The 115,343-nt window shown below is 53.3% G+C and carries 100 protein-coding genes and 3 pseudogenes (2 of these 103 cut by a window edge); 81 read left to right on the forward strand and 22 right to left on the reverse strand.

The window, feature by feature from the left end; all coding sequences use genetic code 11:
* A protein-coding gene (locus NYE48_RS12220; RefSeq protein WP_052146942.1) for an AraC family transcriptional regulator crosses the window boundary here: on the reverse strand, positions 1-14 show its 5' end (the start). The gene continues 874 nt to the left of window position 1, outside the view; 14 of the gene's 888 nt are visible here — the first part of the coding sequence; it begins with the start codon at positions 12-14; its stop codon lies off the left edge, out of view.
* 121 nt (positions 15-135) lie between these two features.
* Between NYE48_RS12220 and NYE48_RS12225 the strand changes: the two genes are divergently transcribed.
* The 7 genes from NYE48_RS12225 to NYE48_RS12255 all read left to right on the forward strand — a co-directional run bounded on the left by NYE48_RS12225 (position 136) and on the right by NYE48_RS12255 (position 7,366).
* Positions 136-882, forward strand: coding sequence for a sugar phosphate isomerase/epimerase family protein (locus tag NYE48_RS12225; RefSeq protein ID WP_212947542.1), 747 nt, complete (start codon positions 136-138; stop codon positions 880-882).
* Between the two features lie 30 nt (positions 883-912).
* A complete protein-coding gene (locus NYE48_RS12230; RefSeq protein WP_340998882.1) occupies positions 913-2,007 on the forward strand; it encodes a Gfo/Idh/MocA family protein in 1,095 nt (364 codons plus the stop codon).
* A gap of 180 nt (positions 2,008-2,187) precedes the next feature.
* The gene (locus NYE48_RS12235) at positions 2,188-3,189 is read left to right on the forward strand and encodes a Gfo/Idh/MocA family protein (protein ID WP_212947540.1); all 1,002 of its coding nucleotides are present in this window, start codon (positions 2,188-2,190) and stop codon (positions 3,187-3,189) included.
* A gap of 46 nt (positions 3,190-3,235) precedes the next feature.
* Complete coding sequence (locus NYE48_RS12240) at positions 3,236-4,186, forward strand: AraC family transcriptional regulator (RefSeq protein WP_036709348.1); 951 nt, start codon at positions 3,236-3,238, stop codon at positions 4,184-4,186.
* Positions 4,187-4,199: 13 nt separating this feature from the next.
* Positions 4,200-5,288: a Gfo/Idh/MocA family protein gene (locus tag NYE48_RS12245; protein WP_340998885.1), complete on the forward strand. Its 1,089-nt coding sequence runs from the start codon at positions 4,200-4,202 to the stop codon at positions 5,286-5,288.
* Between the two features lie 161 nt (positions 5,289-5,449).
* Positions 5,450-6,697, forward strand: a complete 1,248-nt coding sequence (locus NYE48_RS12250; RefSeq protein ID WP_340998886.1) for an MDR family MFS transporter — start codon at positions 5,450-5,452, stop codon at positions 6,695-6,697.
* 129 nt (positions 6,698-6,826) lie between these two features.
* Positions 6,827-7,366 carry a superoxide dismutase family protein gene (locus NYE48_RS12255; protein ID WP_212947532.1) on the forward strand — a complete coding sequence of 180 codons (540 nt, stop codon included), beginning with the start codon at positions 6,827-6,829 and terminating at the stop codon, positions 7,364-7,366.
* Positions 7,367-7,426: 60 nt separating this feature from the next.
* Here the strand turns inward: NYE48_RS12255 and NYE48_RS12260 are convergent, their stop codons facing one another.
* Together NYE48_RS12260 and NYE48_RS12265 are read right to left on the reverse strand one after the other, a co-directional pair.
* The gene (locus tag NYE48_RS12260) at positions 7,427-8,227 is read right to left on the reverse strand and encodes a cytochrome c oxidase assembly protein (RefSeq protein WP_340998887.1); all 801 of its coding nucleotides are present in this window, start codon (positions 8,225-8,227) and stop codon (positions 7,427-7,429) included.
* Positions 8,224-8,730, reverse strand: a complete 507-nt coding sequence (locus NYE48_RS12265) for a DUF2243 domain-containing protein (RefSeq protein WP_212947530.1) — start codon at positions 8,728-8,730, stop codon at positions 8,224-8,226. The genes NYE48_RS12260 and NYE48_RS12265 overlap by 4 nt, the downstream gene beginning before the upstream one ends.
* A gap of 221 nt (positions 8,731-8,951) precedes the next feature.
* Between NYE48_RS12265 and NYE48_RS12270 the strand changes: the two genes are divergently transcribed.
* The 13 genes from NYE48_RS12270 (at position 8,952) to NYE48_RS12330 (ending at position 23,351) form a co-directional block, all read left to right on the forward strand.
* The gene (locus NYE48_RS12270) at positions 8,952-10,769 is read left to right on the forward strand and encodes an assimilatory sulfite reductase (NADPH) flavoprotein subunit (RefSeq protein ID WP_340998889.1); all 1,818 of its coding nucleotides are present in this window, start codon (positions 8,952-8,954) and stop codon (positions 10,767-10,769) included.
* 60 nt (positions 10,770-10,829) lie between these two features.
* Positions 10,830-12,569 (forward strand): assimilatory sulfite reductase (NADPH) hemoprotein subunit, encoded by a 1,740-nt coding sequence (gene cysI / locus NYE48_RS12275; protein ID WP_340998891.1) that lies wholly within the window; start codon positions 10,830-10,832, stop codon positions 12,567-12,569.
* Positions 12,570-12,756: 187 nt separating this feature from the next.
* The gene (locus tag NYE48_RS12280; protein ID WP_340998892.1) at positions 12,757-13,110 is read left to right on the forward strand and encodes a hypothetical protein; all 354 of its coding nucleotides are present in this window, start codon (positions 12,757-12,759) and stop codon (positions 13,108-13,110) included.
* Between the two features lie 195 nt (positions 13,111-13,305).
* Positions 13,306-13,800, forward strand: a complete 495-nt coding sequence (locus tag NYE48_RS12285; protein WP_212947929.1) for a cation:proton antiporter regulatory subunit — start codon at positions 13,306-13,308, stop codon at positions 13,798-13,800.
* 4 nt (positions 13,801-13,804) lie between these two features.
* Positions 13,805-15,025, forward strand: a complete 1,221-nt coding sequence (locus NYE48_RS12290; RefSeq protein ID WP_340998894.1) for a cation:proton antiporter — start codon at positions 13,805-13,807, stop codon at positions 15,023-15,025.
* 54 nt (positions 15,026-15,079) lie between these two features.
* On the forward strand, positions 15,080-15,934 hold the full coding sequence (locus NYE48_RS12295) for a YitT family protein (protein ID WP_340998896.1): 855 nt from the start codon (positions 15,080-15,082) through the stop codon (positions 15,932-15,934).
* A 125-nt stretch (positions 15,935-16,059) separates the two neighbouring features.
* Positions 16,060-16,389 carry a metal-sensitive transcriptional regulator gene (locus NYE48_RS12300; protein ID WP_156124559.1) on the forward strand — a complete coding sequence of 110 codons (330 nt, stop codon included), beginning with the start codon at positions 16,060-16,062 and terminating at the stop codon, positions 16,387-16,389.
* A 192-nt stretch (positions 16,390-16,581) separates the two neighbouring features.
* Positions 16,582-19,014, forward strand: a complete 2,433-nt coding sequence (locus tag NYE48_RS12305) for a heavy metal translocating P-type ATPase (RefSeq protein WP_445323977.1) — start codon at positions 16,582-16,584, stop codon at positions 19,012-19,014.
* A 70-nt stretch (positions 19,015-19,084) separates the two neighbouring features.
* Complete coding sequence (locus NYE48_RS12310) at positions 19,085-19,909, forward strand: hypothetical protein (protein ID WP_340998900.1); 825 nt, start codon at positions 19,085-19,087, stop codon at positions 19,907-19,909.
* 33 nt (positions 19,910-19,942) lie between these two features.
* Complete coding sequence (locus NYE48_RS12315) at positions 19,943-20,602, forward strand: nitrite reductase (protein WP_340998902.1); 660 nt, start codon at positions 19,943-19,945, stop codon at positions 20,600-20,602.
* A gap of 15 nt (positions 20,603-20,617) precedes the next feature.
* On the forward strand, positions 20,618-20,857 hold the full coding sequence (locus NYE48_RS12320) for a glutaredoxin family protein (protein WP_036709358.1): 240 nt from the start codon (positions 20,618-20,620) through the stop codon (positions 20,855-20,857).
* Positions 20,858-21,355: 498 nt separating this feature from the next.
* A complete protein-coding gene (erm, locus tag NYE48_RS12325; RefSeq protein WP_340998904.1) occupies positions 21,356-22,216 on the forward strand; it encodes a 23S ribosomal RNA methyltransferase Erm in 861 nt (286 codons plus the stop codon).
* 91 nt (positions 22,217-22,307) lie between these two features.
* On the forward strand, positions 22,308-23,351 hold the full coding sequence (locus NYE48_RS12330; protein ID WP_340998905.1) for an acyl-CoA dehydrogenase: 1,044 nt from the start codon (positions 22,308-22,310) through the stop codon (positions 23,349-23,351).
* A gap of 64 nt (positions 23,352-23,415) precedes the next feature.
* Here NYE48_RS12330 and NYE48_RS12335 read toward each other — a convergent pair whose 3' ends face one another.
* From NYE48_RS12335 to NYE48_RS12345, 3 genes are read right to left on the reverse strand one after another with little or no spacing between them, the layout of a single operon-like run.
* Positions 23,416-24,291 carry a TIGR03943 family putative permease subunit gene (locus tag NYE48_RS12335; RefSeq protein ID WP_340998906.1) on the reverse strand — a complete coding sequence of 292 codons (876 nt, stop codon included), beginning with the start codon at positions 24,289-24,291 and terminating at the stop codon, positions 23,416-23,418.
* Positions 24,292-24,307: 16 nt separating this feature from the next.
* Entirely contained in the window at positions 24,308-25,300 is a 993-nt protein-coding gene (locus NYE48_RS12340; RefSeq protein WP_246536557.1) for a permease, read from the reverse strand.
* Positions 25,301-25,325: 25 nt separating this feature from the next.
* Positions 25,326-26,342, reverse strand: coding sequence for a CobW family GTP-binding protein (locus NYE48_RS12345; RefSeq protein WP_340998908.1), 1,017 nt, complete (start codon positions 26,340-26,342; stop codon positions 25,326-25,328).
* A gap of 227 nt (positions 26,343-26,569) precedes the next feature.
* Here NYE48_RS12345 and NYE48_RS12350 point away from each other — a divergent pair, with 227 nt between their 5' ends.
* A complete protein-coding gene (locus tag NYE48_RS12350; protein ID WP_340998910.1) occupies positions 26,570-27,412 on the forward strand; it encodes a metallophosphoesterase family protein in 843 nt (280 codons plus the stop codon).
* 121 nt (positions 27,413-27,533) lie between these two features.
* Positions 27,534-28,424, forward strand: a complete 891-nt coding sequence (locus NYE48_RS12355; protein ID WP_036709372.1) for a DMT family transporter — start codon at positions 27,534-27,536, stop codon at positions 28,422-28,424.
* Positions 28,425-28,827: 403 nt separating this feature from the next.
* Here NYE48_RS12355 and NYE48_RS12360 read toward each other — a convergent pair whose 3' ends face one another.
* The 3 genes and pseudogenes from NYE48_RS12360 to NYE48_RS12375 all read right to left on the reverse strand — a co-directional run bounded on the left by NYE48_RS12360 (position 28,828) and on the right by NYE48_RS12375 (position 31,952).
* The gene (locus NYE48_RS12360) at positions 28,828-29,853 is read right to left on the reverse strand and encodes a Ger(x)C family spore germination protein (protein WP_340998911.1); all 1,026 of its coding nucleotides are present in this window, start codon (positions 29,851-29,853) and stop codon (positions 28,828-28,830) included.
* Positions 29,843-30,894, reverse strand: a pseudogene (locus tag NYE48_RS28220) (GerAB/ArcD/ProY family transporter). The gene NYE48_RS12360 and the pseudogene NYE48_RS28220 overlap by 11 nt, the downstream one beginning before the upstream one ends.
* Positions 30,895-30,950: 56 nt before the next feature.
* On the reverse strand, positions 30,951-31,952 hold the full coding sequence (locus NYE48_RS12375) for a spore germination protein (RefSeq protein WP_340998916.1): 1,002 nt from the start codon (positions 31,950-31,952) through the stop codon (positions 30,951-30,953).
* A gap of 228 nt (positions 31,953-32,180) precedes the next feature.
* On the opposite strand from NYE48_RS12375, the gene ltrA reads away from it, so the two are divergent.
* Positions 32,181-33,572, forward strand: a complete 1,392-nt coding sequence (gene ltrA, locus NYE48_RS12380) for a group II intron reverse transcriptase/maturase (RefSeq protein WP_340996795.1) — start codon at positions 32,181-32,183, stop codon at positions 33,570-33,572.
* A 129-nt stretch (positions 33,573-33,701) separates the two neighbouring features.
* Here the strand turns inward: ltrA and NYE48_RS28225 are convergent.
* Positions 33,702-33,773: pseudogene (locus NYE48_RS28225) on the reverse strand (hypothetical protein); the annotation flags it as partial.
* A gap of 25 nt (positions 33,774-33,798) precedes the next feature.
* Positions 33,799-34,326, reverse strand: coding sequence for a spore germination protein (locus NYE48_RS12385; RefSeq protein WP_340998917.1), 528 nt, complete (start codon positions 34,324-34,326; stop codon positions 33,799-33,801).
* 276 nt (positions 34,327-34,602) lie between these two features.
* Between NYE48_RS12385 and NYE48_RS12390 the strand changes: the two genes are divergently transcribed.
* The 12 genes from NYE48_RS12390 (at position 34,603) to NYE48_RS12445 (ending at position 46,338) form a co-directional block, all read left to right on the forward strand.
* Positions 34,603-35,202: a bifunctional transcriptional activator/DNA repair enzyme AdaA gene (locus tag NYE48_RS12390; RefSeq protein WP_341000647.1), complete on the forward strand. Its 600-nt coding sequence runs from the start codon at positions 34,603-34,605 to the stop codon at positions 35,200-35,202.
* On the forward strand, positions 35,192-35,746 hold the full coding sequence (locus NYE48_RS12395; protein ID WP_036715639.1) for a methylated-DNA--[protein]-cysteine S-methyltransferase: 555 nt from the start codon (positions 35,192-35,194) through the stop codon (positions 35,744-35,746). The genes NYE48_RS12390 and NYE48_RS12395 overlap by 11 nt, the downstream gene beginning before the upstream one ends.
* Positions 35,739-36,452 carry a 2OG-Fe(II) oxygenase gene (locus tag NYE48_RS12400; RefSeq protein WP_212947502.1) on the forward strand — a complete coding sequence of 238 codons (714 nt, stop codon included), beginning with the start codon at positions 35,739-35,741 and terminating at the stop codon, positions 36,450-36,452. Before NYE48_RS12395 ends, NYE48_RS12400 begins: the two co-directional genes overlap by 8 nt.
* Positions 36,453-36,496: 44 nt before the next feature.
* A complete protein-coding gene (locus tag NYE48_RS12405) occupies positions 36,497-37,315 on the forward strand; it encodes an SPL family radical SAM protein (RefSeq protein ID WP_340998918.1) in 819 nt (272 codons plus the stop codon).
* 38 nt (positions 37,316-37,353) lie between these two features.
* Positions 37,354-37,971: a DNA-3-methyladenine glycosylase family protein gene (locus NYE48_RS12410; protein ID WP_212947492.1), complete on the forward strand. Its 618-nt coding sequence runs from the start codon at positions 37,354-37,356 to the stop codon at positions 37,969-37,971.
* 12 nt (positions 37,972-37,983) lie between these two features.
* A complete protein-coding gene (locus NYE48_RS12415; protein ID WP_340998919.1) occupies positions 37,984-38,679 on the forward strand; it encodes a DNA alkylation repair protein in 696 nt (231 codons plus the stop codon).
* A 306-nt stretch (positions 38,680-38,985) separates the two neighbouring features.
* Positions 38,986-40,794: an LTA synthase family protein gene (locus tag NYE48_RS12420; RefSeq protein ID WP_340998920.1), complete on the forward strand. Its 1,809-nt coding sequence runs from the start codon at positions 38,986-38,988 to the stop codon at positions 40,792-40,794.
* A gap of 200 nt (positions 40,795-40,994) precedes the next feature.
* Positions 40,995-42,002 carry a LacI family DNA-binding transcriptional regulator gene (locus NYE48_RS12425; RefSeq protein ID WP_340998921.1) on the forward strand — a complete coding sequence of 336 codons (1,008 nt, stop codon included), beginning with the start codon at positions 40,995-40,997 and terminating at the stop codon, positions 42,000-42,002.
* Between the two features lie 112 nt (positions 42,003-42,114).
* Positions 42,115-42,438: a 2Fe-2S iron-sulfur cluster-binding protein gene (locus tag NYE48_RS12430; protein WP_340998922.1), complete on the forward strand. Its 324-nt coding sequence runs from the start codon at positions 42,115-42,117 to the stop codon at positions 42,436-42,438.
* Between the two features lie 197 nt (positions 42,439-42,635).
* The gene (locus NYE48_RS12435) at positions 42,636-43,271 is read left to right on the forward strand and encodes a TetR/AcrR family transcriptional regulator (protein ID WP_052147460.1); all 636 of its coding nucleotides are present in this window, start codon (positions 42,636-42,638) and stop codon (positions 43,269-43,271) included.
* Between the two features lie 81 nt (positions 43,272-43,352).
* The gene (locus NYE48_RS12440) at positions 43,353-44,783 is read left to right on the forward strand and encodes a DHA2 family efflux MFS transporter permease subunit (protein ID WP_341000648.1); all 1,431 of its coding nucleotides are present in this window, start codon (positions 43,353-43,355) and stop codon (positions 44,781-44,783) included.
* Between the two features lie 310 nt (positions 44,784-45,093).
* Positions 45,094-46,338, forward strand: coding sequence for a stalk domain-containing protein (locus NYE48_RS12445; RefSeq protein WP_340998923.1), 1,245 nt, complete (start codon positions 45,094-45,096; stop codon positions 46,336-46,338).
* A gap of 67 nt (positions 46,339-46,405) precedes the next feature.
* On the opposite strand, the gene NYE48_RS12450 is transcribed toward NYE48_RS12445, so the two are convergent.
* From NYE48_RS12450 to NYE48_RS12460, 3 genes are all read right to left on the reverse strand, one after another.
* Positions 46,406-47,733, reverse strand: a protein-coding gene (locus NYE48_RS12450; RefSeq protein WP_340998924.1) for an IS3 family transposase whose coding sequence is annotated in 2 segments (ribosomal slippage) — positions 46,406-47,412 and positions 47,412-47,733 — 1,329 coding nt in all. Because the reading frame shifts where the segments join, the coding sequence is not laid out codon by codon here.
* A 114-nt stretch (positions 47,734-47,847) separates the two neighbouring features.
* Positions 47,848-49,296 carry a cardiolipin synthase gene (gene cls, locus NYE48_RS12455; RefSeq protein ID WP_036715532.1) on the reverse strand — a complete coding sequence of 483 codons (1,449 nt, stop codon included), beginning with the start codon at positions 49,294-49,296 and terminating at the stop codon, positions 47,848-47,850.
* A 36-nt stretch (positions 49,297-49,332) separates the two neighbouring features.
* Positions 49,333-50,238, reverse strand: a complete 906-nt coding sequence (locus NYE48_RS12460; protein ID WP_340998925.1) for a LysR family transcriptional regulator — start codon at positions 50,236-50,238, stop codon at positions 49,333-49,335.
* Positions 50,239-50,460: 222 nt separating this feature from the next.
* Here NYE48_RS12460 and NYE48_RS12465 point away from each other — a divergent pair, with 222 nt between their 5' ends.
* From NYE48_RS12465 to NYE48_RS12520, 12 genes are all read left to right on the forward strand, one after another.
* Positions 50,461-51,219, forward strand: coding sequence for an SDR family NAD(P)-dependent oxidoreductase (locus NYE48_RS12465; protein WP_340998926.1), 759 nt, complete (start codon positions 50,461-50,463; stop codon positions 51,217-51,219).
* Positions 51,220-51,273: 54 nt separating this feature from the next.
* Complete coding sequence (locus tag NYE48_RS12470) at positions 51,274-52,017, forward strand: SDR family NAD(P)-dependent oxidoreductase (RefSeq protein WP_036715530.1); 744 nt, start codon at positions 51,274-51,276, stop codon at positions 52,015-52,017.
* 297 nt (positions 52,018-52,314) lie between these two features.
* The gene (locus tag NYE48_RS12475; RefSeq protein ID WP_340998927.1) at positions 52,315-53,127 is read left to right on the forward strand and encodes an arylamine N-acetyltransferase family protein; all 813 of its coding nucleotides are present in this window, start codon (positions 52,315-52,317) and stop codon (positions 53,125-53,127) included.
* 15 nt (positions 53,128-53,142) lie between these two features.
* Positions 53,143-53,970 carry a sugar phosphate isomerase/epimerase family protein gene (locus NYE48_RS12480; protein WP_340998928.1) on the forward strand — a complete coding sequence of 276 codons (828 nt, stop codon included), beginning with the start codon at positions 53,143-53,145 and terminating at the stop codon, positions 53,968-53,970.
* Between the two features lie 255 nt (positions 53,971-54,225).
* Positions 54,226-56,532, forward strand: a complete 2,307-nt coding sequence (locus tag NYE48_RS12485; protein ID WP_340998929.1) for an Ig-like domain-containing protein — start codon at positions 54,226-54,228, stop codon at positions 56,530-56,532.
* A gap of 115 nt (positions 56,533-56,647) precedes the next feature.
* Positions 56,648-57,736 carry a stalk domain-containing protein gene (locus tag NYE48_RS12490; RefSeq protein WP_340998930.1) on the forward strand — a complete coding sequence of 363 codons (1,089 nt, stop codon included), beginning with the start codon at positions 56,648-56,650 and terminating at the stop codon, positions 57,734-57,736.
* Between the two features lie 172 nt (positions 57,737-57,908).
* A complete protein-coding gene (locus NYE48_RS12495; RefSeq protein ID WP_340998931.1) occupies positions 57,909-59,861 on the forward strand; it encodes an acyltransferase family protein in 1,953 nt (650 codons plus the stop codon).
* Positions 59,862-59,977: 116 nt separating this feature from the next.
* Positions 59,978-60,490, forward strand: a complete 513-nt coding sequence (locus NYE48_RS12500; protein ID WP_340998932.1) for an RNA polymerase sigma factor — start codon at positions 59,978-59,980, stop codon at positions 60,488-60,490.
* On the forward strand, positions 60,487-61,374 hold the full coding sequence (locus NYE48_RS12505) for a DUF3298 domain-containing protein (RefSeq protein WP_340998933.1): 888 nt from the start codon (positions 60,487-60,489) through the stop codon (positions 61,372-61,374). Before NYE48_RS12500 ends, NYE48_RS12505 begins: the two co-directional genes overlap by 4 nt.
* 149 nt (positions 61,375-61,523) lie before the next feature.
* Positions 61,524-62,006, forward strand: coding sequence for an RrF2 family transcriptional regulator (locus NYE48_RS12510; protein WP_340998934.1), 483 nt, complete (start codon positions 61,524-61,526; stop codon positions 62,004-62,006).
* Between the two features lie 79 nt (positions 62,007-62,085).
* Positions 62,086-62,322 (forward strand): DUF896 domain-containing protein, encoded by a 237-nt coding sequence (locus NYE48_RS12515; RefSeq protein ID WP_197070036.1) that lies wholly within the window; start codon positions 62,086-62,088, stop codon positions 62,320-62,322.
* An 18-nt stretch (positions 62,323-62,340) separates the two neighbouring features.
* Positions 62,341-63,366 carry an LLM class flavin-dependent oxidoreductase gene (locus NYE48_RS12520; RefSeq protein WP_212947474.1) on the forward strand — a complete coding sequence of 342 codons (1,026 nt, stop codon included), beginning with the start codon at positions 62,341-62,343 and terminating at the stop codon, positions 63,364-63,366.
* A 51-nt stretch (positions 63,367-63,417) separates the two neighbouring features.
* On the opposite strand, the gene NYE48_RS12525 is transcribed toward NYE48_RS12520, so the two are convergent.
* Together NYE48_RS12525 and NYE48_RS12530 are read right to left on the reverse strand one after the other, a co-directional pair.
* Positions 63,418-64,515, reverse strand: coding sequence for a hypothetical protein (locus NYE48_RS12525; RefSeq protein WP_212947473.1), 1,098 nt, complete (start codon positions 64,513-64,515; stop codon positions 63,418-63,420).
* Between the two features lie 12 nt (positions 64,516-64,527).
* Positions 64,528-65,601, reverse strand: a complete 1,074-nt coding sequence (locus NYE48_RS12530; RefSeq protein ID WP_340998935.1) for an SPFH domain-containing protein — start codon at positions 65,599-65,601, stop codon at positions 64,528-64,530.
* A 234-nt stretch (positions 65,602-65,835) separates the two neighbouring features.
* Between NYE48_RS12530 and NYE48_RS12535 the strand changes: the two genes are divergently transcribed.
* On the forward strand, positions 65,836-68,427 hold the full coding sequence (locus NYE48_RS12535) for a beta-N-acetylglucosaminidase domain-containing protein (RefSeq protein WP_340998936.1): 2,592 nt from the start codon (positions 65,836-65,838) through the stop codon (positions 68,425-68,427).
* Between the two features lie 109 nt (positions 68,428-68,536).
* Here NYE48_RS12535 and NYE48_RS12540 read toward each other — a convergent pair whose 3' ends face one another.
* Positions 68,537-68,887, reverse strand: coding sequence for a VOC family protein (locus NYE48_RS12540; RefSeq protein ID WP_212947471.1), 351 nt, complete (start codon positions 68,885-68,887; stop codon positions 68,537-68,539).
* A gap of 414 nt (positions 68,888-69,301) precedes the next feature.
* On the opposite strand from NYE48_RS12540, the gene NYE48_RS12545 reads away from it, so the two are divergent.
* From NYE48_RS12545 to nhaC, 5 genes are all read left to right on the forward strand, one after another.
* On the forward strand, positions 69,302-70,693 hold the full coding sequence (locus tag NYE48_RS12545; RefSeq protein ID WP_212947470.1) for an MATE family efflux transporter: 1,392 nt from the start codon (positions 69,302-69,304) through the stop codon (positions 70,691-70,693).
* 199 nt (positions 70,694-70,892) lie between these two features.
* Complete coding sequence (locus tag NYE48_RS12550) at positions 70,893-71,567, forward strand: helix-turn-helix transcriptional regulator (protein ID WP_036713705.1); 675 nt, start codon at positions 70,893-70,895, stop codon at positions 71,565-71,567.
* A gap of 11 nt (positions 71,568-71,578) precedes the next feature.
* Positions 71,579-71,920 carry a hypothetical protein gene (locus NYE48_RS12555; RefSeq protein ID WP_340998937.1) on the forward strand — a complete coding sequence of 114 codons (342 nt, stop codon included), beginning with the start codon at positions 71,579-71,581 and terminating at the stop codon, positions 71,918-71,920.
* Positions 71,917-72,753 carry a MalY/PatB family protein gene (locus NYE48_RS12560; protein ID WP_340998938.1) on the forward strand — a complete coding sequence of 279 codons (837 nt, stop codon included), beginning with the start codon at positions 71,917-71,919 and terminating at the stop codon, positions 72,751-72,753. Before NYE48_RS12555 ends, NYE48_RS12560 begins: the two co-directional genes overlap by 4 nt.
* 33 nt (positions 72,754-72,786) lie before the next feature.
* Entirely contained in the window at positions 72,787-74,280 is a 1,494-nt protein-coding gene (nhaC, locus tag NYE48_RS12565) for a Na+/H+ antiporter NhaC (RefSeq protein ID WP_036713706.1), read from the forward strand.
* Positions 74,281-74,446: 166 nt separating this feature from the next.
* Here the strand turns inward: nhaC and NYE48_RS12570 are convergent, their stop codons facing one another.
* Together NYE48_RS12570 and NYE48_RS12575 are read right to left on the reverse strand one after the other, a co-directional pair.
* Complete coding sequence (locus tag NYE48_RS12570; protein ID WP_340998939.1) at positions 74,447-75,400, reverse strand: metallophosphoesterase family protein; 954 nt, start codon at positions 75,398-75,400, stop codon at positions 74,447-74,449.
* Positions 75,401-75,419: 19 nt separating this feature from the next.
* On the reverse strand, positions 75,420-76,241 hold the full coding sequence (locus tag NYE48_RS12575) for an alkaline phosphatase family protein (protein WP_036713707.1): 822 nt from the start codon (positions 76,239-76,241) through the stop codon (positions 75,420-75,422).
* Positions 76,242-76,470: 229 nt separating this feature from the next.
* Here NYE48_RS12575 and NYE48_RS12580 point away from each other — a divergent pair, with 229 nt between their 5' ends.
* The 5 genes from NYE48_RS12580 (at position 76,471) to NYE48_RS12600 (ending at position 83,431) form a co-directional block, all read left to right on the forward strand.
* Positions 76,471-77,397, forward strand: coding sequence for an ABC transporter permease (locus tag NYE48_RS12580; RefSeq protein ID WP_212950999.1), 927 nt, complete (start codon positions 76,471-76,473; stop codon positions 77,395-77,397).
* Between the two features lie 27 nt (positions 77,398-77,424).
* Complete coding sequence (locus NYE48_RS12585; protein ID WP_340998940.1) at positions 77,425-78,315, forward strand: carbohydrate ABC transporter permease; 891 nt, start codon at positions 77,425-77,427, stop codon at positions 78,313-78,315.
* A gap of 94 nt (positions 78,316-78,409) precedes the next feature.
* Complete coding sequence (locus tag NYE48_RS12590; RefSeq protein ID WP_340998941.1) at positions 78,410-79,921, forward strand: ABC transporter substrate-binding protein; 1,512 nt, start codon at positions 78,410-78,412, stop codon at positions 79,919-79,921.
* 148 nt (positions 79,922-80,069) lie between these two features.
* On the forward strand, positions 80,070-81,821 hold the full coding sequence (locus tag NYE48_RS12595) for a cache domain-containing sensor histidine kinase (protein ID WP_340998942.1): 1,752 nt from the start codon (positions 80,070-80,072) through the stop codon (positions 81,819-81,821).
* Between the two features lie 23 nt (positions 81,822-81,844).
* Positions 81,845-83,431 carry a helix-turn-helix domain-containing protein gene (locus NYE48_RS12600; RefSeq protein ID WP_340998943.1) on the forward strand — a complete coding sequence of 529 codons (1,587 nt, stop codon included), beginning with the start codon at positions 81,845-81,847 and terminating at the stop codon, positions 83,429-83,431.
* 59 nt (positions 83,432-83,490) lie between these two features.
* On the opposite strand, the gene NYE48_RS12605 is transcribed toward NYE48_RS12600, so the two are convergent.
* Positions 83,491-84,540 carry a Gfo/Idh/MocA family protein gene (locus NYE48_RS12605; RefSeq protein ID WP_340998944.1) on the reverse strand — a complete coding sequence of 350 codons (1,050 nt, stop codon included), beginning with the start codon at positions 84,538-84,540 and terminating at the stop codon, positions 83,491-83,493.
* A 124-nt stretch (positions 84,541-84,664) separates the two neighbouring features.
* On the opposite strand from NYE48_RS12605, the gene NYE48_RS12610 reads away from it, so the two are divergent.
* Positions 84,665-85,558 carry a helix-turn-helix transcriptional regulator gene (locus NYE48_RS12610; protein ID WP_340998945.1) on the forward strand — a complete coding sequence of 298 codons (894 nt, stop codon included), beginning with the start codon at positions 84,665-84,667 and terminating at the stop codon, positions 85,556-85,558.
* A gap of 102 nt (positions 85,559-85,660) precedes the next feature.
* Here the strand turns inward: NYE48_RS12610 and NYE48_RS12615 are convergent, their stop codons facing one another.
* On the reverse strand, positions 85,661-86,371 hold the full coding sequence (locus NYE48_RS12615; RefSeq protein ID WP_052147269.1) for a G1 family glutamic endopeptidase: 711 nt from the start codon (positions 86,369-86,371) through the stop codon (positions 85,661-85,663).
* Between the two features lie 574 nt (positions 86,372-86,945).
* On the opposite strand from NYE48_RS12615, the gene NYE48_RS12620 reads away from it, so the two are divergent.
* The 19 genes and pseudogenes from NYE48_RS12620 (at position 86,946) to NYE48_RS12710 (ending at position 111,972) form a co-directional block, all read left to right on the forward strand.
* Positions 86,946-88,772, forward strand: a complete 1,827-nt coding sequence (locus tag NYE48_RS12620) for an ABC transporter substrate-binding protein (protein ID WP_340998946.1) — start codon at positions 86,946-86,948, stop codon at positions 88,770-88,772.
* A gap of 138 nt (positions 88,773-88,910) precedes the next feature.
* Positions 88,911-89,969, forward strand: coding sequence for a hypothetical protein (locus tag NYE48_RS12625; protein ID WP_340998947.1), 1,059 nt, complete (start codon positions 88,911-88,913; stop codon positions 89,967-89,969).
* Positions 89,970-90,005: 36 nt separating this feature from the next.
* Positions 90,006-90,959 (forward strand): acetamidase/formamidase family protein, encoded by a 954-nt coding sequence (locus NYE48_RS12630; protein ID WP_340998948.1) that lies wholly within the window; start codon positions 90,006-90,008, stop codon positions 90,957-90,959.
* A 69-nt stretch (positions 90,960-91,028) separates the two neighbouring features.
* Positions 91,029-91,535, forward strand: a complete 507-nt coding sequence (locus tag NYE48_RS12635) for a DinB family protein (protein ID WP_340998949.1) — start codon at positions 91,029-91,031, stop codon at positions 91,533-91,535.
* A gap of 131 nt (positions 91,536-91,666) precedes the next feature.
* On the forward strand, positions 91,667-93,427 hold the full coding sequence (locus tag NYE48_RS12640; protein ID WP_340998950.1) for a sensor histidine kinase: 1,761 nt from the start codon (positions 91,667-91,669) through the stop codon (positions 93,425-93,427).
* A complete protein-coding gene (locus NYE48_RS12645) occupies positions 93,412-94,752 on the forward strand; it encodes a response regulator transcription factor (RefSeq protein WP_340998951.1) in 1,341 nt (446 codons plus the stop codon). Before NYE48_RS12640 ends, NYE48_RS12645 begins: the two co-directional genes overlap by 16 nt.
* 162 nt (positions 94,753-94,914) lie before the next feature.
* Positions 94,915-96,642: an extracellular solute-binding protein gene (locus tag NYE48_RS12650; RefSeq protein ID WP_036713756.1), complete on the forward strand. Its 1,728-nt coding sequence runs from the start codon at positions 94,915-94,917 to the stop codon at positions 96,640-96,642.
* Between the two features lie 111 nt (positions 96,643-96,753).
* Positions 96,754-97,644 carry an ABC transporter permease gene (locus NYE48_RS12655; RefSeq protein ID WP_212951018.1) on the forward strand — a complete coding sequence of 297 codons (891 nt, stop codon included), beginning with the start codon at positions 96,754-96,756 and terminating at the stop codon, positions 97,642-97,644.
* 15 nt (positions 97,645-97,659) lie between these two features.
* Positions 97,660-98,547: a carbohydrate ABC transporter permease gene (locus NYE48_RS12660; protein WP_212951020.1), complete on the forward strand. Its 888-nt coding sequence runs from the start codon at positions 97,660-97,662 to the stop codon at positions 98,545-98,547.
* 30 nt (positions 98,548-98,577) lie between these two features.
* Complete coding sequence (locus NYE48_RS12665; RefSeq protein WP_340998952.1) at positions 98,578-99,855, forward strand: Gfo/Idh/MocA family protein; 1,278 nt, start codon at positions 98,578-98,580, stop codon at positions 99,853-99,855.
* Between the two features lie 346 nt (positions 99,856-100,201).
* The gene (locus tag NYE48_RS12670; RefSeq protein ID WP_036713735.1) at positions 100,202-100,615 is read left to right on the forward strand and encodes a YciI family protein; all 414 of its coding nucleotides are present in this window, start codon (positions 100,202-100,204) and stop codon (positions 100,613-100,615) included.
* The gene (locus NYE48_RS12675; protein WP_340998953.1) at positions 100,612-101,865 is read left to right on the forward strand and encodes an RNA polymerase sigma factor; all 1,254 of its coding nucleotides are present in this window, start codon (positions 100,612-100,614) and stop codon (positions 101,863-101,865) included. The genes NYE48_RS12670 and NYE48_RS12675 overlap by 4 nt, the downstream gene beginning before the upstream one ends.
* Before the next feature lie 123 nt (positions 101,866-101,988).
* The gene (locus NYE48_RS12680; protein ID WP_340998954.1) at positions 101,989-102,405 is read left to right on the forward strand and encodes a YciI family protein; all 417 of its coding nucleotides are present in this window, start codon (positions 101,989-101,991) and stop codon (positions 102,403-102,405) included.
* 87 nt (positions 102,406-102,492) lie between these two features.
* On the forward strand, positions 102,493-102,834 hold the full coding sequence (locus NYE48_RS12685; RefSeq protein ID WP_340998955.1) for a DUF1801 domain-containing protein: 342 nt from the start codon (positions 102,493-102,495) through the stop codon (positions 102,832-102,834).
* A gap of 515 nt (positions 102,835-103,349) precedes the next feature.
* Positions 103,350-105,263, forward strand: coding sequence for a threonine--tRNA ligase (thrS, locus tag NYE48_RS12690; protein ID WP_340998956.1), 1,914 nt, complete (start codon positions 103,350-103,352; stop codon positions 105,261-105,263).
* 186 nt (positions 105,264-105,449) lie between these two features.
* Positions 105,450-108,269, forward strand: coding sequence for a BclA C-terminal domain-containing protein (locus NYE48_RS12695; RefSeq protein WP_340998957.1), 2,820 nt, complete (start codon positions 105,450-105,452; stop codon positions 108,267-108,269).
* A 119-nt stretch (positions 108,270-108,388) separates the two neighbouring features.
* A complete protein-coding gene (locus NYE48_RS12700; RefSeq protein ID WP_340998958.1) occupies positions 108,389-108,853 on the forward strand; it encodes a DUF1259 domain-containing protein in 465 nt (154 codons plus the stop codon).
* Positions 108,854-108,878: 25 nt separating this feature from the next.
* Positions 108,879-110,584: pseudogene (locus NYE48_RS12705) on the forward strand (alpha-keto acid decarboxylase family protein).
* A gap of 284 nt (positions 110,585-110,868) precedes the next feature.
* Entirely contained in the window at positions 110,869-111,972 is a 1,104-nt protein-coding gene (locus NYE48_RS12710; RefSeq protein ID WP_340998959.1) for a DNA alkylation repair protein, read from the forward strand.
* Positions 111,973-112,001: 29 nt separating this feature from the next.
* Here NYE48_RS12710 and NYE48_RS12715 read toward each other — a convergent pair whose 3' ends face one another.
* Positions 112,002-112,490, reverse strand: coding sequence for a hypothetical protein (locus NYE48_RS12715; RefSeq protein ID WP_246537021.1), 489 nt, complete (start codon positions 112,488-112,490; stop codon positions 112,002-112,004).
* 174 nt (positions 112,491-112,664) lie between these two features.
* Here NYE48_RS12715 and NYE48_RS12720 point away from each other — a divergent pair, with 174 nt between their 5' ends.
* The 3 genes in view from NYE48_RS12720 to NYE48_RS12730 are tightly spaced (at most 37 nt apart) and all read left to right on the forward strand, a layout consistent with a single transcriptional unit that may run on beyond the window.
* Positions 112,665-113,747: a LacI family DNA-binding transcriptional regulator gene (locus tag NYE48_RS12720; protein WP_036712029.1), complete on the forward strand. Its 1,083-nt coding sequence runs from the start codon at positions 112,665-112,667 to the stop codon at positions 113,745-113,747.
* 37 nt (positions 113,748-113,784) lie between these two features.
* Positions 113,785-114,945, forward strand: a complete 1,161-nt coding sequence (locus NYE48_RS12725; RefSeq protein ID WP_340998960.1) for a Gfo/Idh/MocA family protein — start codon at positions 113,785-113,787, stop codon at positions 114,943-114,945.
* 31 nt (positions 114,946-114,976) lie between these two features.
* Positions 114,977-115,343: the 5' portion of a ThuA domain-containing protein gene (locus tag NYE48_RS12730; RefSeq protein WP_340998961.1), read on the forward strand. It continues 353 nt past the right edge of the window; the window shows 367 of its 720 coding nt (coding positions 1-367); its start codon is at positions 114,977-114,979; its stop codon lies beyond the right edge, outside the window.

The raw sequence follows: 115,343 nt of genomic DNA on the forward strand, positions 1-115,343 counted from the left end.
TACGGTTCGGTCATCGCTGCAGCACCTCGTTTTTACCATGACAAAAATTTTATATTTTTGAATAGGTTCATTGTATAACGAATCTGCCGATTTTGGTATCCTTACCTTGACTTGAGACACAGAGGAGGCAAGACGGTGGAAAATATAGCACTTCAACTGTATTCCATTAAAGAACTGACAAGCGCCGATTTTTTGGGAACGCTTGCCAAAGTGGCGGAAATCGGTTATGACGGCGTCGAGTTCGCGGGTTATTTCGGCACCTCTGCTTCGGAACTGAAAAAAGCGCTGGATGCTCACGGTCTCCGGGCCGCCGGAAGCCACATCGGCATTTCCGACCTGCAGGACGGTCTTGACCGGACGATCGAATACTCGCTTACGATCGAAAGCCCTTACATTATTTGCCCGGGCCTTCCCGAAGAGATGCGCAGCAGCGCCGACAGCTACAAACGCACGGCGGAAGCCTTCAACCGGATCGGGGAGCGCTGCAAGGAGCAGGGACTTCGGTTCGGCTACCATAACCACGCGGTCGAATTCGAGAAGTTCGACGGACTCACCGGCATCGAACTGCTTGCCCGGCACACGGATCCCGACCATTTGTTTTTCGAGCTGGATACGTACTGGGCGGAGGCGGCGGGATTCCGTTCCGTCGACTGGATCGAATCGCTGAAAGAACGCTGCTCGGTGCTGCATATCAAGGACATGAAAAGCGGGCAGGACAAGCGGAACACGGAAATCGGGTCCGGCATCATGGATTTCAAGGCGATCGTCGAAACGGGCAAACGTTACGGCGTGCAATGGTATACGGTGGAACAAGAGGAGTTCGAGATGCCTCAGCTGGAAAGCATCAAGGCGAGCCTCGCCTACCTTCGACAAATATTATAAATTATGAATCAGAAGGAGATGACTCGGGTTATGGCGGTTAAGGAACAAAAAACGCTCTGCGTCGGCGTGATCGGCTGCGGCGGCATCGCAAACGGCAAACATATACCGAATTTGAACGCGAACAAAAACGTGGAACTGGTGGCGTTCTGCGACATCATCGAAGAGCGGGCGGTCGAATCCGCCAAAAAAATCGGCAGGGAAGACATCGCGATTTATACGGATTACAAGGAACTGTTAAAGGACGAAAGCATCGACCTGGTCCATGTCTGCACGCCGAACAAGTCCCACTCGTTCATTACCATCGCTGCGCTGGAAGCCGGCAAACACGTGATGTGCGAAAAGCCGATGGCAAAAACTTCGGAGGAAGCCAGAGCGATGCTGGAAACGGCCAGACGCACGGGCAAAAAGCTGACGATCGGATATGACAACCGTTACCGTCCGGATTCGCTGCTTCTCAAAAAAATCTGCGAACGCGGAGATTTGGGCGACGTTTATTTCGCGAAGGCCCATGCCATCCGCAGACGCGCCGTACCGACCTGGGGCGTGTTCCTGAACGAAGAGGAGCAAGGCGGAGGCCCGCTCATCGACATCGGGACGCATGCGCTCGATTTGACGCTTTGGCTGATGGATAACTACAAGGTCAAAAGCGTCGTCGGAAACGTATACCATAAGCTCGGCAGCAAAAAAGACGCCGCCAACGCGTTTGGTCCGTGGGATCCCGAGCAGTTTACCGTCGAAGATTCGGCATTCGGATTCATCACGATGGAAAACGGGGCCACCGTCATCCTCGAATCGAGCTGGGCGCTGAATACGCTGGACGTCGGCGAAGCGAAGGCGACGCTGTGCGGGACCGAAGCCGGCGCGGACATGCGCGACGGACTGCGGATCAACGGCGAAGAGATGGGCCATTTGTACACCAAGCTGCCGGAGCTGAACACGGGCGGCGTCGCTTATTTCGACGGCAAGTCGGAGAGCCAGGCCGCAAGGGAATGCCGGCTTTGGATCGACAGCATCCTGAACGATACCGAACCGATGGTGAAACCGGAGCAGGCATTGGTCGTCACCGAGGTGCTGGAAGCGATCTACGAATCCGCGCGCACGGGCAAAACGGTCTATTTTAAATAGGTTCATAGGAAAAGCTCACCCTTTTATCAAAGAGAGAGTGGGCTTTTTGTCATCGGGACGGTCCGGCCGTTGTGTCGCAATATTGAAGCTTATTGTCGCAATGTTACACTGTATTATCGGTATTTCCTGTGATAGATTAATGGCATGATGTCCTTAAATTAAACATTGGGGTGGCTGAACATGATCAGAATAGGTAAAATTAGCTATTGGCACGTGCATGCTTGGGATTATACGAAACAAGCCCAGGAGCATCCGGACACGGAAATCGTCGCGGTTTGGGACGAAAACCCGCAGCGGGGCAAGGAAGCCGCAGACAAGCAAGGCGTGGACTTCCATGAATCCCTCGACGAAATGCTCGGCCGCGACGACATCGACGGCGTGATCGTGGACGCTCCGACGCGGATGCACCGCGACGTGATGCTGAAGGCGGCAGCCGCCGGCAAGCATATTTTCACGGAAAAAGTGCTTGCGCCGACGCTGCACGAAGCAAACGAGATTTTGGAGGCGGTCAAACGCCATAACGTGAAGCTGACGGTTTCGCTGCCGCGTCTGAATGACGGATACACGCTGGCGATCCGCGAAATTCTCGATCAGGAGCTACTCGGAAAAGTGACGTTGGTACGCGTCCGTTTGTCCCACAACGGGTCTACCGCGGGTTGGCTGCCGGACCATTTTTACAAGCTGGAAGATACCTTCGGCGGAGCGCTCATCGATCTGGGCTGCCACCCGATGTATTTGACGCGTTTGTTCCTGCAGCAGGAGCCTGTCGAGGTCAAAGCGGAATACGGTTACGTTACGGGCAAAGAAGTCGAGGATAACGCGGTAGCGACGCTGTCGACGCCGTCCGGGGCGATCGGGATCGTGGAAGCGGGCTTCGTGAACAGCTTCTCTCCGTTCTGCATCGAAGTTCACGGCACGGACGGCACGCTGCTTTACGGCACGCCTGAGGAAAAGCTTCTCATCCGTACGGCCCGGAAAAGCGAATACAGCGACGGTTGGGTAGAGCTTCCGGTGCCGGGGCCGCGTGAAAGCGCGTTCCAGCAATGGGTCGGCCATATCCAGAACGACACGACGGCCGACGAGAATGTGGCGTATGCCCTTGAATTGACGAAACTGATGGAGGCGGCGAACCAATCGGCGCGCGAGCATCGCGGCATTCGTATATCCGATCTTCAAGCTTAAATTTCAGGTGCCGAAATAAAATATATGGAATCAAGGACTGTGCTTCATGATGAACAACTTTCCGTATGAAATGATGACGGAGCGCGCAGACGCTCTGGAACGGCTGGATCTGAAAGTGTATTGGGGGAACTATGAGATTCGCGTCCTGCGATTTCACCTCATTACGTTTCCCCCGGGGAAAATGGTGTCTTTTCACAAGCACGCCGAATATGAGTTTCATTTTATTCCGCGCGGCAAAGGGATGGTCATCCTGGAACAGGAGCCGTTCACGCTGCGCGAGGGCATGTTTTATTTGACGGGACCGGGCGTAATGCATTACCAGGAGGCGGATGCCGAGGAAGCGATGGATGAGCTTTGCCTCCATGTCGATATCGTCAACCTGGCGGAGAAAGAAAAGGGCCAGGGCAGGCGCACCCGCCATGCCGCCGATCCGTGGGAAATCGCCGAAGCCCAGGATTGCATGGAGAAGCTGAAAACATTGCCGCTCAAACCGGTCATGGACGCTCATCGGGCCATGCCTTATTTCCTGGAGGCTTATCAGGCGGCCCATATGAAATATGCCGGGCTGTATACGACGATCAAACACAGCGTCATCCAAATTTTGCTGCGCGCGGTCAGGGCTTACGAATCGGAGCCGATGGAGGCGCTGCTGCCCGCGAGGGACATGAAGGCTTACCGGTACCAGCTGGCCATGGAATACATCGAAGCCAATTCGGCGGGGGAGATCGTCTTGGACGACGTCGCCGACAAGCTGCATATCAGCAGCAGACAGCTGCAGCGGATCCTCAGGGATCTTGGCGACGGCCGCTCGTTCAGCGAGATTTTGGAGGACTTTCGTCTGAAATCGATCTGCAAACGGCTGACCGAAACGAAGGATCCGATCGACGTCATTGCCGGCCTGGAAGGGTTTTCGAGCGGCAGCTACCTGCATACGGTATTCAAAAAAAGATTCGGGATGACGCCGACGGAATATCGGATGACACACGCGAAAATATAGGGGGATGGCTTTCGTGGGAAAGATTTATCGGATTGGGATTATCGGAAGCGGCGGCATTGCCGGCGAGCATGTCCGCGCTTATAAACGCATCGAAGACGTGGAAATCGTCGGCGTGGCCGACATTTTGCCGGGACGGGCGGAAGAGTTCATCAAGCGCTGGGATTTGCAGCAGGCCAAAGGCTTTGACGATCACCGCAAGATGCTGGAAATGGAACTCGACGGCGTAAGCATTTGCACGCCGAACGTCGCCCATTACCAGACGACGATCGATTCGCTGCGCGCCGGCAAACATGTCATGCTGGAAAAGCCGATGTCGGTCACGCTCGAACAGGCCGTCGAAATGGTGCAGGTCGCAAAGCAAACCGGAAATATGCTGAACATCGGTTTTCAGCCGCGTTACGACCCGAATATGGGGCTGATCAAGGATTTGGTGCAGAAGGGCCAGCTCGGCAAAGTTTATTATGTAGAAACCGGCGGGGGACGCCGCCGCGGCATGCCGGGCGGGACGTTCATCCGGCAGGAGATCGCGGGAGCCGGGGCCATGGCCGATATCGGCTGTTATTCGCTCGATCTGGCTTTAAATACGCTCGGGTATCCCAAACCGCTGACGGTGTCGGCTTACACGTCGAACTATTTCGGCACGAACCCGAAATATCATCCGGAGGCGGACCGCTTCGACGTGGAAGACTTCGGCGTTGCGATCGTCCGGTTTGAAAACGATCTCGTGCTGAACTTTAAAACCTCCTGGGCGATGCACATGGATACGCTCGGCGCCACCATGTTCCTCGGAACGGATGCGGGGATGAAGGTGCTCCCGGGCAGCAGAGGCCCGTGGGGAGGCGTATGGGACGGCAACGTCGGCGCGGTATCCATATTCCATGATATCCAAGGCCATCATACCGAAAGCATCATTCCGCTGATCGACCATAAACTAAGCGTGTTCGAGGAAAAAATCAAAGATTTCGTACGCGCGCTCCGCGAAGGGGGGCCGGCACCGATCCCGGGCGAGCAGATTTTGCGCAACCAGGCGATCCTGGACGGCATTTTGCGGTCTTCGCAAACGAAAAGGGAAGTCGAAATCCATATTCCGGACATCGGTTAATTCCGGCGTCCGAAACCACAGTCCGCAGCCTGACCCATCAGGTTTCGCGGACTGTTTTTTTATCCAATGTTCTTGTCATCCTGAGAATTTATGGTATATTTAAACTCCTTCCTTATTTCCCAACATCTCACTCCAAATCGTATTTCAGGAGGACATTTCCAATGCTTTGGCTCAAATGGGACCTCAACCTGAAGATCAGGCTGATTGGGGATTCCCTGTTTAACATGCTCTTTTGGATGTATTTTCCGTTCATGGCGCTTTACTTCAGCGAAGCTTTCGGCAAATCCGTCGCCAGCATGCTGATGATGGTGCCGCCGCTCGTCGGGATGTTCGCGGGTCTGTTCGGAGGGTTTTTGGCCGATCGGCTGGGCCGGCGCCCCGCGATGCTTTTGGGTTCGATCCTTCAATCCGTGATGTTTGCGATTTTTGCATTATCCCCTTCCCGCTGGCTCGATTATGTAGCGTATATCGGGGTCGGGCTCGGGGGTTCGATTTTTACGCCGGCCAGCTCGGCGATGGTCGCGGACGTCACGCCGGAAAAGGAGCGGCGAATGGTGTTTGCGACGTTCGTGACCGGGAGGAACATCGGCGCGGTGTTCGGCCCGGCGATCGGTTCCGTCTTTTTCATCCATCATCGCACCGAACTGCTGTGGACATGCACGCTGGTCACGTTCCTGTACTTTTTGACGATCTATTGGAAGATACGCGAAACGCTGCCGAAATCGGCGGAACCCGCGAACGAAAAAGGAAATATGGGCTCGCTGATCATAAAGCAGTTCCGCGATTACGGCCTTATTTTCAAGGATCTGCCCTTTGCGGTGTATATCATTGCGGGAGTGATGGTCACCATCGCTTTTATGCAGCTGGATATGTATCTTACGGTGTACGTCAAAGAATACGTGCCTGCGCAGCCGCTGTTCTCGTTCGGGAGCTGGTCGCATTCCCTGGACAGCACCGGAATTTTCGGCTTGATGATCGGGCTTAACGGTTTGTTGTTCGTGCTGTTGGCGGTGCCGGTCACCAAGGTGTTCGAGCATTGGAGCGATCGAAACGTGTTCATTTTATCCTCGGTGCTGTTTGGTCTCGGGATGTTTCTAATGGGTTTTACCACGAACGTATGGCTGCTGCTTGTTTTTGTCGTCATCATGACGGTGGGGGAAGTGTCCCGTTCGCCCGTTACGGAAAGCTTCATCAGCAAATATGCGCCTGCCGACGCAAGAGGCCAGTACATGGGAGCATCCAACCTTCAATATTCCTTGGGCCGTTTTATCGCTCCGGCGACGATTTTTCTTTCGACTTGGCTCCCGCCGCTTGGGGTCTTCGGTTTTATCTTTTTCTGCACGCTGGCAAGCGTCGCGTTGTATGTCGTGCTGTTTCGCATTCTTCCCAAACCCAAACCTGCCGAGTAAAAATGCCGGTGGATGATCGTGGAAACGTCCGCGCCATTTTTTGAGCGGATCGGTGTTATCTTTTTCCTGCAAAAAGGACAACCTGTGAACAGGTACCGAAACACATCTACAGGAGGAAGAATAGGCACAATGAAAAAACAAGCGATCTGCCTGAGCGTACTGAGCACACTCGTATTCGGGGCTGCGCCGATGAGCCCGTCCGCATGGGCCCACTCGGAAGAAATGCAAGTGAAAACGAAAATCATCGATTCCAAAGGGACTGAAGTGGGCACGGCGGTGATCACGCAAAAAGCCGATGCGGTGCAAATTCACGTCGAAGCGAAAAACTTGCCCCCGGGGGAGCACGGAATTCACTTCCATGAAAACGGAAAATGCGATCCGCCGGACTTCACGACTGCGGGAGCGCATTTTAATCCGCAAGGCAAGCAGCATGGCTTCAAAAACCCGCAAGGGTTCCATGCGGGCGACCTGCTGAACATCCGCGTCAATGATGACGGAAGCGTCGTGGCCGATCTGGAGAGCAAAACGGTAACGCTGAAAAAGGGCGCATCGAACTCGCTGCTCAAACCGGGAGGCACTACCTTGATGATTCACGAAAAAGCGGACGACTACGTGACGGACCCGTCGGGGAATTCCGGCGCGCGCATTGCCTGCTCGGTCATCCGCTAGTTTAAAGAGTAAAATAGAACAAAAAGGCAGCCGACCCATTCGGCTGTCTTTTTGTTTGCCTCAACCTTTGACCTGCGGAAGGCGGGGCCGGGGCCGCACGGCAACGTACCATGTCCGGCAAAAGAAAAAGATGAGCAACGCCTCGACGGCATCCCCGCCGTAATACATCAGCATGGCGCCGGCTTCGGCTTCGGATGCGGGAACGCCTGCAGGGGGATGGGCATAAACGTATTTGGACAGGATGCTGTGCCCGGCCAGCGCCAGTATAAGGATCAACGCCCTGAAAATATGGCTGCTTGGATGCGGGTTCGGTTCATTGCCGAGGATGGCGGAGGAAAATACATACCCGGCGATAAAGAGATGTCCATGAACGGACAAATAGCCAAACGGGTTGGCGTGCATTTTGCCGAATACATCCGTCGCGTAAAGCAGCCAAAGCCCGCCTATATTCAAAATTCCGGCAACGGCGGGGTGGGTGACGAATCGCAGCGGAGGCATTTTCAGCAAGGATGCAAGCTTCCGCGCATGGGTGACGTCAAGGGCACGCAGCAAAAGCGTGACGGGCCGCGCCAGCGCCATCAGCAGCGGAGCCAGCATGCCGAAGAGGAGATGGCTGACCATATGGGCAACGAAGCCGGCATGGGCTTGCGCCGGAGAAGATGCGAGGATTCCGACGATGGCGGCGGATGCGCCGGACAACCAGAGTATCAGCCGATGCGGCGGCCAACTCCTTCCCCGTCGACGGGACCGGATAAAGGCCAGGATATAAAGGATGGCGAGGCCCGCCGTTCCTGCCGCCAGGATGCAGGCAGCCCAAACGCCGGCGGCTCCGTGATTCAGCGGGGAACCGTTCATGTTCATCGCCGTTTTCCGCCGTTTCTTGCGGCTCGGGCTCGTTTGCCGCTTCGGATCAAGAGGATGCCGGCCGCGATCATGGCCGCCGCGATTACGTTCCAAGCCACGTCATAGGGAAGCACGTCCACGTTGTAGCGGATCTGGTGAATCTCCATCAGCTTATGCTGGATGATGCCGTCGTACAATTGGAAAGCGCCTCCGCCCGCGAGCATGCCGCCCCACCAGGACATGGCGTTCAGCCCGTTTTTGCGGCGAAGGTCGGAGAGCATAAAAAAGGCGGCCAGCGTCGCGAACCAGCTGAACGCGTGGAACAGCCCGTCCGATACGAGCCCGACTCCCGTCGTCGATTTATCGTAAAAATGATGCCAATGCAGCAGCTGATGAAAGACGGTTTCGTCGATAAAAGCGACGAAACCGAGACCGAACAAAGCGCCCGAGCCGATGCTGCGGAAGCGGAAGGCAGCCGAAGCGCCATTCGATCCGTTCGGCTTGGCATGGTTGAGATCCATCGCTAAAAACCCCTTTTGTTTTCGCGTTCGTCGTATCATTATTTCCACGAAAAGCATCAGTCAGACGCTCCGCGCCATGATCCTGAAATTTTGGCAAAAAGCTGAAAATTCTTCGTTGACCTCATGCCCGGCCTGTGATAGATTCAAGGAAGTATGAATTAAGTGGATAGATTTACTCGGAATTAATTCAAGCATTCATAACGACGCGAGGTGGGATAGGGTTGGAGCTTCAAGTATCAAACAGTCCATTTAATGAAGAGCAAACAAAGCTATTGAACCAGCTGCTGCCGACGCTTACAGGGGCGCAGGCCAGCTGGCTGAGCGGTTATTTGACGGCGCTGCAGGGCGCGGGAGGCATCGCGCTGGCGGCGCAGCCGCAGACCGGGGCGCCTAGCCCGGCAATCCCCGCCAAGGAAGCGACCATCCTTTTTGGTTCGCAGACGGGCAATTGCAGCGGGCTTGCCAAAAAATTGTCCAAAAAGCTGTCCGAGCAGGGAGTGAACGTCACGCTGTCATCCATGAGCGATTTTAAATCCGCAAATTTGAAAAAGATCCGGAACCTGCTCATCGTGGTCAGCACGCACGGCGAAGGAGAACCGCCGGACAACGCCATTTCCTTCCATGAATTTTTGCTCGGCAAACGCGCGCCGAAGCTGGAAGGCGTCTCGTTTTCCGTCCTGGCGCTCGGAGATACCTCGTACGAATTCTTTTGCCAAACGGGAAAAGATTTCGATCAGCGCCTGGAGGAGCTTGGCGGCACCAGGATCGTTCCCCGCGTCGATTGCGACGTCGATTTCGATGAAGCGGCCGCCGGGTGGATCGATGACGTCGTGCGCAAATTAAGCGAGGGAAGCGCCCAAGCTTCCGCCGCCGCGCCTCTCGCAGGCACGGCTCTCACCGAGACCGAATCGGAATATTCGAGAACGAATCCGTTCCATGCCGAAATTCTCGAAAACATCAACCTGAACGGACGCGGCTCCGACCGCGAAACCCGGCACCTGGAAATATCGCTGGAAGGGTCCGGGCTCCAATATGAACCGGGCGACAGTCTCGGCATCTATCCGGAAAACCATCCCCAGCTTGTCGATGATCTGATCGAGGCAATGGGCTGGAACCCGGAAGAATCCATTACGGTCAATAAGCAGGGAGATTTGCTTGCGCTGCGGAAAGCGCTTTTGCAGCATTACGAAATTACGGTGCTGACGAAACCTTTGATCAAACAGTTCGCCGAACTGACCTCCAATCCGGGACTTCAGGAACTGGTCGAACCGGGGCATGAGCAAGAACTCAAACAATATATCGAGGAAAGGGATTTGCTTGATTTGGTGCAGGATTACCAGCTGAAGGGCATCCCGGCCGCCAGCTTTACAAGCGTTCTGCGCAAGCTGCCGGCACGCCTGTACTCCATCTCCAGCAGCCCGAAAGCAACGCCGGACGAAGTGCATATCACGGTGCGCGCGGTTCAATACGAAGCGCATGGCCGCGACCGGTACGGGGTATGCTCCACGCAGCTTGCGGAAAGACTTCAGCCCGGTGATACGCTGCCGGTTTACATTCAGCATAATCCGAACTTCAAGCTTCCGGGGGATCCGGGCGCACCGGTCATCATGATCGGGCCGGGCACGGGCGTGGCTCCGTTCCGGGCCTTTCTGAGCGAACGCGAAGAGACCGGCGCGGAGGGGAAAACCTGGCTCTTTTACGGAGATCAGCATTTCGCCACGGATTTCCTGTACCAAATCGAGTGGCAGCGCTGGCTGAAAGACGGGGTGCTTACCCGCATGGACGTGGCTTTCTCGCGGGACACCGATCAAAAAGTCTACGTGCAGCACCGCATGCTCGAGAAAAGCAGGGAGCTTTACGAATGGCTTCAAGAAGGGGCGTACGTGTACGTCTGCGGCGACGAAAAGAAAATGGCCCATGACGTTCATGCCACCCTCGCGGCGATCCTCGAGAAAGAGGGCGGCCTGAGCCAGGAGGAGGCAGCGGACTATTTGCATCGGATGCAGCAGGAGAAACGTTATCAGAGGGATGTGTACTGACAGGGAGCGTGATTTGGCTCCTGCTAGCCGCGACAAGACGTGAGAGGAGATGCGAGATAGATGTCTGAAAATAATCTGTTGTCGAAAAACAGCGCCCCGCACAGCGACGTGGAAGATATTAAGCGCCGCAGCAACTATTTGCGGGGCAGCCTGACCGAAACGTTAAAGGATCCGATTACCGGATCGATTCCCGAGGATGACAACCGCCTGATGAAGCACCACGGTAGTTATATGCAGGACGACCGGGATTTGCGCAACGAACGCCAGAAACAAAAGCTCGAACCCGCTTACCAGTTCATGCTGCGGGTACGGGCCTCGGGCGGCGTGGTCACGCCGGAGCAATGGCTCGTGCTGGACCGCATCGCCCAGCAATATACCAGCGGTTCGATTCGCCTGACGACGCGCCAGTCGATCCAGTTTCACGGCATCCTTAAATGGAACTTGAAAAACACGATCCGCGAAGTGAACGAAACGCTGCTGACGACGCTTGCCGCCTGCGGCGACGTCAACCGCAACGTCATGTGCAATCCGAATCCGCACCAATCGGAAATCCATGCCGAAGTTTACGACTGGGCTTGCCGCATCAGCCGCCACCTGGATCCGAAAACGACGGCGTACCACGAAATTTGGCTGGACGGTGAGAAGGTCGCTTCAAGCCAGAACGAGGAAGAGCAGGAACCGATATACGGACGCGTGTATTTGCCGCGGAAATTCAAGATCGGCATCGCCGTGCCGCCTTCCAATGACGTCGACGTCTTTTCGCAGGATCTGGGCTTTATCGCGATCGTGGAAAACGGCCGCTTGACGGGCTTTAACGTCGCCGTCGGCGGCGGGATGGGGATGACGCACGGCGATCCGAAGACGTACCCGCAAGTTTCTAAGGTCATCGGCTTCTGCACGCCGGAGCAAGTGATCGACGTGGCCGAAAAAACGGTGACGATCCAGCGCGATTATGGCGACCGGTCCGTCCGGAAGCATGCCCGGTTCAAATATACGATCGATGACCGCGGCATCGGCTGGTTCATCGATGAGCTGACTTCGCGCCTCGGCTGGAAGCTGGAAGAGGCCAGACCGTTCCGCTTCGACAGCAACGGGGACCGGTACGGCTGGGTGAAAGGCAGCGGTGGCAGCTGGCATTTTACGTTGTTTATCCAAAACGGGCGCGTGAAGGACGAAGAAGATTACCCGCTGATGACGGGCCTGCGCGAAATCGCCAAAGTTCATAACGGGGATTTCCGGATTACGCCGAACCAAAACCTGATCATTGCCAACGTCAAAACGCAAAGCAAGAAAAAAATCGAAGCCTTGATCGAACAGTACCGTTTGATGGACGGCGTTCGTTTTTCGGCGCTGCGCCGCAACTCGATGGCCTGCGTGGCCCTTCCGACATGCGGCTTGGCCATGGCCGAGTCCGAACGGTATTTTCCTACGCTGCTTGGCAAAATCGAGGAAATCCTTGAGGAAACGGGACTTGGCGAAGAGGAGATCGTCATCCGCATGACCGGCTGTCCGAACGGCTGCGCCCGCCCGGCTTTGGCCGAAATCGCGTTTATCGGCAAAGCTCCCGGCAAATACAATATGTATCTGGGCGGCGGCTTCGCCGGAGACCGTTTAAACAAGCTGTACAAAGAAAACATCGGGGAAAAGGAAATCCTCGATTCGCTCCGTCCGCTCCTGGCCCAATACGCCGAAAATCGGGAGCCCGGGGAGCATTTTGGAGATTTTGTCATTCGCGCCGGCTACGTGCAGGAGGTCCGCGACGGGCAGGAATTCCATGAGCAAAACAGCGTCACGATCTAATGGATCGCGTAACATCATAACCAATTCAACCAATGGCTCCGCGTTTGGGTCATTGGTTTTTTCTGTCGCCGCGGATGGACAAATCCTCGAAAGTTTCTGGCGACTTTTTGCTCCCGTGGTTTGAAACGGCACTGTCTTTTATGGTAAAATCGATATATATGAAATTTTCACAAGAGGGAGGGATAGGATGCCGGCACTGACCAAAAGACTTCGCATGCTGCTTATCGTTCTGCTTGGCTGCATTCAGATGCTCGCCTTTCCCGTTTCCTTCGAAGAAGAAGTATCCCCTGCTTACAACAGCGAGACCGAGACGGTCCACGGCCGAATCGATCCGCAAACGAAACCTGTCCTGCGCAAAAATCCCTCTTTGATGCAACGGTTGATCATGCTGGCCTCGGCGCTGCCTGGCGTTTTCGTGATCCCGCTGCTTTTGCTGCTGCGTTTTCCTAGACCCCGTCTGCCTTTTCATCCGATCATTTCCATTCGCAAAAGATACCTTCTGCTACTACCCGTCAAATTTACCTCGAGTTACGTGGGTTAACACGCCTTCCATTGAACGGTTTATTTCCTATACCCTCAAGTAGCAAGCATGATCCTGTTTTTCATGCGTTTCTTTGATTACGCCACGATTTTTTCCGGCTGAAAAAAGAACCGCATCCTAGACATTTTGCTCGGTTACGGATTATGTGAACATTTTCTCAAACTAAATATCGAACGTTCAGGAGGCTATGATATGATGGAAATTCGTGAATCTATTTTGCCTGGAATCGGGATGAAATATCAGATGGATACGGCCAGCGGCGACCGGATCGTCATCGTGATCCATGACGACGGAAGGCGGGAGCTGTACCATTTTTCGCGGGAGGATGACGATCAAAGCAAGCTCGTGGCGACGCTGGAGGATCAGGAAGCCAGGCAGCTGGCCGCGTTGGTCGGAGGCATGGTGTATAAACCGAAGCAGCTGGAAAGCGTGGAAATGGCATTTGACGATCTGACGATCGAATGGTACCGGATCGAATCCCATTTCGGCTGCATCGGCAAAACCATCGGCGAGCTCCATATCCGGCAAAACTCCGGCGCGTCGGTGATCGCGCTGATCGATAAGAATAAAGGGAAGCTGGTCAATCCCGGTCCGGGAGCGGTGCTCAGCGCCGACGCCACGGTCGTGGCGGTAGGGGAAAGGGAGCAGCAGAAGCGGTTCAAACAAATCCTGATGAACGGAAGCGGGTGATCGGATGGACCATTTGATCTTTGAAATCGGCTTGGCGCTCGGACTTATCGCGCTTGGAGGACTGATCTCGGCAAAGTTCCGTTTTTCGGTCATTCCGTTTTATATATTGATCGGCATGGCGGTAGGCCCCCATGCGACGGAACTGTGGCATTTCGATTTCCGCTTTATCGACAGCGCGCCGTTTATCGATTTTATGGGAAGAATCGGCGTGTTGTTCCTGCTCTTTTATCTGGGGCTTGAATTTTCGGTCGGACGGTTGGTCAAGTCGGGGCGGTCGATCGTGGTCGGCGGTTCGATTTATATCGGCATCAACTTTACGCTCGGGCTGCTGCTTGGATTTCTGGGCGGTTTCCCTGTGGCGGAAGCGCTTGTCATTGCCGGCATTACGACGATTTCGTCGAGCGCCATCGTGGCGAAAGTGCTGGTCGACCTGAAAAGGACGGCCAACCCGGAAACGGAAATGATTCTGGGCATTACGATGTTCGAAGATATTTTCCTCGCGGTGTACATTTCCATTCTTTCCGGTTTTGTGTTAAGCGACTCCAGCTCGATCGGCGGCGTCCTGTTGTCCGCCCTCGTGTCGCTTGGCTTCATGCTGACGATCATCATTCTGGGAAGAAAAGCGGTCCCGCTGCTGAACAAGTGGCTGCGTATCCGCTCGAATGAATTGTTTGGTCTCGTCATTTTCGGGGCGTTGTTTCTGATCGCCGGTTTTTCCGAAACCATTCACGTCGCGGAAGCGATCGGGGCGCTGCTCGTCGGTCTGGTCCTTGCCGAGACGGAACACGCCAAGCGGATCGAGCATTTGATCATGCCGTTCCGCGACTTTTTCGGAGCCGTCTTTTTCTTCAGCTTCGGCTTATCCATCGATCCGATGTCGCTGGGCGGGAATGCGGTATGGCTTGCGCTGGCTGCCGTCGTCATTACGTTCGCCGGAAATTTCAGCGCGGGCATGCTTGCGGGCCGTACGGCGAATTTGTCGCCGAAAGCCTCCGCGAATATCGGACTTACGATTTTATCGAGAGGGGAGTTTTCCATCATTCTGGCCAATTTGGGGAAAGATGGTGGACTTATGGATATTTTGCAGCCGTTTTCTGCGATCTACGTCCTGATTTTGGCCATCCTCGGCCCGATTCTCACCAAGCAATCGCCGCATGTCTATGCGTTTATGAACCGTTGGTTCAAATTCAAAGACAGGCGGGTGCCGAAGGAAGAAGCGCTCTAAGCGTTGCGGATGCCACCGGATCGTGATGTTCCCAGTCTTGAAGGAGGGAAGATGATGCGTTCGAAGAATTCCGTTCGTTTCCGGTTCGGCAGGAATGCGGTGACGCAGTCCGTCGTCGGCGGCATAGTCGCATCGGTCGGCCTGGAATTGTTTTTGCATCCCCATGACATGATTGCAGGCGGGATGACGGGCATTTCGGCACTCGTTTCGTTCCATACCGAAGGACATTTCGGGATATTGCTGCTGCTGTTCAACCTTCCGCTTTTGCTGCTGTATGCGTTCATGGGAAAAACGTCCGCGCTTCGCGGCGTGTTGCCCGGATTGCTTGCGTTTGCGGGTTCTGCGCTTCTGCTTGCGCCCTTCCCCGCGGTTAGCGGCGAACCGGTCGTTGCTGCGCTTGCGGGCGGGTTTTGTCTCGGCATCGGCGCCGGGCTTGCGGTCAAATCGGGAGGGCTGCTGGATTCGCTTGGACTGGAGAAAGGCGACCGGATCCGGCCAAGGATATTCGTATCGTCTGCTCCGTTCGGCCCGAAGCGCTTGTTCGTATTGTGCCATGGAGCCGTTCTTGTCTTGGCAGGAGCGATGATGGGATGGGAACGAACCTTGTATTCGGCCCTTGCCTGCATCGCGGCTTACGAAACATCGGCATTGATGTTGTGGGGCTTCCGGAAAACGGCCTGGGTCATGGCTTCAAAGCCGGATGAAATCTTGCAGGAGGTGCGCCGCAGAATCAATATGGATGGCGAAGTTCTATCCGAAGAACGATATGGGGATGAGGACCGGAGGTTCGTTTTGAAATACAGCGTCCATGTTTTGGATATTCCCCGTTTTAAAGCGGCCATCCGACATTCGGATGCGAAAGCCGAAATTTTATGGATCAACCGGGCCGTCCGGGAGGCCAGGCGGTAAAACCAAGGATTAGGCAAGAGACGGCCAATATTTCGTCATGAAACGGTTTGTATCCGGCGGCATGCCGAGTATAATAGTATTATTAGGGTAAAGGAGGCGAATGCATGAATACGGTACCGGAAATGATGGATCCAAACACGAACGCAAAAGCCGAAGCGTGCTCCGGAGACCATTCGGAGCGGAAAAGCCATCATTCGGATAAGGTGAAAAACAGCTTGATCAGCCGCCTGAACCGCATTGAAGGCCAGGTCCGCGGCATCAAAGGGTTGATTGAAAAAGATACGTATTGCGACGACGTTTTGAACCAAATTGCCTCCGTACAATCCGCTTTGAACGGCGTTGGGAAATTGCTGCTTGAACATCACATGAAAAGCTGCGTGGTTCAGCGGATTCAGGAAGGCGACCAAGATGTGCTCACGGAACTGATGACGACGATGAATAAATTAATCAAGTAAAAAAGCGCAAGCCGCCGCAAGGCGGCTTTTTACATGTTTCAAAAATAGGCTAGGGGGGTATTGTAAAAATGTATTGACTCAATATAGGGTGGTGGGGTATACTAAGGTCAAGAAAGGGAAACGACAACGAATGTAAATCAACGATTTTCAAATGGTTACACTAAACGTGATGCACGTAAGGGAGTGATGGTTTTGGAAGCAGCTCTTAAAAAGCAAAAACAGAAAACCGTACAAATAACCGGCATGACCTGCGCAGCCTGCGCCAACCGGATTGAAAAAGGCTTAAACAAAATGGAGGGCGTAGACTCCGCCAACGTCAATTTTGCGTTGGAACGGGCAACCGTAACCTACGATGCGGATAAGGTGAACGATGAGGCCATCGAAGCGACGATCAAAAAGCTGGGCTACGGAACCGTCAAGGAAGTCACCCGGTTCAAGCTCGAAGGCATGACCTGCGCCGCTTGCGCCAACCGGATCGAGAAAGGGCTGAACAAGATGCCCGGCGTCACGAACGCTTCCGTCAATTTTGCGCTGGAGACCGCTACGGTAGAATATTCGCCGGCCGAGGTTTCGGTCGCGGATATGCAGTCGAAAGTGAAGCAGCTCGGCTACAAAGCGGTCGCGCAAAGCGATGAAGAAGAACACGCAGATACCCGGGACCAGGTGGTCCGGAAGCAAAAACGAAAATTGATCGTTTCGGCCATTCTGTCGATCCCGCTGTTGTGGGCGATGGTTGCGCACTTTTCGTTTACATCTTGGATCTACCTGCCGGACCTGTTCATGAATCCGTGGTTTCAGTTGGTTTTGGCGACGCCGGTACAGTTTTACATCGGATGGCCGTTTTACGTCGGGGCGTATAAAGCGCTGCGCAACGGCAGCGCCAACATGGACGTCCTCGTTGCTTTGGGAACATCGGCCGCCTACTTCTACAGTTTGTACCTGACGATCGACTGGTACGCAAAAGGCGGCAACCTGCACCACGGTCCGAACATGTACTACGAAACAAGCGCCATTTTGATCACGCTCGTCATCATGGGTAAGCTGTTCGAGGTGCTTGCCAAAGGCCGGACGTCCGAAGCGATCAAATCGCTGATGGGGCTTCAGGCCAAAACCGCCCGGGTCATCCGCGACGGCCAGGAGCTGACGATCCCGGTGGAAGAAGTGATCGCAGGCGATATCGTAATGGTTCGTCCGGGCGAAAAAATCCCCGTCGACGGCAACGTCATCGAAGGCGAATCGTCCGTGGACGAATCGATGCTGACGGGCGAAAGCTTGCCTGTCGAGAAAAAATCCGGGGACGCCGTCATCGGCGCGACCCTGAACAAAAACGGCGTCCTGCGCGTTCAAGCCACCAAGGTCGGGAAAGAAACGGCTTTGGCCCAGATCATTAAGGTCGTGGAAGAAGCCCAAGGATCGAAAGCGCCGATCCAGCGGGTGGCGGACGTCATATCCGGCATTTTCGTTCCGATCGTCGTCGGCATCGCCATTGCGGCGTTCCTTGTCTGGTATTTCTTCGTGACGCCCGGCAATTTCGCCGAAGCGCTGGAAAAAGCGATCGCGATCCTGGTCATCGCATGTCCTTGCGCCCTCGGTCTCGCAACGCCGACATCGATTATGGCCGGTTCGGGACGTGCCGCAGAGCTCGGTATTCTCTTCAAAGGCGGCGAACATTTGGAGCAAACGCATAAAATCGACGCCATTATCCTGGATAAAACCGGTACGGTAACCAAAGGCAAACCGGAATTGACCGACGTTGCGGCCGAAGGCGACGAACAGGAATTTCTCCGGCTCGTCGGCGCCGCCGAGAAAAACTCGGAGCATCCATTGGCAGAAGCGATCGTCGCAGGAATTCAGGAACGCGGCATTCAGCTGCCGGATACGCAATCGTTTGCGGCCATTCCGGGGTACGGCATCGAAGCGGAGGTCGAAGGCAAAACACTGCTGGTAGGCACGCGCAGATTGATGGAAAAACACGGCGTGGAAGCTTCCCATGCTTACGCGTTGATGTCCCGCCTGGAGGAATCCGGCAAAACCGCGATGCTGGCCGCGATCGACAACCGCTACGCAGGTTTGGTCGCGGTTGCGGATACCATTAAGGAAACATCCAAAGAAGCGGTACAGCGCTTGAAAGACATGGGGATCGAAGTCATCATGATCACCGGCGACAACGAACGGACAGCCAAAGCCATCGCGGCTGAAGTCGGCATCGATCACGTCCGTGCCGAAGTCCTTCCGGAAGGAAAAGCCGAAGAGGTCAAAAAGCTGCAAGCCCAAGGCAAAAAAGTGGCGATGGTCGGCGACGGCATCAACGACGCTCCGGCGCTTGCGACGGCGGATATCGGCATGGCGATCGGCACAGGCACCGACGTTGCCATGGAAGCCGCGGACGTCACGCTGATGCGAGGAGATTTGTCCAGCATTCCGGACGCGATTTATATGAGCCGCAAAACGATGGGCAACATCAAGCAAAATCTGTTCTGGGCACTCGGGTACAACACGCTGGGCATTCCGGTGGCTGCTCTCGGCCTGCTTGCTCCTTGGATTGCGGGCGCGGCGATGGCGCTTAGTTCCGTGTCGGTCGTGCTGAACGCGCTCCGGTTGCAGCGGGTGAAAATCCGCCACTGATGTGAGCCAGTCTCGATTCGCAGCGAGTTCCCATGATGCAAACCATCCGAATACAAAGGAGCGATTGAAGATGAGCGAACAACATGCCATGAATCATGAAAACAGCCGGCATCAGCAGCATGACCCTCACGGCAACGGGGCGCATAAAAGTCATGGAGCCCATGGACATCAGCACGGCGGTCACGGCCATCACCAAAACATGGCGGGGCATTATAAGGCGCGCTTGGAGTTTCCGAACGGCGCGCCAAACGCCAACGAGGAGACGGAGATCCAAATCGTAACGACGGATCGGGACGGGAATCCGGTAAGCCGCTTCAAAATAAGCCATGAAAAACGGATCCATTTGATCATCGTCAACCGGGACCTGTCGTTTTTTGCCCATATCCATCCCGAGTATGAAGGCCAAGGGATATTCAAAGTCAGAACGACTTTCCCGGATGGCGGCAAATATAAATGGATCGTCGATTTTGTTACGGAGGACGACGCTGCCGTTAATTGGGGCGACTGGGTAGAGGTCAACGGCGCGCCTGCCGGTCACCGCAAGCTAGTGCCGGACAGTGAAAGGGTACGGGAAGTGAACGGCAGGGAGTTTGAGCTTTCGCTCAGCAGCGATCTTGCGCAAAGCGACACCTTGTTAACCTACACGGTCCGCGACGCGCATACAAAGAAGGGCATCGACGATCTGGAACCATACCTCGGCGCAGCCGGGCACGTGGTCATCTTATCGGCCGATGCGGAACAGTACCTTCACGTCCATCCCGTGGATGAAGGAGCGACGGGCCCGGCGGCCGAATTCAAAACGATGTTCCCGCATCCGGGGATCTATAAAATCTGGGGGCAATTTCAACACAAAGGCGAAGTTTTGACGGTCCCTTTTGTCGTGGAAGCAAAATAAAAACGAAGCGGATAGCAAGGGAGAGCAGCAAATATGATGGAGACGAAAGAAACGCCGGGGAAAACGAAAATCGCCGTATCCACGCCGATTCAAGTCGGCGGAAACGTCATTACGCCGGAGCAGCTTACGGTGATTGCATCGGCTGCAGGCCCTGAAGCGCATATTGAAATCACGCCTTTCCGGCAGATTTACGTTGAAATAGCGGCACAGGAAAAAGAAAAGGTGACGGAGCAGCTGCAGCAGGCCGGATTGCAAGTGTATCCCGCGGGAGCCGTCGTCAAAGGTTTGATCGTCTGCCAATTTTGCAAAGGGGCCGAAGACGCCGGGCTGGCGACGGCCCAAGCCATTCACCAAGCGATCGCCGGAGCGGCGACGCCGGTTCCGATCAAGGTTGCTTATGCCGGCTGCGCCCTTGGCACGAGCGAACCGCTGCTGAAAGACATCGGGGTCGTTAAAATGAAGGACACGTTCAGCATTTATGTGGGCGGAGAGCCGAAAGGAATCAAAACCGCCATCGCCGAGCCGTTAGCGGAAGGGCTGAAAGAAGAACAGGTCATCCCGGCGATCATGAAGGTTATCGACTTCTATAAGTCCAATGCCAAAGGAAAAGAAAAATTCGCCAAGTTCGTCCGCCGCATGACGCTCGAAAAAATCCGGGAAGCCGCGGGAGTTGCGGTATCACCAAACGCCTGATAGGAGGGAATGGAAATGGCAAAATCGGTCCAAATTTATACGATTTCCACGTGCAGCGACTGCCACCAAGCGAAGCGGTATTTTAAGGATCACCAGATCGATTTTATCGAATATAACTGCGAAGACAATCTTGAATATGCCGAGGAAGTCCGGAGACTCACCGGGATGCAGACGGTCCCGACGATCGTGATCGACGATCAGGTGTTCGTCGGGTTCGCCGACCATTTTAAAGAAATCACGGCATTGCTGGCTTAAGTCCGGTAGGTTGTTCCGTTGGAAACGCTGCCGCTTTCCCCCCGGATCGGGAGGAGACCGGCCGTATTTTATTTTTTAAACCGTTTTTTACGAACCCGCAGGATTGATTTTAAAGGATAGGAAATGGTACAATGGTGGAGCATTTTAACAAATCAGGAGGATTATTAAAAAATGACGCAATACATGAGACTTCGCATCCCGACTTTGAACCGTTAATTCCATACGTTCAAAGGCTCTGTTTCGTGAAACGGAGCAAACGGGATCAGTCTGTCCTTTTTTAATGATCTTCATTCCATATTCGTGATATGTGATGCAAAGAAAGGCGGGTCGCTCTGCCTTTCTTTTTTTATGCATGCATTCCTTCTTTTTGGACCGTAAAGCAGGTCTTATTTGCTGACGGCTTTGCTGGACCCATCGTCCAAAAAGGACAGCGTGTTTTCCCTTTGCTCCGAATCGCAGGCGGAAGCCCAAGATTTCTAGATGAAGGGAAGATGCCTAATGATCTCGAAAAACGATAATCGCCGGGGAAAAAGAAGCTGCGGAGACTCGCCTCATTTTTCCGGGCAGCATTTGCTGCATCACAAAAAAACGATCCAGGAGATCGTAGCTGCAGCCAAGGTCGGCAGACAGGATACCGTATTGGATTTAGGCGCAGGAAAAGGAGCTCTGACGGCGGTGCTGAACCAAAAGGCCGGAAAGGTTTTGGCCGTGGAAATCGATCGCAGGTTCGTCGACATTTTGAAGCAAAAAAACCTGCCTTATCCCAACACGCAAGTCATTCATGAAGACATTTTGAACATGCGGCTGCCCAAAGAACCCTTTATCGTCGTTTCGAATATTCCGTACTCCATTACGACGCCGATCTTGAAGAAACTTCTCAGCAAACCTTCGAGCGGATTCCAAAGAGGCGTGATCGTGATGGAAAAAGGCGCGGCCAAAAGATTTACGGCAAAAACGGCCAAAGATCCGTATATCGTCGCTTGGAGAATGTGGTTTGACATCCGGTACGTGAAAGATATTCCAAGACAAAGTTTCGCTCCGCCTCCCAAGGTGGATTCCGCTTTGGTGGCGATCAGCAGGAAAGCAAAGCCGATCGTGCCGATGAAGGACTATCCGGTCTTTTGGGGAATGGCGGAACATGTGCTGAAAAACCCGGGATTATCCGTCGATTTGGCATTGCGGGGCCTATTTACGGCCCCGCAAATCAAGCATGTCAAACGGAGTCTGGGGGCAAGAGGCGACCTGCCGGTGGCGTCTTTATCCGAGCATCAGTGGGGGATCGTTTTTGAATCGATGGTACGCCATGTTCCGAAGTTTCGATGGCCGAAGGCCAAAAAAGAGAAGTTCGGCTGTTTTTGAGGACGGGGGCTCCCCGTCTTTTTTTAACAGCTTCAAATTGGAGTTCATGGTAAAATAGAATAGATATCATTCATACGAAAGTGGTGGAAGCATGGGATTTACACAGCAGGAGATTAGCCGCATCCGCGAGCAATCGTACCGGATGGAGCAGGAAGGCGGCATGACGCCGGAAGCGCTTCAGTACATATATGATAAAAAGCTGTTTCATTTGTTCGTCGCGGATGATTTGGAGGGGAAAATGACACCGCTTCCGGAAGCGATCCGAATTTTTCAGGAATGCGCCCGCATTGACGGCAGCTTCGGCTGGCTTGTCACGATCGGAGCGGGCGGCGGTTATTTCGTGCCGTTCATGACGGACGAAATCGGCCGGAACGTGTACGCCAAACCCGATGCCGTCATTGCAGGCAGCGGCGCGACGACGGGGACGGCACGAAAGGTGGAGGGCGGTTACATCGTGAACGGGAGATGGAAATATTGCAGCGGTTCCCTGTACGCCACGACCTTTACGGCGAATGCGGTGCTTGAGCGGGAGCAGGCGGCGGATTCCGGCGAAGCGCCGGAGATCGTTACCCTGATCATGCGCCCCGACCAGGTTCGAATCGAAAAGGATTGGAATACGTTCGGCCTGAAAGCGACCGGCAGCCACAGCATGATCGCGGAGGATGCTTTCGTTCCGGACGAAATGACGTTTTCGTTCACCGAGGTCCGATCCCATGAGGACGAGCTTTTGTACAAATATCCGTTTTTGCCGTTTGCGCAAACGTCGTTTGCCGGGGTAGCGATGGGGCTCACGGATCATTTTCTGGAAGCGGCGGAATCCTACCTGCAAGCGCGGGGCAATGACAGCGTCCTAAGCGAACTGGAGGAGCAGAAAGAGGAATTCGCCCATCAAAAGGACGCTTTTTACAGAGTGCTGGACAAATCTTGGGAAGAGCTGGGGCAAAAAGGCAAACTGACGCCCGAAATGGAACAGCGAATCTCCATCGAATGCATCACGGCGGCCAAAGCTTCGGTTGGCTGCGGCCTGCGGCTGTTCCCGCTGCTGGGACTGGCGGCATGCATGGAGGACACGGAAATCAACCGCGCATGGCGGGATTTGCAGACGGCTTGCCAGCATGCGCTCCTAAGAGCTTAAAAAAACGGCGAAAGCCGTTTTTTTATTTTATCCATCCTGAAAGAAAGGCAATGAAAAAGCGGAGTCACTTCTCCTTATTCGCAAACTTTTGCAGCTCGTGCCAAGTTTCGACGGAATCGGCGCTGGTGTAGATATAAGGCGCGTCCGGCTGGGCGATCGGCGTGATGGAAGAAGCCTCGATCCGGATGAGTTCTTTTCCATCCTGCGGAACCACGCGGATTTTCCCCTGTACCTTCACCCAAGCATCTGCCGGGAGGTGCTGCTGCCGAACCGGATCGACCAGAATGCCCAAGGGAGTCGCATCCGCCGTGCAGCATTGGACGAGGAAACGGCTCACCGCGAACGGACCGGTGTCCTCGCCCGCTTGATCCCGGTATACGAAGCCGGATACGGCAATTTCCTTGCCTTCAAACTGTTTTTTGTACATGTCGATGGCGCCGAACGTCTCGGAGAAAATGGCGGGATAAACGGGAATGACCGGCTGTTCGTACAAAATCTTCGCAAGCTCCGTAAATTCTTGGGCATAAGGATCCTTCGATTCGAAGCGAACGGATTTTTCAGGCTCGACGGCGCTGTAGGAAAAGGACATGCCCTTTTTTACGGCGGCGGCGCTCCCCAAAGCCCGGTCGGGAAGGACGAATCCGAGGAGGAGCGGGAACAGGAACAACCCGTATAAAGCGCCGCTTGCAAGAGGCGATGCCGGCAGCCGGTGGCCGCAATTGCAAAGCATGGCGCTTTTGCCCAGCACGGCCTGGATGATCAGGCTAAGCGCCATCAAGCCCAGGGGGAACGGGCACAGCTTGATCCAGCGCGCAAGCGCGGGGGCAACGTAATAAGAGAGCGCGTTTTCGTTCGTCAAATGCCAAATATAATAGGCGAACGCCAGCAGAACCGCTGCCCGAAACAGGTAATGCAGGCGGATGCTTTTGGAATCGTTCATGGGACCACCTCCAAGCTTATAACCAGGGTGATAACAAAACGGAGCCGATAAACACGCAGGCGAAGATGAGGAAAAACAGGTACAGCGCAAATTTGGTTTTGAAAAGCGCCATCAGCATCATCGCGTTTTTAAAGTCAAGCATCGGCCCGAACACCATAAAAGCAACCAGGGAGCCCGCCGGGAACGTATGCAAAAAGGTGGAAGCGACAAAAGCGTCCGAAGTCGAGCAGAGGGAAAGCGCAAAAGCCAGTCCCATCATGAACAGATAAGAACCCAGCGGCTGCCCGCCGACCGCAGCAAGGCTGTCCCTGACCATAAACGTCTGCAACGCCGCGGTGAGCAAACAGCCGATCAGAAGATATTTTCCCATTTCAAAAAACTCTTCCGACGTATGCACGAATACCGAGGTCAACCTGCCTCCCCGAACGGCATGGGAGTGCGCCATATCGCCCATTTCGCGTTGTGCCGACCAGCGCATGGGCGATTTTTTTACCGTACAATAGACGATCAGCCCGATCAGAAACGCTGCCGCGAAGGCCAGTCCCATCCGGGCGTAGGCCAATTCGGGGTGATTGCGGAAAGCCATGAAGGTCGCTCCATATACGACCGGGTTTAGAATCGGCCCCGACAAAATGAACACGATCGCGACATAGACGGGCATGCCTTTTTGGATCAGCCGGCGCACGAGCGGAATCATGCCGCATTCGCAAACCGGGAACACGATCCCGAGCACGCACGCGAACAAGATGCCGGGAATCGCCCTTTTTGGAATCCAGCGGGAAATGACCTCATCGGGAACAAATACCTGAAGCAGGGAGGACAACAGCGCGCCGGCCAATATAAACGGCAAGGCCTCCAATAAAATGCCGATGAAACCCGTTTTGAACGTATGGACATATTCGTTGTTCAGCAGTCCTTGATATTCCGGCAGCCACATGACGACAAGGATGATCAGCAGGGCGGCAGGAAGAAGCAAGGGAATGATTTTCATGGGAGAAAGCGCGGTCACGGATCAAAGCTCCTTCCTGTCGGTTTTAACGGAATAATGCGGCCCATGTTTCTTTCAACTGCGTTTCGTTTAAATCCATGCCGATGCATACCAGATAGGGAGAACCGGGATAACGCGAATCCTCCCACGACGTGCGGCCTCCCGCATACTGAACGAGCCGGACCGGCCCGCCTTGATCCAAGGCGACGTGCCCTTTGGCTCTCATGAGGCTGTCCCCCCAGCTTTGAAAAAAGGATTCCAAACGCTCCCGGGACAACTTGCGCTCGGGGGATTGCCGAGGAAAAGTTAACGTGACCGTGCCGACGCGCGAAAACGATCCGTAAGTTTCCGAAGCGCCATGGCGGTGTCCGTCCGGAATCGCCGAGTGAACCTGCACAGGCTTGGTGATGGCACCGGCGACCGTTGGGGCATGCGAATTCGATGCCTTGGGCGAAATCCCTTGCAAAAGATCCGGCAGGGGAATCCGGCTGTACGTCGTAAACGTCAATTTGGCGGTCATGTTATGCTTTCGGACCATGTTTTCGATTTTGGCGAGCATGTCCCGGGATACCAGGTCGCTTTTGTTCACCGCGATCAGGTCCGCCGTTTCGAGCTGTTTGCGCAGCGTTTGAACGAGCCGTTTATCCGCCGAAAACCGGCTGGCGTATTCAAGGGCGTTTTCTGCGTCCAGCAGCGTAATCGTATGGTGCAGTTTCAAGCAATTCCTAAATTCCGGGCCGTGCAACACCGTTTTGATTTCGTATGGATCGGCGACCCCGGTAAGTTCGATATAGATCACGTCCGGCCGCTGATCCTGCAGGAGAGCGAGGCTGTACGGAAGCTCGCTTTTGCGGCTGCAGCATACGCATCCGTCCAAAAGCTTCTCCACTTGTATGTCGGCATGCTCTTCCAGGATGGTGCCGTCGACGTCGCGTTTCCCCAGTTCGTTCATCAGGATGCCCGGCCGAAGGCCCCTTCGTTTGCTTTCTTGGATGAGGGACAGCAGCAGGGTCGTTTTGCCGCTTCCGAGAAAACCGCTGAGCAGGATGACGGGCGTTTGCATAAGCGTCCACCTCTTTCGATTCTATGAATATGACGGATCCATGGATCGGATGCAAAAAAATAGGTTCGTTTATTTATACGTAACGATTACGATTTAATGACTTGTTTCGCGGAGGCTTCCGTTGTCTTTTACAAACGATGGCCGTGAACTTAATGGATCCATAACACTTGGTCTGTAATATAGTGGGAAGAAATACTTGAACCTGATCAGCGGAGGGAGCGATCCATATGAGATTGGCATTGCTTGGGGATTTGCATTATCACGAGATCGACCGGTCGATTCCGGGGCTTGCGGAGGCCCGGGACGCGTTTTATCGGCATGTGCTGGATGAGTTTTTGAATTTGGATGCGGATTTGTACGTTTCGCTTGGAGACCTGACCAACTTTGGACTAACGTCGGAGCTGGAGGAGGTGTACGCGATGCTTCGCCGGCCCGATAAACCATTCGTCCACGTGCTCGGCAATCACGACCTCTACGGGCAAACGAGGGAGGACGTGCTGAAGATTACCGGACAACAGCGTTATCACGTGCTCGATACCGAGGGAGCTATGCTTGTTTTTTTGGATACGGCCAAAGAATTGGATTTCAACGACTGGGGAGGCTGGCTTGATTTCGAGCAGCTGGCATGGCTGGAAGACAAGGTGGAATCGTCCGGGGAAAAGCCGCTGCTTGTGTTCGGCCATCACCCGGTATACCGGACCACGGCCGGTTCGGAGCGGGAAAAGGGCTCGATTCATCCGGGCATCGACATGTGGAACATCCTGAACCGCAAAAAAGGCATCGGCATTTATTTCAACGGCCATACGCACATGGATTCGATCGTGCAGCGCGACGACTGGTCATTCGTACAAATGTCGGCCTGCCTGGATGAGCCGGGTTTTCGGATCGTGGAGATCGGGAACGAGGCGATCCGGATTTCGGCCGTGGATGTCGCCGGGCCGGAGGTTCTGGAAGCTGCGGCGGTGCTTCACCGGCATATGAAGCATTTTACTCCCAATCCGCATGCGCGGGGAACGGAAGCAGACCGGGCCCTGACGGTTCCGGCCTTAAACAGCATGAAGCAGTTGTAGCAAGAGCAGAGCATCAGAACCTTTTCATGAAAGAAACGCTTTCAGAAAAAAGCCGTGACGAAGCTGACATATAGGAGTATAATTCACTCCATGCCGATGTTTTTACAAGGAGTGAAGATCCATGCGACAGCATAACAAAACGATTTTTCTTTTGGCTTTTCTCATTTTGGTATGGGGCATCAACTGGCCTTTGTCCAAATTTGCGCTTCAATATACGCCGCCGGTGCTGTTTGCGGGGCTCCGCGCGCTGATCGGCGGGCTGCTGCTCGTGCTCGTAGCGCTGCCCAAGTACAAGCAGCTGCAATTTCGCCGGAACTGGCATGTGTATGTATTGTCTGCCCTGCTCAGCATCGTGCTTTATTACGGCGTGCAGACGATCGGGCTCCAGTACACGCCGTCGGGGCTGTTTTCGGCCATCGTGTTTTTGCAGCCGGTATTGCTCGGCCTGTTTTCCTGGTGGTGGCTTGGAGAACGGATGACGCGCCAAAAAATGCTCGGGCTGATCATCGGCTTCGTCGGCGTCGCCACGATGAGCGTCGGCGGCATGACCGGAAACATTGCCCCGATCGGCATCGTGCTTGCGCTCGTAACGGCGCTCACCTGGGCGCTGGGCACGGTCTTCGTCAAAAAAATCGGACACCGCGTCGATTCCCTCTGGCTTACGGCGATGCAGGTCACGATCGGCGGCATCATCCTTCTGGCCGGAGGTTCGGAGATGGAAAGCTGGAAGGACATCAAGTGGAATGTGCCGTTCATGGCGGATACGGCTTTTATTGCCGTCTTCGTCATCGCCCTCGGATGGTTCGTCTATTTCAAGCTGATTCATGAGGGAGAAGCCAGCAAGGTGGGGTCATATACTTTTCTCATTCCTCTGGTCTCCATTGTTACGAGCGTATTGTTCCTGAACGAACATGTGTCGCTGAACTTGGTGTTCGGTCTGCTTCTCATCCTGGCCAGCATCCTTCTCGTGAACGTCCGGTTCAGGAAAGCCGAAAAAACGACGGCCGCATAAACGTTTCAACAACTTGAGCCGCGCTTCATATTGGAACGTTTCCGAATTGTTCGAAGCACGTAAAAAAGCAGAGCCGAGGCTCTGCTTTCAGGCTGTCGAGAAACCCCCTGTTTTTTTGCAGGGGGTTTAAAATTGCCTCGTCGGTCACTGAAGTAGGGTTCTCAGAGCGCTTTAAATCGATTTTTATTTTAAAAGATATGATTCCCCATATAAAAAATAGAGTGTCGAAAAGTCCGTTGGACTTTCTCGACACTCTGAAAGCAGAGCCGAGGCTCTGCTTTTTTGGTAATCCAAGGGCATGTATCGAAAAAGTATTCTAATGCTGCAGCTTTCCGTAATCCTTAATCCGGACATGGACATGGACCGAAATATCCGCGTCCGCGTACACTTTCCTCCAATCCAGTCAATGCCATACGCCAACGGGAAGCGAATTGCGCACATATTGGCCGATCCCCAGCGGATCGGTTTGTTTTTCCTGCAGCGTGCGGACCAAGGAACGGCATTTCGTTTGGATGGATTTCCGAATCTCTTCTTCCAGCTTGCGCTGCTCCGCTGGTTTTTTCATATCCAGTTCCCCGATATACTCGAGCAGCGAACCTTCAACCTTAATGTCCATGTCTACTTTCAATCTTTTTCCTTGCAAAAGCTTGGATGAAGAGATGACATGAATTTTGCGGCGGCTTCTTAGAAATTGCAGGGAAGCCTGCTCGCCATCATCGTGATCTTCTTTCAAGTTCAGATATAAATCGCCGGCATGAATGTTATGGTGAAGTAGCCCAAAAAACATCCGGTCGCTCGGCTCCACCTTCCCGACGTATTTGTCGTCTTTAAAAAGGGCGACGCCGTCGATGATCAAGCTTTCCTTTTGTTCCCTAATGATGGTGGTTACCGGATCGATTCCTTCGTCATAATAATCCCTTGAAAAAGTATATAGGTTGGAATCGGGGATGTCGCCTGCTTTGGCTTCCGTCCGGATGAGCGTATCGATGTATTCGCCAGCCGTCGGTCCCTGCGGGTAGTCATTGCGAAGCAAGATGTGGTAAGGATCCTCTTCCGCGATGATGACGTGCATTCTGGAGCCGATCATGGGATCCCGGCGCAAGGAATCGAGATGCTTCCAAATCCCTTCCCTGGCCAGTTTTTCCCCGAATAACACCTGCCTAAGCTGTCCGGTGACCAATCTCCGGTTGTTTTGCCGGTCAAAATGCGATTTTGCGTCTTTGTCGGACTTGGCGACGACGGAATATACGATGGCATCCTGGTGGTTCGATTTCGTAATGCTGATCGTGACCCTCATGGAATCTTTTGGTTCACCGGACTCCTTGTCATAGGCAATCGTTCGGATGAACCCGGATTTCTCCAAAATATGCTCGTCCGTGCAACCCGTCAGCACCACGAGAAGGACAAGGCAAACGAGCTTAACTTTCATTGTTCGGCACCTTTCCTTTCAGTTTGAGATATAGCAGCACGCAGATCAGCACCACCGGTATGATGAAAGCAATGTAAGTTTCAGTGTACAGCACTTTTCGTAAGAGCTGTTCCGATTGCCCCAGGTATTTAGGGATGTATCCGGTAAAAAACACCATGGTCACGATCACGAACTCGAGCCGGTTCGGCTTTACTTTCGGGCACGTCTGCTTGATCGCGGTCAGGGCGGCATAACAATACATGACCGTCACGATCAAATTGGCGAACACGAACATCGAGAACACGAGGTTTTCGATCCGGTTAATGAACGGCATTTCGATGAAATCCAGCAAATCGATGATGGGGTATAGAAGCGACTCGATTTGATGAAAGCTGAAAAAGCCGAACGCAGTCAGTATGACGATTAACTGGGCAATGGTAATCACCCAGTGCCCGATGAACACGCCTTGAAACAATTTGCTCTTTTTGTGACATGGGGAAATAGAAACATGCAGAGCTCGTAACCCATAAAAGTGGTGTACACTTCCATCCAGTTGCGAAACGAATGGCCCTGGGACGCAAGCTGGAACAGATGCGGCGAAAACCGGACGATCTCCCAATCCTGGAACTGATACACCGTGAGCCCTACCGTCCATATGGTCATGAAGAAAAATACAGTCGCCGTTTTGCTGATATTGTAAATATTCTTGATCAAGAGGGCGAAGACCATGAGACAGAAAAGCAGGAATATAAACATCGGATTGGTCGTCTGGAACGACAGCATTTGGAATATAAGGAAGAATTTTTTTCCGGTGAAGGAAGCCGTAAATATCCAAAAAACGGCCAGCGCCCAATAGACCGGATACATGACCGCTTTGGGCAGCGCGCACTCCATGATTTGAAATACGGAGGCGCCGCGGCCCATGCGGTAGACCAGCCAATACAGAAAGATATTAAACGTGGCGAGAACGGACAACGCCAAATAGCCGATCCATCCGTTCGTGCCGATATTTTCGACGATCAAGCGGGGGAGGCTGAACATCGTGATGTTCATCTCGGTCATGAAAATGAGCAGGGTGATATGGAAAACGTTTAATTTTTCTTTCACTTTGTTCACCCTTATTTCCGCATTTTATTGGTGGATTTGTTTTGGGAATCCGAAATGGAAGGGCGCTTTCTAAGGCCCCAAAAAGGTCCGCGAACGAACGTGTCCAGCAAATCGGAAAAGTTCATCGGAGACAGCGGCGTCAAATAGGACGTTCCCATGTTGGTGACTCCCGACAAGTGGATCACCACAAGGCCGATACACATCATGAGCCCCAAATTTCCCAAGACGCCGGCCATGATGATCAGGCCGAACCGGATCAGGCGGATGGATGCGCTCATGATATAGCTTGGGATAGTGAACGATGCGATGGCGGACGTGGCGACCGTGATAATGAGAATGTTGCTCGTGAACCCGGCCTGCACCGCGGCTTGACCGATCACGATACCGCCTACGATGCCGATCGTTTGGCCGACTTTCGTCGGGAGCCTTGCGCCGGCTTCGCGAAGCAGCTCGATGGTCGTCTCCATGAGCAGCGCTTCGATAAGCGGCGGGAAAGGAACCTTTGCGCGCGATTCCGTCAAGTTTAGAAGCATCGTGTGCGGAATCATTTCATAGTGATAGGTGGTCACGGAAACGTAGAACGCGGTAAAGCTGATCGTAATGAGAAAGCCGATGAACCGCAAAATCCTCAGGGCAGACCCCAGCAGCCAGCGTTGGTAATAATCGTCCGGCGAAGAGAAAAAATCAAAAAAGTTGGTCGGACACACAAACGCGGACGGGCTTCCGTCCACAAAACCTACGATGCGGCCGCCGATCAGTTTGGACGCGATGGCGTCCGGGCGCTCCGTCGTCATGAACTGCGGGAATACGGAGTTCGGATTTTCGGTACGCCCAGCATGGGCGTCATCTCTAGGGTGAAAGTCCCGAACGGGGGCTGGCGAGCGCCTACCGTTAGCCAAGGGCAAGGGTGTCTGCCGCGAGGCAGAATCTGAAGGAAGCCGGAGGCAAAAGCACGGGCCAAGGTACACGAACTGGATTTGAGGCAGGGATAGCCGGATGAGCTGCCCGAACACAGCGAAATCCCAAGCCGCCAAGAGCTATTTCTGTAAACTCCAGTGGTCGCGGGCGGAAAGATGACGTTCTTATCTGGGGAGGCCTGCGGGAGGAAAAAAAATGCGAAGTCACTTCGTAACCGTAACCGAGAGGTTGCGCTGAACCCGCAGGAGTCAGCAGAGGTCATAGTACGTGAGTACGGGACGCCGGAAAGCGGAAGGACCGAACCGAAAGGAGAGAGGAAACCGATGCGTTCGAGTGAGGAGCAAAGAAAGCCGAATATCCCGCAAGGGAGCTGCCGACAAAGAGGAGCGGTGAAGCCGCAAGGGTATGTTGGAGCGCCGAGCTCTTCACCGGCACAAGTCGCCCCTTCCCCTCGCGGAGATCAAAACGACTTGCTGGAGAAGATGCTCGAAGGAAATAACCTTCGGCTCGCCTACAAACGAGTGGTTCAAAACGGGGGAGCTCCTGGTGTGGACGGCGTAACGGTAGCCGAGCTACAAGCTTACCTGAAAACCCACTGGGAAACGGTGAAAGCCGAACTTCTGGCGGGAACCTACCGGCCGGCGCCAGTCAAACGGGTGGAAATCCCCAAACCCGGAGGCGGCGTACGGCTGCTGGGCATCCCGACCGTGATGGACCGTTTCCTCCAGCAAGCGCTTCTGCAAGTGATGAATCCGATATTCGACGCAGACTTCTCGTGGTACAGCTACGGCTTCAGACCCGGAAAGCGGGCGCATGACGCGGTGAAGCAAGCGCAGCGGTACATCCAAAGCGGCCGAAGATGGGTCGTAGATCTGGACCTGGAGAAGTTCTTTGACCAAGTGAATCACGACATGCTCATGGCAAGGGTGGCGCGGAAGGTGAAGGACAAGCGAGTACTGAAGCTGATCCGAGCCTACCTGAGTGCCGGAGCGATGGAAAACGGAGTTTGCCAAAAGACAGAGGAAGGAACCCCCCAAGGCGGTCCGCTGAGCCCGCTGCTGGCAAACATTCTGCTGGATGATCTGGATAAAGAACTCACCAAGCGAGGCTTGTGTTTCGTCCGCTATGCGGACGACTGCAATATCTTTGTCGCAAGCAAACGGGCAGGTGAACGTGTCATGAGATCGATAACTCACTATGTAGAAGGAAAGTTGAAACTGAAGGTGAATCGGGACAAAAGTGCCGTAGACAGGCCGTGGAATCGGAGATTTCTTGGTTTTAGCTTTCTGAGGAATAGACAGGCGACGATTCGTCTGTCCCCTAAGACGATCTCCCGATTGAAGGAGAAAGTCCGGGAGCTAACGAATCGTTCCCGGTCCATATCGATGGAAGAGCGAATTTTAAAATTGAACCGCTACCTCATGGGATGGATTGGATACTTCCGGATAGCTTCTGCCAAGGGCCACTGCGAGAGATTCGACAAATGGATTCGAAGAAGACTGCGCATGTGCTTATGGAAACAATGGAAGCGAGTGCGTACACGTATTCGAGAACTCCGCGCCCTGGGCGTGCCAGAATGGGCCGCTTTTATGATGGCCAACTCCCGCAAAGGAGCTTGGGAAATGTCCCGAAACATAAATAACGCCCTTCCGACAACCTATTGGGAAGCGAAAGGGCTGAAAAGTTTGCTTTCTCGTTACTTGGAACTTCGTTAACCTTTTGGAACCGCCGTATGCGGACCCGCATGTACGGTGGTGTGAGAGGACGGGGGTTTGCCGCCCCCTTCTACTCGATTCGATCAGCTGAATCAGCATGTTCGAATCCATGACGGCATCGAATTCGATCGATCGAATCCGCTTTTTCAAGTCTTCCACCATGTCTTGATCCGCGATCCGGTCGATGTAAGCCAGTACCACGTCGGTTTTGGCGATTTCCCCGACCTCAAATTTGACGGTTTTTAAATGCGTGCTTTTGATTTTTTTTTCGCAATACGCCCAGATTCTGGGACAGATTTTCCACGAAGCTGTCGTGGGGGCCGGAAATGACCGTCTCCGTCTCGGATTGGGAGATCGATCGGCCAACGGGCTCGGAAATATCGACGAGATAGGTCAGGTCCCGAAAAAATATGGCGGCTTGACCGTCCAGGATCCCTTTGACGCATTCCTTGGCGTCGCCCGTCAGCTTGTATTGGGAACGTTTAAAGATTTGTTCCGCTTCCTCCTCGGTGGCTTCGGAAAGGGGATCGACGATATCCCGCTTTAGCGGCTCCGGTCCCACCAGGAACGGGAGATAAACGATATGGACAGAGCAATTGGGATACGTGCGCTGCTGAAAATCGATGCAGTCCTTAAACTGATCCAGTATATGGTTCAAAGCAGGTTTTTCGTTTTTTTCGGGTTTGGCGGTCACCTGATCCGAGCTTTTCCCTTGCGTGAAGAAAAATTTCCTTAAATTCTGAAAAACGCCCATAAACAACACCTCGTGGATATTTTCCCCATGGAAGGGGCGAATATGCATTCGAATCTTCCCTTATGTTTTGCATTAGGTTGATATTGTAAGGAACGTATGTTCCTGTTAAAATGTATAAAAGACCTAGAAGCACGAAAAATATGGAATCCCATGGGGAAGACCCAAATGAAGCAGGGGAGCGGCGGAATATCACGATCTTGCTTTTCTATTCCGATATTCCTTCGTCCGGACGAAAAAGAGGGTATACTTTGGATGAAGGGGTGAACGAATATGAACATGGCGAAAGAAGAGGCGTTAACGGAGGAAAGATGGCAGGCGATCATCGGGAATGACGCGTCCTATGACTTCAAGTTTTTTTACGCGGTCAAATCAACGGGGATTTTTTGCAGGCCTTCCTGCAAGTCAAAGGTCCCCAACCGGGCCAACGTTCGGATCTTCCGCACCGCGGCGGAAGCCATTCGGGAGGAATTCCGGCCGTGCAAACGTTGCAAGCCGACGGGTGAACGTTTGCCGGACCGCGAGTGGGTCGACGCGATCGCCCGGTACATGGAGCGGCATTACGACAGCGCGATGACTTTGAATATGCTGGCGGAGATGTTTCATGGCAGCCCGTACCACTTGCACCGGACGTTCAAAAAAATCATGAAAGCAACGCCGGTCGCCTATTTGCAAGGCATCCGATTGGATAAGGCGCGCGAGCAGCTTGCCCGAACCAACATGTCCGTAGCCGAGGTCGGAAGCAGCGTAGGGCTTCCGAATCCGTCCTATTTCATCTCGCTATTCAAACGAACATTCGGCATGACCCCCTACGAATATCGAAAACGGATGATGGAAACGGAGATATGGACCCAAGGAGGCGCATTCGATGAAAAGTGAAGTGTTAGGACCTGTTTATTGGTCGGTGTTGGAACACGGAGGCTGGACGCTGCATCTCGCAGCGACGTCCCGCGGCCTTTGCTACGTAGGTTCGGCTAACAAGCCGTTTGAGGAAATGGAAGAATGGGTGGGAAAACACATGCGCCCGGCGAAGCTGATCCGGGACGATAAGGCGCTGTCGCCTTATATCGGCGAATTGGCGGATTACATCGAAGGCAAGCTGGTGCGCTTCACGATTCCCTGCGACCTGGTCGGCACCCCGTTCCAGCGTTCGGTTTGGGAGGCGCTGCGCTCCATTCCCTACGGGGAGACGCGCTCCTATTCGGACATCGCGGAATCGATCGGCAAGCCGGCCGCGGTTCGGGCCGTGGGTTCGGCGATCGGCGCCAATCCGGTGCTCATGTCGGTCCCATGCCATCGCGTCATCGGCAAAAACGGAGCCTTAACCGGCTTTCGCGGCGGGCTCGAGATGAAATCGCGGCTGTTGTCCATCGAGAAAGCGGCCGCCGATACCCGGGCCCGTGAGGTTGCCCATCATGCATAACGAGGTTTCGGAACGGGTTGCGGCTTTGGACTGGGACGCGCTCCACCGGGATTTGGATCAGCAGGGATTCGCCGTTTTCCGGCCGATCCTGACTCCGGAGGAGTGCGAGGCATTCATTGCGTCCTACCCCGCCGAAGAGCTGTACAGAAAAACGATCGATATGAAAAGATACCGTTTTGGGCTCGGGGAATACAAGTATTTTCAGTCGCCTCTTCCCAGCCGGCTGCAGCAGCTTCGGGAGGCGTTTTATCCGCCGCTGGCGGCTGCCGCCAACCGCTGGCTGGAGCAGCTGGGCAAGGAGCCGGGGTATCCCGGCACGCTTTCCGCTTTTCTGGAGAAGTGCCATGAAGCAGGACAACGCCGTCCCACGCCCCTCATTCTGAAATATGAAGCCGGAGGGTATAATTGCCTGCATCAGGATTTGTACGGCGAGGTATATTTTCCGTTTCAGGTGCTCCTTACGTTGAACCGGAAGGATGTCGATTATGAAGGCGGCGAGTTTCTCTTGGTCGAACAGCGCCCGCGCGCGCAAAGCCGCGGGCATGCGATCAAGCTGGAACGGGGAGCCGGCGTCATTTTCCCGACGAGCTTCCGTCCCGTTCAAGGAGCAAGGGGACATTACCGGGCTTTTCTGCGGCATGGGGTCGGCACCGTAACGGCCGGCAAAAGGTACAGCTTGGGCGTCATTTTCCATGATGCGACATAAAACGGAAACTTTAGATATGAGAATTGAACCCGGGGGGAGAAGCCATGACCTATTCGCTGGAATATAAAACGCCAAAATCGATGCTGAATAAAGGGACGGGCTTCCTTTCCGGTTACAGCCATTCGCTAAACTCGTATTCGGGCTGCTCGTTTGGCTGTTCATATTGTTACGTCCGGCGAATGCCCGTAGCCACCTTCCGTGAAAAGGCTTGGGGAACGTGGGTGGATGTCAAACATGGCGCTGCTGACGTGTTCCGGAAAGAGCTCGCCAGGGCTCGAAAGAAGGGGCCGGTCACGATTTTCATGTCCTCGAGCACCGACCCCTACCAACCGGCGGAGGCGACGGAACGGATTACGCGCTCCTTGCTGGAAGCGATGGCGGAGCTGCCGCCGGACTTTTTGCTGGTACAGACCCGGAGTCCCCTCGTGAAACGCGATATCGATTTGCTTCTTCGATTGGGGGATCGCGTCAGGGTCAGCATGACCGTGGAAACGGACAGGGAAGGCATCAGACGCCATTTTACGCCTGGAACCCCGCCGATCGAAGCGAGGCTTAGGACGCTGAAGCTTCTGAAGGAAGCCGGTGTGCCGGCCCAGGCAACGATTGCGCCCGTACTTCCGAGCACGGATGCTTTTCCGTCCAAATTACGCACCCTTGTCGACCGGGTATGCATCGACGATTATTTTATGGGTGACGGAAGCGGCGGAAAGCGGACAAGAAGCCTGGGCATCGAGCGGCTTTACGGGGAAATCGGGCTTAAGGAATGGTATGATCCCGGCGCATACCGGACCGTCTATGAACGGTTCATCGGAACTTTTCCGAAGGATCAAGTGTTTCTCAGCCAAAAGGGTTTTGAACCCTAATTTTAAACGAAAGCCGCGACGGGAGGGGGAACAAGCCTATGTTGAGTCAAAACGCCGCGTTTTTTCAATACGGCAAGACGGAAACGGAAGCATTAAAGAACGCGGATCCCATACTTGGCGCGGCCATGGACAAGCTGGGGAGAGTGGAGCGACCCGCGAATCCGGACCTGTTTCAAGCTTTGAGCCAGGCGGTGGTAGGCCAGCTTATTTCGGTCAAAGCAGCTCAGTCCATCTGGGAAAGGATGCTTCGCCGGTTCGGGCGAATCGATCCGGCCGTTATAGCGGCGGAGTCTCCGGAGGAGTTAAGGGCCTGCGGTTTGACGGAGAAAAAAGCGGCATCCATCCATCGCATCGCCAGCAGCATTAGAACCGGCGAGTTTAACTTGAATGAGCTTGTTCAACTCCCTGACGCCGAAGTTGTCCGCCGCTTGACGGCGCTTCCGGGCATCGGCGTGTGGACGGCTGAAATGGTGCTGCTCCATGCGATGCAGCGGCCTGACGTGGTCAGCTGGGGGGATGTGGCGATCCGGCGCGGAATGATGAAGCTCTACGGTCTTGACGGGTTGTCCAAACAGCAGTTCGACGAGTACCGGCGGCGTTATTCGCCGTATGGTTCCGTCGCCTCGATCTATTTATGGGAAATATCATACAGGTAAGGATGGAAGTTCATGATGGTAACGGAAACGGCGGTCGTTCGAGCGAAGCTGCTGGAGCTGGCCGAACCTGAATACCAAAAATTTGCGTCATCCCTCATTCCGGGCGTATCCAATTTGCTGGGCGTCCGGATTCCGGAGCTGCGGAAATTGGTGAAGGGGATTGCAAACGGGGACTGGCGGTCTTATTTGCAGCATGCTCCAGGCGAATATTTTGAAGAGGTAATGCTGGAGGGCATTTTGATAGGCCATGTAAAAGCGGACCCCGCTGAAAAGCTGAATTATGTCGCCGCGTTTGTCCCTAAAATCGACAATTGGTCGGTATGCGATACGTTTTGCTCCGGCTTGAAATTCACCAAAACGAACAAGGAGCTGGTATGGGATTTTCTTCAGCCATATTTACGGTCCGAAGAAGCATACGACATCCGTTTTGGCGTGGTCATGCTGCTCAATTATTACATCGACGAAGCCTATATCGATCGCGTGCTGCACATCCTGGATCGGATCCGCCACGAAGCTTATTACGTCCGAATGGCCGTGGCTTGGGCATTATCGATGTGTTACGTAAAACTGCCGGCTACGACAATGGCTTACCTGCAGAACAGCACGGTCGATGATTTTACATACAACAAAGCGCTGCAAAAAATAATCGAGTCGACCCGCGTTGATTCGGAGACCAGGCAGCGAATCCGAGCGATGAAACGGAAGTAGCCTCCAATTCTTTGGCCCCTGCCTGCAAGATTAGGAGTTTTCTTCCAAGGCGCCACCCGGCGTCTGCTGCGATACACCATCGACACGCTCGGCGGCAAGCCGCCCGTTCAAGCGGGATCAGGCCGCCGGGCAGGGTGTGCATAGCCGTCAAATTCGCTGACATGCATCAAAACACGAAGTAAGGAGCACCTTTTGTAAAAGGCTGACCTTCAGTCATCTGAAGCGCAAGTCTTTTTCTTTTTTTAATCTGCTTTTAAGAAATATGTAGTATAATATCCGCCTGAGTCAAGTAAGGAGAGGATACGAGTGCAACAATTGTTTAAACCCTCGAAGCGGTTGGGAGCGACGCTGCTTACCCTGTTCTTTGGCGGTTTTGTCCTGAATTTCATCATGCAGGCGGCATCCCTGAACCTGAGTTTGGGAAGGGTTCTGTCCTGGATTTCGCAATATTATTGGCTTTATATTTCCGGGAGCCTGTTTTTCTTTTTTGTGCTGCTCACTTTTGCGGCGATCATTCCGAATGTGTATTCCGGCGCGTTGTTCGCTTTTTTGGTATGCTGCATTTTGGCGGTGGCCAATTATAAAAAGCTGAGCACGACCGGCGAACCGTTATTTCCATGGGATTTGATGCAGGTTAAAAACGCCAAGGAAATGACCAAAATCACGCATGGCATGATCTCTCCCGCAGCCGTGATCATGGCGGTCGTCATCGTCGCCGCGCTGGCGTATTTGGCGTTTAAGCTGCCCAAGCTCAAGGTTCAGCTGCCTTTGCGCCTCGTCATGGTAGCGGTGTCCGTTTTGATGATTGCCGGGTTCATTCAAATGGTCGGCGGGCAAAGCGCGTTTGCAACCTCCATGCACTATCAAAATATTCCCTGGAACCAGAAGGTGAATTACGCGCAGAACGGGTTTGTGTATGCTTTTACGGGCAACCTGAACCAGAAACTGATGGAAAAACCCGAAGGGTACAGCAGAGAGGCGATCGAAAAAATCGCCGCCAAATACCGCAACCTGCCGGATCGCGGAACGGCGAAGCCGGCCGCGGAGCAGCCGAACATTTTGTATATCATGGACGAGGCTTTTTTCGACCCTACCCGGCTGCCTACCTATACCTTTAGCGAAGATCCGCTGAAGTTCATCCATCAGCATGAGCATGCAACGCCTTCCGGGTATTTGCTTTCTCCCGAATTCGGGGGGAATACGGCCAACGTCGAATTCGAAGCGTTAACCGGTTTGTCGATGTATTTTCTGAAGGACGGATCCATTCCTTATCAGCAGCGGATCGTCAAAATGTCTTCGCTTCCGTCGATCGTCAGCATTTTAAAAGAAAAAGGGTACGAAACCAAAGCCCTTCACCCGTTTGACGATACGTTTTATAACCGAAATCGGGTGTATCCGATTCTTGGCTTCGACCGTTTTACGAGCGAAAAGGATTTGCAGAACGCGGAACGGTTTACGCCGAACGGTTATATCACGGATAAGTATGCCATGCAGGAAGCGGTTCGCCAGCTTCAATCGTCGGATGAGCCCGCCTTTCTGCATCTCGTGACGATGCAAAACCATTTTCCGTTCACGAAAGGCTTGAATGGCGAGAACACGATTACGGTCGGCGGCGTCAAGCCGGAATATAAAGACGAGATGGAAACGTACGTGCACGACACGAAATTGACCGACGAAGCCGTTGCCTATTTAAGCGGCGAATTAAAGAACATCAAACGTCCAACGATCGTCGTTTTTTGGGGCGACCATCTGCCGGCCTTGTCTTCGGGAATCTACGCCCAGGCAGGCTGGGACCAAAATCCGCGGCTGAAACATGAGACGAAGCTTCTGTACATGGCCAATTTCGATATCGGAAAAAGCTCCGTCGGCACAATCAGCCCATCGTTTATCGGACCGACGTTATTCAAGCTGAGCGGACAGGAGTTGCCTCCGTATTACAAACTGCTTGAAAAGGTGCAATCCGAAATACCCGGGCTCAATAAAAACGTGCTGATTGGCGCTTCGGGAATCATATCGCAGCTAACCCCCGATCAGCGGTCGCTCTTAAACGATTACCGCTTGGTCGAATACGATTTGCTCGAAGGAGAACAATACGCCAAGGCTCTCCTGTTTTAAGTTCCAATCGACAGACAACCCCGCCGCATCGGCGGGGTTTGTTGTCATGAGCGGGCGATTCGCCGGGGAACCCCCGGCTTCATTGTAAAAACCGCTTAAGTCCGGTATCATTAACCCTGGATGTAGGCGCTTTTTTTGCATCATTTTTATGAATCGCATAATCTATACATAACGAAGTCATTTGGGAAGGAGGAGGTCGAATGGCGACCATAAAAGACGTGGCGAAGCTGGCGGGGGTTGCGCTTTCGACGGCTTCTTATGCATTAAACGGGGACCCGAAAGTAAGCAAAGAAACGAAGGAGAAAGTCCTTGAGGCAGCCCGGCAGCTGAACTACCGCAAAAACGGTTTTGCCATGGATTTGAAACGGAGCCGCACCAACACGATCATGCTGATCCTGACCGATCTTTCCGGGCCTTATTATTCGGAGCTCATCCGGAGCATTCAAGACGTGGCGATTGCAAACGGTTACGATCTGATCGCCTGCAGCTCCATCGGCGCCCAGGACTCCACGGCCGTCCGTTTTCTCCGCGAAAAAAGAGCCGACGGGGCGATCGTATTGGCCCAGAACATTCCGAACGAAATTTTGCTGGAGTCGGCGTCGGAACGTTTTCCGATCGTCGTGATGGACCGGGAGCTTACGGGCGACGGGTTGGCGAACGTGTTGGTGGACGGCGAACAAGGCGGTTATATCGCCACGCGTCATTTGCTGGATTCGGGACATCGAACCATTGCTTATGTCAGCGGCCCGCAAAACTCGTATGACAACGGCCAACGTTATAAGGGATATCTCCGAGCTTTAAACGAGAGAGATTTAAGCGAGAAGACGAAGTGGCGCCTGACCGGCGGTTTTGTGCGGGATGGAGGATATCGCGCCACCAAAACGATGATGATGCAGGGCGAATTGCCATCGGCGATTTTTTACGGGAACGACGAAATGGCCATCGGCGGCCTGGCGGCGTTGAAGGAAGGCGGGTATTCGATTCCCGGCGACATTTCGATCATCGGCTTCGACGATATCGAGCAGGCCGGTTACATGAATCCGCCGCTAACGACGATTCGCCAGCCCAAACACGAGGCCGGTTCCTTGGCGGCGCATTTGCTGTTCCAAATGCTTAACGGGGAAGAGGTCAACGCGACGTATAAGCTGGGCATTGAACTGGTTCAACGCGGGTCCGTCCGGAATGTCGACAACCGGATCGATAGCTGATTTATTGGACATCACTTGAAAAATACCTTCCGTCAAGCAATAATAGAGACTCGTGTATCATTCCCATCGGGATGATGCTTAATTTCAAGCGTAAGAAAGGAAGCGATTCCACATGCCAATGATTCAAGTCGAAGGAAAAGGAACCATTGAAGCGGCGGACGGACAAAAGCTGGTACTCGCTCTGGAGGATCACGGCGTCGACATTCTGCACCGCTGCGGAGGCAATGCGAGATGCACGACCTGCCGCGTAGAGATCCTTGAAGGAGACGCCGGCGCCATGGGCGAAGCGGAGGCAGCGATCCTCGCAACCAAAGGAATCCACGAGCCGAACGTGCGGCTTTCCTGCCAAATCCGCGTACATAGCGATCTGACCGTCAAGCCGGTCATGACCGTCTCCGGTTCCGGCATGGATGCCGGCAAGCGCCCACTCGATTAAAAGAGAATGGCAAATGAATTCATGAAGCGGCTGTTTGTCCACCGAATGGGCAGGCAGCCGTTTTTTATTGGCAGCACGCGGCCGGCAAACCTCCGGAAAATTTTCTGCAAAAGAAAATCGTTGACAATCAAGGCCTTCTGTCCGTTATAATATGTAGACCGTTCGTTATAATTTTGAAGAAAGGAGGCCTCGCTTCCATGGCAGGCAAAGCAAACTCGCGTGAAACCATCGTGAAAACGGCTACCAGACTGTTCTCTGTGCAGGGATATCATGGAACGGGATTGAACCAAATCATTAAGGAAAGCCAATGCCCCAAAGGCTCGCTCTATTATTATTTTCCGGAAGGGAAAGAGGAGCTTGCGCGGGAATGCATCGAGCAGATTAAGCGAATGGTTTCCGGCAAATGGCAGGAGGCTTTCGAACGATTCGAACATCCGGCCCAAGCGATCCCATACCATATCGAAATGATGGCCGAGGATGCCGAAAAATCGAATTTTGAGGGTTTTACCCCTCTCAGCTTCTGGAATGCAGTGGAAACGTGTTCCGTCAGCGTATCGCTTCGGGAAGCTTGTCAGAACGCAATCGATGAGTGGCATGGGATGTTATCCCAGCGGCTGCAATCGGCGGGACTTGATGCGGAACGTGCCGCCGAGACGGCCACGGTCATCTTGTCCATGATGGAAGGTTCGCTGATCATTGCCATGACAAAGCAGGATTCCGGACCGATCCATGCGGCATCCAAGTATATGGGGATACTGGTAGAACGCCTGCTGGACGTCAGCCGGTCGGATCAATCGTCCCCAAAAAGCGAAAGACATAAAAAAGAAGATTGAGATAGAAAGAGCGACAGTGATCTAGATAACAAATAGAGATAGAAATCAGACATATGGAGGTTAGGTATTGTGGAAGCAGCCATGCAAAATACACAAACGGCAGCAAGCTCGGACAAACGATTCAAAGTCATCCCGATCATGGTCGCGCTGCTCATCAGCGGATTTATCGGGATGTTCAGCGAGACGGCGTTAAACGTCGCTTTAAACGATTTGATGCAGGTGCTGCACATTTCGCCGCCGACGGCGCAATGGCTCACTACGGGATATTTGCTGACGCTGGGCATTTTAGTGCCGGTATCCGGCCTTTTGCTGCAATGGTTTACGACGAGACAATTATTTATTACCGCGCTGATCTTTTCGATCGCCGGTTGTTTGATTGCGGCGCTGGCGCCGAGTTTTGAAGTACTGCTGGTCGCTCGCGTCGTTCAGGCCGTGGGGACGGGCATTATGCTCCCGCTGATGTTCAACACGATTCTGGTTATTTTCCCGGCAGAAAAACGGGGCGCCGCCATGGGCATCATCGGCCTCGTGATCATGTTCGCCCCTGCGGTCGGCCCGACGATCGCGGGTCTGTTGATCGAAAACCTCAGCTGGCACTGGATTTTCTGGCTGTCTTTGCCTTTTCTCGTGTTGGCGCTGGTTTGCGGCATCCTGTTCATGCAAAACGTATCGACCATCACCAAACCGAAAATCGATCTGTTGTCGATCATTTTATCGACGATCGGCTTCGGCGGCATCGTGTTCGGCTTCAGCAGCGCCGGCGAAGGCGGAGGCTGGACGAGTCCGAAGGTGATCGCGTCCCTGATCATCGGTATCGCGGCACTGCTCTTGTTCGGTTGGCATCAATTGCGAATGAAGCAGCCGATGATCAACCTGCGGGCATTCAAATACCCGATGTTTTCGGTCGGCGTCGTCATGGTCTTTTTCAGCATGATGATCATTTTGTCGTCGATGCTGGTGCTGCCGCTGTTCCTGCAGGGCGGTTTTGGAAAATCGGCGTTTTACGCCGGACTCATTATGCTTCCCGGGGGAATCGTGAACGGCTTGATGTCTCCCCTCATGGGGCGTTTGTTCGATAAATACGGTCCGAAGTGGCTTGTTTTCCCTGGTTTTATTGTAGCAGCCGCGGCTCTATGGTTTTTCTCGGGCGTAACGGCCGCTTCCGCCGCTTTCCTCATCATCGTGCTGCATTCCTGCTTGATGATCGGCATTTCAATGATCATGATGCCCGCGCAGACAAACGGCTTGAACCAGCTGCCGCGCGAATATTATCCGGACGGAACCGCGATCATGAACACTCTTCAGCAGGTGGCGGGGGCCATCGGCACGGCGGTTGCCGTCAGCATCATGTCGGCCGGGCAGGAGAGCTATTTTAAAACCCATCCGGGCGGGAATCCGATCGAAGCGTTGACGGCCGGCGTATCGCATGCCTTTATGTTCGGCATGATCATCGCTCTGGCCGGCTTCGTGATCGGCCTGTTTATTAAACGGGTTCCGGTAAAACACGATTAAATAAGCGCAAAAACCCCAAAGCCACGGCTGCGGGGTTTTTCATCGTTTTTGGCGACGATCCTTCGGATCATTCGTCCGTCGAATCTAGCAATAGGTTTTATCCTATCCTTCTAAACTATTCCACGCTGTGTCCGCTGTCTATGATCCCCCGGTTCCCGATGACCTGCCGTTGGGGAAGGCTGCGCAGGCACAGAGAACAACCCTGCTTTGCCTGTTTTGGGTGGAAATGGTATTCCGGATCATGGTATAGTGAATCTAGCATTCTATTAAATCAAACAAAACTATATTTCAGATCATGGGAGAACCGAATATGAAGGTCATTGGGAAAATTCTTTTAAGCTCCGTTTTGATTGCAGGCTCTTTCTCCGCGATTCCCGCGGATGCGGCCAAGGCTGCAGGCAAGGTCAGCATCATGCTCGACGGATATCCGCTGTCTTTTCCGGTGGAGCCGACCGTGTTGAAGGGAACGACCATGGTGCCGTTCCGGGCCATCTCCGAAGCGCTTGGCATTCAAGTGACTTGGAACCAGAAGGAACAAAAAATCACGGCTACGAAAAAAGAGGACGGGATCTCCAAACAGGTCGTGTTGACCATCGGCAGCAAACAAGCTTTGGTCGACGGGAAAACGGTAGCCCTTGCCAACGCCCCGCAAACGATCCGCAGCAGCACGATGATCCCGCTCAGCTTTTTTAGCCAGCAGTTCGGGGCCGGGGTGGCCTGGGATCAGAAAACGCAAACCGTTTCGATCACGTCGCCCAAGGAAGATATGTATACGTTAGGCTTTTACGCGTTATCTTCTTTCGATGAACGGGCATACATCCCGTCTTTCGATTCGGTTGCTTTCGGCTGGAGCCGGATCGATCCTTCCGGACAATTCACGATGGAGGGCAAGGAGTATAAATGGCCGCAGGCTGCGGGCGAAGTCACGCCGGAATCGATCATTCAAGATGCCGCGCAGCAAGGAACGTCGCCGTATTTGATGGTGTACTCCGTGGATTCCAGCGGCGAATTGACGAAAAACCTGGAAGATCAGGCGCTGCAGGAGAAAACCACCTCGCAGATCGTGGAAGCGGCCTCGGGAAAAGGGTTTAAAGGCATTGCGCTCGATCTGGAAGGGCTTGGTTTGACCGGCGACAAAAACAAGGTGAAAGCAGAATACAACGCATTCGTGAAGAAGCTTTCCGCCAAAGCCCGCGCGGCAGGCCTGAAATTGACGCTGATCCTTCATCCGCTGAACAGTTCCTATGCAGGGTATGATTACAAAACGTTATCGGGTCTGGCGGACGATTTGGTGATTATGGCTTATGCGTTCGAACAGGAAAAAGGCCCCGAACCATTGAAGCGGGTCGACGAGGCCATCCGCCTGGCGTTGAAGGAAACTAGCAAAGACAGGCTGATTCTCGGGATCTCGCTCGGCAGCGAAAACGCAGGTACCGTCAACACCAAGATCGGCCTGGCCAAACGGTATGACCTGAAAGGCGTCGCTTTCTGGCGCTTGGGGCTGATCGGGCAGCCTGCCTGGGCGAAGATCAACGAGTCGATAGAGATGAAATAAATCATCATAAAAAAGAGCGTCCCGCATTAAACTGGACCCTTAGTCAAGGACACTTTTAAAAAAAGAGTTAGGCTGCACTTAAGAGATGATTTCTGTATTGTACAGGAGTCATCTTTTTTAACCCCCACTGGTATCTGTAATGGTTATAGTAATGAATATAGCGCTTAATTTCTTGCTCTAGTTCAGAAAAGGATTTGCAATCGCGACTCTTCACGTGGTCTTTCATATGGCCGAAGAAAGACTCCTGAGGGGCATTATCCCAGCAGTTCCCCCGTCTAGACATAGATTGTCCTAACCCGTTATCTTTCAAAAGCTTCTGATAGACAGGACTCGTGTAGTGGCAGCCTTGATCCGAATGAATGAAAGCGTCCTGATGTAACTTCAACCGTCTTTGCCTCATCAGTGATTTGATCGTGTCTGTTGCAAGAGGGAGGTGGAGGGTAGTGGACAAGTTATGAGCGAGAAGCTCGCCTGTAGAAGCATCTAAAATGGTTGACAAATAAGCCGTCTGGGAATGACCATATGGCAAGTACGTAATATCTGTTAGCAGAGCGAGACCTGGCGTACCTTTCTTAAAGTCCCTCTGTAACGTATTCTCAAGCGTGCGGTGTTCTTGCGTGGCTTTTGCCATCTTTCGGTAAGGATTGGCCTTTCGATGTGGACATACGAGGTTAAATTTGCGCATTAACCTTCGAATTCGCTTCAGGTTATACACGATATGAAATTCATTTTCTAACGTCATCTTAATGGAGCGAGAACCCTTCTTGAAGCCTCTTCGATGAAATGCCTTCTTAATCAAAGCACCGGCCTGCTCATCCGCTTTGATGCGTGCGAGCCGTTTGTCCGAGCTTTGAAGGTAGTTGTAGTACCCGGAACGAGACACACCAAGTAATTGACAGAAGTAACGCGTCATCCGTTCCAGGCCTTGCTTTACTGCATTTTGAATAAGCTCGAAACAGTCACTCTTGGGTAGGTTTTGTCCGTTTGCTAACAGCCTCCTTTCGTTCTTGTCTAACTTTTTTACGTATGCCAACTGAGCCTCCAAAAGTTTAATCTTCGCTTCCTGCTCGCGATCATCTCTTCCTGGGATAAGGAGCGTTGTGAGGGGCGTAATGCTGCTTCTTTACGTGAGTCCGCTAGCCCAGTGATTCCGTCCTTCTCGTAAGCTTTCTTCCAACGATCCGCGCACTGCTCCACTCGCTTTATCCCGAGTATCTCCACATCAAACCCACTCGCCTCGAAAATCTCTCTAGGTGTTCGACCCGACATATATTGATCGATGAATAGACGTTTGAATTCATCGGCATAAGTAATCGATTTTTCGCTCACCCGCAAAACGTGCGGATTTAGCGCTAGTCGTTCACGTTCATATTTATTAAAATGCTTTTTGCTCATTTTGTTCGCCTCCACTGTTGTTTCCAGTATACAAAAAGGTACCCACACACTAAACACTTTTTTTGAAGTGTCCAGTGTATGGGTACCAGTTTACATGGGACCGCTCTTTTTTTCTTACAGAATCGGCGACAGCAGCCGCGATATGCCTTCCTTGATCCGAATCCATCTCGGGCGCTGTTGGTATTCCTGGAGCGTCAACTGCCGGGATACGCGCAAATCCTCTTCGAACATCTCCGTCAATTGTTTCGAAATCCGGTCGTCATACAAAAAGGCATTGACTTCGAAATTCAGCTTAAAGCTGCGAAAATCGATATTGGCCGTACCCACCGAAGCGATTTCTTCGTCGATGACGATCGTTTTGGAATGAATGAAACCGTTATTGTACAGATAAACGGTAGCGCCTACCTTCAATAGCTCCCCGATGTATGAATACGTGGCCCAATACACGAAAATATGGTCCGGCTTGTCCGGTATCATGATTTTGACTTCAACGCCCGACAGAACGGCGATCCGCAGCGAATCCAGCACGCTTGCATCCGGAATGAAATAAGGAGTCTGGATGTGAATCGTTTTTTTCGCGGAGGAAATCATTTTTATGTATCCGTTTTTGATATGTTCAAGCTCCGAATCCGGTCCGCTCGTGACGATCTGCATGCCGATCCGGCCGCAGGGAGCCACCTCCGGGAACAGGTTCGGCGAGTATGTAATCGCGTGATGGTGCGAGGCCTGGTTCCAGTCCAAAATAAACCGAATCTGCAGCGCGTAAACCGCCGATCCGATGATCCGCAAGTGGGTGTCCCGCCAATAGCCGAACTTCGAATTCAGCCCCAAATATTCGTCCCCCACGTTGAACCCGCCCACATAGCCGATTTCGCCGTCAATAATGACGAGCTTGCGGTGGTTGCGGTAATTCAAACGGAAGTTGATCAAGCGCAGCCGCGAAGGAAAAAATGCTTCGGCAAGCCCGCCGGCGGCCCGGAATTCGCGGAAAAACCTTTTTGTCAGCTTTCTCGAGCCCAGCTGGTCATAGAGCACTCTGACCTTCACGCCTTCCCGTGCCTTTTGCGTGAGGAGGTTGATCAATTTTTTGCCGAGGACGTCGTTTTGGATGATGTAATACTGGATATGGATATAATCTTTTGCCCCGTGAATGTCTTTGAACAGCTTATCGAATTTCTCCTGTCCGTCGGTGATAATGTCCACCGCGTTTTCTTCGGTAAACATCGAGTGGTTGTTTTTCAAATACATGTAGATGAGATCCCTGTATTTGCTGGCCGATTCGTTGTAGAAACGGAAGTTGCCCATCTGAATGCGTTCCAGCTGCTCCAAAATAATCTCTTTGACGCCGATTTTCTTCAGGTCGTCCCAATGGAACAAGCGGACATGCCTGAAGTTTTGGGCGAAGAGCAGGTACAGCAAAAAGCCGGCAATCGGGATGAACGACAGCACCAGCAGCCAAGCCCAAGTCGCTCCAGGGTCGCGGCGCTCCTTAAACACGACGACCAAAGCGAAAATAAAATTCAGAAACAAGATCAATCCTAGAATGAGGGAAGAAAAGTTCATTGCGTCGTTGTCCTCCTGCTTAACGCCACTACCGGCTTACAGCATGTTTTGCAAACCGGAAATATCATGTTTGATGCGGTCTAGAAAATGCCGTGAAATCGCGGAAATATGATGTTCCTTCCGCTGAATGACTCCCAGGAATACCGGACTTTGCTGGGGGAAATCAAAATCCAGGATAACGGTGTCGGAGATCGGTTCGGAAATGAACGAATAGTTGAGCCCGACCGTAACCGCCGAATGGGTGAGGCAGGCGCGGCTGATCAATGCGCGGTTGTTCGTGGTGTATACGATATCGGCCGGCCCGTATTTTTTCTGAAAATCATCCATAAACCATTTCACATAATCATCATTATACAGCACAACGTTCTGCCGTTTAAGCTCTTCCGGCGTAATTGTTTTCTGAAAAGCGAGCGGCGAATGGATGCTGGTAGCGGCAACCATTTTGACTTTGAGCAGCGGGTCGTAATCAAGCCCCAAATGTTCGATCAGCCGGTTTTTGTAAAAAATGATGAAACCCAGGTCGGTTTTGTCGTTCAAAACGTCGTCGATAATATCCTGCGAACCTTGTTCGACGATCTCGATTTTGACCTGCGGATATTTCCGCTTGAAATCCAGTACCGCTTGCTCGAGCAGCAGCATGGGGCCGGGAATCGTTGCGATTCGCAGTCGTCCTTGGACCAGCTCGGAATACCCTTGGGCGGCTTCCTTCAATTCTTCGTATTTCTGCAGCAGCTCGGCCGCTTTTTTAATGATGACGGCTCCTTCGGCGGTGGGGACGGCTCCCGTGCGCTGCCGTTTCAGAACGGCAACTCCCCATTCCTCTTCAAGGCTCGAAATCGACTGGCTGACTGCCGAAATGGTGACGTGAAGATTTTGGGCGGCTTTCGAGATGGAGCCGGTTTTCGCGACCTCGACCAAATACTCCAGTTTTTCAATATGCATGATTCAACCCGATCCTTGTAAGTTTATATCCGGATATGATTTAAGCTAGCCTTAAGTCAAATTAAATATGTTTAAATTTTATTGAACCCTTATCGATGATAACATAGAAGTAAAGCCTGAGGTACATCCTTTTGGGGAATTGCTGCAGCATGTTCAGGCCGTTCATTGGTTTCGTGTGGAGACAAGCTTGGATAAATGCCATGACGGAAAGGGAGTTATCATATGAGATTGGAAGGAAAAGTCGCACTGATCACCGGGGCGGGAGCAGGCATCGGGAAAACGACGGCGCTGCGGTTTGCGCAGGAAGGCGCCAAAGTGATCGTCACGGACATCAATTTGGATAACGTAACACAAACGGCGTCGGAAATTGAGCAGGCCGGGGGCAGCGCCGCGGCTTTCAAACACGACGTCAGCAGCGAAGACGACTGGAAACGGATCGTTGAAGCGTCGGTTAAGCAGTTCGGTTCTATCGATATTTTGTTCAATAACGCAGGCATTTATTTCATTAAACCGCTGGCCGAAATCGGGCTGGATGAGTGGAATCGGATGCTTTCGATCAACGTGACGGGCGTCTTCCTCGGCATGAAACACGTGATGCCGGTCATGGCCAAGCAAGAACGAGGCGGTTCGGTCATCAATGCTTCCTCCATCGCCGGCTTGACCGGGGCATCGGGGCACGTCGCTTACGGCGCAAGCAAAGGGGCGGTACGGATCATGACCAAAGACGCCGCGGTCGAATACGCTTCGGCCAACGTGAGGGTCAACTCGATCCATCCTGCCTACATCAATACGGCGATGGGCGATTATGCGACGCAGGCGAGCCGAATGTCCGCCGCGGAGCTGGGCAAACGGATGGCTCCAATGGGCCGATTCGGCTTGGTTGAGGAAGTATCGAACATGGTTCTGTTCCTTGCTTCCGACGAATCTTCCTATTGCACGGGGGCAGAATTCGTGATCGATGGCGGAGCTACCGCGATGTAAGAAAAAACCTTCGAGCATGTGTTTCAAAATGAATCTAAGATGGGAGCGAGATCAATGAAATTCGAAAATAAAGTGGCCGTGGTTACCGGGGGAGCAAGCGGCATCGGGGAAGCCTCCGTCAGAATGTTTGCCGCCGAAGGCGCAAAAGTCGTGATTGCCGATTTTTCGGAACGCGGACAAGCGGTGGCGGATGAACTGAATGCAGCCGGATCTGATGCGTTGTTCGTGAAAACGGACGTGACGAATGAGCAGGATGTCATTCGCATGGTGGAGCAAACGGTTGAGAAATACGGGAAGCTGGATGTGCTGTTCGCAAACGCGGGCATCGCGCAGGACGGTCCTGCCGACCTGCTGTCCTCCGACAGCTGGCAGCGCACGATCGACATTAACTTGACCGGCGTATTCCTTTGCGACAAATATGCGATCAAACAGATGCTTGCGCAGGGCCATGGCGGCGCGATCGTGAACTGCGGCTCCATCCACAGCCACGTCGGCAAAGCGGGCGTCACCGCGTATGCATCCGCCAAAGGCGGCGTTAAGCTGCTCACCCAGACGCTGGGCGCCGATTATGCAGCCAAAGGCATTCGAATCAATGCGGTGTGCCCCGGCTACATCGATACGCCGCTGATCAAAGGCAGAACCGAAGCGATCACCCAGCATCTGGTCGGGCTGCACCCGATGGGACGCCTCGGCAAACCGGAAGAAGTGGCCAAAGCCGTCCTGTTCCTGGCAAGCGATGACGCATCGTTTATTACAGGCACAAGCCTGTTGGTGGACGGCGGGTATACGGCGGTGTAATCCGGGTCCCTGTCCAAAGGGCGGCCTTGCTGAAGCCGCGATATTAGGAAAGGCGCAGCAACAAGGCCAAAACGTGCAAAAGAGCTCAAACCTCCCTGAAGCCGGGGGTTTGGGCTCTTGCTGTTTATCCTGCATTGTCGTAAGCAAGACAAGCGAATTACCAAGTTTATGACATAAAACCGGCCGTGAGCATCTTTGCCCGGCTGGTTTTGTCTTTCCGGCAGGAGATGGTCATATACTTATGGAAAAGTATTGTAAGTCGTATATTTTTATGAAAGTGGAGGTTCGGTTAGCGGCATGAATCATAACGTAACCGGCATTTCGACGCGGGCAACGGATTATTTGAACAGGATCGGGTACCACGGAGCGGTCGAACCGACCGCGGCCGTGCTTGCCCGTCTTCAGGAATGCCATATTTACCACGTTCCCTATGAAAACCTCGACATCGTCAACGGCGTGCCATTGTCGCTGAAGCTTGAAGATCTGCATGATAAAATCGTCTCCCGCCGCCGGGGAGGGTATTGTTTTGAGCTCAACGCGCTGTTTGCTTGGTTGCTGGAGGAGATCGGATTTAAAGTGACGCATTATTTCGCGCGGTTTTGGCGAGACGAACCGAATCCGCCGCCGATGCGGCGGCATCATGTGCTAAGGGTCGAAGCGGAAGGCCGCCCGTTTTTATGCGACGTCGGCGTCGGGGGCATCGTACCCGTAACCCCGTTATTGCTGGCAGAAGGGATCGAGCAGCCGGCAGGCAACGAACGGTACCGCCTGGATCGGGATCCGTTTTTCGGCTGGATGCTTTGCGAATGGAAACACGGGGAATGGTGCCGGTTGTATTCGTTTACGGAGGAACCGCAGCTGCTGCAGGATTACGCGATGGCTTCCTATTGGTGCGAACATGCGCCCGAATCCATCTTTACGCAATCCGCGATGGTCTTTATCCGCACCCCCGAAGGCAGGAACACGGTAGCGGGGGAGGAGTTCAGGATTTTCGGTTCCGGCGGCGTGGAATCATGGGTACCGCAATCGGCAGAGGAATACCATCAAGCGTTGTTGAAGCATTTTGGAATCGTGCTGAATCGGAAAGAAGAGGATGGAAACCATCCATAAAGGAGGCGTATGAGCATGCCGTTTTTATCGTTGACGACTTGGAGCTTGCACCGGAATTTGGGCCCGCTCCGCTGGACGTACTGGGATGAGGAGGCTAAAACGCAAGGCACCGCGATGGATGAGCAGCCGCAAACGATCTCGCTGCTGGATTTGCCTGCTTTGCTCCGCGAGAACGGTTTTCAGGCGATGGAGCTTTGCCATTTCCATCTTCCGGAGACAAGCACCGCTTACCTGGATAAGCTTCGCGAATCTATCGTTCGGTCGGGCATCCGTTTGTACACTTTGCTGGCCGATTACGGAGATCTCACGAATCCGGACGAATGGCGCAGGGAAGCCGATATGGAATGGATGAAAAAGTGGATCGACGTCGCCTCTGCCCTTGGCGCCGAACGGATTCGCATTATCGCGGGCGATGCGGATCCGGCCGACGCGGAGGCCGTCCGGCTGGCGGCGGCGCAGCTGAAGCGCCTGATCCGATACGCCTCGGATAAGCAGGTCCGAATCGTTACCGAGAATTTTCATGATTTGGCTTCCACGGCTGCAAATTGCATATCCTTGCTTGACATTTGTGGCGAAGGGCTTGGGTTGACAACGGATTTCGGCAACTTCGCCGGAGAAGGCAAGCTTGCGGAGTTAGGGGCCACGATCCCGCGAAGCGAATCCATCCATGCGAAAGCGATCACGGACGGCCAGGGCAAACCGGATGAGGAGGAATTTAAGAAATGCATGGATCTGGTCAGAAGCAGCGGTTATGAGGGCCCGATTACATTGGTGTACGATGGGCCGGGCGATATGTGGGAAGGCATCAACCGGGTAAAAGCATTGGTCCAGCCTTACTTATAGGGAACTTGTCCGGGATTTTGCCCGAGCTTCGTGCTTTGGAAATATTCAATGTCTAAGCGTATTTGCGAAAAGGAGCGGAACCTGATGTTCCGCTCCTTATTTTTTTGTCGGATCCGGTTCTAACGGAGCGCCGGCCAAAATAAGAAAAAGTAAGCGCTTTATTCTACAGCAAATGCCTTAAAGGTAAGCACGCATGATGGCTTTAGTTGCCGTTTCGACGCCGTTCGCATTATGGACAAAGGAAGTGAGGAACTTATGGCAGCCGAACAGAAACGGGGAATGATCCGGACCCGTAAAAAAGGGTTGGCCAAACTCGGAATTTGTCTGGTTTTGATGGTGTTTCTGGCACTCTCCTGCATTCCCCCTTCGTCGGCAACGGCCGCTGCGCAGATTTCGATCGATCCTCCCGGCGCCGGCGGACCGTTAGGCCCTGGAATCACCCGTTTGACGGGAACGTACAGCGGCGTATATGACATCGAAATCGCGGTGAACGGCGATTCGATCGCAAGCGCCCATATGGAAGGAGAGGAGGCGGGCACCTGGTATGCGGATATCGACCTTTCGAAGCATGACGGTACGATCGAACTCGCGGCAAGAGGCAAGGACGAAACTACCCGCTACATGGTATGGTCTCCGTTCCTGCTAATCGAGGTGGACAATCCGCAGGCGAACGTTCCAAGGGTCGAGGTGATCAGCCCCACCGAGCAGGAGTTGGCCGAGGGAGAAACCGCCGTTGATGTCGGGGTTTCCGGCAAAAATGCTATCGCGCGCGTTCAGGTGAGGATCAACGGCGGGGAGTGGGAGGATGCCAATCCGTCCCTAAGGGGATATTCGCTGGTTTGGGATACCCGGTCCGTGTCCGGCCGGGTGAATAGCTTGGAAGCGAGGGCAGAAGACGTAAACGGAAATATCGGGTTCAGCCCGACCCTATACGTCAAAGCCGGGGGTTCCGCGGAGATGGAACAAGACGCTTCTTCTGCGGTAACCCAAGACGTATACAGTCAAGACCGGGCGTTATGGATATGGGAAAACGAGTCCTATCCGCTCGTATTGAACCCGGGCGCAAGGACGGTATTGGATGCGATGTCGACCGATACGGACACGTTCGGCCAAGACCCGATCCGAACCTGGTATTTGGCCGTAGGCAATTATAACGGCATTCGCATGCTGGAAGACAAACGCCCGGAAGTCCGCCAATTTATCGGGTGGGCGCATGATCGCGGTTATCGGGTTCAGGCTTTGATTGCCGGCGGCACGACCCCTCCGTATTTCGGGGCTTATGAAAGGTATCGGGAGCAGGCGGTAGCCGAGTTCGAACAGATCTTGAATTACAACTTGTCCTCCGGCGAGCATGAACGGTTCGATGGGGTCAACATCGATACCGAGCCGTACAGCCTGCCTGATTTCAAAAGCGGCAAACCTTCGGTACAGGTGCAATACTTGGATATGCTCCAAGCGTTGATGGACCGCAAAAGAGCCTCGGGCTTGTCCTTGCATGTCGGGGCGGCCATTCCCCGCTGGTTCGACACTTCCGCGGATGCTACGGATATAGTTTGGAAGGGTGATTTGAAACCGCTTTCTGAACATGTTCAGGATACGCTGGACTACATCTCCATCATGGACTATCGCGATCAGGCGGAAGGAACGGCCGGGATCATCGAACAGGCGCGGGGCGAAATCGAGTATGCCAATAAGATCGGAAAACCGTATTCCGTCGTGATCGGCGTGGAAACGAAAGACATCGCCGACGGCGGAGATCCCGAAACGATCAGCTTTAGCGAGGAAGGAAGGCAGCATATGGAGGCGGAGCTGGAGAAAGTGTACGCTGCTTTTGCAGGGAATCCGGCTTTCGGGGGCATCGCCGTGCACCATTATGATTCGCTTCGGAGGCTTCCTTCCGTCTGGGGACCCCAAGCGGTCTTTTGGCAGGCACCGCCGGACACCGAGCCGCCCACGGCCGTTTCGGGAGCGCTGAAGGCAACCGTGTTCGACTATCAGCGCATCGACCTAGCTTATGGTGCGGCCGCGGATAACGCAGCCGTTCAGGAGTACCGCATTTACCGGGGGACCAGCACGAACTTTCCGCTGGACGCAGCGCATTTGGCTGGCGTATCCACCAAACTCAGCTTCCGGGACGCGGGCCTGCTGCCCGACACGAAATACGTATATCGAATTACGGCCGTGGACGCTTCCGGAAACGAAGGACCGCCAAGCGACCCGATCAAAGCGAAAACGGAACATACTTCCTTAAAACCGTTGATCGTGTCCGGCATGGAGCTTCAATATGACGGTTCTAAAGCGGTCGTTTCCCTGCAAGTGGCGGATTTGAAAACCGGGGAGGCGATCGGCGGCGCAAAAGTATCCGGAAGATTCACCTACATGGCGGGAAAATACGTCAACGGCACGGCTGCCGCCACGGGTTCCTTTCGCGCAAGCTCGGAAAACGTGTCGTCCCCGTCGGGGGAGATCGGTTTTGCTCCAAGACGCATCACGGCCCCCGGATATTATTGGGCCCAGGCCTATGATCGGAAGGGAGACGCGTCCGTCCGCTGGGGAAATTGAAAACGTCGCGAGACGTTTTTTTATTTTTTCCAAACTTTTTGCCTCTTCTCCTGCGTCCTAGCCCATGAGTGCGAGCAAAAGACACTTTGAATAGAGAGATGGAGGACAAAAAGATATGAAAAAGAAAACGATCAAACAAATGGCGTTAACCGCGGCAGGCTGTGCGGCTATTCTAGGCATCAGCGCGGCAGGTGTGCCGGTCCATGCCATGGCTTCCGTGCAAGCCCCTGCCCCGGCAGCGGTTAACATGAAAACGGGAGTTCCGGCAGCGAAAGGCGTAAAGGTACAGGAGAAAACATTGAAGTCGGCAAACGGGAATCTGAAGGCTCACATCCAAGTGCCCCAACTCTCCGGGATGCTGGATCGGCGCTATCAGGATGAAATGAACGACATCATTTTGTCGCATGCCCAAAAAGATTTGGCGAACTGGGAGAAAAATGCCGCGGATGCGGCCGCAAAAGCGAAATCGGCCCATCTCGAATACCGTCCGTACGAGCTGTATATGACCTACAGCCTGAAGTCTGACGGCACCGGAACCCCGGCCGGCATCATTTCGTTGGTGGTGACTACCGAAGGGTTCGCGGGAGGAACAAGCATGCCGCGGATCGATACGTACAACGTGAAAAATGCTGCCGCAGCCGAGCGGGTGACGCTCTCCGACCTGCTGGGGGACGATTACAAGGCAAAACTCGATGCCGACATTCTTGCGCAAATGAAAAAAGATCCCGACAAATACTTCCTGGAGGATTACAAAGGAACGTTCGAGGAGCAAACCTTCTATATCGAAAACGGCGAGCTGGTCGTCGTGTTCCCGAAGTACAGCATTGGGCCGGGGTATATCGGCTCGCCGGAGTTTCGATTCGACCTGAAAGGGAAAACGGGCTTGAAAACAAAACCGGAAGCGGCCCGGAAACTGGACTTGAAAAAGACCGCAAAATATAAAAATGCCCACGGCATCGAGATGGTGGCTTTGCGCGACGCAGCTCGGCAATTGGGATACGAACTCCAGTGGAATCCGTCCGCCAAAACGGCCGAGCTGAGAAAAGGGGCACAATTTACGCGCGTAACCGTGGGCCAAAACGCATACTTTTTCGCCAAAACGGCTCCAAAAGCATTAAACGCCGCGCCCGTGCTTCAGCAAAACAAGCTGTATGTTCCTCTTCAATTCGTATCCGATATTCTGCAAGCGGAAATTCAGCGGTAACTTCTCAAACCCCTGTCTTTTCGTTACAAAAACAAAAGGCATTCCGACAGCAACTCTGCTCGGGATGCCTTTTTTATCATTTAATGGATGTTCCAGTTAATTCCACCAACTTTTCGCATATGTCCCGGCGTCCTGTCTATGAACAACAAATGAAAGGTTAGGATGAATGGCTATGATCGACAACATGAAGGTTAACAGCAACCGGCAACCACGGGGTTGGATGCCCCGAAGACCGGCCGAGGGCAAGCGGTATATGCCCGGACTCGACGGATTACGGGCATTTTCCGTCATCGCCGTTATGGCCTATCATTGGAACGCCAAATGGGCGCAGGGCGGATTTATCGGCGTCGGCATCTTTTTCGTCATCTCGGGTTATCTCATTTCGGATCAAATCATCCAGCAATGGCAAAGCCGGGGCAGGCTGAATCTCATCGATTTCTGGATCCGCAGGGCCCGCAGACTGCTCCCCGCGATGCTTGCCATGCTGGGGTTCGTCGCTTTATGGCTGTTATGCATCGAGCCCGGGAGACTGCAAGGCTTAAAGGGGGCTTTTTTATCCTCCGTATTTTATGCGAATAATTGGTGGCTCATCTTTCATAAAGTATCGTACTTCGAAAGTTTCGGCCCGCCATCGCCGATCGGGCATCTTTGGTCGCTGGCCATCGAAGAGCAGTTTTACTTGGTCTGGCCGCTGCTGCTGGTTGCAGGTATGCACATCTTTCCCCGGCGCGGCAAACTGGCGCTCATGATTGCGGCATTGGCCTGCGTTTCGGCACTGGCTATGTTCGGCATATACATACCGGGCGAGGACCCGAGCCGGGTTTATTACGGAACCGATACCCGGGCTTTTGCGCTCCTGATCGGGGCTGCCCTGGCCGTGGTCTGGCCAAGCCGGAAGCTGAGCGATAGAGTGACGGCAGGAGCCCGCGTCATGCTGGACATCGCCGGTTTTCTGGGACTCATAGCGCTAGCGGCACTCATCTACCGGACGGGCGAATATGACGATTTCCTGTACCGGGGAGGGTTGCTTGGCATCGCGGTCCTTTCCGCGGCCGTCATCGCGGTTCTTGCGCATCCTGCAAGCCGGGTCGGCCAAGTGATGGGCTGCAAGCCTTTGCGCTGGATCGGGGTCCGATCTTACAGCCTCTATATTTGGCATTTTCCCGTCATTATTTTAACGACCCCCGAGGTCGATACGGGAGGGGCCAACGCCCTTCGCATCTTGTTCCAGCTGTTCTTGAGTTTTTTTCTGGCAGCATGTTCCTACCAATGTATCGAAGAACCACTGCGTAGAGGAGGATTCCATATGAAACGAAATCAACCGTCTTTTGCCCGGAAACGGCGTTTAGGTCCCGTCATGTTATGCGTTATCGTTCCGGCGGTTTTGGTAGCGGCGGCCTGGGGCCGTTTTGCCCTGAATACGCACGAGCCGGCCGCGCATCTGGTCGAAGCGGATGGGGCGCCGGCCGAACAGGTTCAACCCCATGAGGGACCGGCGTCCGAAAATGAATATGAACACCCGGTTGACGCTCAAATTGCGGACCGCCCTTCACAGGATGCATCGTCGTCCCAGGCCAACGGAGAAAAATCTGCTGAACTCCAGCCGCTGGAAAAGGCGGAAAACCCGGCAGAGAACGTTTCGCAACCTTCCGGCCAAGGCATTACCGCAATCGGGGATTCGGTTATGCTGGACGCGGCGCCTTTTCTGGAAAAAAAGCTTCCCGGCATCGTCGTGGACGGCAAAGTAGGGCGGCAGATGCGCCAGGCCGCTGATGTTGTCGCCCGCTTAAAAGAACAAGGGCGGCTCGGGGACCGGATCATAATCGAGCTCGGCACCAACGGGCCTTTTAGCAAAAAGCAGCTGCGCTCCCTGCTGCAGACGCTTGGAGAGGACAAGCAGATCCTGCTGGTGAATACCCGGGTCCCTCGGAAATGGCAGGATGCCGTCAATGCGGATATTGCAGAAGTTTCCAATGAATTCGGGAACGTGACGGTAGTAGACTGGTATTCGGCAAGCGAAGGCAAGGACGGTTATTTCTACCACGACGGCGTGCATTTGAAACGAAGCGGTGCGTCGTTTTACGCTTCCATGCTTGCGGAGGCCGTTCTGGCGCAGAAAAAATAAATTTTTTTTCGCAACCGCCAAACTTTTTGCGCCCCTTCGTACGTCTTGCTTCCGTAAAGCGGGGACGGGGATCACGTCCTCCCCGCCAGCGACTAAACAGAGAAGGGTAATACGACATGTTGAACAGGAAAATGGAAAAGCTGCTGACGCGATGCATTAAAGAGCATAAAGAAAATGTGTACAGGCTCGCGTACAGTTACGTGAAAAATAAAGAAGATGCGCTCGATATCGTGCAGGATTCGATTTATAAAGCGATGACCCATATCGGCGGACTGAAGGATCCGGAAGCGGTCAAAAGCTGGTTTTACCGCATCGTGGTCAATACCGCACTCGATTTTCTCCGCAGGAACAAAAAGGTACGGACGATGGATCACGAAACGATCGACATGCATGTTTCCGGTACCGAAGACGATTATACGAATTTCGATTTGACACGGACGATGGAAGAGCTTCCCGAGAAATATAGAAGCGTGATCGTGCTGCGGTATTTTGAAGACATGAAAATCGAAGAAGTGGCCGCCGTGCTTGGCGAAAACGTGAATACGGTCAAAACGAGGCTGTATCAGGCGCTTCGGGTCATGCGGATCAAGATGGATGACGAACCCTCAAAGGAGATCAAACAAAGATGAACAAACACATGAAACATTTGCGAAAAGAGTATGACGACATCCCGATTCCGGACGAGCTGGACATGATCGTGGATCGGGCCATAAATACATCCTTGCGCAACCGCAAGCAAAAACGCGTGAAATATCGATGGATTTCCGGCGCTTGCGCCGCGGCGCTGCTGTTCCTGGTCACGATCAATGCCAGTCCCGCCGTCGCGAACGCTTTATCGGCCATCCCGGGCATGGACCGGGTCATCCAAGTGTTGACGCTTAAACAATACGTGGTTGAAGAAAAAAACTACGGCGCGAATATCAAAGTACCCGCCGTGACGAATCTGGACAATAAGGCGCTGGAGAGCGGGCTGAACGAAAAATACATGAAGGAAAACAAAGCGCTCTTCGACAAGTTCCAAACCGAAATCGAGGCATTGAAGAAACAAGGCGGCGGCCACCTGAACGTGGATGCCGGCTACGAAATCAAAACCGACACGGACGAAATCCTGTCCATCGAGCGTTATGTCGTCGAAAGCGCGGGCTCGTCTTCCGAGCAATTAAAGCTGGACACCATCGACAAAAAGAACCAGATCCTCATCACGCTGCCGATGCTGTTCAAGGACGATCAGTATATCCGGCTGATCAGCGGCAATATTAAAGAACAGATGAAGTCGCAGATGAAGGACAATCCGGACAAATTTTATTGGGTGCACGGCGCTTCCGATGTCCTGCCGACGGATGAATTCAAAGCGATCAAAAAGGATCAGAACTTCTACATCAATAAAAACGGCAAACTCGTCATCGTCTTCGACAAATACGAGGTAGCTCCGGGATATATGGGTTCCGTGGAATTCGAGATTCCGACCGAGGCCATTGCAAACGACTTGGTCAGCCATAATTACATCAAGTAGCGATACAGACCGGCATGGGGAGTTTCCCCGTGCCGGTTTTTGGGTCGTGCAGGGAGGACGGGGTTGATTTACACGGCGGATCGTATATAATGTATAAAGCGGATAAACAATATCCATGTTATACAAGATGAGGCAAGGTGACTTTATTCATGCACATGAAAACGGGCGTTGAGCAATCCGTCTATGCCATATTACTGCTGAATATGCTGCCGGACAAAGCGGTGCTTCCCGGAGAGGCGATCAGCCAACAGCTTGGCGTTTCGGCGAGCTATTTCCAAAAATTGCTGCGCAAACTCGTCAGCGCCGATCTGATCGCTTCCGTGCCCGGAATCAAAGGCGGGTTCAAGCTGAAGAAACGGATCGAAGAGATTCGCATTTACGACGTCTATCTTGCGATCGAGGGACAGCAGACGCTTTATTCCTCGAGCGGGATTTTGTGCGACATGCTTGAACTGAGGGAAGAGGACCGCTGCTGCTTGTTGTCCGATCTGATGGAAGAGGCCGAAAATGCCTGGAAATCGGTTCTGAAGAAAAAAACCGTAGCGGATTTGGCCGAAGAGATGAAGGCGGAACGTTTTGCGGGCAAACTAGAATCGCTAAAGGCATGGGTGCAGGATACCATGGTCATTTAAGAAAGTGATACGCGAATAAAATAACAATGCAAAAGGACATCCAAGGATCCCGGCTGCAAAAAAGAAAGAAGGAATGCAAATGATACCGACGTTGGCGCGCATTAACGAGTTGGCCAAAAAAGAACGCGAGGTCGGCTTAACGAACGCGGAGCGCGTGGAACAGCAGGTGCTTCGCGAAGACTATTTGCGCGAAATCCGCGGGCAGGTGCTCAAATCCTTTGAAGGGATCACGATCGTGGATCCGGAAGGCAACGACGTGACCCCCGAAAAGGTAAGGCAGCACCAAGTCAACGAAATGCGCAAGCTTCTCCAATAATGAATCGAGGTGAAGAACATGGATTCACGTGTTCAAAGCAAAAAACTAAACGACATCACGTACTCCGTTTTGGACCTGGCCCCGGTAACCGTGGGCAGCACGCCGTCGGAGGCGTTCAAAAACACGATGAGCCTCGCCCAGCATGCGGAAGCCTGGGGATATCACCGTTATTGGCTGGCCGAACATCATAACATGCCGGGGATCGGCAGCTCCGCAACTTCGGTCGTCATCGGCTATGTGGCGGGCGGAACCGAAAAGATCCGCGTCGGATCGGGAGGCATTATGCTGCCCAACCATGCGCCGCTTGTCATCGCCGAACAGTTCGGCACGCTGGAAGCGATGTATCCCGGCCGGATCGACCTCGGGCTCGGCAGGGCTCCGGGAACCGACCAGGTGACCGCCATGGCGCTGCGCCGCGATGTGCGCGCGGACGGCTCGGAATTCCCCGAGCAATTGGAGCAGCTGCGGGCATATTTTGACCCGAATTCCAGATACAAACGCGTAAGGGCATTTCCGGGGGAAGGGCAGAAGGTGCCGATTTGGCTGCTCGGCTCGAGCGGATTCAGTTCCGCGCTCGCCGCAAGGCTGGGATTGCCGTTTTCGTTCGCGAGCCATTTTTCGCCCGAATATACGATCCCTGCGCTGACGCAATACCGCGAGCAGTTTCAGCCATCGGAAGATTTGGAGCGGCCGCATGCGATGGTCGGCGTCAACGTGTTCGCGGCGGATACGACGGAGGAAGCCGAGTTTATCGCCACTTCGTTCCAGCAGCAATTTTTAAGCATGATCCGGAACACGCCGGGACAGCTGCCGCCTCCGGTCAAATCGATGGACGGCTTATGGACCGAACAGGAAAAATATATCGTCATGAGCAGGCTCACGACCGCGATCATCGGCAATCCCGATCAGGTCAAACGCCAGCTGCAGGCGTTCCTCGACGAAACCCAGGCGGACGAAATGATCATCAACTCGGCCATTTACGATCACAAGGCCCGTCTGCGTTCGTACGAAATCGTGGCGGAAATCACGGGCATGAAGCAATAAACCGAAAAGACCGGCGCGGGATGTTTCCGCTGACCGGTCTTTTTTGCGCATTTAAGATAAATTGAGATACCAAATGATGCCCGCTGCGATGGCTGCGCAAAAGAGGATAAAAAACGTAATTTTCCATCCGCTGCGCGGCACTTTGCCGCTGACGCTGCCTGTCTCGCCGTTTACCATGTAATGGTAAGTTTTGTTCTTGAACGTATACGTCGCATTCCACAAAGGCAGCAAAATATGTTTGTACGTCCTGTCGTAATACCCCGTGTCGATCTCCAAATTCCGGATCTCGTCCCCGCCGATTTTGCTTTTGATCCGGCTTTCGAGCGCTTGATCGATCCGGTATCTCGCCTCCGACCACCCGTCGCGCAAGGAAACGTTATATCGTTCGGCCACGAAGCCGCTCAAAAATTCGGGTTTGTACGGCAACAGATCCTCAAGGCTGAAATCGTCGAACCGTTCGATGATTCTGCCGTCATGGCGGCTGGAAGCAGGGATAAGCACGTCGTTGAAAAATTGGCTGTACGAACCGCTGGTCGAATGCCACACGGTATAACGAACCTGTTCCTCATACGTTTCCGTTTTGCCGTCCACGGTTCGCGTCCGCGTTTCGGTCCGGTAATGGTGGGTCCCGACTTCAGCCTCGTAATCGGAATGCGTTTGGGCGTCAAAGGTCCAGAAGGGCACGTAAATCCCAGTCACGTTGGAATGGGTATGCTGCCTTTTGAACGCGTTCGGCACAAACCACTTTTTCTTTTTCCATTTCAGGAATAATTCGTTGGCTTTTTCCTTCGTGATATGGAAGGGGATGATGGATTCGGGCCGGATGCTATCGTCGCTGCCCTGGGGCAGCACCTTGGGAGAACCGCAAAACGCGCACGTGAGCGCCGTCTGCTGAACCGGAATCAGCGTCTCGGCGCCGCAGCTTTCGCATTTGATGACCTGCTGCTCCGTCCCCCAATCCCTTAAGGCTTCATCGTTTTCGTCCGAAAAATCCAGCTCGTATTCGACGGGCTCCTCATATTCCTCGGGAAGATCGATCGGCGCCAGCTGCCCGCAATACGTGCATTTCATCTGCTGGCTTTCGGCATCGAACACCATCTGCGCGCCGCATCCGGAACATGGGAAACGAATCGGTGCTTCTACCGTCATCTTCGACCTCCTTTACGCCTTCGTGCCGCAATTCGGGCAAAACTTCATGCCGGGTTCAAGCGCGCCGCCGCATTCCGTGCAAAATTTCTTTTCGGGTCTCGGCGTGCCGCATTCCGGACAAAACTTCTCGCTCGGTTTCAGCCCGTGCCCGCAGGAACCGCAAGGCTCCGTCGTTTCCGCGGCGGAAGGGGCCGGCGCAGCCGACGGAGACGGAGCGGAAGGTCCGGGGGTCATGTTCATCGCCTGGCCGAAGATTTGGCCCATCGCCATGCCGGCACCAAGGCCCGCGCCGGTTCCGGCAAGCCCGCCGTCCGGATTGTTTGCCGCTTCCCGAAGCGACTCGGCTGCCTGGAACTTCATGTATTGGTCCAAATTTCCGGCGATATTCATGGAAGACTTGCGGTCGATCATCTTTTCGACCTCTTCCGGGAGGGAGATGTTTTCGATGAAAAATCCCGAGAGCGACAGCCCCATGCCGTTGAATATCGGCTCAAGCTTGGTTTGGGCGGCGGCGCTCAGCTCGTCGTAATGAAGCGCGATATCCATGATCGGGATTTTGGCTTCGCCGATCAGATCGGTAAGGCCGGAAACGATGACCGATTTCAGGTACCCTCCGATCTGGTCGGCCGTAAAAGACGATTGGGTACCGAAAATTTCCTTTAAAAACAACGCCGGATCCTGCACGCGGAATGCATAGCTTCCGAAACCGCGCATGCGGATGGCGCCGAATTCCGGATCGCGCATCATGATCGGGTTGGTGGTGCCCCATTTTTGGTCGGTGAAATTCCGGGTATTCACAAAATAGACGTCGGCCTTAAACGGCGAGTTAAATGCGTATTTCCAGGATTTTAATGCCGTCAGAACCGGCATGTTCTCCGTGCTGAGTATGTATCTTCCAGGACCGAACACGTCGGCGATTTGCCCCTCGTTCAGGAAGATGGCGGCTTGGGACTCGCGAACCGTGAGCTGGGCGCCCATTTTGATCGCTTTGTCGTATACCGGAAACTGATGAACGATTTCATTGGTGTTGTCGGTCCATTCAATGACTTCTATAAACTGGCCGCGAATAAAAGAAAACAATCCCATTCTTTAGGTCCTCCATTTCGGCTTCTTCAATCTTCTTCCATTCATTATACGTGAAAATAGCTGAGCCGTCCCAAGAAAATGGGATTTTGTCCCGAATTATGGTGAATGGTGCCAATGCAAGGGGCTTTAGGCGGAACATGAAGATGAAAATCTACCGTTTAACCGGTAGCGTTTGCAAGAAAGAGATTGCTATAATAGATATGATGAATATATAAGAAGCTGGGGGAGCACATCATGACGAAAAATGCTAGCAACGTTTCGAAACCATTGTACGAGCTGTATCCCGTTCCTCAATCGGTCGTTTCCTCGGGAGGGGAAGCGGTTTTGACGAAAGAAGTGCATATCGCCGTATTATCCGGCCTGAAGGAAGCGACGCTGCCCAAATTGCAAAAAGCGTTAAGCGACCAAGGTTTTACATATTCCGTATCCGACGGGCTGAAAGACGGGCAAACGCAAATCGTTTTAGCCGAAAAAAGCCAGGCCGGCCGGCTGTCAGGCACGGAGTACGCTTCCGATGTTCTCCCTGAACGCAAAGAAGCTTATGCCCTGTGCATCGGCGAAAAGGAAGGCTGCGGACAAATCGCGGTCGTCGGCAGCGACGCCGACGGCATTCATTACGGCGTCGTGACGCTGCTGCAAATGCTGGAGCAGTCGGACAACCGCCGCCTGAAAACCTGCCGGATCGTCGATTATCCGGAGATTTTGTACCGGGGATATATTGAAGGTTTTTACGGCTATCCATGGAGCCATGAGGACCGGATGGACCTGATGGAATTCGGCGGGCGTCAGAAGCTGAACTCTTATATTTACGCGCCGAAGGACGACCCGTATCATCGCAAGCATTGGCGGGACCTTTATCCGGAAGAGAAAGCGAAGGAAATCGCCGAACTTGCCGCGGCGGGACATGCCAACAACTTGAATTTCGTGTGGACCATCCATCCCGGGGATTCGATCGACCTTTCGTCGGAGGAGGATTTCCGGTCCGCGATCGCGAAGCTGGAGCAGCTGTACGCTTTGGGCGTGCGTCAATTCGGCGTCTTGTTCGACGATCTGGTCGGGGCTGCGGACGGCAAGCAGCAGGCGGAATTCATCAACCGGATCGACGGCGAATTCGTGAAACCGAAAGGCGACGTGCGGCCTTTGCTGACCGTCGGAACCCGGTATTGCGAAGCGTGGGGTCCTTCCATGACGGAGTATTTCAAACCGCTCGTCGAAACGCTGCATGACGACGTCGAAATTATGTGGACGGGTGCGGCCACGATGTCCAACATTTCGAAGGAACAGTATGACGCGCCGAAACGCCGGATCGGATCCGACCGCAACCTGTCCGTATGGTGGAATTATCCGGTCAACGACTATTGCGATTCGAAAATTTTGATGGGCAAAATCGAAAACCTGAGCCCCGACCTGGATAACGTCAACGGTTTTTTTGCCAATCCGATGAACCAGGCGCAGGCTTCCAAGCAGGCGCTGTTCTGCATTGCCGATCACAACTGGAATACGGACGCCTTTGATCCGGAACGCAGCTTTTCCGCATCATTTAAAGCGATAGCTCCCGAGGTGGCGGAGGATTTGGAAATTTTCGCGTCCAACAGCTGCCACCTGAAAGACGACGGCGGCGCGAGCGGGGATTTTTATTTTGACGAGTCCTGGGACGCAAAAAAAGACATCGCCGATTTGCGCGAAGGCTTCAAAAGCGGGCGGGACATTTCCGGGCCTGCGTCGGCGCTGCTTGCCCGGTTCGAGCGCATGGAACAAGCGGCGGACCGGATCCGGGAGAAGTGCCTCAACCGGAATCTGGTGGAAGAGTTGGATCCGTTCCTGCGCGCGTTCAAGCTGATGGCGCAAGCGGGACAACATGCCATTCACGCGGCGAACGCCATGCGGCGCGGGGATTTGATCGGCATGGAGCAGCATAACGAGGCGGCCTCCAAACGGCTGGCTGCCATGGACGAATGCAAAGTGAACCGATTGAAGGAGGAAAAACCGTTCGACTTCGCCGTGGATGTGGGAACCCTTGCCATCAAGCCGTTTATTTCGGACATGATCGTGCAAACGGCGGTCCAGGCGGGAACGGAGCAGCCTGTTCCGGAGCTTGGGTACGACCGGAAAAACATCGCTTTATCGTCATTGGGCGTTACGGCCAGCGCATCCAGCAGCGCGAACGAAAACGAAAATGCGTCGAAAACGATCGACGGCACCATCTCAAGCGGCAAATGGTGTTCGACCGAGGTCCGGCCGCATTTGACGATCGACCTGAAAGAGCCGAAGACGATCAGGCAGTATCGCATCATCAATTGCGGACATCCGGAGGCCAGGGAGTCGAAATACTGGAACACGAAACATGCCCAGATTTTGGTCAGCCTAGACGGCGAAAGTTTCACGCTCATCGACGAAATGACGGATAACCGGGCCGACGAAATCAATCGCATTTTGCCTCAGGACGTCCAGGCGCGGTATGTACGGCTTCAGATCATCGAACCTACTCAGATGAGCATCGAAGGAAGCGGACATACCCGGATTTACGGCTTCGAGTTGTTTGACGAGCGTTATCCGGAAATGTCCGAGAAGGTGCCGACGTCCGACATTCGTCTGGAAGCGTCGGGGAACGTGGTAATCGAGCGCGTGAAAAAAGGCGACGTCATTGCGCTGTTCGCATCGTTGCAGGCCGAAGCGCCGATTGCGGTATCGAAGCCGGCCGAAGCGGATGGGGAACGGATCGTATTCGAAGGCATTCCGCTTCCACAGTACGGCAACCGCATTTATGTCGAACGGACCAGCGGACTTCTGCTGCCTAGCGTCAGAACGTCGAAGGGGCTTGCATGATATAGGAAAACGGGGCGGGAGGAGACTCCGAAGGCAAAAAACGAAAAAGCACTCTCTCCGCATCCGGCAAGGATGCCGGGAGAGTGCTTTTTCATCTGCGGATGCAGGGTCATTGGTGCTCCAAAATATTGACCAGCCGGCCGAACGGATCGCGGACATAAAATCTTCGGACCCCCCAAGGTTCATCCGCCGGTCCGTATTCGATCCGAAACCCGCCCTCCTGCATGCGCCGGCAGGCTTCATCGACGTCATCGACTTCAATCGAAAGATCCGGTACGGGGGTGCCGGACCCGCCTTCGGAAGCAAAGCTGACTTGGGTCCTCATGGTTTCCGCGGTTCCGTATGTGGCAATCCAGCCATGATCCATCAATAGTTCCATTCCGAGAAGATCTTGATAAAAACGATTGGCTTCCGCAACATCCGTTGCCTCAATATTCGTGACGATCCTTTTTACTTTCATGCTGAGCGCCTCCTATCGATTTTTCTTCCGATCTTACGATCAATGACAACCTCGGCCTCCCATTCTGCGTACCATTTTCCGGATCGAACGACCAAGTTGCCGGACGCTGGTTGTTCATCGTCAACTATAAGATGCTCCTGCAAATGCCGCCCGAAATCCGTTCGAGCATGTATTTCATTATATCACCCGATGAAGCAGGTTTGCCATTTTCCTGCCGGGTTGAACAACGATTAGGCGGACTCCGAAATCTTTGTGTAAAATCGGTTGCTGCGTTTTCCCGGCCCGTAAGGACTGTAAATTTTGCCGAATTTTTTTGTGATTTTCGCTTGGATTTTCAAGCCACCGATGCTGCCTGATTATGGTATGCTTTTAGACAGTCAAGCAAGTCAAATCCAGCGGAAAAGAAGGAATGTTATGGCGTTATGGGTTCGGGAATCTTCGTTCTACAAAAACTTTTTTAGGCTAACGTTGCTGATCGCGCTCCAGAACATCATTACGCTCGGCGTGAACCTGTCCGATAATTTGCTGCTGGGCGGCTACAGCGAGTCGGCGTTGTCCGGGGTCGCGCTGGCGAATCAGATCCAGTTCGTATTGCAAATGCTGGTGATGGGCGCGTCAGAGGGGTTGGTCATTTTGTCGGCCAGAAGCTGGGGCGCGAAAAACCTGGAAGCCGTCAAAAAGGCGGCCAGCATCGGCATGCGGATCGCGCTTTTTGTCAGCGTTGTCATGTGGATCCTCGTGTTTGCGTTTCCGCACGGCTGCATGTCGCTTTTTACGAATGAAACGCGCGTCATTGAAGAAGGGGCGGCTTACTTAAGAATCATTTGTTTTTCTTATGTGTTTTTTGCCGTGACCAATGTGCTGCTCGCATCGCTTCGCAGCGTCGAAATCGTGAGGATCGGATTTATCGTATCTTTGTCCACGCTGATCATCAACGTATGTTTGAATTACGTGCTGATCTACGGGCATTTCGGGTTTCCGCGCATGGGGGTTAGCGGTTCGGCAACGGCCACGCTGGCGGCCAGAATCATTGAAACCGTCATCGTCGTCATTTTCATTAAACGTTTCGACCGCAGGCTGAGGCTTCGATTGAAGGATTTTTTTCAGATCGACAAGCCGTTGTTCGGCCAGTATTTGCGCATCGGTTCACCGATCTTGATGGCGAATTTGCTGTGGGCTTGCGCGATGGGGGCCCAGTCCGCCATTTTGGGGCACATGGGGGAAGCGGCGATTGCGGCCAACAGCGTGGCCACTACCGTATTCCAGCTCGTGACGGTCATTACGTACGCCTCGGCCAGCGCAACGGCGGTCGTGATCGGCAAGACGATCGGGGAAGGGCATGTCTCCAAAATCAAAACGTACAGCAAAACGCTCCAGCTTTTATACCTATTCATCGGACTTGCGACGGGGCTCGTGCTTTTCGTTACGAAAGATTACGTGATGGATTTGTACGCGATTTCCAGCGACGCCAAGGTGCTTGCGGTCCACTTCATGACGGTATTGTCGATTACGGTCGTCGGCACCGCGTACCAAATGCCTGCACTCACCGGCATCGTCCGGAGCGGGGGAGATACGAAATTCGTGCTGTACAACGATTTTATATTCATGTGGCTGATCGTGCTGCCCGCTTCAGCGCTTTGCGCCTTCGTCTTCGAGCTGTCGCCGCTGATCACGTTCATTTGCCTCAAATGCGACCAAATTCTCAAATGCTTCGTTGCCTTGGTGAAGGTGAACCGTTTCCGGTGGATCAGAACGTTCGCCACGGATCCCAAAAACCGCGATGCGACCGAAAATGCTGCCATATAAAGGGGTCACCTTCCCGCTCATCAGGTCAGATCAATCAGAAAAACTCCGCCAACCGCGCGGAGTTTTTTCTTTTCGCATTTTAGGGATTGAAACCGTTTTATGAATATAATATAATCTTATCAAGATAATAATTTATTATAACGATAATTTAAATGCAGACACATCCTTCAACGCTAGAAGAAAGGAACGGAATCGATCCATGAGCGAAAATCGGCAGTACCTTGAGAAGTTTTTTCCCATCGCTTCATTTATCGCCGCGATCGTCGGCCCGAAATGCGAAGTCGTCATCCATGATATCAGCGACTTGGAACGGTCCATCATTTTTATCGAAAACGGCCACATTACCGGGCGGAAAGTCGGAGACGCCTCTACCGACCTGGTGTTGAAGCTGCTTAAAGCCGAAGCCTACCACGAGCAGCAATTCATCGCGAATTACAAAGCTTCCGGCAAGCTGGGGCAAAGCTTCAGGTCATCGACATATTTCATTAAAAACGACAGCGGCACCTTGGTTGGCCTGATGTGCTTGAACATCGACGTCACCCATATGGAGGTGGCCGCGGAATGGGTGCAGCATGTGCTGCAGGGCGGTTCGCTGGTTCCTCCGGCTGCCATCGATTCTCCCCAAGAGGACAAGCAGCAATCGAAGGAATATCTGCAGGGCAATGCGGACGATTTGCTGCAGCATATGATATCGAACGTGCTCGGCAAAATCACGATTCCGATCGACCGCCTGTCTTCCAAGGAGAAAATCGAAATCGTCAAGGAATTGAACGATCAAGGCGTATTTCTTCTAAAAGGCGGCGTTTCGCAAGTCGCGGCGTCTTTATCGATCTCGGAGCCGACGGTTTACCGGTATTTGCAAAAATTGAAATAGAGGGTGACAGCATGACATACGATTTTGACCGAATCATCAGCAGATTCGGCACGAACAGCGCCAAATGGGACGGAATGGCCCAGGCGCACGGCAAAGATATGATTGCGCTTTCCGTAGCGGATATGGATTTGCAGGCGCCGCCGAAGGTGGTCGAGCAAATGGTCGAATCGGCGCGGCACGGGATTTATGGATATACGGATCCGTTTCCGCCTTACTTTGAGGCTGTGCAGCATTGGCTGGACAAAGTTTACGGCTGGCAGGTTCCGCAAGAATGGATCGTGTTCAGTCCCCGCATCGTCCAGGCGGTGTCGGTCCTGATCCAGAGATTTACGAATGAGGCGACCGGATTTTGATCCATACGCCGGCTTATCAGCCGATTGCGAAAGCGGTTGCGATCAACGGCAGAAAGCTTGCGGAAAGCCCGCTTCGTCTGGTCGACGGCCGGTACGAAATCGACTTTGAGGATATGGAACGGCAAATGCAGCAAGGCGTAAAAATGGTGCTTCTGGTGTCGCCGCATAATCCGACGGGCCGGGTATGGACGCGGGAGGAGCTTGAACGACTTGCCGAGCTTTGCATCACATACGACGCGCTGATCGTGTCGGACGATATTCATGCGGATTTTATCCACGAAGGCCATGAGCATACGATCATCGCCAAATTATCGGAGGAGATCGCGGACCGTTCGATCATCTGCACTTCGCCGGGGAAGACCTTCAACCTCGCCAGCCTTGAAATCGCCAACATCGTCATTCCGAATGACGGGCTGCGGGAACGGTTTAAGGATGGATTGCAGCAAGCCGGAATGCACAATCCGACGTTTTTTGCGGTACCGGCTTTGGAGACGGCGTATACGGCATGCGATGACTGGCTGCAGGAGCTTCGCGCATATATTACCGACAATATTTCGTTTGCGGAGTCGTTTATGGCCGAGCATATGCCGGAATTGAAAGTGATGAAACCGGAAGGCACGTATTTATTGTGGGTCGACTGTACGGCTTGCAGCCGGAATGAAAGCGATTTAGTGAAGTGGATAGAGGAACAAAGCAGGGTTAGCGTCAGCTTCGGAACATCCTTCGGACAGGCCGGGGAAGGTTTTGTGCGCATCAACGTTGCGGCTCCAAGACCGCTTCTTCGCGAAGCGCTGGAGCGCATGGCGGCACATTATCCTTTAAGCAAAAACTAACCAGATTTTTATCACACCCAGGGGGAATACAAAATGGCTGAGCCGAAACAAGTAAAAACTATCAAGAAACCGACATTATTCCTGGCCTTGCTTCCGATCATCACCATGGTTTTGCTGCTTTGCTTGGGATACGTCATGTTCGAGCTGCCGCCCGAGCCGCTGATCATCGCGTCAACGGTCGTCGCGGGCATCATCGCGATCAAGCTTGGATACAGCTACAACGATATTTTGGAGTCCATTTCGCAAAAAATTGCCAAAACGATGCCGGCGATACTCATCCTCATCTGCGTTGGTCTGATGATCGGCGCGTGGATGGTCGGCGGCACGATCCCGATGATGATTTTTTACGGACTGAAGATCATTAACCCGCAATTTTTGCTGATTACCGCATTTCTCGTGACCTCCGTCGTTTCCATCTGCACAGGCACATCCTGGGGGTCGGCGGGCACGATCGGGGTAGCGTTTATGGGCGTCGGCGCAGGACTCGATGCCAACCTGGCTGCCGTCGCCGGCGCCGTCGTGGCCGGTGCATATTTCGGGGACAAGCTGTCTCCGCTGTCGGATACGACGAATATCGCGTCTTTGTCCACGGGCGTGAACCTGTACGAGCACATCGGCCACCTTTTGTATACGACGCTGCCATCGTTTGTCGTCGCCGGGATCGCCTATGTCATTACGGGTCTCAATACGGACGGAGCAGGCGCCGCGATTCCGGAAAAAGTCGGCACGATCATGGATACGCTGAGCACGATTTACCATTGGAACTTCTGGCTTGTCATTCCGGTATTGATCGTATTGTACGGATCGATCCGCAAAAAACCGACGCTTCCGGTCATGCTGGTGTCCTCCGCCTTTGCGATGGCCAACGCCCTCATTTTCCAAGGATTCTCCTTGCATGACGTCGTCAGCTCCGTGATTAACGGATTCGACATTTCGATGGTTCATGCTCAAGGTTTCGATGCGGCGAAAGTCATTCCGGACATCCCGAAATTGCTCAATCGCGGCGGCATGAACTCGATGATGGGAACGCTGCTCATCTGTTTCAGCGCAATCACGTTCGCGGGCACGATTTCGCTTACCAAATCGCTTGAACTTATCGTCGATAAAATTTTGAAATTCGTTCGTTCCACGGGTTCCCTCATCGTAGCAACGATCGTCACCGGATTGACGATGATCGGGGTAACGAGCAACGGTCAGGTTTCCATCCTGATGCCTGGCGAAATGCTGCGGGAAGCTTACATCCGCCGCGGCTTGCATCCGAAAAACCTGGGACGGACGATCGAAGACTCCGCCACGATCATCGAACCGATCCTGCCTTGGACGGCGGCCGGGGCTTACATGGCGGGAACGCTGGGCGTCGCAACGCTTTCGTATTTGCCGTGGGCGATGCTGTGCTGGACGGGAATCATTTTCGCAACGATCTGGGGATTTACCGGATTCGGGATCGCGAAGCTTTCTCCTGAGCAGCAGAAGGAAATGATGAAAGAGTATGAGGAAAAGGATACGGCCGAAGCGCAAAAAGCATAACAAGAAAGCCGGAATCCTCATAAATAAATGTTGGCGAAGGGATATAAAACAGCCATGGATAGGCCGTACGGCACTTATCCATGGCTGTCTTCGTATATAGACAAGGCATTGAAAAAAGAGGGATACCTGCGAGCATATACATTCGGCCGGTTCTAGCCGCTGCGGGTTAGACCTGAAGCGGACGCCCCTCCGGCCGATGTTCCGGCTGATCCGCAATGAGCGTACCGTCTTCGAGATGAAGCCAGGTATCGAAGCTCCGCTGCCCTTCCGTCAGTTCAATGACCCGCGCTCCCGTCAGGAAAGGCTGATTCAAATAGGCATTTCGGGTCGTGCGTCCGTAACAGAGACGGATACCATGCAGCGTTCCCCAGAAGTCATTTCCGTGGTCATGTCCGACGAAGGTCCCCATGATATCTCCCATTTCCACCATGGCGGCAAAAAAGCCGGAGTTAATCCATGGCGCGCAGCAATATTTGTCGAGCTTTTGCCCATAACATACCGAAAAATCCCAAACATCGTTGTATTCGGGAAGAGGAATATGGAAAAAGCCGAGGGAAGGGAGGGGGGAGCCTCCGTTCCTGACGGTCAACCGGTAAGAGGTTTCCGTATACCAAGCGATCTGGCTTCTGCGGATCCAATCGTAAAAACCTAACCGCAGGTGTTCCAGCGGCGAGTAACTCCCCGAATCGAGAAAATACAGCGCAGCCGCGGCCTGATGGTCTCGCCCCAAAATTTCGAGCACGTAATTTCCGGATCCCTGGACATTCGGCGGATCGGGCTGGGCGTAGCAGTAACGATGGGCGAGCTGAAGGTTGTGCAGCTGTTCGCGCGTGACGTTCGGCGCCTCGGAATCATGGTTCCCGAACACGGCGGCCCACGGCACCTGCATCTCTTCGGGCACGGACACGGCGTCTTTGAATGCCTGAACCGGATCCGGACTTCCGCCGCTTGCGATCACATCCCCGGTATAGACCGCCAAATCGGGTTTTTCGGCCTCCAGGATTTTTGCCATCATCGCTTTCATTCGCGTTTCTTCTTCGCTTGCCCGCGAAAATTCCGTATCCGTAAACTGAACGATCTTAAATTTGCCGTCCGAATTAAAATGAAGTGATTTTCTCATGCCGGATTCTCGTCCTTATTCATTGAAGGAAAGAAGGGAGTTTGGCATCCCAGCTCTCCGGCCGTTCGAGACCCAGCGCATGCGCAGCCACGGCAGCCGTATCCACGATATACAGGCCCGATACTTCCGTGCCGGGTTCAATCCCGGGAGCCACGCAGCCCCAGAACACGTTTTTATCCATCGGATGGTCGCTGCCATGGCTGTATTTGTTGTCTCCGCCTCCGCCGTGATCGGTCAGGAGGATGATGAGGCTGTCCTCCAGCAGTCCCAATCTCTCGATGGCGCCAAGCACGCGTCCGAACAATTCGTCGTTTTTGGAGATCGCCTGCAGGTACAGCTTGGAGTCCGGGCCGTAGCCGAATTTATGCCCTGCCGCATCCGGCTCGTCGAGCTGCATGAACAACAGCTTCACGTCGCGGTTCTGTTCCAGGTAGGATTCGATGGCGCCGACAAGTTCCTCATCCGGCAGCGATTCCTTATGTATCCCCAGATCTTCCTCGATAATTCCGCTGTTGATCGGCCTCCAGCTGGAGAAGGCGGCCAGCTTCGCTTCGGGCCACGCTTCCCGCGCCAAACGGAAGATGGAAGGGTACGGGGAATCGCCAGGGAACGTAGTCGTCGCGGCCGCTTCATTATTTAATCGATGTTTTTCCGGCGTTACTCCGTGAAGGATCGAACCCCAGCATTCCGCGCTGATCGTCGGCGATTGCGCCTGCGCCATGTAGGTGTACGCCCCTTTTTTCAAAAATGCGTCAATGATCGGGGTTTCGGTGTTTTGAATGAAGTTTCCGGCCCCGTCCATCCCCAAAATAAATACTCGCTGAATTCCGTTGCTGCCCATGAATCGAAATACCTCCCTCGGATGAAATGCAATGAAAGCGTTATTATGACCCTTAGCATATAGAGTACGGCGAAGGCTGTCAATAACTTCCGGCCAACTCGCCGCGCAGGTTCGGAAGAGGTCATGATCGTGGCATCAGAAAGTCACGAAGATGGTGGTGAACCGGACGAGCCGCAAAATAAAATGTGGATGAAAAGGTTTACATGACATGCTGCGAAGGGGCTGGAACATGAGGAATACGTCATATCTGCGAAGAAGCTTAAAAAAGTATAAGTGGCTGCTGTTGATGACGCTGCCCGGGGTCGTATATTTGTTCATCAACAATTATATCCCGATGTACGGCGTGATCCTTGCGTTCAAAAACTACAATTACGTCGACGGCATCTGGGGAAGCGAGTGGGCGGGACTCGATAATTTCAAATTCCTGTTCAATTCGGAAAACGCGTACGTCATCACGCGGAACACCTTTCTGTACAACTTCGTTTTTATCGTGCTGAATCTGGTTTTGTCGGTTTTTGTCGCGCTGCTGATCAACGAGATCAAGGATAAGGTGATCAGCCGATTTTACCAAAGCACGTTTTTGCTGCCCCATATCATTTCGATGGTCGTCGTGGCCTACCTGGTATACAGCTTCCTGAACGTGGACAGCGGTCTCGTCAACCGGCTGCTGATCAAATGGTTCGGGGCGGAAGCCGTCTCCTGGTACGGGGAACCGAAATACTGGCCGTACATCCTGGTCATCGTCAATGCATGGAAAAACGTCGGCTATTTGTCGATCATCTACTTCGCCTCCATCATCGGCATCGACAAGGAATATTACGAAGCGGCCACGATCGACGGCGCAAGCAAGTGGAAGCAGATGACCCGCATCACCATCCCGCTCATTTTGCCCGTCATCACCACGATGACGCTGCTGGCGGTCAGCGGCATTTTACGGTCGGACTTCGGCTTGTTCTACCAGGTGCCGATGAACACGGGAGCGCTTATTCCGACGACGAATACGATCGATACCTTCGTGTACCGCGCCATGGTCCAATCCGGCGATATCGGCATGTCCACGGCCGCGGGATTCTACCAATCCGTCGTCTGCTTCGTGCTCATCCTGGTTGCGAACGCGGCGGTCAGACGCATCAACAAACGGGATGCCTTATTCTAAAACCGGGAGAGGAGACACAGTGAGGGAATGAACTTAACGAAACGCATCGGACCTGCTTTGATCCACCTGTTTTTTTGGGGATTCACCATCGCATCCTTGGTTCCTTTTGTATTGGTGTTCATGGTGTCCATTTCGAGCGAGGATTCCATTTTGAAAAACGGCTATTCCTTGTTTCCGAGCACGATCAGCTTTGCGGCCTACCGGTTTTTGTTCAACGATTTTTCGGAAATCGCCAAAGCTTACGGGGTCACGATTGTGAGCACGCTCATCGGGACGGTCGTCAGCCTGCTGATCACCGCGCTGTTTGCGTATCCGCTGTCGAGGCCGGATCTGCCGTTTCGGCGCGCGCTTTCCTTCTATATCTTTTTTACGATGTTGTTCGGCGGGGGCATGGTGCCCTGGTACATTACTTATGTCAACATGTTCGACATGAAAAACACGATTTTCGCGATGATCATCCCGAACCTGCTGTTGAGCGCGTTTAACGTGCTGCTGATGCGAAGCTTTTTCGCTTCGAGCATTCCGGAGTCGGTCATCGAATCGGCAACGATCGACGGGGCGGGCGAGCTCAAAATCTTTTTCAAAATCGTCGTTCCGCTCTCGCTGCCCATCATGGCGACGATCGGGCTGTTTAATACGCTGTCCTACTGGAACGATTGGTATAACTGCATGCTGTTTATCGACAAGCCGGAGCTGTACAATATCCAGTATTTGATGACCAAAACGCTGACGAATATCCAGTATCTTTTGATGAAATCCAACAGCACGGCCCAGGTCGGGGAGCTGCTTGCCAAAATGCCGCAGGAAACCGTCCGCATGGCGCTTGCCGTCGTCGGGATCGCCCCTTTATTGTTCGCTTACCCGTTTTTCCAAAAGTACTACATCAGCGGGATTACCAGCGGCGCAGTCAAAGGTTGATATACCTTATTACGCAGGAGGGGGTGGGACAAACGTCTTCGATGCATCTCCATGAATTCCAAAAGCCATTATCGAGAGGGGAACGTCAGTGAACATGAAAAAAGCCTATCATTTGGTTCTGATGATCATGCTGAGCAGTATGCTGGCTTTGGCAGGCTGCGGCAAAGGGGATCCCGGCAAGCCGGCGGATTCCGCATCGGCAGGGGGAAGCGGTTCGGACGCGGGGCTGAAGCCTTACAAAATTACGCTCGTCTATCCGGCCACGGCGCCTAAAGATTTGCAGCTGGTGCAGGATGAAATGAGCAAATATTTGACCGAAAAAATCAATGCCACGATCGAGCTCAAGCCGATCGAATGGGCGTCCTGGGACGACAAAACCAACCTGATGAAAATTTCGAACGAACCGTTCGACCTGATGTTTACGGCCAGCTGGTTCTCTTACGCGAAGGATGCCGCCAAAGGGCAATACTTGGAGCTCGACGAGCTCATGTCCCAATACGGCAAAGATATTCCCGGCGTTCTCGGCGAAGATTTTATCAAAGGTTCGAGAATCGACGGCAAGTTGTTTGCGCTTCCGACCAAAAAGGAGTTCGGCCAAGGGTTCGGTTTCCTGTTCGACAAAAAGCTGGTGGACAAATACAAGTTCGATACCAGCGGGGTAAAATCCCTGGAAGACCTGGAAGCGATATTCAAAACGATCAAAGAGAACGAACCCGGCGTGACGCCGATCGTATCCAGCAAATTCACGAATATTTGGGAGGCGGCCAACTATGACGGGGTCGTCGCCAATCTTGCCATTCCGCGGGGAAGCAAGGAACTGAAAGTGGTGGATACGCTCGAAGATCCGAAGTTCATCGACTTCTACAAACGGATGCATCAGTGGAATCAGAACGGCTGGTTCGACAAGGACATTTTGACCTCCGACGCGGACCAAGGCGTCAACATGATTAAAGCAGGCAAGGCGTTTGCGGTGGCCCAATCGTTGAAACCGGGCAAAGACAAGGAAATGAGCATAAGCGCGGGCGTCGAACTGGTGCAGGTGGAAACGGCGGAGCCGTTCACGACGACCGGCGACGCGCAAGGCGCGATGCTCGGCATCTCTCGGACTTCCAAAGACCCTGCGCGGGCGATGATGTTCCTGAATCTGCTGTACACCGATCCGAAGCTGCTCAACATGCTGGATTGGGGGATCGAAGGCAAACATTACGTCAAAAAATCCGAAAACATGATCGATTATCCGGAAGGCGTCAACGCGGACAACCAAGGGTATCCGAATCCGGGCGGCTGGATGTTCGGCAACCAGTTCAATTCGTACCTTTGGGCCAACGAGGATCCGAACAAATGGGAAGAGTTCAAGAAATTCAACGAAAGATCGGAGCATTCCATCGCCCTCGGGTTTGCGTTCAACCAGGAACCCGTGAAGTCGGAGCTGGCTTCGATCAGCAACGTGGAGCAAGAATTCGGATCGACCCTGAGATCGGGCGCAGCCGATCCGGAAGAGATCATCGCCAAGTGGAAGAAAAAACGCGATGCGGCAGGTTTCGCAAAAGTGAAGGCGGAAGTGGAAAAACAGCTTGCCGAATGGGCCCAAACCCAAAGCAAGTAACAGAAACGGATGACGCAACATCGGGAATTTCCGAAGGCGGGACTATGGATTGGAGTCCTTCGTCAGGGATTCCCTTTTTTTCCGTATGTCACTATACTCAAAAGGTAGGGACTGATCCTACCATTTTTTGAAAGAGCCGGGGAAGTGCATGAAACTGCTGAACATTAAACATTCGCTACGATTCAAGCTGATTATCGGTTTCGTTACGGTGGCGGTTCCGCTCGTGGCGCTGCTTCTGTACAACAACTATTATGCTTCCAACACGATCCGGGAACAGGTGGCCGATTCGAACAAAAACTCGATGATTCTTTATTCCCATCAAATCGAAGCGGCACTGAACAAAGAAACGAATTTTTTGTACAACATCGCCCTGGAAGACCCCAATATCGTTGCGTTTTCGCAGCTGCGTGAACATACGGACGAATATTACTTGGCCAAAGCAAGGATTTTGAATACGCTTACGAGGTATCACCGGTTCGATAAAAGCGTCGATCTGCAATTCATTTATTCGGTGAACAAACAGGATCTGTTTCATACGCCGATCAAAACCTCGTCTTATGAAGAATTGGAATCGATCCAAACGACGATCGAAAAGCTGGTCAAAAGCGTCCGTCCCGAAAGCGAATATTTCAGGGAATGGAAGGCGGTCGAATACGGTCCGGACCGATTTGCGCTGATCCGTTTGGTCGATGCGGGGGACGGGTTTTATCTCGGCGCTTTCGTGCAGCTCGAAAATTTGATGATTCCGCTGGACCTGATCCATTTGGAGGACGGATTCGCCGGCTTCGTCAATCGACAAGGAGAATTGATCACCAATGCGGCGGCCATCGGGCGGCATAGGCTCGATATATCGCTCGCTTCCGAGGCAAACGAGGTCTATCAGGTCGTCCGGAAGGATGACCGGAAATATGTCGTCGTCATGAATCCCATCCAGGGAACGGACGTTATCTTGAGCGCGTTTGTGCCGGAATCCCAGATGCTGAAAAATTTATATCATTTTCGCAGGGGCATCGTCCTCATCTCCATTGCGGCATTGATCACGCTGATCATTTATTTGGTCTATCTCAACGATATCCTATTAAAGCCGTTGAACAATCTCGTGCGCGGAATGCGGCGGATCAAACACGGGGACTGGGAAACGCGCCTGCATTCATCGAAGGCGAAGGAGTTTGCCATCATCAACGAAACGTTCAACGGCATGGCAGCCGAAATCCATGACCTCAAAATCAGCGTATATGAAGAACAGATCAAAGCCCATAAAGCCGAGCTTAAACATTTGCAGCTTCAAATCAACCCTCATTTTTTATTGAACTCGATCAACATCGTATACAATTTGGCCGAAATCAAAAATTACGGCGTCATACAGCTTATGTGCATGAATCTGGTCAAATATTTCCGTTTTACGACCAAAACCCATCAGGTTGCCGTGACGATCGCCGAAGAAATGGAGCATATGGAAAGCTACATCAAAATTCAGCAGGTCCGTTTCCCGGAGCGCATCACATACGCGTTTCACATCGCCGAGCAGGCGCAGAAGGCGGCCATCCCGCCGCTGCTCATCCAGCCGTTCATCGAAAATGCGATCAAATACGGGTTTGACTTCATGGATCATCCGTTCCATATCGGCATCGAAGTCCGTTTCATCGGTTCGGACCAATTGGAGATCGTCATCCAAGACAACGGAAACGGCTTCTCTGCGGACGTGCTGTCCCAGCTTCAATCGGGAGGCTTGAAGGCCAATCGGGACGGGCAGCATTTGGGCATATCGAACGTGCAGTACCGGCTGAAGCATATTTTCGGGCAAAAAGCATCCTTGGAATTCGATAACGCCCCGGACGGCGGGGCCCGAATCAGAATCATACTTCCTTTCCGGACCGTAGAACAGTTTACTTCATATTGATGAATGAAATGGGGGAGCAAAGGGTGTATAAGGCATTGATCGTCGATGATGAAATCTATGCGGTCATGGGAATCAAGAGCGGGGTGAATTGGCAGGAACTGCGGGTGTCGGAAGTCTATGAAGCGTACAACATGAGGGATGCCTTGCGAGTATTCGAACGGACCCCGATCGATATCATGATCTGCGACATCGAGATGCCGAAAGGAACAGGGATCGAGCTGCTGGAACGCGTGAACAAAATCTCGCCCGAAACGGAGACGATTTTTCTGACCGCCCATTCGGCGTTCGATTTCATGAAGCGGGCGATCCAGCTGGACGGGTTCGATTACCTGCTGAAGCCGGTCGAATTCGACGTGCTGCAGGAGACGATATCCAAGGCGCTGGCTTCGATCGAAGAGGAGCGGGAATTGCATCAATTGCGAAAACAGTACAAGCCCTATTATGACATGTGGCGGAAGAAAAAGTCGCTGATCGTGGACAAGTTTTGGAATGACCTGTTCTCGGGCAGAATCGTGTGCACCCCCGACAACGCGGCCGGCATTCTGGAAGAACATGAGCTGTCGGATTTGAAGGATGCCGTGTTTCTCCCGGTTCTCGTCAGCGTGGAATCCTGGCTGCGCGAGTTCAGCACCAAAGACGAGGAAATCATGGAATACGCGGTACGCAAAGGGGCGGTCGAAATGCTGCTGCCTGCCGGAGGCGGCGAGGTCATTCAAACGAAGCAGGGCGTGAACGTGGTCGTCATCGTAGGCGAGGCCGGGGAGGATGGATGGGCGGATCTTCGTTCCCGCTGCGAAAAATACGTGCAGAACTGCCATAAATATTTCGGGTGCAATCTTTCCTGCTATATTGGAAGACGCTCCGGTTTGTACGAGGTCGCGGACACTTACAAGCAGCTGCTGGAGCTTGAATACAACAATTTGAACAAGTCCAATCAAGTGTATTCCCTTGCATCGCAAGGCCCCGATCCGATCCAAACGATGATCCCGCGGATCTCGACCTGGACGATTCTTTTGGAGCAGGGGAAGCTGGAGGAGCTTCAAAAGGAAATCCGCAGCCGCGTCGCGGAGTTGAAGGGGATGGAAGGGCTTTCCTTGGCGAAGCTTGAAGGATTCCGCCATGAATTTATGCAGATGGTGCATTATATCCTTCATAAAAACGGGTTATCCGCCTACGAGCTGTTCCAGCAGCAGGAAGGGATCCTGCTGAACGCCCAGCCAAGAAACCTCGAGCAGCTGGAGGCGTCGGCCCTTCATATGGCAGGCATCATATATCATGAACTTCATCAGAACAACTCCGTCATTCAAAGGGTCCAGTATTACATTAAAGAGCATTTGAACGAGCCGATCACCCGGGAGCAGCTGGCGAGCTACGTACATTTGAATCCTGCGTATTTATCCCGGCTGTTCAAACGCGAAGTCGGCGAATCGATTACGGATTACATTTTGCATGAGCGGATGGCGCTGGCCAAAGATTTGATCGCAAACTCCTCCATGCCGATTTCGGACGTGGCCAAAGCGTTGGGTTACCACAACTTTTCGCATTTTTCAAAAATGTTCCGCAAAGTGCATGACGCTTCGCCGCAGCAGTTCAGACAGCTGTCGGTGTGATGCCGGCAAAACAGACAAAAGGACCTTGGCTGAAGGCCAAGGCTCCTTTTTTGCTTTTTCTAACGATGGACCGCATTCATCCATTCCGCGATGCGCACCTTGTTTCCGGTTTTTGCGCTTTCCAGCGCCGCGAGCACCATCGCCATGCTGTAGAGATTATCGCTGCAGTCCGTTTCGGGTTTGCGGTTTTCGTCCAATGCGGCGAACATTTCGTCCAGGCAGCCGTGATGGAACGTATGTTTCATCACCACGGTTTTGCCGGAAATCCGCTCGTAGTCCCGCACGAATTTGCCCGTCTGATCCTTGTCAGCCACCACTTCGGCGAAGGGTTCGCCTTGCCCGTCCCACATCGCAGTTCCCCGTTCCCCGGTGACGCGCCATGCCGCTTCCCAGGAAGTCGGAGCTCCCTCGGCGCACCAGGAGCCGCGGTAATCGAATACGGACCCGTCCGACATTTCGAAAATGCAGATGGCCATGGCGTTCCCCGCGTACCACGAGCCGGGGGGATTAAATTCATGGCAATATACGGTCAGCGGGTCCGCTCCCGAAATGAATCTGGCCTGGTCGAAGGTATGAATGGCCATATCCACCAGCAGCGGACTGGCCATCGCTTCCCGGAATCCGCCGAAATGCGGGCCGAGGAAAAAGTCGGCCCCGATAAATCCCGGCCGGCCGATCGTCCCCTCCGCAATGAGATTCCGGAATGCGCGGATGCGCGGATCGTAGCGGCGGTTTTGCATGACGGCATGCGTCCGCCCCGTGCGTTTCGCCGTATGAACGATGTCCAAGCACTCCTGCATCGACTCAGCCAAGGGTTTTTCCGCAAACACGTGGCAGCCCAGCTCAAGAGCCGCGATCCCGACCGAATGGTGGCTTGACGGGACGGTGACGTCGAAAACCAGATTGGCTCCGGTTGACGTAATGGCCTCTTTTACATCCGTAAACGCGGGACATCGCAAGCCTTTGCGCTCGGCCATGGCCTCTGCCGATTCCGGACGGATATCCACCAAACCGACAACTTCCGTATCTTCCCTGCTTAGGGCATAATCGACCCAGGTATTCGCCATGCTCCCGCAGCCGGCCACGACGACCCGATGCTTGATTGTCATCTTGTGATCACTCCTAAATTGGCCTATAGTAATCGTAACATCCTTCATTATAACGGGCGGTTTTGCCGTTGGCTCTATACGTTCTTGCGCAATAATAGTCCGATTTTGTGGTGGTGATCGAATCATGACCTATCCGAAGGAACTTTGGGAGGATACCCTGCTTGAGAATCCGGCTTATCCGTTCCAGCTGTTCCAAAACCGTTGCCCGTCCGTACAGCCGGGAGAATCCATTTTATATTTGCATTGGCATGAACACTTCGAATTTTTGGCGATGCAAAAAGGAAGCGCGGTCTTCCATATCGACAGCCGCCCTTATGTCGTTCAGGCAGGGGACGTCCTGCTGATTCCCGGCGGAAGCCTGCACGTCGGCTACTCGCTTGCGGAAGGGGACGTCCATTACGATTGCGTCGTCGTCAACGCCTCCTTGTTTAACGATTGGCTCCACGATCCGCTGCATATCCAATTTGTCGCGCCTTATTTGGAGGGGAGGAATCAATTTCCCGTCAAACTGTCGGATCGGGACGAATCGGCTGCCGGCTGCATGCCTCTGCTGCATGACATTATCGGGGAGCTTGCAGCCAAACCGCCGGCGTATCCTTTGGTCGTCAAATCCCGGCTGCATCTGCTGTTTACGCTGCTAGCCAGGGCGTATATGCCGAAGACGGAAGAATGGAAACCGGAGACGGACTATTTTCCCAACCGCGAACGGTTCAAGGAACTGATCCGCACCGTCGAGGCGAGTTTTTCCCAAAAACTTACCGTCGAGCAAGCCGCCGGGCAAGTCAATCTGAACCCCTATTATTTTTGTAAGCTGTTCAAGCGGCTGACCGGCCGCACGTTTATCGAATACGTCAACGTTTGCAGGGTCAAGGAGGCCAAGAGATTGCTTGATTCCACCCAGGATTCGGTGACCGAAATCGCGGCGAAGGTCGGCTGCGAGAACCCGAATTATTTTACGAAGCTCTATAAAAAGTATATGGGGGTCACTCCCTCCCAAACGAGAAAGGGAAGGGGATAGCGGCTGGAAGGAGTAGGGGCAAAAAAACGGAAAAACCGGCCATGCCTCATGGGCAGGCCGGTTTATGGCATGGTCCTTAAACCGTACATCATAGAATTCCAGCTATGAGCTTTTCTGCAAAGTGGAGCTTCCCGATGAGCGTCCTACGGCGTTTCTGACTTGGAAGGCGTCCCCCTCGCGGTTCGGGGCCGTCGGAATCGATGTAACATTCTCTCCTTGAAGCATCACGCCGAGTTCGTCCGACGTCAGCTTCGGGCTGCGGCCGTTCAAGCGGCAGCATGAAAATCTGACCGTCGAAATCCGGGCCATCCGGGATATGCTTGACCCAACCTGCGGCGCCTCGACGATCCATTCCGCCGAGGATTGCGGTCCGGTATAACGTTTCGTCGTTCGGAACGTCCAATTTTGGGATGAATTGCGCAAATAAATAAGCCAAGTCGAACCTCTGACTTTCGAGATGACGGCATGCATCCGGTCACCGGGCTGGACGGGGTTAGGTATCGGCGTCATGACGTCGGGAAGAATTTCCCACCATGCGTAATACTGGGCTCTTCCGTTCACATAATCATGTCCGGTTCCGACTTGAATCAGGTCCGTATTGCCAAAACCATCGATCCCGATCCAAGCGGATGAATAAGTAGATTGGGAGCTGGGACGCACAACGGGGACCGTCCATTTTGCGGATATGCGATGAAAGGCATTGGTTCGTCCCGATACGGCGTAACCGCTCCAATTGGCGGAAACCCATCCCAAGCTGTTTAACCGGGGCTTGCCAGACCTTGCGATTTTGCACACTCTATGAAACTTGTTCAATCATTCCACCACCTCTATGTCGGATAATCTATCATATTGTGCTGATAGAAGAATTGCGTGGGGGAATGAAGGTTATTAAAAGCTTGTTTTCTTGCAAACCTGGATGGCATGTTGGATGAAACGCTATTGAATGCCGGGGCCAGAACGCGGGGAGGGAGTACAAGGAGTCGTATGTGAAGTTAAAGAAATAGAGGGAGTATTCGCATCATTCCAAATGGCGTGATAGAGCCGAATCGAAGAGTGGTTCTTCGATTCGGTTTTTTTGATTGGCTGGGATCGGCTAACAGCTCAAAAATACATTTTTTTCAGGCCTAAGCCTCCGAATTAATTGGTTTTTTTCAATTGGGTCAGAAAGTGTAAATCCTTGCGATCTATAATTATAACTTTAAAGGAAATAGCGTGTTATATAAGTTAATGAACGATGTGAGAATGGAGGTTCCTTTGGTTATGTCGATAAATTGGTCAAGTATCTTTGTCGTATTGCTTTTTATAGCGATCGTCATTATGTCGATTGTGGGATTCCTGCGATTCGTATTCAAAAACAGGTAGCTTCTCTTCGAAACTTGGATGTTGGATGCAAGCGCTGTTGATCGGTGAAGGATACTTTATTCTCACGGATTTTCGTCAAAAGGCCGATATTATTTCAAACAGCTACTTTCGCAGCCTATTTATTGAAGGGGGGAATCCCGGTGATATGACAAACAAGAAAAAAAGGTTGCCCGCTCTATTTTCCAAACTCACCAAGGACCTCTTTTCAAGCTATCGTAATCCGTCCTTAGCGATGAAGGAATTGAAAATGGACAGGCATGCCGAACCTGACTGCGATGAGGTCGTGGCCCATGCGTATGGCGGAACTTTCGTTTTCGGAAGTTTGTCAGACATCGTAAGCGTGAATCCGATCTATGTGCAGGACGTTGCTTCCGGCGATGCCGTTCAGTGGATTTTTGCCAAATTGTATGACATCAGCCGAAACGGTAATTTGGTTGTCCAACCCTGGTCCCTTGCTGCAGAGCCTTTAAAAATATCCGATCTCGGAAAAACATATACCGTGAAATTAAAAGAGTACGCACGATGGAGCGATGGCAGGCCTGTAACTGCCGATGATGTCATATTTACTTTTGAAACGCTCAGGAATCCCTTGTCAGGTTCTCCGGCCAACATGGATTTCGAAAAAATAGTTGACATGGAAAAGCTGGATTTGCATACAGTTAGGATTATTTTGCGTGAACCATATTCGCCGTTTCAATATGCGCTGGCGATGGAGCTGCTTCCTTGTCATGTATTAAAGGATGTGCATCCCGAAAAATTACATCGTCATCCATACGGCCTGGACCCGCGTCAAACGGTTACGAACGGGCCATGGAGATGGAGAGGGTACCAACGGAACAGATACTTGTTATTCGAAGCCGATCCGGATTATTGGGGACCTAGACCACATTTGAGCAAAGTCATTTACAAAATATACACGGATGTAGGAGCACAAGTCAAAGCGCTTGCTAAGGGTGAAATTGACTTTATTATCGGTGTGCCGGCCGAAGCCATTCGTCCCATTTTATTTTCGTATCATAATGATGACATTGAGTTCTACGCCGCACCGGGACCACAATATGAAATTTTAGGTTTAAACCATAATCCAGACCATTTCAAAGAACGATGGATTCCGTGGTCCACGCCAAAAACGAGGCAGGCAATGGTTTACGCATTGAACCGTCAAGCGATGATCGAGAAGGTACTCTTCGGCAGAGGAAGAATCCTCAATTCGCCGTTCCTGCCCGGAACTTGGTATGATCCAGGCGATTCGGCAGTTTCCCATCCTTATGATCCTAAAAAAGCCGTTGCATTACTACGTGAAGACGGCTGGGAAACCGGTAAAGACGGGATATTAGTTAAAAACGGTCACCGCTTCTCGTTCGAGCTGCAATATCATGAGCTTCAGGAAATCGGTGCAGCGATGATACAACGATATTTTAGAACGGTCGGAATCGAAGTGAATTTAAAAGCGATGGATTTTTCCAAGTGGGTTGAACAACATCTTAATCCAGGGAAATTTGAAGCCGTTCTTGTGGGCCAAATTCAAACATCGCTGGATCCCGATCAAGAAATTTTTCTCGCTTCCAAATCCGTTCCTCCTAACGGCGGAAATTTTCTATGGTATAAGAACCCTGACCTTGATGAAATATTACGTCGGGGGAACACAGAAATGAATCCCAAGAAACGAGCTGAAATATATAAAGAAGCAGCAAGCATTCTTTCTGCCGACTTGCCCTGCATCTTTTTGTATCAATATGATGCTTTTATGGCCTTCAACAAAAGGATTAAATTCGAGGCTAAAGACCGGCCTGAAGCAAGGCTGGCAAATGGTTACTTTTACCATGCAATCCGTTGGTGGGTGGATGACTAAAATGAATTGATAACCTTCCGAAAACTGCTCATCGAGCAGTTTTTTTGTTTGCATTCATATGTAGAGGATAACTGTAAAGAAATGTATTTACTTTATGGAGGAAATAAATTACTCTATAAAGTAAGGTGGTGGTGGAATATGGAAGACATTCATTTAAACGTGTCCCTGCTGCGCGCCAAAATTCCGAACCTCACGGTGGCGGCACGATCTGCGGGACTCAGACCGGCAACCGTGTCCAATCTTTGCACAGGCAAAATCCCGGTCGGAAGGGCCGAGGTCCGGACGCTTGCGGCACTTGCGGAGCTTGCAGGATGCACCATGGACGAACTCATCCTTCGGGGAAGACCTTTGGGCATGCTGGAGACGGGAATCAAAGTGATTGATTTACTGGCTCCATTGGTCCAAGGCGGCAGCATCGGTCTGGTGGCGCGCCAGAATGTCGGGCAGCTGGCCTTGTTGGCGGAGCTTTTTTACAGGTTCAACACATCGGATTACGCTACCGTATTTTGGAAGCCTGAAGCATATGCAAAAGGGATCGACGAGCTGCTTCAAGAGGCCGAAGCCGTGGGCAGCACGTCCGCCGAAGTGTATGAGCGGATTCTCCAATGCGCCAACAGCAAAGAAGTCGTATTGGGAGCGGATCGCGCCATGGTATTGTCGGGCGGGATATTCGATCTCGAAGAGAAACTGAAATCGGCCGGCATACGTCCCGTTACGACCATTCTCGTCGACGTGAGCGGCAATGCGGCGGACGAAGAGCTGCCGTTTGGACCGCTGGATACGTTTTTGCGTTTTGACGCGGAACTGACGACAAGAGGGCTTTTTCCCGCCATAGATCCCGTCGCATCCACGTCCGTGATGCTGGAGGGAGCGCAGCTCGAGCCGCTTCATTTATCCATCCAGCAGGAGGCCCGGAAACTCATGCGCCGTTACCGCGAATTAAGGCCGTTGGTCCTGTTTCGCGGCGAAGAAAAGCTTCCCGGTTCCGAAAGGACTTTGTTCAAGCGGGGCGAGCGCTTGGAAGCTTATTTATCCCAGCCGTTTTTTATCGCCGAGCCGTTTACCAAGAAAAAAGCGGAGTGGATTCCCCTTCGGGATACGCTTCAAGATGTAAGGACCATTTTGGACGGCGGGGCAGATCATGTCCCGGTTGAAAAGATCCGTTTTGCCGGCCGTTTAGACGTGGAATGGGTTTAGCGTTTGCCAAAAATCATCTTCCTTGGAGGCGATCCTATGGTTGTGCATCAGATGGATTTGAACTCAAAAGCGCTGATCGGGAGTTTCACGAAAGAGGTTCCTCCGCTCCTGACCGTATCTTCCGGAGATACGATCCGATTTGCCGTCCCGGATGCGGCTTGGGGAGTCGGGGAGTCTTATGCCGAACGGAAAAAGCCTTATGCCAGACGGGATAAGCTGGATCGAGGGCATGCCTTGATCGGTCCCTTTTTCCTGGAACACGCCAAACGGGGAATGACCCTCGCCATCCGCTTTAACCGGATCGTCCCCGGAAGGTACGGTTTTACGTCGGCGGGACAATATCCGAACTGGCAAAACCAAAAACTGCATCTGACGGATGAACGGGAACTAACGCTGGACTGGGCATTGGATCCGGAAAAAATGGAAGGAAGCTGCCAAATCGACGGGGCGACGTATTCGGTCCCGCTTCGTCCCTTCATGGGCATCGTCGGCATGCCGCCGGAAGAGACGGGGATCCATTCGACTTGGCCGCCCCGCTTTTGCGGCGGGAACATCGATTGCAAAGAGCTCGTCAGCGGCAGTACGATCTTTTTGCCGATTCCGGTTGACGGAGCTTATCTGGTCATTGGCGACGGGCATGCGGCGCAAGGGGACGGCGAGGTCAGCTGCCAAGCGATCGAATGTCCGATGGAAGAGGTCGAAGTAACCGTAGATCTTTTGCAAGATATGCATCTGACATATCCGCGGGCGAACACGCCGTCCGGCTGGCTCACGTTTGGTTTTCATGAGGATCTAAACGAAGCGACGGTTCAAGCCTTGGACGGCATGCTCGGTTTGATGGGCCAATTATACGGCTTGAATCGCGTGGAGGCAATGGCGGTCGGCAGTGCCGCGATCGATCTTCGAATCACCCAAATCGTTAACGGCGTGAAAGGTGTACATGCTTGTTTGCCGCATGGTCGCATCACGAAAAAGACGGCAGCTCCTTGAATAACTATGACAGTATGCCGTCATGTTTCGGGTGCTAAAATGAACCCAAGATAAAGGAGGAGATCGATAATGACGCATCCAGCCATTGAAATGTACGATTACCACGTGTGGGAGGTTTCCCGGATCATGGACCGCCTGAAGGAGATTCCGGAGGAGCTGTACCGGCAAGAGATCGCCAGCAGTTTTCCGTCCATCGCCAAAACGCTGGCCCATATTTATATCGTCGACAACGTTTGGTTCCAAACGCTGCAAGGGACGGAAATGGCGGATGCCCTGAATTCTTCCTGGTCCAACAGGGAGGAACTTGAAAACGGCTCGCTGCCGGAACTGGAAACGAAATTCAAACGGCTGTCCGAAGCGTGCTCCCGTTTACTTCGTGCGCAGGAAGACCTGGAAAAACGCGTCATGTTAAACAATCCGTATGCAGGCAGCCGCGAAACGAGCTTGGCCGAAATCGTCATGCAAATCGTGACGCACGGGACATACCACAAAGGCAACATTTCCACGATGCTGCGGCAAACGGGGAATTCGTCCGTCATGACCGACTACATTTATTACTTGTATGCAAAACAGTAAAGCCGTCCAGGGCCAGTACCGAAAACCGCGCGGATTCGAAAAGAATCATCCAAAAGGATGGTTCTTTTTTTGCGAAGCCTTATACTAAAGATGAAAAGATTCGATCATCCAAGCAATAGCGGGAGGTACATATGAAGCTGCAGGCGGCGGGCAAAGCGTCCAAATGGTATGTCTATCAAAAAATCGTCATCGTGTTCATCTTATTTTTGCTTCCTCTCATTTCCATGAATATATGGCTCAACTACAAAGGCATGTCGGTCACGAAAAACGCCATTCTGAATTCCTCGCAGGCCGGGGCGTCCTTTTATTCCAAACAGCTCGACAAAGAGATGTATTTTATCCGCAATCTGCAGCTGCAGCTGATCAACGACAAAGACCTGCAGAAGCTGAGCTTCCGGGGAAGCCTGCTGGGGGATTACGAGGAAGTGCAGCTGATCGAACAGGTCAGGGACCGGCTGTCCACGCTCATGGCGTCCAGCGAATACGTGGTGAACAGCGGTGTGTACGTGGAATCCATCCAAAAGACCATCTCGATGAACTCGGGGGTTACGGGCACGCCCAATGAGGAAATGAAGCTTATGACGTCGCTGAGCGAAGTGACGCCAAAGCCGTCCTTTTACCGCAGCGGGAACCGGATTTTCCTGATTGAAAGCGCAAACAACGGCAGCATCGTGACGTATATCGAAATCTCGAGGCCCATGCTGCTGCAGTCCTTGAACGAAATCGCGAAATTGTATCCCGAATCGGAAGTGCTGCTCGGAAGCCAAGAATCCGGAACGATGCTGACGACGGCGGAAAATGCGGACGAATCGGAGGAGATTTTGAAACTGACGGCGGACGAATCCGTGGATCAAGAACCGCCGCAGTTCAAAAAAATGAACGGAGTCAATTATTTTATCACCCGAAGCGCCGTCGGCTCCCTGCATTTATCCATGATCATGTACGTGAACCAAAATGAGCTTACGCGCCCGTTAAGCCAATTTATTACCTGGTTCTATACGCTGTTCATTATCGCGATCATCGTGATGATCCTGTATTCCTTTTCCGTCAACGTGATGATCCATCGGCCGTTATCGAAGCTGGTCAAAGCGTTCCATATGATCGAAACCGACAACCTCAATATTACGATCGAATCGAAAACCAAAGACGAGTTCCATTACGTGTTCAACAGCTTCAACAATATGGCGCGGCGGCTCAAAAATTCGATCGAGGAAAACTACGAGCAGAAAATCGCGCTGCAGCATTCCCAGCTGAAACAGCTCCAGTCCCAGATCAATCCGCATTTTTTGTACAACAGCTTTTTCAATATTTACATGATGTGCAAGGTAGGGGATTCCGACAGCGCGGCGGAGCTTTCCCAGCGGCTTGGAAGCTATTATCAGTACATTACGAGAAGCGGGTCCGACGAGGTTCCGTTTTATAAGGAATACCGCCATGCGCTGGATTATTGCGACATTCAATGCATCCGTTTCGCCAACCGGGTATCCTTCGAATACGAGGAGGAGACGGAAATTCCGCCATCGATCACGGTGCCGCGGCTGATCATCCAACCGATCGTCGAAAACGTGTTCGAGCACGCTTTTGAGGACGGCATGATGGAAGGGAAGGTGTTGATCGGCACGGCGTACCGGAAAGGGATGCTGCGCGTCACGGTCGAAGACAACGGAAATTTGGCGACCGACGGGATGATTGAGGAGCTGCGCGGCAAACTCGCCATGGATTCGAAAACGGTGGAAAACACGGGACTCATCAACGTCAACAACCGTCTCCAGCTTAAATACGGGCCGGATAGCGGGTTATCGGTGTCGAGAAGCCGGCATGGCGGCTTAAAAATAGATCTGGTTATCGCACTTGAAAACATGAAGGAGGCAGCAGCATGTACCGATTGTTAATCGTCGACGACGAGCCGGTCATCGTCAACGGATTGATTCAGCTTTTCCAGGAAAATACCGAATTCGAACTGGATGTTTGCAAAGCCTACTCGGCGGCGGAAGCGTTAAACATCGCCAAAAAAATGAAACTCGACATTCTCGTCAGCGATATCCGCATGCCCCAAAAAAGCGGGCTGCAGCTTGTCGACGACATCGCCTACTATTGGCCGCACTGCCGGATCATTTTTTTGACCGGTTACAGCGAATTCGATTACGTCCAGGAAGCCCTGCGCAAGAGAGCGGACAATTACATCTTAAAAACGGAAGGCATCGAACCGATCTTTGGGGCGGTAAAAGCGGCCTGCCAAAAACTCGACGAGGAAAACCGCCGCAGAATCCGGGAAGAAAAGGCGAAAATGCATTTTCAAATCGCCGCTCCCGTGCTTAAAAACGAGCTGGTCGGCAGGCTTTTGAAGGGGGAATCCGCGGCCGCATTGCTGTCCGACCCCCGGTATGAAGAACTGGACTTCCGAATTCGCGTAAGCGAGCCTGCATTTTTTGTCGTCGGCAGCTTGGATTCAATCGACGATCCGAATACGAAGGACAAGCTCGGGGCGGTGCAAAACGGCTTCAGCAACTATTTGCCCGATTCGATTGCATGCGAACATTCCGTGTTGGATGAAGGCGTCCTCGTTTGGCTGCTTCAGCCGCACGAAGAACTGCTTGCTCGTTTTTCCCAGCCGGATTCGGAGCCGCAGCGGTGGCGGGGATTTACGTCATATATGAAAGGGATTCTCGAGCTCGTGCAGAACGAATGCGAAAGCCTGATTGGCGTATCCGTATCCTTTGGCATATCGGGCAATTTAAGCGGATGCTGGGAGACGGTTTCCGGCCAATACAACACGCTGCTGGGCGTATTGCGTTCCAGGGCTGCCCTCGGCCAAAACCTGATCGTCATCGATATCGAACATGCCGGCAGCGAACCGGAAGCCATGGACGATCCGGGGCTCCTGAAGCAGGAGGACATGAAATCTTGGGTGATCGGCCAGATCCAAAACTACATACAAGCCAACTTGTCCGGGGACGTATCCCTGACGGCAATCGCGGAGAAAGTGCATTTCAACCCATCGTATTTGTCGCGCTACTACAAACAAATGACGGGGCAAAATCTGCTGGACTACATCCAATCGAAAAAGCTTGAAGCGGCCGTGCACCTGATGATGCACACGAACCTGAAGCTGAACGAAATCGCTGCCCGCGTCGGGTTCGATTCGCAATCCTACTTTACGACCTTTTTCAAAAAAAAGACGGGCATCTCTCCCCAAGAATACCGCAATGCCAAATGAGAGCCCGATCATCGGTTTCGCAGCGATCGTTTTTAAAAAGGTAAATAAAGTGAAAGGGAAGTAAAAAACTCAAAATTGATAGCGTTTTCTTCTGAAATTTATAATTAAACACATAAAGCACTTGCAAATCGCAGCATAAACAAAGGGGGAAACGCGTTGAACATGAAAAAAATCAATCCATGGAAAATGATTTTGCTCGTCACGATGTCGCTTTCGTTATTTACGGCATGCTCCAGCCAAGGCAAAGATACGGCAGGCCCGGCTGCAGACCCGTCCTCCAAGGAAGAAAAAAAGAGCACGGACGCGCCGCCGGAGCCGCTCGGGAAATATCCCGAAACCGTCACGGTGACGGAAGTGCTCGGCTACAACCCTCCGGAAGACCCGCGGACGCCGAAAGGCATCACGCCGGACCAAAACGCTTACCTCAAAGATTTGAAAGACATGCTGAACATCGAAGTCAAATACAAGTGGACCGTTCCGTCCAGCCAATTCGAGCAAAAGTTCTCGCTGGCGATGGCTTCGGCCGACCTGCCGGACATCATGGAGCTTGACCAGAAAAACTTCGAGAAGCTGAAAAAGCAGGGCATGCTGGCCGATTTGACCGAAGCTTATAACGATTACGCTTCTCCGGAGCTGAAGAAATACATGGAATCCGACGGCGGTTTTGCCATGAAGACGTTCACCGAGGACGGCAAGCTGCTCGCGATCCCGGCTTTCGAAGACCCGTTCCTGTCGACGCAGCTGCTCTGGCTCCGCAAAGACTGGCTCGAAAACTTGAAGCTGGAGCCGCCGAAAACGATGGACGAACTGGATAAGGTAGCCCAAGCCTTCGTGAAAAACGATCCGGACCAAAACGGCCAAAACGACACGTACGGCGTATCCCTGCAAAAGAACCTGTTTTTCTGGGCTTACGACCTTAGAGGATTTTTTAACGGCTTCGGAGCTTATCCTTCGATCGGCGACAATCAGTCCGCCTGGATCAAGGACAGCAGCGGCAAGCTGATTCCGGGCCTCATTCAGCCGGAAGTGAAAACCGCGCTGGGCAAGCTTCAATCCTGGTACAAGGACGGCATTTTGGACAAAGAATTTGCGTTAAAGGACGAAAACAAGGCCGTCGAAGACATCACGGCAGGCAAAGTCGGCATCGTGTACGGCGAATGGTGGTATCCGAACTATCCGCTGAACCTGAACGTCGACAAAGACCCGAAAGCGGAATGGATCGCGATTCAAATTCCGGGTCTCGACGGTCCCGGCAAATCGCTGGTGCCTAAAATCCGCAGCGGCAAAGTTTATGCCGTAAACAAAAAAATGAAAAATCCGGAAGCCGCCATCAAAATGATCAACTTCTACATCGAAAAAGGCAAAAAGAAATACATGGAGCAAAACAAAGCGGAAAACGGATACGTATACAACTGGTTTAATCCGCGGATTTACAACCCGGCCCAAATCGAGACGATCTATACGGAAGTCAACAAGGCGCTGGATGCGAAGCAGACGGAAATTACGCTGGACGATGAAAACTACAAAAACGTTGCCGACGTCTTTAAGGCAACCCAGGATTATCTGGCAGGCAACACGGCGAATGCCTCCAAAGGCGTCAACTGGGGCCAATACTTCAGCCGCGCGGCAAAAGACGGAGGCTGGGGCATGACCCGGCAGATCAAGGAAAGCGGAGCTTTCGTGAACAACGAATTCTTCGGCCTGCCGACGGAAACGCAAGTCGAAAAAGGCGCCCAGCTCGACAAGCTGATGCAGGAATCTTTCACGAAAATCATTATGGGCGGTTCCCTGGACGAATTCGACAAGTTCGTTCAAAGCTGGAAGTCCCTTGGCGGAGACCAAATCACCCAAGAGGTGAACGACTGGTACAGCAAACAGGCTGCGAAATAATCGCTTGCGCGGATGCTGCGACAATCCAGAATGATGTGATGAAACGGGAGGAGGAGCCTGATGGATGCCGGCGATTCCTCCCGTTTACGATTTGAACGGGGAGGTCCATCTGTGAGAACGCTAAAAAAGGAATATTTGCTTCATATCATGCTGCTGCCCGGCGTGATCGTCACGCTCATTTATGCTTACGGGCCCATGGCCGGGCTGGTGATGGCATTCCAGCAATTCGAGCCGCTTTCCGGCTTTTTCCATTCGAAGTTCGTCGGGTTCGACAACTTCAAATACGTTTTTAATATGCCGGATTTCAAGCAGGTGCTGTGGAATACGGTATTGATCGCCGTCATTAAAATGGTGTTGTTTCTGCTCGTCCCTCTGATTTTGGCGCTGCTGCTTAATGAAGTCACCAAGCGCTGGTTTTCCCGGTTCATCCAATCGGCCGTGTTCCTGCCGTTTTTCCTGTCCTGGACCGTGCTTGGCGGCGTCATCATCGAGCTGTTTTCGCTGAGCGGCCCGGTCAACGGGCTGCTGGCGGCGATGGGACTCAAGCCGATCATGTTCATGCTGGATAACGAGTGGTTCCGCGGCATCGTGATCGGGTCCGACGTCTGGAAAGGGATGGGGTATAACATGATCGTTATGCTGGCCGCGATTACCGGCATCAACGCGACCCTTTACGAAGCCGCTGAAGTGGACGGTGCGGGACGATGGAAGCAAATGATCCACATTACGCTTCCGGGCATGGCGCCGATCCTCATTTTGCTCGGAGTGCTCAGCCTTGGCGGCATTTTGAATGCCGGCTTCGAACAAATCCTGATCATGTATAACCCGACCGTTTACGAAGGGGCGGATATCATCGATACGTTCGTTTACAGGCTGGGGATGTTCAGCCAGCAGTTCGGACCGGCCGCCGCCGTCGGATTGTTCAAATCCGTCATTTCCCTGGTTTTGGTGTCCGTGACCTATTACGCGGCTTACAAATACAACAATTATCGGATCTTTTAAACGGGAGGCAGAGAGATGCATAAACCTACGATCAGCAGAAGGATTTTCGTCATATTCAATACGGTGCTGCTAACGGCGATCACGCTTCTCGGCATTATTCCGTTTATTCACCTCCTCTCGGTGTCCCTCAGCTCCAATACGGCGGCCATGGCGGGCGAAGTCAAGCTTTGGCCGGTCGGCTTCAACTTCGATGCTTACCGTTACCTCGGGGAAAAAGTCGAGTTTTTCCGTTCGCTGGGCGTATCCGTCGAGCGGGTGGTGCTGGGGACGGCCGTCAACATGTTTTTATGCTTCGTGACGGCGTACCCGCTGTCGAAATCGGTGGACCAGTTCAAATTCCGGACGGTATACGTGTGGTTTTTCGCGATCACGATGTTTTTTGGCGGCGGGCTGATCCCGACGTATATCATCGTCAAAAATACGGGATTGATCGACTCCATCTGGGCCTTGATTTTGCCGGGAGCGCTTAACGTGTGGAACATGGTGCTGATGCTGAACTTCTTCCGCACCATTCCGCGCGAGCTGGACGAAGCCGCGACGATCGACGGCGCGGGGCACTGGAGAATTTTGTGGCGGATTTATTTGCCGGTGTCCTTGCCGTCCATCGCGACCATCGGGTTGTTCACGATCGTGGGGCATTGGAATTCTTGGTTTGACGGCATTTTATACTTGAACTCGCCGGAGAAATATCCGCTGCAAACCTATTTGTCCACGCTCATCATGTCGATCAATTCCCAGATGACTTCGGTATCGATCGAGCAGATCAAAGCGATGGAGAACCTGAGCGAAAAAACGCTGCAGACGGCGCAAATTTTCATGGGGGCGCTGCCGATCATGGTCGTATATCCGTTTTTGCAGAAATATTTTGTTAAAGGCATGACCGTCGGAAGCGTCAAAGAATAAGCGAATTTGGCTAAGGAGCGGAGTTATCGGATGAAAAAGGTTAGAGTTGCATTAATCGGGGCGGGCCTTCGCGGCATCAACTACATGGACTATGCGCTGCAGCATCCTGCCGAGCTGGAGGTCGTTGCGGTCGCGGAACCGGTCCGTCAGCGGAGGGAAAACTTCAAAGAAAGGCATGGTCTGGCGGAGGAGATGTGCTTCGAGCATTGGGACGATTTGCTCGCGAAACCGAAGCTCGCGGATGCGGTGCTGATCTGCACCCAGGACAAACAGCATTTCGAGCCGACGATGAAGGCGCTGCAGGCGGGATACCACGTGTTATTGGAAAAGCCGATGTCGCCTGATCCGGAAGAATGCATTCGGATGGGCGAAATGGCTTCCGAGGCCGGACTCGTGTTTTCGATTTGCCACGTCCTGCGGTACACGCCGTTTTTCAGCACGCTCAAAGAGCTCCTCGATAAAGGCGCGATCGGCAGGTTGATGTCGATTCAGCACAATGAAAACGTGGGGTATTGGCATCAGGCGCATAGTTTCGTGCGGGGCAATTGGCGGCGGAAGGACGAGTCCAGCCCGATGATTTTGGCCAAATCCTGCCACGATCTGGACATTTTGCTGTGGCTTGCGGGTTCGGATTGCGTCAAGGTTTCTTCCTTCGGTTCGCTGAGCCATTTCACGGCTTCGGAAGCGCCGGAGGGGGCTCCGCTGCGATGCCTGGACGGATGTCCGGTTGCGGATGAGTGCCTGTATTATGCGCCCAATATCTATTTGACGGAGGACACGAATTGGCCGACGTCGGCGATCAGCGACGATATGAGCTACGCCGCCCGCTACAAAGCGTTGGAGGAAGGGCCGTATGGCAGATGCGTGTACCACTGCGACAACGACGTCGTCGATCATCAGGTCGTGAATTTGGAGTTTGCGAGCGGGGTGACGGCCGCTTTTACGATGAGCGCGTTCACGAGAGATATCAGCCGCACGATCAAGCTGATGGGGACGACAGGCGAAATCCGCGGAGCGATGGAGAAAAACGAAATCGAAATCATCCATTTCGGCAGCGGGAAGGTCGAACGCATCTCCTTTGAAGACATGGGCGGCCACGTCGGACATGGCGGCGGCGATCTGCGCCTCGTGAAGGATTTTCTGAAGCTCGTGCGCACAAACGGCGCAAGCCAAGGCTTGACGTCGGCCGATGCCTCGGTTCAAAGCCATTTGATGGCATTCGCCGCGGAACGATCCCGGGTCGAAGGGACGATCATCGGTCTGCAGGAGTTTAAGGAAAGGTACCGCGCAAAAGAAGAAGCGAATTGAAAATTTTAGATCGAAACCTGCCGAGCATGAAGCGTTCGGCAGGTTTTTTTGCATTGGCCTGGACGTCCGTGTCAAAGGAAGAAGGGACTTTACGTCAAATGACCTTCATCGGGATATCCGGAACTTTTTAGGAACAGATGGCAGAGGGAGATGCAGGAAACAGTCCTATTTGCTCGAAATAAATAAAACGCTTTGAAAACTGAAGCGTCCAATGATTTTTTTGAAAAAAATCGTTTGATGCGTCGATTTGCACGTCTTTCATTCGTTGTCCTTATAGAGGGCCGCCCCAAGCGGATGGAATGAAACGGTAATCGGCCCGCTTATCACATACCCGGGAGGAAAAAACATGCGTTTTATGATGATCGTCAAAGGAACAACGGATTCGGAAGCGGGCGTCAAGCCAAGCCAGGAGCTGCTCGATGCCATGCTGAGGTACAACGAGGAGCTGGCGAAAGCGGGGGTGCTTCTTGCGGCGGACGGGCTGCAGCCTAGTTCGAGCGGCATTCGGATTTCGTATCCGGAGCCGGGAGGCAAACCGAAGGTAGTGGACGGCCCGTTCACGGAAGCCAAGGAAATCATCGCCGGCTTTACGCTGATCGAAGTGAAGTCGCGGGAGGAAGCGATCGAGTGGGCGTTGCGCATGCCCGATCCGCATGGAGGCGGACAAGGAGAGATTGAACTTAGGCAAATCTTTGATCCGGAAGAATTGTCTTCGGATGAAAATACGCAAGAAAAAATAAAGGGGCAATTTAGACTGTGAGCTTTTCTGACGCGGGGCGTACGATCAACGCCATTTGGCGGATCGAATCACCCAAACTAATCGCCGGTTTAACGCGTATGGTACGCGATGTAGGGTTGGCGGAAGATTTGGCCCAGGATGCGCTCGTGATCGCGCTTGAGCGGTGGCCGGAAACGGGCATCCCCGACAATCCGGGAGCGTGGCTCATGACGACGGCCAAACGGCGCGCGATCGACCTGCTGCGAAGAAACAAGCTTCGAGACCAAAAATACGAAGAGTTAACCCGCAGCGCCGAATGGTATACGGAAGAGGACATGGATCGTCAGCTGGACGGGGAGATCGGGGACGATCTCCTGCGCCTCATCTTCATGACATGCCATCCGGTATTGTCCCAGGATGCACGGGTGGCGCTTACGCTCCGGCTGTTGTGCGGCCTGACGACGGACGAAATCGCCCGCGCCTTTCTGGTTGCCGAAGCAACGATCGCGCAGCGGATCGTTCGGGCGAAACGGACCCTCAGCGCCAAAAAGGTCCCGTTCGAGGTACCCGTCGGCGCAGAGCTGAAGGAGCGCCTCGGCACGGTGCTTGAGGTCGTGTATTTAATGTTTAACGAAGGTTATTCGGCAACCGCGGGCGAACATTGGGTCCGTCCCCTTCTTTGCCAGGAAGCATTAAGGCTCGGCCGCGTCCTGGCGGAGATTGCGCCGGATGAACCCGAAGTGCACGGGCTCGCGGCGCTGATGGAAATTCAGGCCTCCCGGCTGAAAACGCGGGTGGGAGCGGACGGGGAGCCGATCCTGCTCATGGATCAAAACCGGGCCCAATGGGATCGACTGCTGATCCGCCGCGGACTGGCCGCCCTCAATCGCTGCCGGCAGCTGGGAAAGCCGCTCGGCCCTTATGCGCTTCAGGCGGCCATTGCGGCTTGCCACGCACAGGCCGTGACGCCTGCGGACACGGATTGGGTCCGAATTTCCGCATTGTATGAAGCTTTGTCGCGCGTTCTGCCCTCGCCCATCGTGGAATTGAACCGGGCGGTGGCGGTCGCGATGGCCTTTGGGCCGCTATACGGGCTTCAGATCGTCGATGCGATCACGGAAGAGGGGGCCCTTCCGGAATATCATCTTTTGCCCAGCGTTCGCGGCGATCTGTTGTTCAAATTGGACCGCTTTGAGGAAGCGCGGCTAGAATTCGAGCGGGCTGCAGCTTTGGCGAAGAACAGCCGCGAGCGGGATCTTTTGCTCGCCCGGGCATCCGAATGCATCCATTGAAAATCTTTTTTTAATTTTTCGATCCGTCCGTCGATTAGCCGCTTTCTCGTTCGTCGCTTAAGTAAAGGCAGAGACAAAGGCAGGAAGTCGCCAAATCCAACCTCTGCTTGAAGGAGCGAACCGATGAGATATGTATTGATATTCAAATCGACGGCATTTTCGGAAGCGGGCGTGAAATGCGATCCGCATTTTGCGGCCCGGCGGGAAGCATATGCCAAATCCTTGGCCAATGCAGGCATGCTGCTTGCCGACGAGTCGCTGCTTCCAAGCTCCGGCGGGTTTCGGATCACGTTATCGCCGGACGGCGAAGCAACATGCACAGCTGCGGGTCCGTTTTCCGCGGAGAGCGGGCTGATGGAAAGCTTCATCTTGCTCGAAGCCCATTCCATCGAGGAGGCCTTGGAGTGGGCGAAAAAGGCTCCCGTTCCAAAAGGCCGGGGCGAAGCGGAGATTGAGCTGCGTCAGCTGTCGGATCAGGAAGAAACCTATCATGATCCTAACATCATGGCGATGGAAACAAACTTGAGGGAGCACATTTAAAATCCCCGGGCTTATGTAACCATCCTAATTCAGTGCACGAACAGGGTCCGAACGGACTTACATTCCCAAAGCAAAGGAGAAGATGATATGAGCCAGGAAGTATCGGATTTTATTGATGCCATCAAGGAACCGTGGCAAAAGGAATTGGCAGCCGGGCTGCGCGAGGTTGTTCGTCAGGCCATTCCGGACGTGCAGGAGCGGATCCAATACAAAAAGCCCCATTTTTTGAAAAACGGGAAATATGCGGCGGTCATTTCGACTTCGAAGGATGCCGTCAGTTTTACGATTTTTAATGCGACTGAACTTGACCTTCCGGAAGGCGTTTTTGACGGTCCGCCGGAACGGAAAACGATGAAGCTCCGCCAAGGCCAAGGCTTTAATCCGGAACAGCTGCAAGCCTGGGTAGGCCAAGCTTCCTCGGCTTTGTAAAGCGCTACTCGGCAGGCTGTCCCGACATATGACACATAGATGACATGAACAACGCATCGCAGATGGACTGCGGTGCTTTTCATTGGGGAGCAACGAAAAACAAGGGCTTGACATTTATTTTGGTCTGTGATTTGATTATAGCCATAATTCAACATTTGGCTTTGATCAAAGACATGACTTCCTGCACGAGCTGCCCAGAGAGAGAGGTTCCGGCTGAAAGCTTCTCCTGAAAACGGCATGAAGTTACCCCTTTGTAGCTGTGGCGTTGAACCCGCTTTTGCATCACGGAGCGGCAGTAAGCGGCACCGCCTGATCCCCGTTAACGGATTCCAATGAGAACCTGCAATTTCAACTTTGGCCTGCGGCCGAGGCTGGTTGACGGCAGGTTGAATTAGGGTGGAACCACGAGATGAACGCACTCGTCCCTTGAGGATGAGATGCGTTTTTTTGCGTTCATAAATGGAGTTTTGAAGTCACCAAACGTAAACCAATTCAAAGGAATGGAGGTCAGAACAATGGAGATTCAAGTAACGCTGCCAGACGGTTCGATAAGGAGGTATCCGCAAGGCACCACGGTGGAACAAATCGCCGGATCGATCAGCATCGGGCTAAAGAAAAACGCGATCGCAGGCAAAATCGACGGCAAGCCCGTCGACCTGAGCCATGCGCTCGAAGCGGACGGACGGGTGGAAATCGTCACCCTGGACAGTCGGGACGGGCTTGAGATCTACCGTCACAGCACGGCGCATCTGATGGCGCAGGCGATCAAACGGCTGTATGGCGAAAAGGCGGTCAAACTCGGCATCGGTCCGGTCATCGAAGACGGATTCTACTACGACATCGATATCGAGAAGCCTTTAACGCCGGATGACCTGGCCGCGATCGAAAAGGAAATGGAGAACATTGCCCGGGAAAATCTGCCGATCGTCCGCCGGGAGGTTAGCCGGGAGGAAGCCGTCGGAATCTTTGAAAAACTCGAAGATCCGCTGAAGCTGGAGCTGATCCGCGATCTGCCGGAAGAGGCCGTTATCTCCATTTACGAGCAGGGGGAATTTTTCGACTTGTGCCGCGGGCCCCATCTTCCTTCCACGGGGCGTATCAAGGCATTCAAGCTGCTGAACGTATCGGGCGCCTACTGGCGCGGAAATTCCGACAACAAGATGCTGCAGCGCATATACGGAACGGCATTTCCGAAGCAATCACAGTTGGAAGAGCATCTTCATTTTCTTGAGGAGGCTAAAAAACGCGATCACCGCAAGCTGGGCAAGCAGCTGGAGCTGTTCATGTTTTCGGAGGAAGCGCCGGGCATGCCGTTTTTCCTGCCGAAAGGGATGGCGATCCGCACGGAGCTTGAAAACTTCGCAAGGGAAATGCAGGGGAAAAGGGGCTACGACGAAGTCCGGACGCCGCTTATGATGAACCAGCGGGTGTGGGAACAATCGGGACACTGGGATCATTACAAAGACAACATGTACTTCACGAACGTCGACGACACGAAATATGCGCTGAAGCCGATGAACTGCCCGGGACATATGCTGATTTTCAAAAACAAGCTCCGTTCCTACCGCGATCTGCCGCTGCGCATTTCGGAGTTCGGCCAGGTGCACCGGCATGAATTCTCGGGAGCGCTCAACGGCATGCTGCGGGTACGGACGTTTTGCCAGGACGACGCGCATCTGTTCGTGCTCCCGAGCCAGATCGAAGAAGAAATCGGCAGCATCATCGAACTGATCGACAACATGTATCAAGTGTTCGGCTTTGAATACAAAATCGAGCTGTCGACGCGTCCGGAAGACTCGATGGGTTCGGATGAGCTCTGGGAAGAAGCGGAGCGGGCGCTGCAAAACGTGTTGGACCGCCGCGGCATCGATTACCGCATCAATGAGGGGGACGGCGCGTTTTACGGGCCGAAAATCGATTTTCACATTTTGGACGCGCTCAAGCGGAGCTGGCAGTGCGGCACGATTCAGCTGGATTTCCAAATGCCCCGAAAATACGATCTCGCTTACATCGGCGAAGACGGCGAGAAACATTGCCCGGTCGTCATTCACCGTGCGGTGTACGGCTCGATCGACCGGTTCATGGGCATGCTGACGGAGCATTATGCCGGAGCCTTCCCGTTGTGGTTGTCCTCCGTTCACGCGAAGCTGCTGCCCGTGTCGGAGAACTACGCCGATTACGCTTTTGCGGTCAAAAAATCGCTTGAAGAGGCCGGTATTCGGGTCGAAATCGATATCCGGAACGAAAAGTTGGGGTACAAAATCCGGGAAGCCGAAATGATGAAGGTCCCTTACATGCTCGTTCTCGGCGAAAACGAAAAAAATTCCGGCGGCGTGTCCGTGCGGAAAAGGGAAGCAGGCGACCTGGGAGCAAAAAGCATCCCGGAGATCATCTCTATTATTAATGAAGAAATCGCTGCAAAAAAATAAAGATTTCACAGCTCCTTCACGTCATGTGGGGGAGCGTTTTTTTTTGGTTGTGCCGGGAAAAAGGAGAGTCACCCTTTCTGGGCAAACGGCATAGGGTGGAGTAACGTTTGGTTATAAACGCCTCGAAATACCCTGCATGGAACGTACAAGCCATTGGAGCATCGATCGTAAGGGGGATGAATGAGTATGAATGAAAATGAAGGGTTCGGCGTCATTCCGATTACCCGGCAGCAGACCGAAAAGCTCATCGGTCTCTTGCTGCGCCTGCTTCAAACGGTCCCTCCTGCGCTGCTCAGGCAAAATCCGGTATCGGTTGCGGCTTTGAAGGACGTGCTAAAGCTTCTTCAAATCTTTGTTACGGATTCCGACTTTCCCGTCAGAGACAAAGCCCGCCTGCAATCGACGCTTGAGCTGGCGGTTACGATGTGTGAGGCGGTGCCGGTCTCAGGAGCAGGGATTCTGATTAACCTCCAGGAGAATCTGGATGACCTTTTATCCACGATCCTGCTGCTTCATGTCTCGCGGAATATCAAAGATACGTTGGTCGATCTGATCAGGAAAATCCAGCGTTCGATATCCGACGTTCTGTCCTCGGTCGCGCTTGGAGGCACCGGAACGCCAGGGGGAATCGGCGTATCTGGTCCGCCCGGGCCACCGGGTCCTCCTGGCCCACCCGGGCCGGCAGGCGATCCCGGCCAAGTTGGTGCGACCGGCCCGACGGGGCCGACAGGAGCGGGGTTCAACGGGATTCTGCCGTTTGGTCCTGAACAGAGCCGGTTTTATCCGCAGGGACAAATCGTTACTTTTCATGGAAATACGTATATCGCTAACGTGGCATCGCCGGCAGGCATACCGGGAAGTTCGCCCGATTATACGCTTCTGGCTGCAGCGGGCGCGACGGGTGAAGCAGGAGCCACGGGACCTACGGGAGCGGCCGGCGTTGTCGGCCCGACAGGCGCTATGGGAGAGCCGGGAGTTACAGGAGCCACGGGAGCAACAGGAGCTACAGGTGCAACGGGCGAGACAGGTGCAACAGGAGCAACAGGAGCTACAGGAGCGACAGGCGACACAGGTGCCACTGGTGCGACAGGTGATACAGGAGCAACCGGGCCAACGGGAGCAACGGGCGAGACAGGCGCAACAGGGGCAACAGGAGCGACGGGCGCAATGGGCGCAACGGGAGCGACGGGAGCTACTGGCGAGACAGGAGCAACAGGTGCAACCGGAGCTACAGGAGCAACAGGAGCCACGGGAGCGACGGGAGCGACGGGTGCGACGGGCGAGACAGGTGCCACCGGAGCGATAGGTGATACAGGAGCAACCGGGCCAACAGGTGCTACAGGAGCGACGGGTGCAACGGGCGAGACAGGAGCAACCGGGCCAACAGGTGCTACAGGAGCGACGGGTGCAACGGGCGAGACAGGCGCAACCGGGCCAACCGGAGCAACGGGAGCGACGGGTGCAACGGGCGAGACAGGAGCCACCGGAGCGATAGGTGATACAGGAGCAACCGGGCCAACAGGTGCTACAGGAGCGACGGGTGCAACGGGCGAGACAGGCGCAACCGGGCCAACCGGAGCAACGGGAGCAACAGGAGCCACAGGTGCAACGGGAGCAACAGGAGCCACAGGTGCAACGGGAGCAACGGGAGCGACGGGAGCAACGGGCGAGACAGGAGCCACAGGCGCAACAGGAGCGACAGGCGACACAGGTGCAACGGGTACGACGGGAGCGACAGGTGCTACAGGTGCCACCGGAGCAACAGGAGCCACGGGAGCAACAGGAGCAACAGGAGCAACAGGAGCCACAGGCGCTACAGGAGCAACAGGTGCGACGGGCGAGACAGGCGCAACCGGGCCAACGGGTGCAACGGGCGAGACAGGCGCAACAGGAGCAACGGGAGCTACAGGAGCGACAGGCGCAACTGGGCCAACGGGTGCAACCGGAGCGACAGGCGCAACCGGGCCAACAGGTGCTACAGGAGCGACGGGTCCAACGGGCGAGACAGGCGCAACCGGGCCAACCGGAGCTACAGGAGCAACAGGAGCCACAGGTGCAACGGGAGCAACGGGAGCGACGGGAGCAACGGGCGAGACAGGAGCCACAGGCGCAACAGGAGCAACAGGAGCCACAGGCGCTACAGGAGCAACAGGTGCGACGGGCGAGACAGGCGCAACCGGGCCAACGGGTGCTACCGGAGCGACGGGCGACACAGGTGCAACCGGGCCAACAGGTGCTACAGGAGCGACGGGAGCAACGGGCGAGACAGGCGCAACAGGTGCAACGGGAGCAACGGGAGCTACAGGAGCGACAGGCGACACAGGTGCCACTGGTGCGACAGGTGATACAGGAGCAACCGGGCCAACGGGTGCAACGGGCGAGACAGGCGCAACAGGGGCAACAGGAGCGACGGGCGCAATGGGCGCAACGGGAGCGACGGGAGCTACTGGCGAGACAGGAGCAACAGGAGCCACGGGAGCAACAGGTGCGACGGGCGCGACAGGAGCGACAGGCGACACAGGTGCAACGGGTACGACGGGAGCAACAGGAGCCACGGGAGCAACAGGAGCCACAGGCGCTACGGGAGCAACAGGGACCAGCGTGACCGAAAATCATGCATTTGCGGCCAATACATCCGGCACCGTCATCGCTGTAGTTTTAGGCGGAACAAACGTATCGTTCCCAAACGCGCAGGATATCGGACCAGGCATCACGATAAATGCGGCCAATAATACATTTACCGTCGCCAATGCAGGAAACTATTATATTTCATATTCGGTCAACTTGAACGTTTCTTTGCTGGTCAGTTCCCGCATACTAATCAACGGAAGCGCCGCACCGGCCTCAACGATATCGCCCGCAGTCGGCACGACTTCCTTCCAAACAAACGTGATTACGCCTGTTCCTGCAGGGGCAACCATAAGCATTCAGCTGTTCGGCGTGCTTGCAACCGCAACGCTTACGACCACCACGCCGACCAATGTTACGATCATACGATTAAGTTGACCCTCCCTGAGGGAATCAGGCAAAAAGAAAAAAATCCTTATTGCCAAAAGCAATAGGGATTTTTTGCGCTTTTTCGTAAAACAATAAGCTAAAATCCCAAACTTGGAGGAATGGACAAGATGAAAAAAATCTTTGGGTTCATGGCTGCTGCATTTTTGCTGCTCGTCCCGTCGGGCACCGTCTTGGGGGCTGAAGCGCCAAATTGCCAAGTATTCGACAAAGTTTTTAACACGGAATTGAAGCATGAAAACGGCTTGTGCAAATTAGGGATTCACCGCAAAAGTATCAAGGTTTCAAACTTGGGAGTGCCGTTATCTCCGGAAGAAATCGAACTTTCATTCGGCGCGAATTTTGAAAAGGTAGGCGATAAAACGGCGGTGATCGGGGAGTTTGCGCTTCTCGGCAACGAGGTGAATCCCGTCATCGATGCGCTTCGCAAAGGGAACATCAACATATCCGCCCTACATAACCACCTCATCGGCGAAGAGCCGCGTATCCTGTTTCTGCACTTCCAAGCGCTGGGGGATGCCGAATCGCTGGCCAGGACGGTGAAAGAAGCGATTAACGCGGCTGCCGGACACTAAAAAAGGAAGGAGCCTAAAATCGCCGATGGCACAACAAGAGCTTAACAACCAAAATCTAGAACCAATGCGGCCGAAAACGTTGGGTGAATATCTTTTGGACTGTTTGAAACAGGAGGGACTGACCGACATTTTCGGCGTGCCCGGAGACTATAATTTCTCTCTGCTGGAGCGATCGAACGGTACGCCGGACTGCGATTCATTAACGGACGAAATGAGCTGAACTCCGGATACGCGGCGGATGCTTATGCGAGAATCAGAGGATTGTCCGCGCTCGTCACCACGTTTGGCGTCGGCGAAATGAGCGCCTGCAACGCCGTTGCCGGCGCCTGCAGCGAGCATGTGCCCGTGATCCATATCGTCGGCTCGCCGCCGGATGCGGCACAGAAGCAGCACAAGCTGATGCATCATACGTTAATGGACGGCAATTATGACGTATTCCGCAAGATGTATGAACAAATCACGGCCTATACGGCCGTACTGACGCCCGAAAATGCCATGCTGGAAATCCCGAATGCCATCCGGATCGCCAAGGAAAAAAAGCAACCGGTGTATCTCGTCGTTGCCGACGATTTGGTCGCCAAGCCGGTGGTTATGCGCCAAGAAGCCAGCCCGGCGTCAACCAATTCGAGTCCCGAAGCGCTGCAGACCGCCGTCGAACACATCACCAGGATGTTGATGCAGGCGCAAAACGCAATCCTTTTAGTGGACGTCAAAACGATGAGGTTCCATTGGGAGCCATACGTACGCAAACTTGCGGAATCGCTGAATTTGCCGGTAGTTTCCACGTTGTACGGCAAAAGCGCGTTCGACGAATCGCATCCGCTTTTTATGGGCATGTATGGAGGAGCCTTCGGCCGTCAGGACGTCCGCAGCCTTGTGGAAAGCGCGGATTGCGTCATCGCAGCCGGCTTTGTGGAGGCGGACGGCAATACCGCGAATTTTACGGCCAAACTGGACCCGCTCCGGCTTATAGACATTCAACCCTCGAAGGTTAAAGCGGGTCTGGCGGAATATCCCAACGTGAAGGCGGAGGATCTGTTGCTCGCTTTGCAAAACATCGGGTGGAAACAGCCGGGAACGCCAACCAAAGGGCCCGGACCGTACGACGCCGTTACAGGCAATCCGGATGATTCGCTTCAGGCGGCTTCCTACTATCCCCGGTTTCAACGGATGCTCAAAGAAGGGGATATCGTGATTGCGGAAACGGGAACATTTTATTACGGCATGAGTCAGGTTTCGCTCCCGGTCAACACGCTGTTTATCGGCCAGGGAGCATGGCAATCGATCGGTTACGCCACGCCTGCAGCCTATGGAGCATGCATTGCGGCCCCTTCGCGCAGGGTCCTGCTTTTCACGGGCGACGGCTCCTTGCAGCTCACGGCCCAGGAAATCAGTTCCATGCTGTACTACGGCTGCAAGCCGATCATTTTCGTGCTGAACAACGACGGATATACCATCGAAAAATATTTGAACGCAAAGACCGAAAACCAAACCTATAACAACATCCCGAGCTGGTCCTATACGAAGCTTGCGGAAGCCTTCGGCGGGGAAGCTTATGCCGTAACGGTTCGGACCAATCAAGAGCTGGATGACGCGATCTCCCGCGCGGAAAAGGAATGCGCCGGCAAAATGTGCATCATCGAGCTGATGGCAGGCGACCCGATGGATGCTCCGGATTACATGCACAACATGCGCGACGATTTGGAGCAGCAGGAAAAACTGAAAAAATAATTCACTTATATAGAATGAATTAAAGTTTTTACTTGTCATTCCTTGATCCACAGGGACTATCCGTTTCAAAGATGTGACTTACTTTAATTCAAATCTATATATAGAATGAATAAAAGAAATGAAGGTTATAGGGCCGCATCGGTTCTTTGAACAGGAAGGTTCAATGCAAACTTTAGTTTAATCTATATGGATCAAAACTGTACACCCGTTTCGTTTCTTGCTATAGTAAACGAAAACGGGTGTTCGCATTTTTGCGGAACCTTTGAACGACGGGGGAGAAAATTTTGGCTGAAGCGTTAAAAGCGATGTACGATCGGGAGTTTTTAGGAGATTTCGCCGGGAAGGTCAGATCCGCATATCCGGCCTTTCAGGCCGAGGACTTTGTTGCAACAATCATGGACGATGCTTGGGAGGGACTGGAGCTAAAGGCGAGAATCCGCCGAATCGCGACCGTTTTGGGCGAATTTTTGCCTTCGTCTTATCCGGCTGCGTTGGAGGTGTTGTTTTCGATCGATGAGGATTGTACCGGGTTTCCGTACCTGTTTTTTCCCGATTTTGTCGAAGTGTACGGGCAGGATCCGCAACATTGGGATCTTTCGATGGGGGCGTTGGAGCGGTTCACGCAACGTTCCTCGTCCGAATTTGCGGTCAGACCGTTCATTTTGCGCGATCCGCAGCGGATGATGAACCAAATGCTGATCTGGTCGCAACATCCGAACGAACATGTCAGACGTTTGGCGAGCGAAGGCTGCAGACCCCGTCTGCCGTGGGGACAAGCGCTTGCGCCATTCAAAAAGGATCCTTCCCCCGTGCTGCCGGTGTTGGAGCGGCTGAAGGAAGATCCGTCGCTTTATGTCCGCAAGAGCGTGGCCAACAATTTGAACGATATCGCCAAAGACCATCCTGACATCGTGATTCGGCTGGCCAAAGCGTGGCTCGGGAACCATCCGGATACCGATTGGATTGTCAGGCATGCCTGCCGGACGTTGATCCGGAAAGCGGAGCCGGACATCATGAGGCTGTTTGGCTATTCCGGCAGCAGCGAGGGAAACGCGCTTGTGCAGTCGGCTGTGCTTGCGGTCGAGCCCAAGAAAATATCCATTGGGGACCACAGCATGATTCATTATGAGCTTTCCATTCGGGAAGGAACCGACGCGCGCTTAAGGATCGAATATGGCATTTATTTCGTGAAAGCCAACGGACAAACTTCACGCAAGTTGTTCCTCCTGTCGGACAAAACCGTCCCCGGCGGCTCGAAGCTGACAGGGCGGCGCAAGCACGGCTGGTCCGATTTGACGACAAGGCGCCATTATCCGGGGGAGCATCGCATCGTGCTGGTCGTCAATGGCGAGGAGGTCGCGGAAGACACTCTATGGCTCAAGGCCTGACTAGGATTGAAACGAAAGGGCCAAAGCATTTAGATGACTTCCAATGCAAAAACATAAAAAGCGTCCCCAAGGGAAACATGCTCCCGTTTTTCATCCATCCACCAGACCCCGTATGAAAAATAGTAGGTTCCTTTTTGAGTCGGAGCTCGGAAGGTATTTTCTTTCACGGCAATCTCCGTGTTCTTGCCTTCCGAAATTTGCTCCAGGTGGATTTTGTTCGGAAGGGGTTCGTAATCCATCACAAATTTGATTTCGGCGCCGGGTCTTACCTTGACCGGCTTTTTGTTTTTTAGGAGTTCGGCCGGACCGACCGCGTCTATGCACGTGCTAGTGTTTTTGGAGGACCAGCAGTAGGTGCCGAGTTTGGTCTCGTGGAGTTGCTCCCCGATTTGTATCGAGGCTTTGGGGGGCTGGCCCCCGGTCAATTCGCGAACGGTCGTCTTGCCTCCGTTGTTGGCCTGGATCGAACATCCCAATAGGGAGAGCAATATGAAGAGCGTAATGGGCATTTTGATCATGTTCACCCCTCCTTTAAGAAACAGACGGTGCAAACATTATGGTTGTTGCGATCAAAAAACAATTCCCTTGACAATTTGGAAAAAAATACGAGATAATGTACGCGCGTACATTAAAGTTTTTCAGCTTGATCCACTATCAACAACTTGTTTGTGGAATGCAGGGGGTGATGCCGTATCGTCACAAGAAAAGCAGTTGCGGACATGGCGGGCGTATCGGAAGCAACGGTTTCCCGCGTGTTCAACCGGGTAGGTCCCATCAAGGAAGAAACGAGGCTGAAAGTGCTGAAGGCGGCCGAGACGTTGGGATATTACCCCAATGCCATCGCCCAAAGCTTTGCCCGCAGAAAAAGCGGCAATCTCGGCGTCGTGCTTCCTTATGTGCCGAAGGTACATATTTTTTCAACGTATTATTTTTCGGAGATTTTGAGCGGGATCGGGGAACAGGTTCGCGAGCTTGGTTACGATATGCTGCTGATTTTTCGCAAACCCGGCGATGACAACGGTTACACGGAGCTGTTTCGATCGCAAAAGATCGACGCGTGCATCCTTTTGGGAACGACGGATACGCCGGAGGAGCGGAAAGCGCTAAGGGCGCTGAAGGAGGCGAACCATCCGTTTTGTTTGGTAAACCAGCATTTTGCCGGCGAAGAGTTTCTTGAAGTGGATGCGGATCATGAACAAGGCGCCTATGAAGCGGTGAAGCATCTGCTTGACGAGGGTTACCGCCGCATCGCGTTCCTGAACGGTCCGCCCGGATATTCGAACAGCGCCGACCGTCTTAAGGGATACGTACGCGCGATGACGGAAGCCGGCATTTTCAATCCCGGGTATGATCCGGATAAAGCGATCCCCGCCAAATGGCTTGAAACGGGCAATTACAGCCGGACGAGCGGATATGAGGCCGCCTTTCGTTTCGCCCGCCATCTCGATAGCATCGATGCCGTTTTTGCCGCGAATGACCGGATGGGCATCGGGCTTATTCAAGGCTTTCGGGAACTGGGCGTTATACCCGGCAAAGACATCGCCATCGTCGGTTATGACGATTCGGATGGCGCCCGGATCACAGATCCGCCGTTGACGAGCGTGGCCGTCCCTTTTTACCGGATGGGGGCGCTTGCCGCCAAGCTTTTGCTTACGGAAAATGCGGACGAGGCTGTGTCGGAATTCGGGGAAGGGGTAAATCATATCAGCGGTCATTTATATCAAATGGCAACCCGGCTTGTCGTTCGATCATCGAGCGCAAGGAGCCAAGCATAGGTATGAATAGGGTGCATATGAAAAGGAGGCGTATTCAATGCAGCAGATTCGAGTAGGAATGGTAGGCTACAAATTTATGGGGAAGGCGCATAGCCATGCATACCGCGACATTCCGATGTTTTTCCCGGACGTCGTTCATCCCGTCATGCAGGCGATTTGCGGCCGCGACGCGGAAGGGGTATCCCAAGCCGCAAAACAGTTCGGTTGGAAGGAATACGTCACGGACTGGAAAGAGCTGATCGGACGGGATGACATCGACCTCATCGATATCAATGCTCCAAGCGATATGCACAAAGAAATCGCCCTCGAAGCGGCGAAAGCAGGAAAACATTTGCTCTGCGAGAAACCGCTAGCGCTGACCCTCGAGGATTCCCGGGAGATGCTGGCGGCAGCCGAAGCGGCAGGGGTCAAACATATGGTCGGATTCAACTATCGATTTGCCCCCGCCGTGCAGCTTGCCCGCAAGCTGATCCAGGAAGGGCGTCTGGGACAAATTTATCATTTCCGCGGCTGGTTTTTGCAGGACTGGATCATCGATCCGGAATTTCCGCTCGTATGGCGCCTCCAGAAAGATACCGCCGGTTCCGGTTCCCATGGGGATTTGGGGGCGCATATCATCGACTTGGCCCACTTCCTTGTGGGCGACATCGAGGAAGTCATCGGGATGAGCGAGACGTTTATCAAAGAACGGCCGCTGCCGGGCTCCATGAGCGGTTTAAGCGCCAAGGGCAACCAATCGGACGAAAAAGGCCCGGTCACCGTGGACGATGCGACCTTGTTCCTGGCGAAATTCGCCAACGGCGCATTGGGAAGCTTTGAAGCGACCCGGTTTGCCGCCGGCCACCGCTGCACGAATTCCTTCGAGATCAACGGAAGCAAAGGCAGCTTGAAATTCGATTTCGAACGGATGAACGAACTGCAGGTTTATTTCACGGAGGATGCCGAAGACGTGCAGGGCTTCCGCCGCGTTCTGGCGACCGATCCAGCGCACGCTTATGCCGAAGCCTGGTGGCCGCCGGGACATACCATCGGGTTCGAACATACGTTCATCCATGAAACGGTCGAGCTGCTTCAGGCGATCCGCGAAGACCGGCAGCCCGTTCCGAATTTTGCGGACGGCGTGAAATGCCAGCAGGTGCTTGAAGCCGTCGATTTGTCGATCGCGGAGAGAAGATGGGTGCGCACCGAGGAGCTTTAAAATATAAGCTTAAGCCTAAGGAGATGTTGACATGAAAAAAGCGCTAATCGTTTGGGGAGGCTGGTTAGGCCATCAACCCGAGGAAGTATCGGCCTTATTCCGCGGCATTTTGGAAGGGGAAGGATATGAAGTCGAAGTTTCCGATACGCTGGCGGCTTTCGACGATGGCGAAAAATTGAAAACGCTTGACCTGATCATCCCCGTATGGACGATGGGCGAAATCAGCCAGGAACGGGTTAACCGCGTGTCCGAAGCCGTTCAGAACGGAGTCGGTCTCGCAGGCTGCCACGGCGGCATGTGCGACGCCTTCCGCAACAACGTCGACTGGCAGTTTATGACCGGCGGCAACTGGGTGGCCCATCCCGGAAACGACGGGACCCCTCACCGTATCCACATTG

Source organism: Paenibacillus sp. FSL M7-1455, assembly GCF_038004655.1.
GTDB classification, from domain to species: domain Bacteria; phylum Bacillota; class Bacilli; order Paenibacillales; family Paenibacillaceae; genus Paenibacillus_AQ; species Paenibacillus_AQ cookii.

Coding starts and splice junctions, on each gene's coding strand:
- NYE48_RS12230 (WP_340998882.1), top strand. CDS start 913: ATGGCGGTTAAGGAACAAAAAACGCTCTGCGTCGGCGTGATCGGCTGC.
- NYE48_RS12235 (WP_212947540.1), top strand. CDS start 2,188: ATGATCAGAATAGGTAAAATTAGCTATTGGCACGTGCATGCTTGGGAT.
- NYE48_RS12240 (WP_036709348.1), top strand. CDS start 3,236: ATGATGAACAACTTTCCGTATGAAATGATGACGGAGCGCGCAGACGCT.
- NYE48_RS12250 (WP_340998886.1), top strand. CDS start 5,450: ATGCTTTGGCTCAAATGGGACCTCAACCTGAAGATCAGGCTGATTGGG.
- NYE48_RS12255 (WP_212947532.1), top strand. CDS start 6,827: ATGAAAAAACAAGCGATCTGCCTGAGCGTACTGAGCACACTCGTATTC.
- NYE48_RS12260 (WP_340998887.1), bottom strand. CDS start 8,227: ATGAACATGAACGGTTCCCCGCTGAATCACGGAGCCGCCGGCGTTTGG.
- NYE48_RS12265 (WP_212947530.1), bottom strand. CDS start 8,730: ATGGATCTCAACCATGCCAAGCCGAACGGATCGAATGGCGCTTCGGCT.
- cysI (WP_340998891.1), top strand. CDS start 10,830: ATGTCTGAAAATAATCTGTTGTCGAAAAACAGCGCCCCGCACAGCGAC.
- NYE48_RS12280 (WP_340998892.1), top strand. CDS start 12,757: ATGCCGGCACTGACCAAAAGACTTCGCATGCTGCTTATCGTTCTGCTT.
- NYE48_RS12285 (WP_212947929.1), top strand. CDS start 13,306: ATGGAAATTCGTGAATCTATTTTGCCTGGAATCGGGATGAAATATCAG.
- NYE48_RS12290 (WP_340998894.1), top strand. CDS start 13,805: ATGGACCATTTGATCTTTGAAATCGGCTTGGCGCTCGGACTTATCGCG.
- NYE48_RS12295 (WP_340998896.1), top strand. CDS start 15,080: ATGCGTTCGAAGAATTCCGTTCGTTTCCGGTTCGGCAGGAATGCGGTG.
- NYE48_RS12300 (WP_156124559.1), top strand. CDS start 16,060: ATGGATCCAAACACGAACGCAAAAGCCGAAGCGTGCTCCGGAGACCAT.
- NYE48_RS12310 (WP_340998900.1), top strand. CDS start 19,085: ATGAGCGAACAACATGCCATGAATCATGAAAACAGCCGGCATCAGCAG.
- NYE48_RS12315 (WP_340998902.1), top strand. CDS start 19,943: ATGATGGAGACGAAAGAAACGCCGGGGAAAACGAAAATCGCCGTATCC.
- NYE48_RS12320 (WP_036709358.1), top strand. CDS start 20,618: ATGGCAAAATCGGTCCAAATTTATACGATTTCCACGTGCAGCGACTGC.
- erm (WP_340998904.1), top strand. CDS start 21,356: ATGATCTCGAAAAACGATAATCGCCGGGGAAAAAGAAGCTGCGGAGAC.
- NYE48_RS12330 (WP_340998905.1), top strand. CDS start 22,308: ATGGGATTTACACAGCAGGAGATTAGCCGCATCCGCGAGCAATCGTAC.
- NYE48_RS12335 (WP_340998906.1), bottom strand. CDS start 24,291: ATGAACGATTCCAAAAGCATCCGCCTGCATTACCTGTTTCGGGCAGCG.
- NYE48_RS12345 (WP_340998908.1), bottom strand. CDS start 26,342: ATGCAAACGCCCGTCATCCTGCTCAGCGGTTTTCTCGGAAGCGGCAAA.
- NYE48_RS12350 (WP_340998910.1), top strand. CDS start 26,570: ATGAGATTGGCATTGCTTGGGGATTTGCATTATCACGAGATCGACCGG.
- NYE48_RS12355 (WP_036709372.1), top strand. CDS start 27,534: ATGCGACAGCATAACAAAACGATTTTTCTTTTGGCTTTTCTCATTTTG.
- NYE48_RS12360 (WP_340998911.1), bottom strand. CDS start 29,853: ATGAAAGTTAAGCTCGTTTGCCTTGTCCTTCTCGTGGTGCTGACGGGT.
- ltrA (WP_340996795.1), top strand. CDS start 32,181: ATGCGTTCGAGTGAGGAGCAAAGAAAGCCGAATATCCCGCAAGGGAGC.
- NYE48_RS12385 (WP_340998917.1), bottom strand. CDS start 34,326: ATGGGCGTTTTTCAGAATTTAAGGAAATTTTTCTTCACGCAAGGGAAA.
- NYE48_RS12390 (WP_341000647.1), top strand. CDS start 34,603: ATGGCGAAAGAAGAGGCGTTAACGGAGGAAAGATGGCAGGCGATCATC.
- NYE48_RS12395 (WP_036715639.1), top strand. CDS start 35,192: ATGAAAAGTGAAGTGTTAGGACCTGTTTATTGGTCGGTGTTGGAACAC.
- NYE48_RS12400 (WP_212947502.1), top strand. CDS start 35,739: ATGCATAACGAGGTTTCGGAACGGGTTGCGGCTTTGGACTGGGACGCG.
- NYE48_RS12405 (WP_340998918.1), top strand. CDS start 36,497: ATGACCTATTCGCTGGAATATAAAACGCCAAAATCGATGCTGAATAAA.
- NYE48_RS12410 (WP_212947492.1), top strand. CDS start 37,354: ATGTTGAGTCAAAACGCCGCGTTTTTTCAATACGGCAAGACGGAAACG.
- NYE48_RS12415 (WP_340998919.1), top strand. CDS start 37,984: ATGATGGTAACGGAAACGGCGGTCGTTCGAGCGAAGCTGCTGGAGCTG.
- NYE48_RS12425 (WP_340998921.1), top strand. CDS start 40,995: ATGGCGACCATAAAAGACGTGGCGAAGCTGGCGGGGGTTGCGCTTTCG.
- NYE48_RS12430 (WP_340998922.1), top strand. CDS start 42,115: ATGCCAATGATTCAAGTCGAAGGAAAAGGAACCATTGAAGCGGCGGAC.
- NYE48_RS12435 (WP_052147460.1), top strand. CDS start 42,636: ATGGCAGGCAAAGCAAACTCGCGTGAAACCATCGTGAAAACGGCTACC.
- NYE48_RS12440 (WP_341000648.1), top strand. CDS start 43,353: ATGCAAAATACACAAACGGCAGCAAGCTCGGACAAACGATTCAAAGTC.
- NYE48_RS12445 (WP_340998923.1), top strand. CDS start 45,094: ATGAAGGTCATTGGGAAAATTCTTTTAAGCTCCGTTTTGATTGCAGGC.
- cls (WP_036715532.1), bottom strand. CDS start 49,296: ATGAACTTTTCTTCCCTCATTCTAGGATTGATCTTGTTTCTGAATTTT.
- NYE48_RS12460 (WP_340998925.1), bottom strand. CDS start 50,238: ATGCATATTGAAAAACTGGAGTATTTGGTCGAGGTCGCGAAAACCGGC.
- NYE48_RS12465 (WP_340998926.1), top strand. CDS start 50,461: ATGAGATTGGAAGGAAAAGTCGCACTGATCACCGGGGCGGGAGCAGGC.
- NYE48_RS12470 (WP_036715530.1), top strand. CDS start 51,274: ATGAAATTCGAAAATAAAGTGGCCGTGGTTACCGGGGGAGCAAGCGGC.
- NYE48_RS12475 (WP_340998927.1), top strand. CDS start 52,315: ATGAATCATAACGTAACCGGCATTTCGACGCGGGCAACGGATTATTTG.
- NYE48_RS12480 (WP_340998928.1), top strand. CDS start 53,143: ATGCCGTTTTTATCGTTGACGACTTGGAGCTTGCACCGGAATTTGGGC.
- NYE48_RS12485 (WP_340998929.1), top strand. CDS start 54,226: ATGGCAGCCGAACAGAAACGGGGAATGATCCGGACCCGTAAAAAAGGG.
- NYE48_RS12490 (WP_340998930.1), top strand. CDS start 56,648: ATGAAAAAGAAAACGATCAAACAAATGGCGTTAACCGCGGCAGGCTGT.
- NYE48_RS12495 (WP_340998931.1), top strand. CDS start 57,909: ATGATCGACAACATGAAGGTTAACAGCAACCGGCAACCACGGGGTTGG.
- NYE48_RS12500 (WP_340998932.1), top strand. CDS start 59,978: ATGTTGAACAGGAAAATGGAAAAGCTGCTGACGCGATGCATTAAAGAG.
- NYE48_RS12505 (WP_340998933.1), top strand. CDS start 60,487: ATGAACAAACACATGAAACATTTGCGAAAAGAGTATGACGACATCCCG.
- NYE48_RS12510 (WP_340998934.1), top strand. CDS start 61,524: ATGCACATGAAAACGGGCGTTGAGCAATCCGTCTATGCCATATTACTG.
- NYE48_RS12515 (WP_197070036.1), top strand. CDS start 62,086: ATGATACCGACGTTGGCGCGCATTAACGAGTTGGCCAAAAAAGAACGC.
- NYE48_RS12520 (WP_212947474.1), top strand. CDS start 62,341: ATGGATTCACGTGTTCAAAGCAAAAAACTAAACGACATCACGTACTCC.
- NYE48_RS12525 (WP_212947473.1), bottom strand. CDS start 64,515: ATGACGGTAGAAGCACCGATTCGTTTCCCATGTTCCGGATGCGGCGCG.
- NYE48_RS12530 (WP_340998935.1), bottom strand. CDS start 65,601: ATGGGATTGTTTTCTTTTATTCGCGGCCAGTTTATAGAAGTCATTGAA.
- NYE48_RS12535 (WP_340998936.1), top strand. CDS start 65,836: ATGACGAAAAATGCTAGCAACGTTTCGAAACCATTGTACGAGCTGTAT.
- NYE48_RS12540 (WP_212947471.1), bottom strand. CDS start 68,887: ATGAAAGTAAAAAGGATCGTCACGAATATTGAGGCAACGGATGTTGCG.
- NYE48_RS12545 (WP_212947470.1), top strand. CDS start 69,302: ATGGCGTTATGGGTTCGGGAATCTTCGTTCTACAAAAACTTTTTTAGG.
- NYE48_RS12550 (WP_036713705.1), top strand. CDS start 70,893: ATGAGCGAAAATCGGCAGTACCTTGAGAAGTTTTTTCCCATCGCTTCA.
- NYE48_RS12555 (WP_340998937.1), top strand. CDS start 71,579: ATGACATACGATTTTGACCGAATCATCAGCAGATTCGGCACGAACAGC.
- nhaC (WP_036713706.1), top strand. CDS start 72,787: ATGGCTGAGCCGAAACAAGTAAAAACTATCAAGAAACCGACATTATTC.
- NYE48_RS12570 (WP_340998939.1), bottom strand. CDS start 75,400: ATGAGAAAATCACTTCATTTTAATTCGGACGGCAAATTTAAGATCGTT.
- NYE48_RS12575 (WP_036713707.1), bottom strand. CDS start 76,241: ATGGGCAGCAACGGAATTCAGCGAGTATTTATTTTGGGGATGGACGGG.
- NYE48_RS12580 (WP_212950999.1), top strand. CDS start 76,471: ATGAGGAATACGTCATATCTGCGAAGAAGCTTAAAAAAGTATAAGTGG.
- NYE48_RS12585 (WP_340998940.1), top strand. CDS start 77,425: ATGAACTTAACGAAACGCATCGGACCTGCTTTGATCCACCTGTTTTTT.
- NYE48_RS12590 (WP_340998941.1), top strand. CDS start 78,410: ATGAAAAAAGCCTATCATTTGGTTCTGATGATCATGCTGAGCAGTATG.
- NYE48_RS12595 (WP_340998942.1), top strand. CDS start 80,070: ATGAAACTGCTGAACATTAAACATTCGCTACGATTCAAGCTGATTATC.
- NYE48_RS12605 (WP_340998944.1), bottom strand. CDS start 84,540: ATGACAATCAAGCATCGGGTCGTCGTGGCCGGCTGCGGGAGCATGGCG.
- NYE48_RS12610 (WP_340998945.1), top strand. CDS start 84,665: ATGACCTATCCGAAGGAACTTTGGGAGGATACCCTGCTTGAGAATCCG.
- NYE48_RS12620 (WP_340998946.1), top strand. CDS start 86,946: ATGCAAGCGCTGTTGATCGGTGAAGGATACTTTATTCTCACGGATTTT.
- NYE48_RS12625 (WP_340998947.1), top strand. CDS start 88,911: ATGGAAGACATTCATTTAAACGTGTCCCTGCTGCGCGCCAAAATTCCG.
- NYE48_RS12630 (WP_340998948.1), top strand. CDS start 90,006: ATGGTTGTGCATCAGATGGATTTGAACTCAAAAGCGCTGATCGGGAGT.
- NYE48_RS12635 (WP_340998949.1), top strand. CDS start 91,029: ATGACGCATCCAGCCATTGAAATGTACGATTACCACGTGTGGGAGGTT.
- NYE48_RS12640 (WP_340998950.1), top strand. CDS start 91,667: ATGAAGCTGCAGGCGGCGGGCAAAGCGTCCAAATGGTATGTCTATCAA.
- NYE48_RS12645 (WP_340998951.1), top strand. CDS start 93,412: ATGTACCGATTGTTAATCGTCGACGACGAGCCGGTCATCGTCAACGGA.
- NYE48_RS12650 (WP_036713756.1), top strand. CDS start 94,915: ATGAAAAAAATCAATCCATGGAAAATGATTTTGCTCGTCACGATGTCG.
- NYE48_RS12660 (WP_212951020.1), top strand. CDS start 97,660: ATGCATAAACCTACGATCAGCAGAAGGATTTTCGTCATATTCAATACG.
- NYE48_RS12665 (WP_340998952.1), top strand. CDS start 98,578: ATGAAAAAGGTTAGAGTTGCATTAATCGGGGCGGGCCTTCGCGGCATC.
- NYE48_RS12670 (WP_036713735.1), top strand. CDS start 100,202: ATGCGTTTTATGATGATCGTCAAAGGAACAACGGATTCGGAAGCGGGC.
- NYE48_RS12680 (WP_340998954.1), top strand. CDS start 101,989: ATGAGATATGTATTGATATTCAAATCGACGGCATTTTCGGAAGCGGGC.
- NYE48_RS12685 (WP_340998955.1), top strand. CDS start 102,493: ATGAGCCAGGAAGTATCGGATTTTATTGATGCCATCAAGGAACCGTGG.
- thrS (WP_340998956.1), top strand. CDS start 103,350: ATGGAGATTCAAGTAACGCTGCCAGACGGTTCGATAAGGAGGTATCCG.
- NYE48_RS12695 (WP_340998957.1), top strand. CDS start 105,450: ATGAATGAAAATGAAGGGTTCGGCGTCATTCCGATTACCCGGCAGCAG.
- NYE48_RS12700 (WP_340998958.1), top strand. CDS start 108,389: ATGAAAAAAATCTTTGGGTTCATGGCTGCTGCATTTTTGCTGCTCGTC.
- NYE48_RS12715 (WP_246537021.1), bottom strand. CDS start 112,490: ATGATCAAAATGCCCATTACGCTCTTCATATTGCTCTCCCTATTGGGA.
- NYE48_RS12725 (WP_340998960.1), top strand. CDS start 113,785: ATGCAGCAGATTCGAGTAGGAATGGTAGGCTACAAATTTATGGGGAAG.